Genomic DNA, 115,343 nt, shown 5'->3' on the forward strand with positions numbered 1-115,343 from the left:
GTGTGTTAAATATAAAGAGAAAGAAGGAAAAGTTGTGAAAAAAGTTTTGCCAATTGTTGCGTTATTAGGCATGATGAGTTTTGGAGTACAGGAAATGAATGTAAGAGCTGATACATACCACAAGGGCGATTCAAAAATTAGTTTTTGGGATTCGAAAAGAAAGGGTACTAATTTCATGAATAGTACGTCATTACCTGAAAACTATAAAAGTGCAAAAGAAGCTAATATTGAATATGTACGTTTAGCACCTGATAAATGGGCAAAAGATAAAGATTTTCTATTTGAGGATAAACCAGATACTTCTGGAAAGGATTTTCTGATAGGTAATGCAGATAACTATCGGGGATTAGTAAAGGAAGATCTAGAAAAATTAAAGGCGGATTTAGATGCCGCACAATCACAAGGAATGAAAGTCGTTCTTACAATGTTATCCTTACCTGGTGATCGATGGCGTCAATTTAATAATAATAAGAATGACGACAGAATATGGGAAGAAGAGAAGTATCAAGAACAAGCAAGTCAATTTTTGAAGGACCTCGCTCTGGAACTAAAAGATCACCCCGCGGTGGTTGGTTATAATATTATAAATGAACCACATCCAGAAACAGCTAAAAATAATAGATATAATGATTTTTGGACGGAAGATTACGAGAAATGGTATGCAAAAGTAAAAGGAACGACAGCTGATTTAAACAGATTTTATGAAAAGGTGATTAACTCCATTCGTGAAGTGGACAAAGAAACACCGATTATTTTAGATTCAGGTTTATATGCTACTCCATGGGCCTTTAAATATTTAAAACCAGTAGAGGATAAAAAAACACTATATGCATTTCATATGTATGAACCATATGAATTAACGAGCCAAGGTGAAAAACAAAACAAGGAATATCAATATCCAGGATTAGTAAAAGTAGGGGATTTAGAGAAACCTGTAATGTGGAATAGACAGGGATTAGAGAAGTTTTTGAAGCCAATTCAACAATGGTCTAAGAAAAATCATGTACCATCTAATCGAATTATTGCAGAGGAGTTTGGAATTAACCGTACTGTTCCAGGTGCTACTCAATACATGCAAGATCTTATTTCTATCTTTAACCAAAAAGGATGGCATAAATCATTCTATGCATTCCGTGAAGACACATGGACAGGGATGAATTATGAATTGGGAACAGAAAAAATAAAATGGGATGAAGAGGGTAAACCGATGCGTCAAGATAATTCACTCTGGGATGTAATAAAAAAAGATTTACAAACGCGTAAATAGTTTAGAATATTAGGTTTAAGGACTAAATGTAAGCATCTAATTCAAATAGAATTAGATGCTTTTTATTTCGAAAAAAGGTGGAGTTGAATTAAAGGTTCCATCTTTTCTTTTGCATAAAGAGTACCAATCAGGTTTATTTACAACGAAAAATAAGATTTTTAGAGAATAGCTTAGAAAAAATTGTGGAGGTTTAAACAAATGTGGTCACAATTGTTTAAACCTTTAAAGTAAAATGGAAGTTGGACAGTTGCTATACAGGCAGCAAATTTACAATATGTTTCGGCTGAGCCTTCGGGAAATATAATAGCAAATCGTAATGCAGTTAATGAATGGGAGAAATTCGAATTAATTCGGACTGGGGAATTATATACGTACGCTTTAAAAACTAAAAGTAATGGGAAGTATGTTTTGTTTGAGCCAAATGGTAGAGTAGTAGCAGATCGTACATCAATTGGTGCATGGGAAAAGTTTATCTTATATAATGGTGGAGACAATAGGATATATGTATTACAAGCACTAAGTAATGGTAGATATATATCAGCAAATGGTGGTAGAGAATTAACAGCTACTAGTTATGTAGCTGGAAGCTGGGAAAGATTTGTTATTGTATACTTCTAAACTTTGAAGTGTTATATATCTAAATGATAATGGCATGTTTAGTTGGTATAAATACCTAATACAATAAAGTTTTAAGCATGTAATACAAGTGTATATTAACGTGTAAAAGGGCTGCAAATAATTAGCAGTCCTTTTTGCATGGACTTACTGAGGTTATAATGAGAAGAAAAAGAACCCTATAGGGTTCTTTTTCAAGGCATATTAACAGTAAGGAGAATCATGAAATGCTACTTCAAATCTTTATTAGGGGAAAGATTTTGAAAAAGCTTAACATGTATTTATTTTTACATAAATGTAAGATGTAGTAAATTGATAATGTTTATACTTACTATTACTAATATTCAATTAAGATAGTTAATACTATTTATATAGTGTTAACTGGTGTATAGTACAGTATAGATTTAGAAATTTAATATTAGATTACATTTGTTAAAAAAGTTAATAGATATATTATTTCAAATTCTAACTAACATTTAAACGGTTTTAATTGAAATTGGTTGTGTATTAACTCTTATAAGCCAATAAAAGTAAATAAAATAAACAAAGACCCTGTAATAAATACAGGGCCGGATACAGGGTTAAGGGAACGCATAGTTTCTTAATATCATAGTAGCATATATTCTTTGTATAGCTACATGAGGATTTTGACAGAATTAAGAACAAGACAGAAAATCTGTAGGAAAGCAAATATAGTGCTGGAAATGTGATTTTAAATTAAGCTATAGGTATATTGAAATGGATGAAAACTCTTGAGTACCATGATTAAATTGCCTTTAATTAGTGAGGGTTTAGGTTAGAGGGATAATTGAATCTACTGAAAAGAAAAAATGTTTTTTAGATTAAAAGAAGAAAAGACACCTTTTGGGTATCTTTACTTTAGGTAAATAGTTCACATATTGCTGAATTTGATACAAAAACCATAATTCGACTACGAAGTAAATCCTAACATAATCTGAACAGAAAAAATATGTAATATTACATTTTTAGTTTTTAATTGAATATTAGAGCAGTAACGTAAATAAAAGGGCATGCAGTCGTATCTGCAGCTCTTTTTAAGAGGAATTTAAGATACCAACAGGACGCGTATTGGTAAACAGGTTCAAAAATAGTATATGTGTTAAGAAAAAGTCCTATACAAAAAAATTACTGTAAGTAAGCCTATTTGTATGTGAAATAAAGAAGGGCCGTCCTATTTGGAGGGCTCTTCTCGTTTGAAGAATTAATATTCAAATAGTTTATCCATTAAATTTTGAATTTCACGTTTTCTTTTTTCTTTTATCAATTGTATACTAATTACCCTCAATTATTAATTGAGGGTAAAGAAGTAACTGTTGAGATTAAGTTTATTGAAAAAGAAAAAAGGTTTTGTAAAGCTAGCCATTACTTTCGTTGGTACTAAACAGCAAGAAAGAGAAATAGTAGTGTTTGAAGACTTATTACATAAAGGTCAAGTAATTGTAACATACCCTGATGTTAATCAGATTTGGAAAAAGAAAAACAAATTTACATACTATACTTAGCATCTAGATGAGACTTATATCAAAGTCAAAGGAGAGTGGGGTTATCTTTATTGTACAAGGGAGCAAGATGGAGTTAATGATGAATAGTTAATTTCATAATTAAGAAATAGTTAAGAAATAGTTAAGCCCGGTTTAAAATTTGCTTTCTATACTAAAAACATAAGCATACAAGAAAGTTGGTGTTCTTACATGAGCGCAATAATAAAGACTACAAATTTAACAAAGATTTATGGCAATCAGAAATCAGTGGATAATCTTAATATAACCGTAAATCAAGGAGAAATTTACGGCTTTTTAGGTCGAAATGGTGCAGGGAAGACGACTACAATTAGAATGTTATTAGGATTGATAAAGCCCACCCATGGAAAGATTGAAATATTTGGAGAAGATTTATTAAAAAATCAAAAAGAAATCCTTAAAAGAATTGGGTCTATTGTTGAAGTTCCTGGATTTTATGAGAATCTTACAGCACGGGAAAATCTACTAATTAATGCGAAAATTATTGGGATACACAAAAAAAATGCAATTGATGAAGCGTTAGAAATCGTGGGATTGCAACATGAAACTAAAAAGCTTGTGGGCAAATATTCTTTAGGGATGAAGCAAAGATTAGGGATTGCTAGATCTCTTCTTCATTACCCAGAATTATTAATATTAGATGAGCCTACTAATGGTTTGGATCCAATAGGAATTAAGGAAATTAGAAGATTGATACAAAATTTGGCTAAAGAAAGAAAAATTACTTTATTAATATCCAGCCACATTTTATCGGAAATAGAACAGTTAGTAGATCATATGGGGATCATTCATGAAGGTAAGCTCTTAGAGGAAATCGAATTTAACAGCCTTAGAAAAAAGAATCGCAAATATATTGAGTTTCAAGTATCGAATGACAATAAAGCTACAAAAATCTTAGAGAAAAACTTTGGTATTTTTGATTATGAAGTTCATAATGAGGGGATTATTCGCGTGTATTCTAAACTTGGGCAACAAGGAGATATTAATAAAATATTTGTACAAAATGATATTCAGGTTTTGAAAATCTTGATGAGTGAAGACAGATTAGAAGATTACTTCACAAAATTAGTTGGAGGTGGAACAATTGGTTAATCTGTTATATACAGAATTATTAAAGCTAAAACGATCCCATATGTTCTTAATTAGTATTCTCGGTGCATCGGTAGTACCTTTTATGGTAGTAGTAGCATCATTTGTAAGCTTAAAAACTAAACATCCTACTCCTACTATTGTATTTAGTCAATTGTTTGGTGAAGTAAATTTATATACTGTTCTAATAATAGGAGTACCACTATATGGGGTAGTAACCGCCTACCTATTTATTCGGGAATATACAGAAGATACATTAAAGAATTTATTAACTATACCTGTATCACGTATGAATTTTCTTATAAGTAAATTCCTACTTCTATTTTCGTGGATTATGATGTTAACTTTTGTAGCATGGGGATTAACATTATTATTAGGGATAATATTTCAATTTGATGGACTAAGTTCATCCTTAATAAGGGAATCTTTTGTACAGTTTTTGATAGGTGGATTATTGCTTTTTATTTTATCAACACCAATCATACTTTTAACAATTGTACTTAAGAATTACGTACCGACCATTGTATTTACAGTTGTAATAACCATGATTAATTTAATGACAGCAAATTCAGAACATAGAGGATTGTTTCCATGGGCAGCAGCAGGTGATATCTCAAGAAATACGCTTCAGCCCACTTATCCTCCCGAGTACTCCTATATAGGTATATTCGGAACATCTATTATTGGATTAGTATTATTGATTTCATATTTTAAAAAGGTAGATATTCATTAAGAAAAATAAAATGGGACCATCTAAAACTATTAGGTAGTAACAAAAAGTAGATTAAAAAATTATAATTAGCGTTTGATTTATATATGGTAAGGAGGAGTTTGCAAAAATGTCTTTTTCTCAATTCAATATTGATGCTTTTCGAGCCGTTAACGATTTAGGTAAACAGTACCCATTTCTCAATTCTACTATGACGTTCGTGGCAGAATATATGGTATATTTCTTAGCTTTAATTATTGTAGTGTATTGGTTTAATCGATCTAACCAAAATCGAATGATGGTTGTTCAAGCGATGATTGCTTTTGTGATTGCTGAGGTTATCGGGAAAATAGCAGGAAAGTTTCATTCAAACTATCAACCATTTGCAGAGTTACCCAATGTTAAATAAATTGGTAAGAAGCATGCTGTTGATAATTAATTTCCAATTGAGCCATCCAATTTTATTCTTTTCAATTTGTTTTTCATTTTGGCTTGTTCATAAAAAGATTGGTTGGCTATGGATTACACTTGCATTCTGTGTAGCCATTTCTCGTATCTGGGTAGGAGTTCATTATCCTTTCGATGTTATAACAGGTGCTATATTAGGGATTGTTTCAGCGATAATTGCTTATTGGTTAGTACCAAAAGTTACTTTCTTGAAAAGAATACTTTCTATATATGAAAAAGGGGAAAACTACATTTTACCTGCAAAAGATAAATCAAAAAATTTTTAAGGAAAAACATCTGAATTATAAGTAGCTTTTTGCTTATAGTGTTAATTTGATGTTAGATAAAGATGAAACATTTACTACGACAATTGAAGTGGCAAGTTTAAGCCACTTCAATTGTCCTAGAATGACTGAGTGAAAATATGGTTTATATATGTATCATCAATACGAATAACGTTTTCTTGGTAAGAATTTACTCATTACAATTTTTTTTGGAAGACTAAACCTCATAGACACACCCCACATCATTTTCACTTCAAAAATGAATTTCATACTTAAGTTAAAACAGTTATAAGGGATAGGATAACATTGGTGTTCATTCCTTGTTGTAATAATTGTAGATATACATAATTATTTTTTGGAAAACAATTTACAGTAATATTACGTTTTTAGAGGAGAAATCAAGTTGTCAAAATCACTAATAAATATGATTTATTAGTGATTTTGACAACTTGAGAAAATAATTCGTTTATTATTTTGATTACAATATAAGGTAGTATTAGAATGTAGCGTGGAAAGTTAGAGGAAATAAACTGCATATCAAAAGGAGGATGCTTTTGGATAGTTATGTTTGGATTATTAATATCAGAATGAAAAACTATACAATTTAATGAGTGGTAATGTACATTTTGACGTGTAATCCGCGATAGAAATCCTAATGGCAAATTATATCTTAAAGCAGTGTGTTAGGCTCTAACCAAAGGAACTGCGATGAACGTTAGGGATTTAGATATTATACGTTTCAAACATAGCAAAGGTATTAAATTCTGAATAATTAGAATTAAGTCAAATTAAATGGGGAGTCCTTATGAAGAAAATTTTAGTTATATTTCAAAATGGGAATTACTCGAGGCTATTTTTTGCATCTTTTACTTCACAAATGGGTAGTACAATTGGTTTAACTGCACTTATGTTTTATTTTTTAAATCGTTTTTCGCACCAACCTGCATATGCTACTATTACGGAGTTGATGTTGTCTTTGCCCACATTAGTAGTATTTTTTCTTGTTGGTGTAGTTACTGATAGGATTGATCGACAAAAAATAGCTCAAAATTGTGATTGGATCTGTTCTATATTATCGCTTTTATTATTATGGTCTCTTTTTCTAAACTGGATGCCAGCAGCATTTGCGCTGTTATTTTTAAGAAGTATGGTAAAGAGCTTTTTTACACCCGCGCAATCATCCCTTGTACAAGGTGTTTTAACAAGAGATGACTATGCTACTGCAGTTGGTTTGAATCAGATGGTTACAAGTTTGTTTATGCTTTTTGGTAGTGGTATCGGGATTTATTGTTATTGGGTAATCGGTATTTATGGTGCAATCTTAATTGATGCAATTAGTTTTTTTATTAGTGCTCTTCTAATAAAATCTTGTAGAATGTCAGAAGAAATTCGTATGCCAAATGGAAAGCATAATATCAAGGATTTGAACATTTCAATTGTAATGAAGGATTTTGTGAAGGGAATACGTTATATTTTGAACCACAACTTGTTACTTACACTTATCTCCGGATTTATAGTTTTCGGAATTTTAAATGGAGGGCTCTCAGTGATGCAGGTATTTATTTTAAAATACAAACTAGCCCCAAGAAACTATGAAGAAGTTTCAATTATATTAAGTATAGTCTTTGGTATCGGGATTTTACTTGGTAGTGTTATAGCATCTATACTTTCTCAAAAAATAAAGCTTTATCATTTACTAATTTTAGCTTTGTTTATTGGAGGAGGAGCGACTATTTTGAGCTCATTAGTCAATACAGTTTGGCTGTATGTTATTTGTACGGGCATAGTTGCCCTAGCACTTCCGATGATTAATGTAGCAATTGGAGGTTGGATTCCGAAAATAGTAAATCCCAAAATGATGGGAAGAGTACACGGGTGTATTAATCCTTTGATGATGCTCTCACAGTCACTAACCTTACTTTTTATTGCTGGATTTTACCCAGGTATTCTTGCAGTTGAAACTCTTTTTTGGATAGTTGGCGGATGTTTAATATTTGTAGGAGTTTTTTACATGATTAGCATTCCACGATTAATGAAAGTAGAAAAATCAGTTAGCATAACGCTCGAATAATTGTAGTTGATCAATTAATTTAACTAGGATTTGTGAGGGGTTTTATGGAAATTTTTGTTACCAAAATTAAAGATATAAATGATCGCAAATTAGAAAAAATTTGTTCGTGGATAGATGAAGAGAAAAGATATAGAATAAAAAAATTTATTAATAAAAAAGATAAAATTAGAACCTTGATTGGTGAATTACTAGTAAGGACTCTAACAAATAAAAAGCTTAAAATCGGTAATGAAAGAATAGTATGGGGGAAAAATCATTATGGAAAACCTTATTTAAAGGGGTATCCGAATTATTACTTTAACATTTCACATTCGGGAGAATTTGTAGTATGTGCAATTAGTAATAACCCTGTTGGAATTGACATTGAACAAATAAAACATATTGAATACGAAGAAATAGCAAAAAGTTTTTTCTGTGATAGTGAATATGCTTATATACAAAAAGGTGATGTTAATTATCAATTGAGGAAGTTTTATGAGGTATGGACATTGAAAGAGAGTTATATTAAATGCTATGGAAGCGGATTATCAATGTCACTAAAATCATTTTCTATTAATATAGATAGTCACAAAGCTGTTCGTATACTTTCCGATAATGAAGAAAAAAGTAATTCTTATTCAATGGCGATTTTTGATATAGAGTTAGAATACAAAATGGCCGTATGTTCATTAAATGAAGAAATTTCTAGTAATATAACAGTGATTAACCAAGATATTATTATTAATGATTTCTACAAACTTTTATGAGATAGAGGTGCATTTTAATGATGTTATTTTGTTTGCCTTATGCAGGAGGATCCGAAGCGTTATATTATAAATGGGGTGATTATCTAACCCCATCTATAAATCTATGTCCAGTACTGTTAAAGGGAAGAGGGAAAAGATTCAATGAACCATTTTATAATAGCTTAGAAGAAGCGGTAGATGACATCTTTGATAATATTCGGGATAAAATAGGTGAGGAAGATTATGCAATTTATGGACATAGTATGGGGAGCCTATTAGCGTATGAATTATACTATAAAATAATAGGAATGGGATTCAAGAAACCCAAGCATATCTTTTTTTCTGGATACAAAGCACCGAGTGAAAGGGAAAAGAAGGAGATAACTTATAATTTACCAAATAACGAGTTTAAAAATAGAGTTATAGAATTAGGGGGAACACCAGAAGAATTAATTCGTAACGAAGAATTGTTCGAATTTTTCATTCCTTTACTAAAACATGATTTTAAAATAGTTGAAACATATGAATATAAAGAAAAAGCGGACAAAATCACATGCGATATTACTGTATTAAACGGAACAGAAGATTTAATTAGTCTAAAAGGCATAATTGGTTGGAAGAAGCATACTTGTGGGAATTTTAAGATTTATAATTTGGAAGGAAATCATTTCTTTATAAATAACAATGTGGAAAAAATTACAACAATAATAAATGATACGTTAACTGAGGTTTTAAATTAGATTCCTCAGATATATACCAATAGTTATCCTTACTTATTCATGTTCTTAATTATGTGCTGTAGTAGCCTTATCTGTAACTTGATATGAGTTTTAATATTTGTCTTTAATTAAATTACAGTAAAAAAATCTGATTATTTTAATTATTTAGATAAATTTTTATCATATGTTTTTTGCGTGAAAATAAGGAAATTTTTCTCGTAGTAAGTTAAATTTTTTATAGAATTCCTTTTAGTAACTTCTAAATAGGGGGGATTGTATACCTTGTTATGAACGATGAATTTTTTATTTAATTCATTCTCTATATTTTTAACAGTAATAAAATAATAAATAATTTTGGTAATGGATAATTACTAAAAAAGGGGAAATCCAACATGTCTATTAAGAATTCTGGTGAAATAAACAAGGATGGGACAAGAACTTACGATGAGATTACAGTAGCAGAGCAAGATATGATATTAAATAAATTCAATTCCACAAAAAACGAATATCCAAGAAATAAGACCATAAACCAGCTATTTGAAGAACAAGTGGAGAGAACACCTGAGAATATTGCAGTTGTGTTTAAAGATAAACAACTCACATACAGGCAACTTAACGAGAAATCCAATCAATTAGCAAGGATGTTAAGGAATAAGGGCGTTAATACAGATGCTATTATAGGATTAATGATTGATAGATCACTTGAAGTGATAATTGGAATAATGGGTATTTTAAAATCTGGAGCAGCTTACCTCCCAATTGATCCTGATACTCCAAAAGCAAGAATTGATTATATGTTACGGGATAGTCATACCATGATTTTATTGACTCAAGAGAAATTCATTAAGAAAATCGAATATGATTTAGAAATAATCAATTTGGACGAGCTAGATTCAAGTGACTTAAGTACAGGTAATCTGAAACATATAAATCGTTTTGATGATACAGCTTATATTATTTATACATCGGGTTCTACTGGAATACCAAAGGGAGTTATCATTTCGCATTATAGTGCTATCAGAGTCGTTCGAAATACAAATTACATAGAAATAAATAATAATGATACCATTCTGCAGCTTTCGAATTATTCTTTTGATGGATCAATTTTTGATATATATGGTGCTCTGTTAAATGGGGCGAAATTAGTAGTTATAGAAAAAGATACAGTCACGGATATAAATAAGCTTGGAAATATAATTAAGCAAGAAAACATAAACGTGATGTTTATTACAACTGCTTTATTTAATGCGCTTGTAGATATCAAAATAGATTGTTTAATCAATATGAGAAAAATATTATTTGGTGGAGAAAGAATTTCTGTCTCCCATGCAAGAAAAGCATTAGAATTTCTGGGGAAAGATAAACTCATTCATGTATACGGACCAACGGAAAGTACTGTTTTTGCCACATATTACTTTATAAATGAAATAGATGAGGATGTTGACACTCTACCTATAGGTAAACCGTTAGCAAATACTTCAGTTTACATAGTAGATGAAAAGAAAAATTTACTTCCTATTGGTGAACCTGGAGAACTTTGTATTTCTGGTGATGGATTAACTAAAGGGTACTTAAATAATGAGCAGCTAACATTAGAGAAATTCGTTAAAAACCCATTTGCAGAAGGAGAGCGTTTATACCGCACAGGAGATTTGGCAAGGTGGTTACCTGATGGGAATATTGAATTTATAGGAAGAATTGACCATCAAGTAAAGGTTCGGGGATTTAGGATTGAACTTGGAGAGATAGAGAGTCAGTTATTAAAGCATCCAAATGTAAAAGAAACTGTAGTTGTAGCAAGAGAAGAAAAGGACAAGAGCAATTATATTTGTGCATATCTAACATTAGTAGGAGAAGTTACTGTTGAAGAATTAAGAAAATTTTTAGGTGAAAAGTTACCTGATTATATGATTCCTACTTATTTTCTTAAGTTAGATAAAATGCCGTTAACAGCAAATGGAAAAATAGATAAAAAGTCTTTACCTGAACCAGATCGAAGTTTTAATACCGAGGTTGAATATGAGGAACCAAGAAGTGAGATTGAAAAACAGCTCGTTTTAATGTGGCAGGAAACTTTGAATATAAATAAAGTTGGTATTAATGACAGTTTTGCAGTTCTTGGTGGGCATTCGATAAACGCAATGGAGCTTTTATCTAAAATGAATGATAGGTTAAGTGTTGATTTACCATTAAAGGAACTGTTTAGATTATCCACAATAAAGAAAATAAGTGCTTACATCGAAACGAACAAGGGAGAAATTATTGAGAACCGACAATTTACAAAAACTACAGATTTAAAGAATTTACATGAACCTTTCCCACTTACAGGTATACAATTAGCCTATTTAATAGGTAGAGATCCGGCTTTTGAAATTGGTGGAGCAGCTACAAATTTAACGGTTGAATTTGAAATAGATATTAATATAGATAGGTTTAATAGTGCATTACAAAAATTAATTAATAGACATCCAATACTAAGAACAATAGTTTTTGAAAATGGAACACAAAGAATCTTAGAAGGAGAACTTCTTTATTCTGTAGACACAGTAGATGTAAGGCATTTAAATCAAGAAGATATAATGATACGTATATTGGAACAAAGACAAAAAATGATAGCTAAAATCATAGATCCAAGTACTTGGCCATTATTTGAGATAAAAGCATTTATATTACCCAATAATCAAAAATATTTTTGTTTAAATATAGATCCGCTAATTTGTGATGACAGTAGCATGAAAATATTAATCAAGGAATTTAAAATGTTTTACAATCAGCCAAGTCTGCAGCTGCCTGAGCTGGAGTATAATTTTAGAGACTATGTTTTAGCAACCAATGAATTTAGGCAATCTAATCGATATAAAAAAGATGAGAAGTACTGGTTAAATAAATTGGATAATTTCCCAAGTGCACCAGCATTGCCTTTAAAATGCAACCCATTAGAAATTGAAAAACCTACATTCAATAAATGTTCGGAATTTTTAGAACGTGAAACGTGGAATAGATTAAAACAAAAAGCAAGAGAAAAAAATCTTACCCCTACATCGGTTTTATGTGCTGCATATGCTTATGTCTTAGCATATTGGAGTAATCAGAGTCGATTTGCAGTAAATTTAACTGTTTTTAATCGGATACCGTTTCATCAAGACGTAAAAAAAATCATTGGGGATTTCACAACTCTAATGTTATTAGATATTAATGCGAAAGATAGTATTGAGTCATTTTGGAAATTTGCTGCGAAGGTACAGGATACCTTGTTAGAAGCCCTTGAACATAGACATTATGATGGTGTGGATTTTATAAGAGCTATTGGGAAAAAACATAGAATGGTTAATCAAGCTATAATGCCTATTGTATTTACAAGTGTATTGAGTGAGGACTCAGATGATTCATTTAATCATTTGATAGATTTTGAAAAAATTAAATTTTTTAGTACAAGAACATCCCAAGTTTATATAGATAACCAAGTTTATGAATTAAATGGAGGTTTATATATTACATGGGATTACGTTGAACAATTATTTGAGATCAATGTTATTAAATCAATGTTTGAACAATATATAAATGTATTAAATCAGGTTATATTTAATGATCAAGTGTCAGGTATTAACCTTAGTGACAATAGCATAAAAGTTATTGAAACCTATAATGATACAAACAAAAAGTTTGATAAGTGTACTTTACATGAAATGTTTGTGAATCGAGCAAAACTAGTACCAGATAAGGTAGCTGTAATTCATCATGATGATTCGATAACTTATAAAGAACTAAATGAAAAATCGAATCAAATTGCAAGATACTTAATGGATAAGGGAGTTAGAAAAGGTGATTACATTGGTGTGATAGGTAAGCGATGTATAGATACCATTATAAATTTGTTTGCTGTCTTAAAGGCTGGAGCAGCATATATACCGCTTGATCCTGATTATCCTGAAGAAAGAAAAGAATATATAAAAAAGAAAAGTAATTGTAAGTTCTTTATAACACCTTCTACCTATAAAGATGAAAATATTAGGGAATATTCTGGTGATGAAGTCAATATAAAAGTAGATGAAACAGATATGGCATATGTTATTTTTACTTCTGGTAGTACAGGAAAACCTAAAGGAGTTCAAATAACTCATGGTGCAGCAACAAATACAATTATAGATATTAACGAAAAATTCTGTGTGACAGAAAATGATAAAATTATGGGGATTTCTTCACTGTGCTTTGATTTGTCAGTTTATGATGTTTTTGGTGCATTGAGCTGTGGAGCGGCCCTTGTAATTATAGATGATCAAAGGGATGTATATAACCTAAAAAAAGTTGTAAAGAAAGAAGGAATCACAATTTGGAACTCAGTTCCAGCAATTATGGAACTGACAGTGGACTTATATAATGATAGTGAACAGGATGATAGTCTAAGGCTTGTATTGCTTAGTGGGGACTGGATACCGCTGGAACTTCCTCAGAAGATAAAGAAAACTTTCAAAAATGCGGAAGTTATTAGCTTAGGTGGAGCAACTGAGGGGTCAATATGGTCCATATATTACCCTATTAAGGAAATTAAGGGAGATTGGAAAAGTATACCATATGGGATGCCGTTGGCTAACCAGAAAATTTATGTATTAAATCAAAACAAGCAATTGTGTCCCGTAGATGTAGAGGGAGAATTGTACATTGGTGGAGTGGGAGTAGCAAGTGGATATATAAATGATATTGAAAAAACTAAGATGTCATTTATTTTGCACGAAGAATTAGGATATATTTACAAAACCGGTGATTATGGCGTGTTAAAAGAGGACGGATATGTCGAATTTTTAGGAAGAAAAGACAGTCAAGTTAAGATAAGGGGATATAGGGTAGAATTAGGGGAAATTGAAAATTGTATAATCAAATATAAAGGTGTAAATAAAACAGTAGTAATTGACTATACAAACGATAATAAAATGAAAAGCCTGTATGCTTTTGTAGTTTCAGATGAAGACATAAACCCAAATGAACTAAAACAATATTTGCAAAATCAGCTCCCGAATTATATGATTCCATCAAGATTTTTCAAAATAGATGAAATACCATTGACTGTAAATGGAAAAGTAAATAAGAGTATTTTGGGGGAATTAATAAAAAATCATGAACTAGATGAAGTTGCAGCAACTACATGTGAAGAATCAGAAAATGAAACTCAAGCCCAAATATTAGATATATGGAAAGATGTATTCGAAATAGAAAACATAGGAATAGATACTAATTACTATGAAATAGGCGGAGATTCATTAAAAGCGATATCGATTGTTACTGAAATTAAAAAGAGAATGAATATAGAGGTGCCGATAGGAGAAATATTTAAAAATGACACTATAAAGGTATTAGATCAATATTTGAAAAATAGCCAAGACAATCATAGGGGAAATAGGATTGAAAGGGTATCGAAAAAGGATTATTATGCTACATCGCCTTCTCAAAAACGAATGTACATGCTTTCTATGATGGAAAATAATAGAGGAGCATATCATATTCCTATGGCGTTACTTGTCGAAGGTGAAATCGAATGTAATAGACTTGAAAAAGCATTTAGAAAATTTATAGATAGACATGAAATCCTGAGAACAGGATTTGAAGTATTAGATAATGAATTAGTTCAAAGGGTTTATGATAAAGTTGATTTTGATTTGGAATACCAATGTTTAGATATAGTCGTAACAGATGATGAAGGTTTAAGAGATTTAACTAGCAAAATGTGTAAGGAATCAACAAAGCCTTTTGATTTAAATAAACCATCATTAATGAGAGCTAAACTAATTAAAATCGGAGTAGAGAAGCATATATTGGTTGTTAACTTCCATCACATAATAGCAGATGGGGTATCACAAGGAATATTTATGAATGAAATACTCGATTTATATAACAATCTTGATCTACCTAAGATAAATATACAATACAAGGATTATGTAGAATGGAATAATACGTATAATCAATCTAATGCTATAAAAAAACAAGAGCAATATTGGCTGAATTTATACAGTCATCTGCCATCTAAATTAGAATTACCTTATGATTATAGAAAAGAAAATATTGATACCTTTGCAGGAGAAAATGCATACTTTCATATAGAAAAAGAGTTATCTGAACAGATAAGAAGGGTAGCTAAGGATACAGGGTCAACTTTATATATGCTTATGCTTAGCGCTTATCATATATTACTTCACAAATATACTGGAAAAACTGATATTGTTGTCGGAACAGCTGCATCAGGTAGGTTACATCAAGATTTACAAAATATTTTTGGTGTGTTCGTTAACACTATTGCTTTAAGAAACAATATAGATGCTACAAAAAGTTTTAAAGAAATTTTGGAACAGGTAAAAGAAAATACAATTACAGCATTTGAAAACTCAGAGTATCAGTTTGACGAACTAATTCGCAGTATAGACTATGAAAGAGACTCTAATAGAAACCCTTTATTTGATACCATGTTTGTATTGGAAGACGCTAAATTATTTACTAAGAAGCAAGGTGCTTTAAATCTTAGTCCAATTATATTTGAATTAGATAATGCAAAATTCGATATCACTTTTAATATTTTAGATTATGACGATGAGATCGTGTTAAATGTCGAATATAGTACTGGATTATTCAAAAGAGACACAATATTAAGAATGACAGAAAATTATATTAATATTCTGAGAGAAATATCAGGAAATCTTTCGATAAGTGTAAATAAAATAGATATGATCCCACAAGAAGAAAAGCGCTTTTTATTGTATGAACATAACGATACAAATGTAGATTTCTCTAAAAACCAGTTAATACACAAGTTATTTGAAGAACAAGTAGAACGAACGCCAGATAGCATTGCAGTTGTTTTTGAAGATAAGCAATTGACATATAGGGAGTTAAATGAAAAATCTAATCAATTGGCAAGAGCGTTAAGAGAAAATGGTGTTGGTTCTGATAAAATAGTAGGAATATTATTAGAACGTTCGGTTGATGTGATTGTGGGAATTATGGGAATTCTAAAAGCTGGTGGTGCGTATTTACCAATTGATCCTACATATCCTATAGATAGAATTAAATATATACTTCAAGATAGTCAAACTGAAATATTATTGACCCAGGATAAATTAATTAATTTAGTTGATTGTACAGAAGTTGATGATATTAGCATTATTAATATTCATAATGAGCATTTGTTTAAATACGGAACCGAGAACTTACGTATTGATAGCAGCAGTAAAGATTTAGTCTATGTCATTTATACATCTGGTTCTACTGGAAAGCCAAAAGGAGTTATGGTGGAGCATCATTCATTGGTGAACTTATGTAATTGGCATAATTCCTTCAATAAAATAAGTGAAACTGATAAAAATGCTAGTTATGCAAGTATAAGTTTTGATGCATTTGCTTGGGAAGTATTTCCTTATATCATAGCGGGTTCAGAGATTCATATTATAAATGATAATTTAAAATTAGATATTACGAAATTAAACAAATATTTTATTGAAAAAGAGATTTCAATAAGCTTTTTACCTACACAAGTATGTGAACAATTTTTAATGCTTGAGAATACATCTTTAAGAAGATTATTAACAGGTGGAGATAAACTAAATTATTTTGAAAATAAAAGTTACCAGATTGTTAATAACTATGGTCCTACAGAGAATTCAGTAGTAACAACAAGCTTTATTATAGAAAATTCTTATGACAATATACCGATAGGAAAACCAATATGTAATACAAAAGTCTTTATTTTAAACGAATCTAATGAGCTTTGTCCATTGGGAGTGCCAGGCGAGCTTTGTATCAGCGGAGAAGGTTTGGCCCGTGGTTATTTAAATAGACCAGAGCTCACAGCAGAAAAATTCATTCCAAATCCGTTCATTCCAGGAGAGAGAATGTATCGAACAGGAGACCTTGTGAGAATGTTACCTGATGGAAATATTGAGTTTTTAGGAAGAATTGACCATCAAGTGAAAATTCGTGGTTTCAGGATTGAACTGGGTGAGATAGAGAGTCAACTTCTAAAACATAAGGAAGTAAAAGAAGCTGTTGTTATCGCAAGAGAAGATAATAATAATCATCAATATTTATGTGCGTACTTTACTTCCGAAACATCGAAGGGCGAGACTAGGGTTCAAGAAATTCGAAAGTTTTTGACAAAAGAGTTACCAGAGTATATGATTCCTGCTTTTTTTGTTCAGCTAGACAAGCTACCACTTACTACAAATGGGAAAGTGGATCGAAAGGCTTTACCAAGTCCTGATGGAAGTTCGGTTGCAGGAGTAGTAGAGTATGAGGCGCCAAGGAATACAGTCGAAGAAAAGCTTGTATCCATTTGGCAAGATATTTTAGATATAGAAAACATAGGAATTCAACACAACTTTTTTGAAATTGGAGGCCATTCACTGAAAGCGACTACGATGGTTTCTAGAATCCATAAGGAACTTATGGTGGAGATACCTTTAGGACAAATATTCCAAGTACCTACTATAAAAGAGATTGGAGAATTTATTAACTCTACAAAAGAAAGTGTATATGCATCGATCAAAAAAGTAGAAGAACAAGATTATTATCCGCTTTCATCTGCCCAAAGAAGACTCTACATTTTAAACAAAATAGAGGGTAGCGGAGTATCTTATAATATGCCTTTCGCTATGAAAATAAAAGGTGATTTGGATGTTCATCAGCTTGAACAGGCTTTCCGTAAATTAATCGAAAGACATGAATCTTTAAGAACTTCTTTTGTAATGGTAGATGGTGAACCAGTTCAAAAGATTGAAAAAGACATAAATTTCCAATTGACGTATAGAGAAATGGGTACCAATAAACTAGATGATATAATCAATGGATTTGTTAAACCGTTTGATTTGGAGAAGGCTCCTCTTTTACGGGTTGAAATCATACATGTTACAGATGATGAGCACGTGATGGTATTAGATATGCATCATATCATTTCAGATGGTGTATCAATGGGGATTTTCATGCAGGAATTAGCTGAATTATATAATGGTCAAAAATTATCTCCATTAAGCATTCAATATAAAGATTATTCTGAGTGGCAAAGAGGCTTGTTTACTCAAGAAGAAATCACAAAGCAAGAAAAGTATTGGATGAATGTGTTCAATGAAGAAGTACCAGTACTAAATATGCCAACGGACTATAAAAGGCCAAAAAGAAGAAGTTTTGCTGGAGATAGAATCAATTTAAAAATCAATAGTGAAACTTATAATCAGTTAAACAAGTTGGCTACAGAAAATGAAGTTACTATGTATATGCTGATGTTAGCAGGATACACGACTTTGCTTTCTAAATATTCAGGGCAAGAGGATATAGTAGTAGGATCACCAATTGCAGGAAGAAAACATGTAGATTTAAATAATGTAATGGGAATGTTTGTGAATACCCTTGCAATGAGAAATTATCCAAAGGGCAATAGATCTTTTAGAGAGTACTTAAAAGAAGTAAAAGAAAATACATTGAAAGCATATGAAAATCAGGATTATCAATTTGAAGAATTGGTAGAAAAGGTAAATGTGAGAAGAGACATTTCAAGAAATCCACTATTTGATACGATGCTGGTATTTCAACACACTGATAATATGCTATTAAATTTGGATGGACTAAAGGTTAGCATGTTAGAAGATCAGAGGGAAATAGTTAAGTTTGATATTACTATACATGTAAGTGAGTTAGAGGATGGATTAGGATTAGAAATTGAATACTGTACGGCTCTCTATAAAAAGGAAACAATAGAGAGGTTTTTAGAGCATTTTATAAACGTCTTAAGAGAAGTAGTAGAAAATCCAGAACAGAAATTAAGTGAAATAGATATATTAACAGAGAAAGAAAAAAGTAAGTTATTAAACGAATTTAATAATACAAAAGGAAAATATGCTAAAGAAAAAACACTTCCAGAGCTTTTTGAAGAACAGGTAGAGAAGACACCTAATAATGTGGCACTTGTTTTTGAAAATCAAAGTATAACATATAAAGAGCTAAACGAAAGGGCAAATAGCCTTGCGCATATACTTCGCGAAAAAGGAGTTGGTCCTGACGTAGTAACGGGAATAATGGTGGAACGCTCTATTGAAATGATAGTAGGTATAATGGGGATTTTAAAAGCTGGAGGAGCTTATTTACCGATTGATCCAACTTATCCTAGGACAAGAAAAGAATATATGTTACGTAATAGCCATATAGAGATACTATGCGTAACGAATGAGGTTCATAGCGATATATCTTTTCATGGACAAATTATACAATTAGATAAATTAAAATATAAAGAAAATAGAACGAATATCAGTAAAATAAATAGTCCTCGAAATTTAGCTTATGTAATATATACATCAGGTTCTACAGGGAATCCTAAAGGGGTAATGATAGAACAAAATAGTGTAAATAACTTAGTCAATGGGTTAAATAATGTAATTTATAAAAGGTTCAATACTAATGTTAATGTCGCGTTGCTAGCACCATTTATATTTGATGCATCGGTGAAACAAATATTTGCCACATTACTTTTAGGACATACCTTATTTGTTGTGCCAAAGGAAGTATGTTGGAATGCAATGAGTTTAATTGAGTATTATGCAACAAATAAAATACATGTATCCGATGATACTCCGGCACATTTAACAATGCTTAGCTATGTAAATAAAATAGAACAAGAATTAGAAATTAAAGAATTTATTGTAGGAGGAGAGGCATTAACGCCTTATTTAATCAAAGGTTTATTTGGAAAGTTTGCTGATTTTAAACCTAATATCACAAATGTTTATGGGCCTACAGAGTGTTGTGTAGATTCCACAAGTTATAGAATTGAGTTTGATCAAATAAGCGGTGATAAGGTAATTCCGATTGGAAAACCAATTTTAAACACTAATATATATATATTAGACAAGGGAAATAATCTTCAGCCAATTGGAGTAGCTGGGGAACTGTGTGTATCAGGTGAGGGGATAGCAAGAGGATATTTGAATAATCTAGAATTAACAGCTGAAAGGTTTATTGAAAATCCATTTAATAACGGTAAATCTATGTATCGAACTGGAGATCTTGCAAGGTGGTTACCTGATGGGAATATAGAATTTTTAGGACGGATAGATCATCAGGTGAAAATACGTGGTTATCGAATTGAACTTGGAGAAATAGAAAGTCAACTGTCAACTCATCAAGATATCGAAGAAACGATTGTTATAGCTAGAGAAGATAAGGAAAGTAATCAATATTTATGTGCGTATATCGTTTCACAAAAAGAATTACATGCAAGGGAAATTCGAGAATATTTAGAACAGAAACTTCCGGATTATATGATTCCTGGATATTTTGTGAAATTAGATAAACTTCCGTTGACAACGAACGGGAAAGTAGACAGAAAAGCACTTCCTGAACCAGATGGAAGTATTAATACCGGGGTAGAGTATGAGGAACCGAGAAATGAAGTGGAAGAAAAGCTCGTTGAAATTTGGAGAAGTATTATTGGGATAGAGGATATAGGGATTAATCATAATTTCTTTGTATCTGGAGGAGATTCCATTAAGGCAATCCAAATTATATCTAGATTATCTAGAATTGGTCTTAAACTAGAAATGAAAGATTTATTTGCAAATCCAAAAATTAAAAATCTTGGAAAATATATAAAACGAGAAAAGAAAGAACAAAAGGTTCATGAAATAGTAAATGGGGAAGTAGAATTAACGCCGATACAAAGTTGGTATTTTGAGAAAAACCAAGAAGAGATACATCATTTTAATCAATCGTTCATGCTATTTAGAGAAAATGGATTTGATGAAAAACAGATAGAAGAAGTATTTAATAAAATTATGGAACATCATGATGCTTTACGCATGATATATAAAGAAAAAGAGGGAGAAATAATTCAATATAATAGAGGTTATGACAAGAACCTATTTGATTTATATATTCATGATGTTAAGGGTGTTGAGAATAAGGAAGAGAAGGTATATGAAATTGCTACAAATATTCAAAAAGAGATGGATATTAAAGAAGGTAAACTTGTAAAGCTTTGTATATTTAAATCTGATGAAGGAGATCATCTTCTGATTGCGATTCATCACCTTGTAGTGGATGGAGTATCATGGAGAATCCTACTCGAAGATTTGGAGACTTTATATTCACAACTAGAAAAGGGTGAAAAGCTAGAAATAGGATTCAAAACAGATTCCTATAAAGAATTTGCATCAAAGTTAAAAGCTTATAGTGTGAGTAGGGAATTAATGAAAGAAAGGGAATATTGGACAAGTATATCAAAAAGAGAATGTACAGTTTATCCCTAAAAAAGAAAGAAATCACAAAAAACAACTTTGAAAATAGTAGTACAGTAAGTATTACATTAGATAGAGAACTCACTACATCTTTACTTAGAAATACAAATAGGGCATATAACACAGAAATAAATGATATTTTATTAACAGCTTTAGCAGTTGGAACCAGAGAATTGACGGGGAAATACAAGCTAAAAGTAAATATGGAAGGGCATGGAAGAGAGGACGTAATAGAGAATTTCGAAATCAATAGGATTGTTGGCTGGTTTACGACGATGTATCCAGTGCTTTTAGATATAGGGAATGAAAATGAACTTTCGACCAACATAAAGACAGTTAAAGAAACTTTGAGAAAAATACCAAATAAAGGAATAGGTTATGGGGTATTAAAACATTTAGCAAAAGATAAGGGATTTATGAATGAAGAAAAGGCACCAATTTCATTTAACTATTTAGGTGAATTGGATCAAGATATTAACAGGAGAGAATTCTCTATATCGAAATGGTCTATAGGTGAAACAGTGGGTAAGAAAATTAATAGGAATACATCTATAGAAATGAATTCAATGGTTTTAAATGGTGAATTGGTTATTCATACAACATTTAATAAATTAGAATACAGTGAAAAAATGATAAAGGACTTAAATCAGAAATATAAAGAAAGTCTTGAAATGATAATTAATCACTGTGCGAATAAAGTAGAACCAGACCAAACACCTTTTGATTATGGAGATATAAATATAACATTAGAAGAACTTGAAGAAATAAAAGAAAAATACAATGGTTTTATTATTGAGAAAATATATCCGTTAGCAAATATGCAAAAAGGGATGTTATTCCACGCATTAGAAGATAAAAATTCTAGTATGTATTTTGAACAAATTGTAATGGATATAAAAGGGACTGTAGATGTAGATATTTTAGAAAAATCATTTAATACAATAATGAGGAGAAACGAAATATTAAGAGCAGCATTTGAGTATGAATTAGTGGAGGAACCAAGACACGTCATACTTCAAGATAGAAAAGTAGGTTTCAAATATTATGATATTCAAGACGAAAGCATTAAGCAGAAAACAAAGTTTATAGAGAATTATTTACAAAATGATAAACAAAAAGGCTTTAATTTAAGTGAAGACACATTAATGAGAATTAGCTTAATTCAAATGAATCAGGATTCATATAAATTGGTATGGAGTCATCATCACATATTGTTAGATGGATGGTGTCTTGGGATTATATTAGGTGAGTTCTTTGATGTTTATGGAAGAAAGATGAAAGGTGAAGATAGCCATTTAGCGGAGCCAACACCATATAGTGATTATATAAGATGGCTGGAAGAACAGGATAAAGAAGAAGGATTAGCACATTGGAAGAGCTATTTGGATGGATATGAAGAACAAGCACAGGTTCCTAAAATCTTGAATAAAGTTAATGAATATAAAAGAAAAAGAAAAAATGATAGAATTTTCAAAAGAAATGACTCGTAACATTATTCAACTCGCAAATAGAAATCAAGTTACTTTTAATACCGTACTGCAGGCAATTTGGGGCATTCTTTTAGCGAGGTACAATAATATAGAAGATGTTGTATTTGGAACAGTCGTATCAGGAAGAGAGGCAAAAGTAGAAGGAATTGAAGCGATGGTAGGATTATTCATTAATACAATTCCGACTCGAGTTAAACTGGAAAAAGATAGTAGTTTTAAAGAGGTTTTAAGAAATGTCCAGGATGAATCAATAGAAAATAATAAATATAACTATATAAATTTAGCTGAAATTCAATCTTTACATGATCTAAAAAGAAATCTAATTGATCATGTAATGGTATTTCAAAATTATTCACTGGATGATAGTAGTTTTAATCATGCAGAAAGTAATACAGGTTTTATGTGTCAAAATATAAGGGTAGAAAGAACAAACCAATTATGGATTCAACATTGTAGCAATTCCTGGAGAACAGTTAGTATTAAAATTAACTTATAACGAAAAGATTTATCCACAGGAAATAATAGACAATATAGAAATGCATCTTAAAAAGGTAACGGAACAAGTTGTTTTAAATGAGGATAAGAAATTAAATGAGATAGACATAATCCCAGAGAAAGAGCGAGATGTATTATTGTATAGATTTAATGATACAAAGACGAATTATCCGAAGGATAAGACTATACATCAGCTGTTTGAGGAACAGGTAGAGAAAACGCCTAATCATATTGCCGTTGAATTTGAAGGCACTAAAATGACGTATCAAGAATTAAATGAAAGGTCTAATCAAGTTGCTAGATGGTTACGAGATAAAGGAATTACTGCAAATACAATTGTGGGAATTATGGTTGAGAGATCCCCTGAGATGATAATTGGAATAATGGGTATCTTAAAATCAGGTTCAGCTTATTTGCCGATAGATCCTAAATCTCCTCAGGATAGAATTAAATTTATGATACAAGATAGTGATATTCAAATTCTATTAACGCAGGAGAAGTTCATTAATGATTCCTCATTGGATGTAGAGATGGTTAGTTTAGATAAGAGTGAGAATTTTCAATTGAGTAAAGAGAATTTAGCTCCTATAAATGATTCTGAGAACATAGCTTATATCATATATACATCGGGCTCTACTGGAGTACCAAAAGGTGTGGTAACATCACATTCTAATGCAGTAAGGGTTGTTCGTGACACAAACTATATTAAGATTGATGCAGATGATATTATTTTACAGCTTTCAAATTATTCTTTTGATGGATCCGTATTTGACATCTACGGTGCATTGTTAAATGGTGCAAAATTAGTGATGGTATCAATAGATACAGTATTGAATTTAAGTAAGCTAACAAAATTAATAAAAGAAGAAAAAATTAGTGTTATGTTTATAACTACAGCCTTATTTAATACATTGGTTGATTTAGAAATAGAGTGTTTATCTAATATAAGAAAAATCCTCTTTGGTGGTGAAAGAATTTCAGTATCACATACAAAACGAGCATTGGAGTATTTAGGGAAAGATAAGCTGATTCATGTATACGGTCCGACAGAAAGTACTGTTTTTGCTACGTATTATTGTATAAATGAAATCAATGAAGAATTCGACACAATACCAATTGGGAAGCCATTAGCAAATACTTCAGCATTTATAGTAGATGGAAATCAGAGACTACTTCCAATCGGCGTAGCTGGAGAACTTTGTTTAAGTGGAGCAGGATTGGCTCATGGATATTTAAACCGACCAGATTTGACAGCAGAAAAGTTTGTCTCAAATCCATTTATACCAGAAGAAAAAATGTATCGAACAGGGGATCTCGTTAGGATGTTGCCTGATGGAAATATTGAGTTCTTAGGTAGAATAGATCATCAAGTGAAAGTTCGTGGTTTCAGGATTGAACTTGGTGAGATAGAGAGTCAGCTACTTAAATATAAAAAAGTAAAGGAAGCTATTGTTATCGTAAGAGATGATATTCATGGTGAAAAATATATATGCGCTTACTTTACTTCTGAAACATGGGAAAGATGAATTAATAATTCAAGAAATTAGAAAGTATCTAACTAAAAAGCTTCCAGAGTATACTGATTCCTGCATTTTTTGTTCAACTTGATAAGCTACCGCTAACTACAAATGGGAAAGTAGACCGAAAGTCATTACCAAAGCCTGATGGGAATGTAACAACTGAGGTAGAGTACGTAGCACCAAGTAATTTTGTAGAAGAGACTATTATTTCAATTTGGGAAGAAATCCTAGGCATCAAATCTATTGGAATTTCTCATAACTTCTTTGAAATAGGAGGAAATTCACTGAAGTTAATGAGTGCTGTTGCTGCTATTAATAAAGTTTTAAATACAGATATTAGCATTCACAATTTCTTTGAGAATCCAAGTGTAATGGGTTTAGCAAATTATATCCTATCAACTGAACATGATCGTCAAAATAGTTCTTATGATTATGTTGAGGAAGAGGTATAACGGTTTAAAATGAAATTCATTTCTTTTGGAGGTAAAAGATATTAGTAATAGGTGTAAAAAGGCAGATTTTCTATAATGTTGATTGTTTTGAGATTTCAGATTTAATTATAAGAAAAGGGGATTTATCCTAGGTAAAACTGTACAATCTATACTTCTTCTCAGCAGAGAAAAAGGAATAGATTGTGCAGTTAAGCTAGGCCCAATGGTTTGAATTTCAAAGATGTATATGGAATTTGATAGTTGTTTTAGTTATTTACTAATAGTGTGAGAAATTGAATGGGCACCGCGAAGGGAATGATTCTAGTTATGGATATTAAAGGGTTTATAAATGATTTGAAAAAATCAAACATTTTCTTATATCAGAATCAAGGGAAGATAAAAATTATTGGACCTCGTGAACTAATAACAGCTGAATTAAAGGGAAAAATAAAGTTATATAAAGAAAAAATTATTATAGCTTTAAAAAATGAAGATATAGAAAAAAAGAATGAAATTCCAAAAGCGAAACAATCAGAAAATAATTGTTATACCTTATCAATGGCACAAAAAAGGATGCTTATTTTAAATAATTTGGAATCTAAAGGTACGACATATAATATTCCTTTAGTTATCAAAATCGTGGGCGATTTTCAATCCAACTTTAATAATAATGCTTTTAAGGTACTAATTGATAGACATGAAGCATTAAGAACATCCTTTGTAATGATTGATGGAGAACCAGTTCAAAAGATAGAAAAAGAAATAGATTTTAAAATTGAATATAGTGAATTAGGAGAAGATAGCGTATCAGAACGAGTGGCACGATTTATAAGACCTTTTGATTTAGAGATAGCGCCGCTTCTAAGGGTAGAGATTTTACGTGTTAATCAGAATGGACAGATCATGATGCTTGATATGCATCATATTATTTCAGATGGAGTATCAATGGGCATTTTAATGAAGGAGTTAGCTGATTTAGTTAGAGAAAAAGAATTAGCACCATTAAAAGTTCAGTATAAAGACTATTCGGAATGGCAAAAAGAATACTATAAAGGAGATAACATAAAGCAGCAGGAGGAATATTGGCTCAAGGTATTTGAGGGTGACATTCCAGTTCTGAATATGCCAACTGATTTTCCAAGACCACAAATACAAAGTAGTGAGGGAGATAGGCTTGGTTTTGAAATAGATTCTGAATTAACAAATAAACTTAAATTTCTTGCAAGGGAAAATGGAGTTACTATGTATATGCTTCTTTTAGCAGTATATAAAACGCTTCTTTCTAAATATACAAGGCAAGAGGACATAATAGTTGGTTCACCAATTGCGGGAAGAACACATGATGATTTAAAAAATACAATTGGCATGTTTGTCAATACCCTTGCAATGAGAAGTTATCCAAAAGCAGATACTAAATTCATTGATTATTTAAAACAAGTAAAAGAAAACACATTAAATGCTTATGAGAATCAAGAATATCAATTTGATACATTAGTAGAGAAACTAAATTTAAGAAAAGAAACAAGTAGAAGCGCATTGTTTGATACGATGTTTGATATACAAACTCAAAATAATTTTGAGTTTAATATAAATGGAGTAACCACTGAGGTTTGCGATATTGATTTTAATGTGGCGAAATTTGATTTAAGTCTTACGGCGATAGAATATACAGATCATTTGAAATTTGATTTGCAATATTGCACAAAATTATTTAAAAAAGAAACAATCAAAAGACTTGCAGGTCATTTAGTAAATGTAATAAAGGAAATTACCAATAATCCGGGGCTTAAATTAGGAGAAATAAATTTACTTTCAGAAGAAGAAACGGAAATCATATTACACAAATTTAATGATACCATGGCCGAATTTCCTAAAAATAAGACCTTAAACCATGTATTTGAAGAGCAGGTTCTAAAAACACCAAATCATATTGCAGTTATATTTGAAGAGGAACAATTAACATATAAACAACTAAATGAAAAAGCAAATCGACTGGCAAGGTTGCTTAGAAAAAATGGTGCAAAGCCGGATACTGTAATAGGAATTATGGCGGATAAATCCCCAGAAATGATAATTGGCATATTGGCAATTTTAAAAGCTGGAGCAGCATATTTACCAATTGACCCTGAGTATCCTGAAGAAAGAATTGAATATATGCTAAAAGATAGTGAAGCAAAATTAGTTGTTACTCAGGAGCACTTACAATTCAAAGTAAGAATAGTTCCAAGTATTTTATTTAATGATGAAGAAATTAGTTCTTTAAATAAGGACAACCTAGAAAATTTAAATCATTCATCTGATTTAGCTTATTTAATATATACGTCAGGTTCTAGTGGAAAGCCTAAAGGGGTTATGACTACACATCGTAACGTCATTAACTATATTTATGCATTTTCAAAACAAATTACTTTAAATGAAGAAGATTCTATATTACAAGTAGTTTCATTTTCATTTGATGCTTTTACGGAAGAAACATTTCCTATTTTGGCTAATTCAGGGAAATTAATTATTAGTAAAAAAATTGGTGATCTGAACATAGATGAGCTAGTTAAAAATATTGAAAAATATAATGTGACTTTAGTAAGCTGTTCACCACTGTTACTCAATGAAATTGATAAAAATAAGCATTTAATACTTAATAAAAATATGAAATTTATTAGTGGTGGAGATGTTTTAAAGTATGAATATATAAAAAATATTATTGAGATTGCCGATGTTTATAATTCATATGGTCCTACAGAAACAACTGTTTGTGCAACATATTATAAGGTCAGTTCCAATGATTGTATGGGAATGAGTGTACCTATAGGTAAACCACTAAGCAATTATAAATTATATGTTTTGGATAATAACGCTCAATTACTGCCGATAGGAATACCTGGTGAATTATATATAGGTGGAGAAGGTGTAGCGCGAGGATACAAAAATAAAAAAGAATTAACTGAAGAAAAATTCAAGTCTAATGCTTTTAGTTTAGGAGAACGAGTGTATCGGACTGGAGATTTAGTAAGATGGCTACCTGATGGAAATATTGAATTTTTAGGTAGAATAGATAATCAGGTAAAAATTCACGGTTTAAGAATTGAACTGGAAGAAATTGAATATCACTTATTAAGACAATCGAACATAAAAGAAGCTAAAGTAATTGATAAAGAGGGGATAGATGGAAACAGATATCTTTGCGCATTTATTACAGTTAATGATTTGAATGAAGAACTGAACATAGATAAAGTGAGAGAGTTGCTTGCCAAAGTACTTCCTGGTTACATGATTCCTTTGCATTTCATAGAGATGGAAAAATTGCCGATTACACTTAATGGAAAAGTGGATGTGAAAGCATTACCGGAACCAGATTTCAATAAATTTATAGAAAATCATTATGAAGCACCTCGAAATCTAGTAGAAGAGAAGTTGGCTTTAGTGTGGAAGGACGTTTTGGGTATAGAGAAAATTGGAATAAATCATAACTTCTTTGAAGCTGGAGGACATTCACTAAAAGCTTTTTCATTGGTATCAAAGATACACAAAGAATTAAATGTTGAAATACCATTAAAACAAATATTTAATTTTCCTACTATCAAAGGCATTGGCGAATATATAAAAGGGAAAGAAACGAGCTCTTACTCAAAAATAAAGAAAGCTGAGGAAAAGCAATTTTATAATCTTTCATCGGCTCAAAAAAGGCTATATATTTTAAATCAAATAGAGGATAGTGGAATTACTTACAATCTACCAGTTGTTATACAAATGAAAGGGGCGCTTTCAATTGGACACTTTTGAAAAAGCCTTTAAAGCATTAATTGATAGACATGAAGCATTAAGAACTTCTTTTGTAACGATTGATGGAGAACCAGTTCAAAAGATAGAAAAAGAAATAGATTTTAAAATTGAATATAGTGAATTAGGGAAAGAGAACGTATCAGAACGAGTGGGGCCATTCATAAGACCCTTTAATCTAGAGGTAGCTCCTCTTCTAAGGGTAGAAATCGTACAAGTTAGTCAGGATGTGCATATCATGATGCTTGATATGCATCATATTATTTCAGACGGAGTATCAATGAGCATTTTGATGAAAGAGTTAACAGATATATTTGGAGAAAAAAAATTAGCGCCATTAGAAATTCAATATAAAGACTATTCAGAATGGAAAGAAAAGTTTTGTAACGGTGATAATATAAAGAAACAGGAGGAATATTGGCTTAAAGTATTTGAGGATGAGATACCAGTTCTGAATATGCCAACTGACTTTCCAAGACCACAAATACAAAGTAGCGAGGGAGATAGATTAAGTTTTGAAATAGATCCTGAACTAACAAACAAGCTTAAAATGTTTGCAAGGGAAGATGTAGTTACTATGTATATGCTACTTTTAGCAGCATATACAACGCTACTTTCGAAATATACGGGACAAGAAGACATTATAGTTGGCTCGCCAACTGCAGGAAGACAACATGATGATTTGAAAAATACTATTGGTATGTTTGTTAATACTCTTGTGATGAGAAATCGTCCTAAAGCAGACAGTAGATTCATTGATTATTTGAAGAAAGTAAAAGAAAACACCTTAAATTCTTATGAAAATCAAGATTATCAATTTGATGAATTAGTTGAAAAGCTAGCCTTAAAAAGGGATATTAGTAGAAACGCATTGTTTGATACGATGTTTTCTATTCAAAATTTAGATAATCTAGAGTTGAATATAAAAGGCTTAAAAATCGAACCGTATAACATTGATTTTAAAGCGGCAAAGTTTGATTTAAGTTTATCGGCAATCGAAAATACAGATCATATAGAATTTATTTTAGAGTATTGCACAAAATTATTTAAAAAAGAAACAATACAAAGAATTGGAAATCATGTAGTTAATATCTTAAAAGAAATTGTTAATAATCCTGAACAAAAATTAAGTGAAATAAATTTGCTTTCACAAGAAGAAAGAGAAATGATATTAAACAAGTATAATGATACTGCTGTTGAATATCCACTAGGTACTATACACGAACTTTTTGAAGAGCAGGTTAAAAAAACACCAAATCATATAGCTGTAGTGTTCGAAGAAAAGCAGTTGACCTATGAAGAATTGAATAAAAAAGCAAATAAACTAGCTAGAACTTTGAGAGAAAAAGGTGTTGTACAAAATAGTATAGTTGCAATAATGGTGGATAGATCAGTAGAAATGATTGTAGGAATATTGGGGGTTCTAAAAGCTGGAGGAGCATATCTGCCGATAGATCCAGAATACCCTACAGAGAGAATAGAATTTATGCTTGAGGATAGTAGTGCGGACATTATTATTACCCAAGAACATCTAACGGATAAAAATGGTTCCTACGGTGAAGTAGTAAATATAAATCATATAGATATATATGATATCGATGAAGATAATTTGAATCATATCAATTCACCAGATGATTTAGTGTATATCATATATACATCAGGAACAACTGGAAACCCTAAAGGTGTGTTAGTAGAGCATAAAAATTTGGTTAATGCCCATTACACTTGGAGAGATCACTATGAATTGTCAAAGTATGAAGTGAATTTATTACAAATGGCTAGTATGTCGTTTGATGTATTTGCAGGGGACTTATGTAGAAGTTTATTAAATGGCGGGACAATGTATATTGTACCGAGTCATATCAAGCTAGAACTAGATTTATTATATAAGATAATTAAGAAGTATAAGATTAATATTTTTGAATCCACTCCAAGTCTTATTATACCTTTTATGAATTATGTATATGAAAATAATTTTGATCTCACGACATTACGATTATTAATATTAGGTTCTGATAGCTGTCCTATACATGAGTACAAAAATTTGGTTAAAAGATATGGGGAGAATATGAGAGTAATTAATAGCTATGGAGTTACAGAAGCAACTATTGATTCTAGCTATTATGAAGAAGAGTACGATTATATACCACAAATGGTAAATACTCCTATAGGAAAGCCGTTAAATAACACAAAATATTATGTTTTAAACTCTTTATTAGAACCACAACCTATAGGGGTGTATGGTGAATTGTACATTGGTGGAAAAGGTCTTGCAAAAGGATACTTAAACAAGCCAGATCTTACTCATGAAAGGTTTGTTTCAAATGGCTTTATACCTGGTGAAAAAATGTATAAAACAGGAGATTTGGCAAGATGGCTTTCAGATGGAAATATTGAGTTTTTAGGAAGAATAGACAATCAAGTAAAGGTTCGAGGGTTTAGGGTAGAAATAGGAGAAATTGAAGCTAAACTATTAGGTAATCAAAATATAAATCAGGCGGTAGTAATTGATCGGAAAGATAATGCTGGTTTTACCTATTTATGTGCATACATAATAGCTAAAGAGGAGCTAACTACAAGTGAATTAAGAGACTACTTGTCAAATTATTTACCAGATTATATGATTCCTTCATTTTTTATTCAATTAGATAAAATGCCTCTTACACCGAATGGAAAAATAGATAGAAAAGCATTGCCTCTTGTACAAGAGGGGGACCTTTCTAAGGGAACAGATTATGAAGCGCCTCGAAATGAAGTGGAAGAACATCTTGTATCAGCTTGGCAGGATGTCTTGGGTATTAAAGAAATTGGAATTAACGATAGTTTTTTTGAGGTTGGTGGAGATTCTATAAAAGCGTTACAAATAGTTTCTAAACTATCGAAAGTGAATCTTAAACTCAAAATTAAAGATTTATTTGAAAACCCGAAAATTAAAAATCTTAGTAAGTATGTAAAAAATGAATCGAGAGTAAAGAAAAACTATGAAATAATTCAGGGAAATGTTCCTTTAATGCCAATACAGAAAAGACATTTTGTATTAAACGAAGCATTAAATAATAAAGAGCTAAATCACTATAATCAATCATTTATGCTGTATAGAAAAAATGGATTTGAAGAACAGATTGTAGAAAAGGTGTTTCGTAAAATTTGTGAAAAACACGATGCTTTACGAATGATTTATAAAGAGGAAAATGGTGAAATTATTCAATATAATCGTGATTTAAATGGGGATTTCTTTGATTTATATGTCCATGATATTAAGAATCAAGATAATCAACAGGAGATAGTGGGTCAACTAGCAACAAATATACAAAAAGAAATTTCGATTACTGACGGTAAAATGTTAAAACTTTGCATTTTTAGAACAAATGAGGGTGATCATTTGCTTATTACTATCCATCATCTTGTAATAGATGGAGTATCATGGCGAATATTATTCGAAGATTTCGAAATGTTATACAAACAAGCATATCTCAATGAAAAACTTGATATAGGTTTTAAAACGGATTCATTTAAGGAGTTTTCAGAAAATTTAATGGATTATGCGGTAGGTAATAAACTTCTAAAAGAAAAAAAATATTGGGCAGACATATCTAAAATGAAAGTAGATTTTTTAGCAAAAAATGAAGAAATAGATGTGACCGATTATAAAAATAGCAAGACCTTAACCATTTCACTAAATAAGGAGAACACTCAAAAGTTATTGGGAGTAAACAAACAAAACATATAATACTCAAATAAATGATATCCTTTTAGCGGCTTTGTTAGTAACAGTAAGAGATTTAACAGGAGAAAACAGGCTGAAAATTCTCATGGAAGGTCATGGAAGAGAAGAAGTCATTGAAAACATAGATGTTAGTAGGACTATTGGGTGGTTTACTACAATATACCCTGTATATTTTGATTTAGGTAAAGAAAAAGAAATTTCTATGAGTATAAAATTGGTAAAAGAGACTTTAAGAAAAATTCCTAATAACGGAATAGGATATGGGGTTTTAAAATACCTAAAAAAGGATCAAGATTTGTTAAATGATGAAACGGCACCTATATTATTTAATTATTTGGGAGAAATGAGTAAAAAAGCGACCGATGAAGAGTTTTCTGCATCATGGCTATCACCTGGCGAAAGTATAGGTGGCGAAAATGCAAGAGATGCTTCTATAGAAATTAATTCAATAATTGTAGAGGATACATTAATAATAAACACTACCTTCAATGAAGGGGAATATTCTGAATTTTTAATCGCTGATTTTAACCAAAAGTATAAAGAGAACCTTGAAATGATAATCAATCATTGTATTAATCAAACGGAATCAGAAAAAACAGCTTCCGATTATGGTTACAATAAAATGTCACTAGAAGAGCTTGATGAGTTACTAGGTGAATATGAATTCATCGATAATTAAAGCCTGGAGGCAAAACACAATCATAGCGACTACTTAATTGTACAAATCATATTTATAATTTTTGTGCCTTTTCCGACGGAAACTATTTAGGGGGATAAATTTATGAAAGTTAATAAAGTTGAGAAAATCTATCCATTGTCAAATATGCAAAAGGGGATACTGTTTCATGCTATTGAAGATAAAAATTCAGATGAGATATTTTGAACAAATTATATTAGATATAAAAGGTTATGTAGATGAAACTATTTTTGAGGAAAGTTTCAACGAGATTATGAAACGGCACGAAGTGTTAAGAGCATCATTTAATTATAAATTGGACGAGCCATTACATGTAATATTAAGGGATAGAAAAATTAAGTTTAGCTACAATGATGTAAGTAATTTAGATTTAAACACTAAAGATTTATATGTGGAAAAATATATAGTAGATGATAAGGTGAAGGGCTTTGACCTAACAAAAGAAACCCTTATGAGAATTTGTTTGATCAAAACAAATGATAACTCATATAAAGTAATTTGGAGCTTTCATCATATATTACTTGATGGTTGGTGTATTGGGATTATATTAGATGAGTTATTTACTATCTATTCACATAAAATGAAAGGTGAAGAGCATCAATTAGAAGATCCTAGACCCTATAGTGATTATATAAATTGGCTAAATAATCAGGATAATGAAGAAGGATTGAAGTATTGGAGTAAGTATCTGGAGGGGTATGAGTCAACTGCTACCCTCCCTAAATTTAATAACTCTAGTGCTGGAAAGTATCAGAGAAGAGAAAAAGTGATAGAGTTTTCAAAAGAGTTAACTGATAAGATTACACAACTGGCAAATAAGAATAACGTCACCTTAAATACAGTGATGCAGAGTATTTGGGGGCTTATTCTAGCGAAGTATGGGTAACTAACTGTTACGATTTATTTAACCAATTATAACTAAAGTTAATTAAATATATCAGTAAGCCCTGCTAGTCAAGTGATTGGCTAGTAGTGAGGGTTAACTGCGGGCAATCCCTAAAGCTGATTGAACTACAACGTGGCTAGAAATAGCGAGCGTGAATGTTGCGAAAGCAGAAAAAATCAATCAGATGGTGCAAGGTTAAATCCTAAACACTAGAACAATGGGTCTTCCGCATCGAATCATCTAAGTCAAAATGGATAAGATGAACGTTCAACGACTATCTCGTGTAACTGACGAGAGTACATCACAAGCCTATGGTGATGGAAAAATCCTCTATCTCTAAAGAGATAAACATATAGTCTGCGCTCATGTGAAAACATGAGAAGTTCATAAGAGAACTGGCTAAGGAATTGCGCCCTTAGTTGAACGAGATACATTTAATTAAATCTATCAAACCTCATTGAATATATCGAACGTATGTGCTATGTTAGATTCAATGAGGTAAGAGTAATAATGAAATTTTTACGAGTTAGTCAAGTATCAGAATTAACAGGTTTGCATCCGAGTAGTCTCAGGAGAATGCTGGTGGAACACGCTACGATTCAGAAGAACAAATCTTTCATTATCTGAAAGGTGAGTGCCTGAATAATCGCACAGTAAAGGAGTAGACTTCTGATGATATTGGCGAAGAAAGTTAGACTAATCCCAACGCCTGAACAAGAAAAAGTGCTTAGAAACCATGCTGGTGCTGCAAGATTTGCTTATAACTATTGTAAAAGAATGAGTGATAGATATTATAAGCTATTTGGAAAATCTGTTTCACAGTTAGTTTTACAGAAACGATTTACAAAGATCAAGAAGCGAAAGAGATATGAGTGGTTAAATGACATCAATGCACAAGTTCCCAAACAGGCTTCAAAAGATTTTGATACGGCGAGAAAAAATTCGTTCAAAAAGTACAAAAATGGTTATCACACTTCTTATAAATCCAAAAAAGATTTAATCCAAGGATTTTATGCCAATTATGAAAGACTGATTATAGGAAAGAAAGTAGTTCATATTCAGTCTATTGGAGAAGTGAAAACAAGCCAACAACTACCAAGAAACAAAAAACCATCCAATCCAAGAGTTACCTTTGACGGTCGTCACTGGTGGATTAGTGTAGGGTTCCAAGAAGACTTTGAATCACAAGAACTAACCGATGAGTCGATTGGTGTGGATGTTGGTTTAAAAGAGCTGTTTGTAGCTTCTAATGGTACGAAAGAACGAAATATAAACAAAGATGCCAAGGTTAAAAAACTTTTGAAAAGGAAAAAGTCAGCGCAAAGAGATATGTCTAGGAGATTTAAAAAAAGGTGTAAAAATTCAATCTACCGGATATGAAAAAGCGAAAGCTGAGCACCTGCGGTTATCTAGGAAAATTACGAATATCCGAAATAACCATATCCATCAAGCAACAGCTAAATTGGTGAAAACCAAACCAATGAGGATTGTTGTGGAAGACTTATCTATTTCAAACCTGTTAAAAAACAAAAAACTATCGAAAGCATTTTCATTTCAAAAATTACACTTCTTCTTTCAATGTTTATCATACAAGTGTGAGAAGTACGGCATTGAGTATGTAAAAGCTGATAAATGGTTCGCTTCAAGTAAGATTTGCTCATATTGCGGTGTAAAATACGACCATTCAGTTCAACCAGAAGGACAGTGGAGTTTAAAGATTCGTGAATGGTGTTGTGCTTCATGCAATAGCCATCACGATAGGGATGTAAATGCGTCGATAAATTTATCAAGATGGGTAAAATAAATGCTTGATAATAGGAGGTAACGATACTGCCTCGTGTGGAGTGTTATACCCCTCGTCCCTTTGGGGCTGCGAGAACACGATGAAGCACTAACTTGTGTAAATTTGATTGAATTGTATAGATTTAGTTAAGTTTATCGTATCGGTTCTTTACTATGAAGTCATTAGAAGAGATTTTACAATACAATGAAAAATTTGTTGAAGAGAAAAGATACGAAGAGTATGAAACGGGAAAATTCCCGAATAAAAAAATGGTAATTATCTCTTGTATGGATACTCGTCTTGTTGAATTATTACCAAAAGCAATGAATATGCGTAACGGTGATGTGAAAATTATTAAAGTAGCAGGAGCTGTTATCTCACATCCATTCGGAAGTATTATGCGTAGTATTTTAGTTGCTGTATATGAACTTGGTGCTGATGAAGTTTGTGTAGTTGGTCACCACGATTGCGGTATGGCAAAAATTCAGGCAAGCAGTACAATTGAGAAGATGAAAGAGCGCGGTATAACAAATGAGAAATTAGATACACTCCGTTATTCTGGAATCGATTTAGAAAGATTCCTACAAGGGTTCTCTAGTGTAGAAGAAAGTGTAGAACATAGTGTATCAATACTTCGCAACCATCCATTACTTCCAGAAGAAGTACCTGTTCACGGTCTTGTTATAGATCCTGATACAGGAAAATTAGATTTAGTTGTGAATGGTTACGACAATTAAGAATTTACTTTGTCATCCTTTTTATCTGGGACAGGATCAAATCCTCCCGGGTGGAAAGGGTGACATTTTAATATACGCTTACAAGTAAGCCAAAAACCTTTGAGTGCACCATGTTTTTGAAACGCCTCTAATCCGTAATGAGAACAAGTTGGATAAAAGCGGCATGTTGGTGGTGTCATCGGAGAAATGAACTTTTGATAAAAGCGTATAATCCTAATAAAAATCTGTTTCATAATGGTCTCCTTTTCAGCATACTCTTAAAGTATTATAGCACGACTGTACATAATACTTTACTAATGTGCATTTCCGTTATATCATATTGGATATAACGGAATTAAATTAAAAGCGGGAGAGATGTTGTATGCCATCAGTAGAAAGCTTTGAATTAGATCATACGATTGTAAAGGCACCTTATGTAAGACATTGCGGAGTTCACAATGTAGGTAGTGACGGTATTGTAAATAAATTTGATATTCGTTTCTGCCAACCGAATAAACAAGCAATGAAACCAGATGTTATTCATACGTTAGAGCATTTATTAGCATTTAATTTACGTAAATATATTGATCGTTATCCGCACTTTGATATTATCGATATTTCACCGATGGGCTGCCAAACAGGATATTATCTTGTAGTAAGCGGAACACCGACAGTACGAGAAATTATTGATTTATTAGAACTAACATTAAAAGATGCGGTTCAAATTACAGAAATTCCAGCTGCAAATGAAACACAATGTGGTCAAGCGAAGCTTCACGACTTAGAAGGAGCACAACGCTTAATGAACTTCTGGTTAAGCCAAGATAAAGATGAACTTGAGAAAGTGTTTGGATAAAGAAAAACTGCCTGTTAAAGGGCAGTTTTTTTATTTGTAAAAGAGAAAAGTACAGGTTTTATAGAAAAACAATGAGTTTCACTTATGAGCATTTTTAAGAAATGAAAGGCAGTAGGTGAATATATTAATGAGAGCTCCTGTTTGAAAAACAGGAGTTTTTTGTGTGAATGGAGTATTGACTTTAACGTATACGTCAAAGTTTATAGTGAAGATAAATAAGGCGTGAGGAGGAAACGATGGATAAGTATAGCATTGGTGAAATTTCAAAAGAAACGAATGTAACGACGAGAACACTTAGATATTATGAGGAAATTGGATTATTAAAACCGTCGTACGTTGCTGAGTCAGGATATCGTTACTATTCAAAAGATGATGTAATTACATTGCAACAAATAACAACGTTTAAAAAGCTTGGTTTTAAGCTTTCGGAAATAAAAAAAGTGTTAAAAGAGGAAAAGGGGAATTCAGAAGAAAGATGGAAAAGTGCAATTCAAAATGAAATTCAAACAATACAAGCGGAAGTAAAAAGATTAAAGGACTTAGAAAAACTATTATATACAGCATTTCATTCCATTGAATTAACAGGAGAGCTTAAAACAGAAGATTTAATGTTATTCATAAAATCAGTACAGGGAATTGAGCAGAGAGAAAATTTCCGACAAAAATATTTTACGGAGGAAGAACAGAAGGTTATAGAGGATTTACCAACACTTGAAGAAAACGATGAAAGAACAAAAGAATGGTTACAAGTATTAAGAGAAATTCGTCAGCGTATAAATGAACCAGTAGATTCACCGGAAATTCAAATGTTAGCGGAAAGGGTAGTGGCTTTTTCAATGCACGTATTTCATGAAGATGAACAATTAATAAATAAGTATTGGGATTTAATTAAACCTGAAGAGGGAGAGATTGCAAGAGTATACGGACTTGATTTAGAAACGATGAATTATATAGAAAAGATGATAGATTGTTATTTAAAAAAGGAGGAGGGTAAATGACTGGCGCGGGAAAAGAGAAGCTATATGGAATTAAGCATGCGCGGATGGAGAGGCAATATTTTTATAAGCATCTGGGGATTTTCATTTTTGCACAGCTTCTATTTATTTTTATAGTAGGGCTTGTACCAGCTCAAGAGTTGCCAAGCGGTTCCTATTTCCTTCATATGAAAGAGTGGATTTTAAATAAACAAATTGGATTTTATAAAAATGAAACGATTAATACGATTACAAGTGTCTGGACATCAGTGCTTATTATTCATTTTATATGGGCGATGTCTTACATTCTTTTTCCGAAAAAGAAGCGTAATTCTTCGAAACAAGAAACAAGAGAAGAGATAAAAGAAGAAGTGAAAAAGAAAAAGGAGATTAGCATAAATAGGGCGTGGATGTATTTAGTATTTGGGGGCTTAATTGAAATATATTGGGCGACAGGATTAAAAACAAATTCAATGAGTATTTTGACACTCATTGCAATTTTAGTGAGCTTTCAACTACTAATTGAAGCAACTAAAAAAATTCCAATTGGTACGGCATATGCAGTATTTACTGGGATTGGTACAGTTGGAACGATATTGGTAGATATTTTATATTTCAAAGAACCATTTTCGCTCATCAAAGTTTTCCTCGTTTGCTTATTGGCACTATTTATTATCGGATTGAAATTTAGTGGGAATAAGGAAGAGGTGAAATAAAGTGGCATGGATCTATTTAATTATAGCTGGGCTCTTTGAAATTGTCGGTGTAATTGGGATAAAGAAAGTAGCAAAAAATAATAGTTGGACGAATAATATTATTTTAATAGGTGGTTTTATTATTAGTTTTCAATTTTTAACGATGGCGCTTCAAGAAATTCAGTTATCGATCGCATATGCAGTTTGGACTGGAATCGGAACGCTCGGGGCAGCAGTTGTCGGTATTTTATTTTTTCAAGAACCTAAAAACGCTTTTCGGATTATTTGTATTGTTGGGATTATGGGGACGATTATTGGATTGAAAGTAGTGAGTTAAAGAAGAGCACACAAGCTCTTCTTTTTTATGGAAGTATGTCAGAAATCCCAACGAAGAAAGTGATTATCCCAACTATAAAACAAAAGATAGCTTTCGATTTTTGCTTTTGTTGTATTTCAGCAACTCCCGAAAGAATAAATGTGATGCTTAAAAGGATAAATACATAAGAGAAAAGAATAGAAATTCGTGTAAAAAGACTAAAAAAAGCAAGAATAAAAGCAATAGCAGATAGTAAGATTCGAAGGTTTGTTAGCATAGTATCCTCCAATTTATTAACTGTTTAAAAAATCCAAATTAGTGAGAGGTAATGGTCAGTAGGTGATTGGAAATTACATGTTATCTTTAGTGAAAGTAGTTCGATATTACAATGAAGAGCATAAGACTAGAAACGAAAAAATGCGAGATACCCATTGATTTTCTTCCGGATTTCAGTTCATTAATTCCTAGAAGAATAAAGAAACAACTGAGAGCAAATTGCATGTATGGGAGAAGTGTGAAGTTGTCGGTAGCAAGAGAATAAGTGCAAAGAGAGAGTGTGAGAAGCATGAAAAAATAGCGTAATCCAGTTAGCATTGTATACCTCCTTTAAAGAGACTATTTATCGAAATATTTCTGAGAAGCCAAGAAATAAAGCACCAGCTCCTGCTAACAGAGCAAGTATACTACCACCTTTTTGCTGTTTTAAGATTTCCTCTATACTAATAACGAAAGCCATCATCCCTAAAAAGATGAACATATAAGGCATAATTTCTCTATTACTAGTAAAGAAACTATAGATTGCTATACATAAAGCAATAAGTGATAAAGTAATCCGTACTCCTTTTAGCATGCATGTACCTCCTTTTATTTTATATAGCTAATGATGAGAACAATCCAAATGAAAGCACCGGAAATAATACAAATAAGCCCAGTTGCTGCCTCCTTTTTCTTTATTTGTTCAAATGCGATGAGAAACATTAAAGCCCCTAATAGAAATTGTGAAAGAGGTAGAAAATTATTTTGACCTGTATATAATCCAATTGCCGACATAACGAACACAGTGAGTGCGATTGTGATGCGGAGTATACGAAGCATATTAGGAATTTTCCTTATTCTTTTTTGTATAAGGATTATCTTCTAGTTTATCGACGGAATGTTTATAAGCATAGCCTTTATTAATTGTCATGATGGAGAGTACGAGGATGATTAGGACGATGATAATACCGATAATTAATATTTTGAACATAAAACCCCTCCTTTTCTTTATTTTACATAATTTTGTAATTGATGAAAACAATAGAAAATAAAAGGATGAAAGAAGGGTGTTACATGGAAACGAAAAAAACATATTATATATCAATAGGAAATGGTCAAATTTCACAAGTGAAGACGGCGGATACGTATAATTTTGAAATTTATGCAAATGATGAGGAAATTACGGAATTAAGAGAGCACTTCGATCAAGCATATGTAGAAGATTTAGGTTCATTTGTACGCTCCCACGTTCCATTTGTTGAGTATCATCACGATTCAAATAATGACCGATATGATGAACAACTACAAAAAGCATATAGAATGATTTACGATTTAGGAAATCATGAGACGAAAGAATTAGTCGCGCAAATGGGAATAATCAATGGATTGTAATTGGATAATATTATGCAGAAAAGCGAGAATATGCTACAATTTGTGGTAGGAAAAACTTGTAACCATCAATAGGGGAGTAATGGCATGTACAAATTTAAAGATTATTACCACAACACTGTACAATTATCGTTTGAACGTTATCCATTTTCTCCTGAGCCAAAGCATGTTTGGGTTGTATGCCGGTACGGGGATCAATGGTTATTAACGCATCATTTACGTCGCGGTCTTGAATTTCCAGGTGGTAAAGTAGAACTAGGGGAAACACCGGAAGAAGCGGCAGTTCGAGAGGTTCATGAAGAAACCGGCGGCATAGTTTCTGATTTAACTTACTTAGGACAATACAAAGTATCTGGAAAAGACAAAATAATCATTAAAAACATTTATTTTGCAACAATTAGTGCGGTAGAAGAACATACGCATTACGAAGAAACGAAAGGGTCTGTTTTATTAAAAGACATTCCTGACAACATTAAAACGAATAGAAAATTTAGCTTTATAATGCGCGATGACGTATTAGCGCGTACGATGAAACATATAGAAGAAATCGGCTGTTTTACGAAGTAAAGTAGCCGGTTTCTTTTTTTGTATGTAAGAATAAATGTAAATATATCTTTATATTATTTTGGGTATATTATACAATTTTATAAAGATATATTTACATTTTAGGAGGGGGAAGATGGATAAAAGAAAAGAAACGACTGTTACTGTTTCGATGGTTAAATTAAACTTTTCTTTATTTTTTATAATAATTGCTTTGGCGTTTGGAATTGGTTATTTACATATATTTCTTTCAGGTGGGGTTCAAGTTGAAGTTACATTATTAACGATGTTTCTTTTTATTATCGCAATAATTGTTCTCGTTTGTATTCATGAAGCGATACATTTAATTGGCTTTCGCTATATCGGAGGTGTTCCGTGGAGTGAACTAAAATGGGGCGTTAATTGGAAATTAGGTGTTGCATATGCTCATTCTAAACAGGCGGTTACAGTAAAGCAAATGAAGAAAGTGTTAATGCTTCCATTTTTACCAACTGGAATTTTGCCAATTGTATTGGGATTAGCTATGAATCTGGAGCTACTCTCATTTTTAGGAATTCTACTAACAGCAGGTTGTATCGGTGACATTGCCTTATATCAAAAAGTTTCAAAGTTTCCAGATGATGCGCTAGTAAAAGATCATCCGAGTAAACCACAGTTTACAGTGTATGAATAATAATAGAAGGCGTTTTTGAACAACACCTCCTATTATTATTTTTATTTTTTTTCAGTAAATCGATATGTTGTGAAAATCATTGATATAATTTAATTACTATTATTGTGTTTTTATCCCGTTATTTGTCCGTAAAAGCCCGATTGGTGAGGGCTGATTAAAGTTTCACTTTATCTCCACTTCTAAAAACGAAAGCACCTCCAACAAATCATCTACGATACGTGAATGCTTAAAATCACCCCAAAACGAATCTTTTTTCCAAACACCAAGAATCCCTACTTGTTCAGAACCAAGCACATCGTTTTCTGGATGATCTCCAACATAAAGACATTCTTCTGCCTTAACATCTAGTCTTTGCAAAGCACGTTCGAAAATTTCAGGATGAGGTTTTTTAATTCCTTGAGCTTCTGAAACGAGAATGGTGTTTGCATACGTATGTATATGTAGTGCTCGAAGGTTGCTCATCTGAAAATCAGTAAAACCGTTTGTAATAATACCAATTTTAATGTCTCGCTGTTTTAACTGTTGAAGTAGTTCATGCGTGTTTTTGAAAGGAATACAATGATGTTGGAAGTTTGTAATGTAGTCGTGCAGCAGTTGCTCGTGCGTTAAAGTAGTAATGTTATATTCGGAAAGGAGAGTAGCATATACTTTATCTTTCCACGTATAGCCATTATTATCGAGTTCGAGAAATCTAGAACAATACTTTGATTTCTCTATACTCATCAAATGTGAGGAGAAGCGATTATATTGCTCACAAATAAATTGTTCTAAAGATTGGCGCCGATCTAATAGTGTTCCATCTAAGTCGAATAAGATTGCACGAATCATGAGAAGCCTCCTTGCAGTTTTTATAATTAATTATCGCATATTCGCAAAAAAATGATTATGATATTTTGTAGAATGGAGTAATGGGGGATTGTATGAAGGAACTATATGGCAAGTTAGTATGTTGTATTATAGCAAGCAGTTTAGTTGCAGGATGCGATAGTGCTCTCGAGGTTACGAAAGAAAAAGAAATTTGTAAAACAGAAGAAGAGTGCACGCAAATAGGAGATAAAACATTACAAAAAGTATATAAAAAGATAGAGGGACTTTCAGAACTTGAAAAAGTAGAGGATTATGACATAGAAGAGTATGAAAGTATGAATATGAAAGAGGCGGAACAGAAAAAAGAAGAGGATGATAATTACTTTTTTTTAGCTTCTTATTATATCGATGATGATGAAATTGTAGATCCTTATTTTGAGAAATTAGATCGTAAAAGATTGAATAAAGCTTTTGCAGATGACGAAGAAGCAAAAGATGATTTGTTAAGCCAGCGGCAAGATAGAGAGTATCATGAAACTTTATGGGACATGTATCGCACTCTCATTCCAGTGAAATATCGTGAGAATATAACAGGGTTTGATCTAATAACGGATGGTTATGACGGCGTTGTTGCTCATGTCATGCCAAGTATGGATGACCCGAGAGATTGGGTGCTTAGTTTAGACGTGCTTGATTCTGGGGTGAATATAGATGAAGTGATGAAAACATTAATTCATGAAACGGCTCACGTATTAACGATTGGAAATAAACAAGTACCAGTGGATAGAAAGTATTTAGAGGCGTTTGATGAAGAGAAAGACATTTCATCATATCGAAACAAATGTAAAACGCTGTTCGTGAAAAATGGATGTGTGAGAAAAAGTTCGTATATTAACCAATTTTATAATGAATTTTGGAAACCAATTGAGCAAGAGTGGACAGAAAAGAAAGTAGAAGAAAGTGAAGAGGCACAAGTTGAATTTTATAAAGAAAAGCATGATGATTTTGTATCGCTGTATGGAACAACAAATGTAACGGAAGATATCGCAGATACATTTACAGCGTTCATTTTACAAGATTCAAAAAAGGTGAAAGAAGGTACAGAGTTAAAATATAAGAAAATTGCTTTCTTCTATCAGTTTCCTGAGCTTGTAAAAATGAGAGCGGAAGTGCTGTCAGGATTAGATGATGTTTCGAAAACGATAGAACAACAAAGTGGAGATTAATGTGAGTTATGTGTTCGATATAGTTTCGTTAAAGCAAAACGCAAAGAATTAAAAATTCTTTGCGTTTTTTCTTATGTTTATAAAATTGAAAATTCTGTATTTTTATTTAAAAGAAGAAGGAACTGGCGGTATAAAATAGAATTAGTATAAAAATGTCACAATTTAGACACAATTATAATGCGCGTGTTGTAGGGACTATAAGTTTACTCTCGAGGAGGTAATGAAACGTATGAAAACGATTCTTGCTGTTGCTGGTCTCATTTGGGTAATGTCTCACGGTTTTCCGATTTTTGAAGGGGAGCAAATTCGTAGTGCTTTGAATGAAAAGTTTAATGATTATCATGTGATAGATCGAAAAGATAATGTCGTTACAGTACGTGTGAAAGACTGTTTTCATACAGTTACGGTTGCGGATGGAAACATTACAAATGAAACGAAAATGTGTGATAAAAGGTAAAAGAAAGAAGCTGACTATAGCGCACTGTTTTGAGTCAGCTTCTTTTTCTTGTTCCAATTAGAATTTTTTCAAATGCCTCGACAAATACATACATAAGAGTTGCGAGAACACATGTGAGTAGTACGCTAAGTAAAACGAGTGTGAAGTTAAAGACTTGGAATCCGTAGCTAATTAAGTAGCCAAGTCCTTGTTTGGAAACGAGAAGTTCACCGAAAATAACACCGACCCAGGATAAACCAACATTTACTTTTAACGTTGAGATAATTGCTGGAAAGGATGCAGGGAGGACGACTTGCTTATAACATTGCCATTTATTTGCGCCAAATGTGTTCATTACTTTTATATAGTTAGAATCGACTTCTTGAAATGCACTGTAAATAACGAGAATGGTAATGATGATGGAAATGATTACTCCCATTGCGATAGAAGATGAAATGTTTGGACCGAAAATAACGATGATGATTGGACCGAGTGCAACTTTTGGCATTGCATTTAGGACGACGAGGTAAGGATCAAGTACGCGGGCTAGAAGTGGCATCCACCAAAGAAACGTGGCAATAATAGCACCGAGTACCGTTCCAAGAATGAAGCCTAATCCTGTTTCCAGCAATGTCGTCCATATGTGGACCCAAAGTGAACCGTCGATCCATTTCGTTAAGAAGAGATCCCAAATACTCGAAGGAGAGCTAAAGAGTAAAGGATCGATCCATTCTTTTTTGCTAGCTATTTCCCATAGTGCAAAGAAAAGAATAAGTAGTAAAAGCTGTAGTGAGCGAGCAATCCAAGCACGCCTGCGTTCTTTCTTTCGAAATTGTTCATGTAGTTGTTTTATATTATCCAAGTCGTTCCAGCTCCTTCCATATATCTTGAAAGAGGGCTGGGAAATCGTAGTGATGGCGTGCTTCTAATGGTGATAAAGAACGAATACTTTCCGGGACGATAAAGGTTTTCGCGATTTTTCCAGGATTCGCTTGCAGTAAATAAATACGATCACTCATCGCAATCGCTTCTTCAATATCGTGAGTAACAAGTAATGATGTTTTCTTATATTTATTTAGTAAATTGAAAACGAGTTCTTCTAGTTTTAACTTCGTTTGATAATCGAGTGCGGAGAATGGTTCATCTAGTAATAAAATTTTCGGATTAGTCGCTAACGTTCGAACGAGAGCGGCACGTTGACGCATACCGCCGGATAACTCACGAGGATATTGTCCTTCTACCCCATGTAGACCGACTTGTTTTAAAAGATTTAAAGTATGTTTTTTCATCTGTTCATCATAAATCTTCCGAATATGAAGTCCAAGCATAATATTTTCTTCAATAGTTTTCCACGGGAATAAGTAATCTTGCTGCAACATATATCCCATAGATGAAGTTTTCGTTGTAATCGGTTCACCATCTAAAAAGACGATACCGTCAATTGGATCAAGTAGTCCAGCAATGATTGAGAGGAGCGTTGTTTTACCGCAACCACTTGGGCCGAGTATAGAAATAAATTCGCCTTCTTCCACTTGTAAGCTCATATCTTCGAGAATAAGTTTGGCATTCTCTTTTGCAAAAAAGCAGTGAGAAACGTTACGTATTTGTAAAAAACTCATACAATTCGCCTCTATTTCTTAATAACGCTTTCGGCAATTTTTGTATTGACGAGCGCTTCATGTGGGACTTCTTTTTGTAATTCACCAGCGTCTTTCATAATCGTTTGGAGCTGTTTCCATTCTTCCGCATCTAATAGTGGATTTGTCGCATAAGAATGTTGCTTTTTATATCGTTCAATTACTTTTACTGTAATGTCTTTTGAAGTGTCTTTAAATAGCGGGGAAACAACATTAGCAATCTCTTCTGGGCTATGTGTATCAACCCATTGCTGTGCTTTATAGAGCGCACGTGTGAACTTTTCAGCAGCAGCTTTATCTTTCTTTAAGAAACTTTCTTTTGCCATGAACGTTGTATAAGGAACAGTACCAGATTCATTTCCGAATGAAGCGACGATATAACCTTTACCTTCTTTCTCAAGTATACTTGCAGTCGGTTCAAAGAGCTGTACAAACTCTCCAGTACCAGATGCAAAGGCATTTGCAATATTAGCAAATTCGATGTTTTGAATTAAGTTTGTGTCTTTGTGAGGATCAATGCCATTTTTCTTTAAAACGTATTCTCCAACCATTTGTGGCATGCCGCCTTTACGCTGTCCTAAAAACGTAACACCTTTTACTTCATTCCAATTAAAAGAGTCTAATTTTTTACGCGAAACTAAAAATGTTCCATCTGTTTGTGTAAGTTGTGCGAAGTTAATAATCGGGTCTTTTGCGCCTTGTTGATGAACGTAAATAGATGTTTCAGAACCGACGAGAGCAATATCAATCCCGCCAGATAATAGGGCCGTCATCGTTTTATCTCCGCCCGCTGTTGTTTGGAGGTCAACATTTAATCCTTCATCTTTAAAAAATCCTTTTTCAATCCCGACATATAACGGGGCATAGAAGAGAGAGTGGGTAACTTCGCCGACTCGAACATTTTGAGTTTGTTCTTTTGTACCTTCTTTTTTACTACTGCAAGCAGTAAATGTGAAAACAGCTAGTAACGTGATACAAAAAACAGCTATTAATTTTTTCACTATATAACACCTCCTAGAAGTCACTCTACAAGCATGATATGTAGGTAAGTGCCCATATGTGAGTGTAGATAGAAGGAATTTTTCTGGTGATAAAGAAGTACAAATATAAGGGGTGATAAAATGGAGTACGAATATGATGATAGCGTACATTTACATCTTGATTATTTCGGAACAGAATGTGATATGGAATCGATTGCTTATAAGAGGAAGAATGAAGACGTATGGGATGTGTATTTTAATTTTGGAGTATACGGTATTCAGAAAGACGATGTAGAGTTAGGTAGGTTTATGGATGAATATGCTGGTCATTACGTTTTTTCTGTACATGCTCGCGATCTTAGCTGGGAATTTGGAAGTGCCCAGTTTGAAGAGTGGGTTTTGAAAAATCGGATAGTAGAAAAAACGCTACAAAAATAGGAAGAATTTTGTGATTGGATTTCTCATCGTATTATTTATTTTTTTAGCCGGATTTTTTATCATGCAAATACTTATTTACCGATTTGCAAAGAAAAACATCCATAAATATACAAAAATAAAATGGTTTCATATGTGTTTACATATGAATATGAAAAAAGGTCCAAGATTAGATTTTTTTGATTTTGTAATTATAGTACTCGTATGTATCGTATGGAAAATATGGCTGCTTCCTTTTATATAATATACATGCTAATCATTTTCTCTTTTCGTTATAGTAATAGTTATCAAAAACTTGCATTTATAAGTAAAACAGTGAGTGGTGTTGTGAAAGAGATTTTGACAAATACAGAAACACATACATACGGAATTAAAGTACGATTACAGAATGTACAAATTGGCCGTGTGTAAAGTGTTGGATAATAAGAAAGAGGTCGGCCATCTGTGGCCGACCTCTTTCTTATTATGCTTGGTTAGTGCGGAAGAATGGAAGCTTCTGCACAATGTGAATTAATCCGTATGCAAGAATTAAGCACATAAGAGGATTAATGAAAAATCCGTAGCGGTTAATTGCTAAGAATAAGTTTGAGAAGATAATGTAAATAATAGAACTTGCTACTAGCATCATAACGCGTTTATGTTTAAATGAATTTAGCATGAGGCAGAAGCTGCTCAAGAATGTACCGATGATAAACACTCTATGACATAGTTGCATAAAGTTATGAATACGGTATTGGTCTACAGCAGGAGCTGTTTTGAATAACTCAATTGTTTTACCGACAGTGAACCAAGAGAACCAATAAGTGAAGTCCGTCTTAAATCCATTCTTGATTAATTCTTTTGCGTATGCACCTTTGTCATCTAAGCCTTTAGCTCTCATTTCATTTACTATATTTTCATAGCCAATTTTATTAAATGGATCTGCACCGGCAATCAGTGGATCTGCACCTTGGGTTGAGAATAAAATAAATTGGTTGAGCGCTAAATAGTTACGAACAACCCATGCGCCAATAATTAAGAACGGTCCGATAAACCATAACAATCCGATTCGAATGGAGTCTTTAAATCCATATGTAAATAACACAACAAGAACAGGAATGAGCATCATTGGAGCTGGATTTGGACGGAACATAAGTAAAATTGAAACGACAATTCCAAACCATATATGGAATTTCGTTTTATTGTATTTCCATGCGAGAACAAATACATATACACATAACGCCAATAAGAATATGGATGGAACTTCTGTTAGCAATGTACGGAAGTATGTATAGTTACTTGGATAAATAGCATATAAAATACTTGCAACAATTCCATAAATGTTTTTTTCGAACAATTCTTTTCCTATTAAGAATACTAATAGTACTGTACAAAGGTTCATGATCATGTTAATAACAGTTGCTACGTAATAGTAAGGAATGGATGTAATATCAGAAATAATCATAGCGCCAGCTAATAGTAATGGCTGACCTGGTGTGATATATGCATTTTTCCCTGGAACCTCACTAGGTTCTAAATACACATAACCAAATACACCATGTTTTAATAGTTGTTCAGCTGTTAACGAATAGTTAAATGCATCATTTGCACCATATGTTACTTTGACTAACTCTCCATCTAGTCCTGGCTGTTTTACTAAACAAAAAACGTGCAACAGGAAAGAAAGCGCCAAAATTGCATATACCGCTTTAGGCAAACTCTTAAACTTAGTAAGCAAAAATGAGCAACTCCTTTTTTATTAATTCTTTCGTATTTTCATGTGAAATCTTTAATAGTATTAAGGATTTCCAAAACATAGTTATTATATCATAAAGTAGAATATTGAAATTAGGTTTTTCAATAATGAGTAATTTGTATGCCAAAATTTAACTATTTATTAAGGGAATATTAAGAAAATACATCCATGATAGAAGCAAGTATGCAGACGAAATATGTAATATATGTTATTTTAATAGAAATAGTTTTTTCGATGCGGGGTGAAATTAATACATAGAAACGAGGGAATGAATTGAAGTATGGTTCTACACTTTTTCATCTTCCAAAAAGAAATATATTAATTTCTAGCATTATAAGTAGTATGGTGACTTTATTAGTAATAACTATGCTGTTTATAATTTTAAAGGTTTTTAATTTAGACATGATGAAAGATCATTTAAATCAAAAGCTTGTTTTAAGTGTTATGATGATTTTCATATGGGGCATAACGTTTTATATTACGCATTTCAATAAAAAAGAGATGTCTATACTTAGAGCATCCCTGCGAGTGCATTTTATATTATTTTTGCTAGCTCATACAGTAGCGTTATTTTATATTGTCATGCAAGTTAATATGAGTTTCATAGAGGCAATGAATTGGATTTACTTTTATAATATGCAGTTTATATTAAGTTTTGTAGTAATTTATGTAATATATATTCTTGTATATAATTTAATAGGTAAGGTTTTTCTAAGTATGGTTTTAACGAGCTGTACGTTAGTCATTTTATGTATTGTGAATTATTTGAAGCTTATTTTCAGAGGTGATCCGTTATATCCTTCTGATTTCACACAAATTACGCATATGCAATCAGTTATACCGATGGTGATGGACTATTTTAGCTGGAGTTATATGTTTATCATTATCGTAAGTGTCGTAGTTTGTATTGTAGCAGGGATATATATGAGAAGGTATATTCAAAATGTAAAGATTCATCTAGGAATAAGAGCCTTATTAGTAGTAGGATCTATTTTTGTTCTATATGCGTATGGTAATTTTACGAATACATTTATGAATAAAGTATTTCAAAAATCAGGTGTAGATTTTGTTTTGTGGAATCAAAATGAAAACTATGCTTCAAATGGTTTTGTACTTGGGTTTATTAGCAATTTAGATACAACAGTTATGGAAAAACCAAAAAATTATTCTAATGAAAATATGCTTCAAATAGCAAACGATATAAAAAAACAATATAGTGGAAATATAGGGAATCAAAAGAAAAAAGAGAAACCGAATATTATTTTTGTAATGAGTGAATCGTTTTGGGATCCCACGAAAATAACCAACCTTTCTTTTAGTGAAGATCCTGTACCAAATTTACATCATTATATAGAAAACTTTCCTGGTGGACAAACTATTTCTCCTACATTTGGGGGGAATACGGCGAACGTTGAATTTGAGGCATTAACAAGTTATTCAATGAGTTTGTTAAAGCCAGGTTCTATACCATATCAGCAAGTTATTACAAATAAGAAAGAAATTCCATCAATCCCTACGGCGTTGAAAAAAGAAGGTTATTACACAAGTGCAATTCATTCATTTGGTCGCACATTCTTTAAACGTGATGATGTATATAAGGTGTTAGGATTTGATAAGTTCAATGCAGAGGATACGATGGAAAATGTGGATATTGATGGAGATTATATTAGTGATTTAGCGATGAGTAAAGAGATAATTACTGAGTTAGAGAAACAAAAACAACCTACATTTATTCATGCTGTTACGATGCAAAATCATTTTCCGTTTACAGAAGGCCGATTTGGTGAAAACCTAATAGAAATTAGCGGCCTAGAAAATGAAGAATCAAAGGGAGAATTAGAGACGTATACAGAAGGATTAAGACGTTCAGATGAGGCACTTCAATATTTAATTGAGCAACTAGATAATTTAGATAGACCTACATTATTAGTATTCTTTGGAGATCATCTTCCATCATTAGGAACCAATAAATCTTTTTATAAAGAAAATGGGTATATAACGAATGAAAAAACACCAAGTGAACGTTTAGCGATGGCGGAAACGCCGCTATTAATGTATGCAAACTTTGATATGCCAAATGATAATTTAGGTTTAGTAAGTCCAATTCATTTTTCTAATCTTATTTTTGATTATGCAGGATTAAATAAATCCTCATTTTATCAATTTTTATCGGAACTTTACAAGGAAATACCAGTGCTTAGAGATGAATTAAAAGTTGATAAAAATGGAGAAGTAATCAATGATTTAACAAAGAAACAAAAAGAAATGTTAGAGCAATATAAAATGCTCCAATATGATTTACTCGTCGGAAATCAATATAGTAAAGATATCCTCTTTAAATAAAAGAAACAAAAAGAACTTGTATAACGATACAAGTTCTTTTTTCATAGTATTTAACGGGGTAACCAGACAAGCTAGGTTTAGGGAGTATTACTTGTACATTTAGTATATATGAAAATGTAATCGTTTTATTTGTGTATTTGTGAGAAATGTGTGAATTTTATGTTTTGTAAAAAATCGATCATATTAACTTTCATTCTTGTATTGCAGTTGTTATGCATGTAAAAATTTTATCAGTTCTTTATTTAATTCATTCGCTTGATCGATTGGTGAACCATGACCACTATTTGTAAGAGCATGTAACTGAGAATTTTTAATTCGTTGTTGCGTAAGCTCAGCGCTTTTGTAAGGAATTAGTTGGTCGTGAACGCCGTGGAAGATTTTTGTTGGAACGTTAATTTTATTTAAATCTTTTGTTACATCTTCATTTGCAGCTGCTTGTAAAATTTTGATAAGGGCATAAGAAGCGGACTGCATACCGAGATAAGAAAACCATTCAAGGGTTGCGGCTCCTAAGTTTCTATTGAAAAAGGACAAAGATACATCATTTAAAAATTTTGGTAAATTAGCATACATTTGATTAATAAGGGCATCTGCTTGTTCTTTCGGTACACCGTAAGGGGACTCTTGATTTTTAACGAAAGAGGGGGAGACAGCGTCAATTAATGCGAGCTTAGAAATGCGGCGCCCATTATACCGAGACATATAGCGAATAGAAAGAGCACCACCAACTGAGAAACCGACTAACGTAGCGTTCTCTACTTGGAGTGCTTCTAGAACAATTGCGATATCATCGGCTAATCGTTCATACGTGTAACCAGTCCATGGCTTATCAGATTGCCCATTTCCTCGTATATCCATGGCGATACAGCGAAAGCCATGCTCTGGTAAAACATTGAGTTGATATTGATACATTTGATGATTTAAAGGCCATCCGTGAACGAAGAAAACAGTCTTACTACCTGGACCAGGATTAACGTCTTGCACAAAAATATGCACATCTTTCTCGACCGTAACAAACATAAAACTCCCCCTGTTCTATCAATAGGTTCCATTCTAAAAGCTTTGTTTTACTTTTTGGGCCGTCTATATAAAACATCCTCCATAATATACGTATTAATGATCATAGATTTTATGCTCTGTATATAGTCTAAATATATTGCGTTTTTGGTATGATTTTCCTCAAATGTTCGATTTATCTTTGTTTGTCTGTGAAAATCATTTATTATAATAAATGGTATTCTTTGAGATGTTATTTTGAAGGGGTGTTGAAGTGAAAGAAAGTTTTCTATCATATAAAGAAGAAGAAAGGAATGCAAAAATCCTTTTATGGGTGTTATATGTCATTGTTATTGCATATCAAATTTTTTATGCAATCGTATTAGAAGATAAATCAATAATGGATAAGGGATACAACATAATATGGCAAGTTATTTGCGGAGTAGCAATACTGTGCGTGAATATATATTTACTAAAAAAAGAAAAGGCAAACCTTGTTAAATATGCATGGATATTTGCATACATAGGGATAGAAATCGCTAATATAATTTCGTATATTTTTTATAATAAGGCGGCGTTTGATGCGACAAATATAATAGAGATTATTCTCATTTTCTTTGTACCCATATTTTTAAATAAAAAATTTTATGTGTTTTTGCTTTCCTCTATTGTAGGAAAATATTTAATTTATTTATTTGTATTAGAGGAAATAAAAGCATTTATGTTCCTTATTATGTATACCCTTATGTTAATAGTTGCATATATCATTTTAAACCGATTTTTACAATATCTTTCAGCTGTAAAGGAAAGTATTGCGATTGCTAGTGAATCACAAAAATTAGCAGTAATCGGAAAAATGGCAGCGACGGTTGGACATGAAATTAAAAATCCACTCGCTTCATTAAAAGGATTTACGCAATTACAAAGAGAGAAGCATGAAGAGGATCCTGTTTATAAACGTATGATTTTTGAAATAGAAAATATGAATAATATGATAAGCGAGTTGATGGAAGTTGCTACATGCAAGCCTTCTATTTATAAGAAACATGATCTAGGAAAGATTGTATTACAAGCAACAACAACTCTTCGCGAAAAAATGAATGAATTAAATGTGCAGCTTATTTCTAATGTGGAAGAAAAAACAATAGAAGTTGAATGCGATGAACGAAAAATAAGAGGAGTCTTTTTATATACAATAAAAAACGCTTTAGAAGCAATGGAGCAAGGTGGCATATTACATTTACGATTAGAGAATAAAGGAAAAGAGTATGTAATGATCAGCTTAATTGATAATGGTCATGGTATTAAGCAAGAAAACTTAGCCCGTGTTACAGAGGCCTTTTATACAACGAAACAAGATAAAATTGGTCTGGGTCTTACAGTAGCGAATCGAATTGTCACCGAGCACCTTGGTGAGCTACATATTTCAAGTGAAAGAAATACTGGAACGAGAATAGACATTATTTTGCCAAGGAAGTGTGGAAATACTGAAATCCAAGTGGAAGAAAAGCTAGGAGTTACCATATGAATAAAGGCTATATATTTAAAAATGAAGAAATAAAGGCGTTGAAAGTATTTTTAAGTTTATTTTTTATTATATTTTTTGTGTATGATCTTGCCTATGAATTTATCGTACCTTTAATCGCGGGAGAGCAAGAAGGCGTAGGAAAGTTTGAAGATGGTTTAGGTTTATGGCTTTACTTTTTGATGGTAGTATTGTTTTGCATTGGAATATACTTTATGAAATGGAAGAATGTTTTTCCGGTAAAGTATATTATTCTAATTGGCTATAATGTATTAGATTGTATCCATAACATTATGATTTATTATGGTAGCGATGCGGAATTTGACGGTGGAAATATAGTAGAAGTATTTTTTATTTTGTTCGCACCAATCTTTGTAAATAAAAGATATTTCTGGTTAGTTCCAGCGATACTTGTTGGGAAGTACGCTCTTACAGGAATCATTATTCAATCTTCTCTCGTTTTAATCCCAATGGCATTATATAGTATATTTACTATCATATGTTGGATTATATTTTTGAGGGTTCAGTCTTACGTTCGAACGCTTGAAATGATGGACAAAGAAATAAAACAGACAGAAAAACTAGCAGCTGTTGGAAAGATGGCAACGGTTATTGGTTATAAGATTAGAAGACCTTTAGCAAACTTAAAAAAACTTGTGAATAAACAAGCAGACAAGCATCCGGAAGATAAAATTTATAGTGATATTATGAAACAAGAAGTAGATCGGATCCATATAATTGCTACAGAACTTAGTGGATTTGAGAAATCTAAATCACTAGAATCAGAAACTCATAACATACAAGAAATTATCTCTTATGTTATTCGAGTTATGGAAAAGCCTGCTTTAAAACAAGGAGTTCACATACAAGGTATTTACAGTAAAGACTTACCGTCAATTACATGTGATGAAAAACGATTAAAACAAGTCTTTTTTAATTTAATCAAAAATGCAATTGAAGCAATGTCAGTTGGCGGAACAATTACGATTAAAGTTACTGTAAAAGATGGAATCATCATTCAAGTGAAAGATGAGGGATGTGGTATTCCGAAAGATAAAATTCCAAAGTTAAATGAAGCCTTTTATACAACGAAAGAAACAGGAACTGGTCTAGGTTTAGTAGTTACAGAAAAAATTATTAAAGATCACAATGGTAAAATGAGTTTTGAAAGTGAAGTTGGGGTTGGAACGACGGTTGAGGTTATGTTACCACTGCATTAACTACAAAAAACATCACTTATTTGGAAGTGATGTTTTTGTGTTCTTCTTAGGTAGACGTTCTAAAAAAGAGGACGATAACGAAAAATAATATATTGATAGTGAAAAAAGAAAATAATGGATGTTTTACTATGAAAAATATATAATGGCTTTGTCTGTTATTTGTTGTAGTTCATTTATATTTCTATTTGTTGACCCGAATCTCGGGTCTTTTTTTATGAAATGAATTGCTATATATCAGTAATTAGAAAAATAGAACATACAGCACTTGCGGCATGAATATAAAGAGAGGTTGTATTCTCCCTCAAAAATAGGTTTCCAGCTATAATACTGGTAGGTTCGTTTTCTGGCACAACGAAAGCATTTACGTTGGTACATGTGCGTTCTCATTTATTCAGCTATTTGCCGGGCAGTCCGATTGGTGAGGGATGATAATCAGTGGGGGATGAAGACCCCCCACTGATTAAGGTTTCACTTTATCTATTTTTCTGTGGTCGATTGTATTGTGTATATAAATTAAAAAAATGATAGTGTTAGAGCCACCATTTTTCCTGTGGAAGCAAAATAACATCCACATCAAAATTCTCTTTAAACCAATCATACATCAATGTCTCTTTCACTAAATATTCAGAGGCAGAGTGTGACACACCAATTAGAGACATATTCGTTTCTTTTACATAATCCATAATGAGTGAGTATTTATATCGGCCGTAATCATTGTCGATATGGCAATGGATTTCTCCTGTAATATATGCTTCAGCACCTTTTTCTTCTGCTTCCTTCATTAAAGATACAACATCGCCACATCCAGCGATAATTGCGATTTTTTTGATGGAATCATGTCGTTTACCTTCGAAGTCTGTGTAAGGAATCTGGAAGAGTTTTTTTAGATGTTTTTGGAGTGCTTCTGTTGATGTTTCATCTATTTCACAAATAAGGCCAACTGGTTCTTGTTCTGGACCTCCATATGCAAAGTCGTCCACTACAGTAGCGTTTAATGCTTTTGCAATTGAAATACTCGTTCCATGCGTTTGATGAAAATCCATTGGTACGTGACATGTATATATAGAAAGTTGTTTTTCTTTTATTTCTTGCAAATATTTTTCAGGAATTGGTATGAAACCTCGACCGGATCTTCCAATTGGATCACCGCACTCCATTACAAGGGGATGGTGCATAAAGAGTAAATCACCGGGTGTGGATTGTGAAATGAATGTTTCAAGAACGTCATCTGTAGGGAATACAGCTAAAAATACTTTGGTTACATGTTCAGATCCGTGCATCATAAGGCCGTTAAATAAATCTACAAAATTTGCTTCAAAAAATTGTTGCCAAGGAAATTTGATAGGATCATATACGGCTGGTATAAATCGACTAAAGGCACTATCTTTTCCGTATTTTTCAATTTGAAATAAGTGATCGAGTGATTGCTCTATTTTTTTTAAGGCTGGCATGTTTAATAATCCTCCTTAAGATGATTCTTGCTTTATGAGTTGTTTATATTCTTCGTAGCAAAATAAGAAGCGGATAGGAAACAAATAAAACCTAGAATCCAGCTAATAGAAGGAGAATAGGGAAGTACATGCTGTAATAGCCTTCCGCTAGAAATGAAGAAAATACTAAATAGACCTAATAACATAGGATAGCGTTGTAGTTTGAATACAGATAGTAAACATCCTTTCTCCTGCATGAACTACTCATAAAAGCTCGATTGCTGAAACTTTATCACATACATTGTATATTAGTCTTAATTTTCTGTATATAACTTTTAAGAAAAATGGTGATACAATATATGAATGATAAGAGAAGAGAGGATGAAGATTAACATATGTACGTTACTGTAACAGAAGCAGCATATAAAAAGATTATGGATACGATTCCAAGTGAAGCGAAATATATAAAGTTATTTTACGATAATGAGGGTTGCGGTTGTGTCATGAGCGGAATCATCGATTTAGTAGCTGTAGCAGAGAAAGATGAGCGCGATGTGGATATTGAATCAAGCACAATGAATTTTATCGCTGATCGTACAAAGCTTGTATTTATGGACGATAAGTTAACGGTTGATTGGCATGAAGGTGGAGGAACTTTTCAGCTGAAGAGTCCGAGCCAATTTTATAATCCGAATATGAAGTTACATGTTCGAGTGTAGTAAAGGAAAGGTGGTCCAAAATGTATGTTGGAACCACCTTTTTTTATTGTATAAGTTGCTATTATTGTCGTTTTTTGTTGATAAGTCGATATATTTAAAAAATCGCTGATATAATTCGAGTTGCGCCGATATATTCGAAAAATCGCCGATATAAATTCATACACCAAATAACGTACACCTCTCCTGACAATACGAAGATTTTTTCACATAATGAAATGTACATGTGATTGAATTTTCTGTATAATCTTCTTTGCGGAGGGGATACGCATGAGAAGATGGGGAATTGAGTTATTAATTTTAAGTGTTGTTATTATTTGGGGGATTAACTATACAATTGCGAAGTATGGACTTTTAGAATTTACAGCAATTGAGTTTACTGCACTTCGTATGATGGCGGCGGCACCGCTTCTGTTACTCCTTACCTTTTTTATTGAAAAGTCGGTTTATATGGAGCGAAAGGATATACCTAGATTAATCATCGTTAGCGTTGTAGGTATTGTACTGTATCAAACGCTATTTATGGAAACTGTCAAATATACATCCGCTACAAATGCCTCTTTACTCATTTCTATATCACCTATTTTTACAACTGTATTTGCGATTTTTCTGAAACAAGAAAATTTTTCTTCTCGAAAGTTAATCGGTTCTATGATTGCTTTTGTTGGTGCAGCATTAGTTTTAGTAGCAGGGCATTCACTTACTAGTTCTTTTTATGGCAATGGAATTGGACTTATTACATCAATATGCTGGGGGCTTTATCCTGTTTTAGCAGGACCATTAATTAAAAAATATTCAGCATTACGTGTTACAGCATGGTCTGCGCTAGTGGGTGCGATTCCGCTATTATTGTTAAGTGGTCCGCATGTGTTTGTCATGCCATTTCACATTATTCACGGAATGACACTATTTGCTTTACTATATTCTATTTTCTTTGTAACAGTATTTGGTCTAGTAATGTGGTATGTTGGTGTTCAAAAAATTGGAGCGTCACATACGATGGTATATATGTATATAACGCCGCTTGTAGCTGTTTTATTTGCAGCTGTCTGGGCAAATGAATATGTATCGTTTCAACAGATCATCGGTGGAATTATCATTTTTGTCGGTCTATGGTTTGTGAAATCCCAGAAAGGAAAAGTTCATTCTATTGCAGGGGAACCTATATCAAAATAGGAAAACAGATCACCTATGATCTGCTTTCCTATTTTTTTATTTTTGGTAAGAAGATGAGAAATAAGATAGCAGTAATAAGTGGAATTAAGTTTAAAAATGGAATACGGAAGAGTGTAATAAGAATAATACCTGGAAGAAGAACACCGAGGACAGCGTAAAAAATGCTATGATTTTTCGTGTACCAATACAATGAAAGTCCAATAAGTGCAGGGATAATGAGGTGAATGAGAGCCATTAAAAAATAAATCATTAGACGCCCCCTTTATTTGTGTGCTTATTACATCATATCCGTATGTTCATAGATTGATATCATTTTTTTCATAAATGGACGAAAAAAGTTTGAAAAACCGTCACAAAATATGAGAATATGATGTTTGAAATCTTGTATAATATTATTTTCTAAAAACATTTAAACAACATAAACATACTGTTTATGTTGTTTTTAATTTAAATGAAATGGATTTAAGGAATATGAATTTGAAAGAAATTTTTTGTTGGATAGATAAGAACGAATGAAGAGAGGTACAGCATGATTAGTATGTCACTAAGATCATTTAAAATCCAATCGTATTATATACTAGGTATTTTGTTACTAGGATGGATGTTAACACCGTTTTCAGCACACTTTTTAGGCGCTGGAATTGGGCTTATTGTAAGTATGTATTGCGTTTGGCTTTTAGGGAGAAGAATTGAGAAGCTTGGAGATAGTATTGTAAAGAAGACGAAAGCACCGACACTCGGTATGTTTAACCGTTTTGCAGCTGCCATTTTGGGTGCTATTATTATGTACGAAATTGAGCACCACATGGTTATGTGGGCGTTTGCAGTAGGGATTATGGGTGGTTATTTCTTAATCGTTGTGAATTTAGGTTACTATAGCATGAAAGATGAGAAAGAACTAACAAAGAGCTAAAAAAGATAAAAAGATAAAAGAATTCTTTTTAGATGGAATAGATGATCCAGCCACGGATAGAAGCGGTCAGGGCCTTTTTTAGCCCCATGTGATGTGAAACCCGAGAGATGTAGTGAGTAGGGATATTATTTATATGTTCGAAGCCATGACTTGTCTCTGTTGAAATGGGTTTACTCTGGGATAAGTGATTCAGTGATGGATAGTACAGCAGGAAGCATAACTTTACATAAAATACAGGTTTCTGCTTCCAATAAGTTAACATGAAATTACGTATTAGTATGACTCTTAGCTTCTTTAAAAAAGTTGGATATAAGACAGCAAACTATTCCGGTAATTAGAATAATATATTTTATCGTTTCACTTGTATGCTCAAATAAATTAACGTTAAGCATTACAAGTCCCCAAAAAACTTGAATCGCTCCATAACTGAATAAAATTTTTCCTGTACGAGAAAAATTTTTCATAGGTCTCACCCTTTCCTGTATATGTAAATTGTATCATAAAAAAACTAAAAACGAATAAATATAAAGTGAATTTTCTGTAAAATTATAGATGTTGGCATGCCATTTTATGATTTAAGTCACAGATCAAGAGATTAACGTTTCACTTTATATAAGATATAGAAAGAAGCTTACGTTTTCACGTAAGCTTCTTTTTTATGTAAGTGTGTGTAACCGTTAAGCCGCATTGGGTTTTGTCGGTGAGTACGCGAAACTTTACGTTTACACGACACTTATTCATATGAGTAAAGGGTTATTCCAACAGAAATTTTTAATTTAAGCGATTGGGCCGCCTAAGTTAATAATATCTTCAGAAACGCTTTCGAACTTTTTGAAGTTCTCTTTGAATTCATTTGCAAGCTCGATTGCTTTTGATTTGTAAGCAGCTTTATCAGCCCAAGTTTGTTCAGGCATTAACACTTCGTCAGGTACACCTGGTACGTGAAGTGGAACTTCAAGACCGAAGATGTCATGTTTAGCTGTTTCAGTTTTTGCAAGTTCGCCGCTTAATGCTGCTTGAATCATTGCACGAGTGTAACCTAAGTTCATACGTTTACCAACGCCGTATTCGCCACCAGTCCAGCCAGTGTTTACTAAGAATACTTTCGCATCGTGTTTCTCGATTTTTTCACCAAGCATTTCAGCGTAGCGAGATGCATCAAGTGGTAAGAATGGTGAACCGAAGCAAGTTGAGAATGTAGCTTGCGGAGATGTAACACCGCGCTCTGTTCCTGCTAGTTTACTAGTGTAACCACTTAAGAAATGATACATAGCTTGTTCTTTTGATAACTTACTGATTGGAGGCAATACGCCAGATGCATCAGCAGTTAAGAAAATGATGGTATTTGGGTGTCCAGCAACACTTGGCAGTACGATATTGTCGATCGCATGCATAGGGTATGCAGCACGAGTATTTTCTGTTAAAGTAGTATCGTTGTAGTCTGCGATACGCGTTTGGTCATTAATGATAACGTTTTCTAAAACAGATCCAAATTTGATTGCATCGAAAATTTGTGGTTCTTTCTCGTGAGAAAGGTTTACACATTTTGCGTAGCAACCGCCTTCAATATTGAATACACCGTTATCAGACCAACCGTGCTCATCATCACCAATTAATTTACGGTTTGGATCAGCAGATAAAGTTGTTTTACCTGTTCCAGATAAACCGAAAAATAGTGCTACGTCACCTTCTTCACCTACGTTTGCAGAGCAATGCATAGAAAGAATATCTTGTTCAGGTAGTAAGAAATTCATAATAGAGAAGATTGATTTTTTCATTTCTCCAGCGTATTCTGTACCACCAATTAGTACAATACGTTTTTCGAATGAAACCATAATGAATGCTTCAGAGTTTGTACCGTCAACAGCTGGATCAGCTTTGAAGTTCGGTGCAGAAACAATTGTGAACCCTGACTCATGAGTTGTTAATTCTTCTTCAGTTGGACGAATGAATAATTGATGTACAAATAAATTGTGCCATGCATATTCATTAATAACTTGAATTGGTAGGCGGTAATTGCGGTCAGCGCCTGCAAATCCTTTGAAGACGAATAACTCTTCTTTTTCTTTTAAGTATTCTAAAACTTTAGTATATAATTTATTAAAATGTTCTTCAGAAATCGGTTGGTTTACAGCTCCCCAAGCAATTTTGTCAGCAACCGATGCTTCTTTCACAATAAATTTATCTTTAGGAGAACGTCCTGTATATTTTCCTGTTGAAGCAGAAACGGCACCAGTAGAAGTTAATTTCCCTTCATTTCGCATTAATACTTTTTCCACTAATTGCGGAACACTTAGTTGAATCTGTGCATTGCTTCCGTTCAATAATTCATGTAAACCAATTTGGACATTCACAGTACTCATATTTATATACCATCCTTTTCATTTAATGAAATATTTCTCGTAATCCCCAACAAGAGTATAACACAATTATATAAATAATGTATACTATTTATTTCTTTTTGTTTGTGTGAATACATTATTTCCTTATTAATATTTCATTTTAGGCGCATTGAGAAAAACTTTCACGAAAATGTGAATATTAATTGACAAATGAATATCATTTCTTTAGTATAGGTTGGGACGGATACTCTCTTATCCCGAGCTGGCGGAGGGACAGGCCCGATGAAGCCCAGCAACCTCACTTGTATTGATAAATGCAGGTGAATAGGTGCTAAAACCTGTGCGAGGCTACAGGTCTCGAACGATAAGAGCGAAGGGCAAAAAGCAGTATGCAAGTAGCAAATTAAACCTTTCCTCTATATAAAGTAGGAAAGGTTTTTCTGTATGCTTGTGTGGGAGAATAAATGTATGTCGCAATCTGTGGCAAATTAAGGATGAGTTCCGTACAATATATACAATTACTGTAGGGAGGTTTACCACATGACAAAAAAACGTCATCTGTTCACATCTGAGTCTGTAACTGAAGGACATCCAGATAAAATTTGTGACCAAATTTCTGATTCAATTTTAGATGCGATCTTATCAAAAGACGCAAATGCACGTGTAGCTTGTGAAACAACTGTAACAACTGGTTTAGTATTGGTAGCGGGGGAAATTACGACTTCTACTTACGTAGATATTCCAAAAATCGTTCGTGAGACAATTCAAGGCATTGGTTACACACGCGCAAAATACGGATTCGATGCAGAAACTTGTGCAGTTTTAACATCTATCGATGAGCAATCTGCTGACATCGCTATGGGTGTTGACCAAGCGCTAGAAGCACGCGAAGGTCAAATGACTGACGCTGAGATTGAGGCAATTGGTGCAGGAGACCAAGGTTTAATGTTTGGTTTCGCATGTAATGAAACACAAGAGTTAATGCCACTTCCAATCTCGCTTGCTCACAAATTAGCTCGCCGTTTAACTGAAGTACGTAAAGATGATACGTTATCATACCTACGTCCGGATGGAAAAACGCAAGTTACAGTTGAGTATGATGAAAATGGTAAACCAGTACGTGTTGATACTATCGTAATTTCTACACAACATCACCCAGATGTTACATGGGAAGAAATCGATCGCGACTTAAAAGAGCACGTAATTAAAGCTGTAGTACCAGCAGAATTAATCGATGGAGAAACGAAATTCTTCATTAACCCAACTGGCCGCTTCGTAATTGGTGGACCACAAGGTGATGCTGGTTTAACAGGACGTAAAATCATCGTTGATACTTACGGTGGATACGCTCGTCACGGTGGCGGTGCATTCTCTGGTAAAGATGCAACGAAAGTTGACCGTTCTGCAGCATATGCAGCTCGTTACGTTGCGAAAAACATCGTAGCAGCTGGTCTTGCTGAAAAAGCAGAAGTACAACTTGCATACGCAATTGGTGTAGCACAACCAGTATCAATTTCAGTTGATACATTCGGCACTGGTAAAGTATCTGAAGACGTATTAGTAGAACTAGTTCGTAACAACTTCGATCTTCGCCCAGCTGGTATTATTAAAATGCTAGACTTACGTCGCCCAATTTACAAACAAACAGCAGCTTACGGCCACTTCGGACGTACTGATGTAGATCTATCATGGGAACGTACAGACAAAGCTGCAGCTTTAAAAGAGCAAGCTGGTCTATAATATATGAAAAAAAGCTTTGCGCAGTGAGCGCAAAGCTTTTTTTATTTATAATTACGTTGAAATAAAGCGAAGAGTTCAATGTCATGCCAAGTGCCGTTGCGGAATATAGCTTCTTTACAAGTTCCTTCATGTTGAAAACCGAGTGATTTATATAATTTAATTGCTCTCTCGTTGAAAGAAAATACTCGTAAAGAAAGGCGATGTAAATTTAATTCTAAAAATGCATAATTCAATAATAAAGTGAAAGCTTCCTTCCCATAACCTTGCCCCCAGTAATCCTTTTTACCAATATCAATAATGCATTCAGCGTTTCGATTATACGAATCAATATGAATTAAAGAAGTAATACCAATTGGAAGATGCGTAGCTTTTTCTTCAATGATATAGCTTTTAGAGTTTGAAGAATGAATAAATTGCTGGCAAAGTTTTTCTGTATCTTGTAAGGAATATTTATCAAGGTTAAGGGTAGTTGAACTCATAACGTCTATATCATTATGCCATTTATAATACGTTAGAATATCATCTTCGGAAAACTTTCGTAACTGGATACGGTTTGATTCAAACAATATAAGCCCACCTTTTGTATTTACTAGTTTTTGTTCATTATTTCAATACACGAGCTACAATAAATGTGTCCTTCTAGTTCAATATACTTTCTTATATTAGTCATACCATTTGCCGGAAATGGCATATGAATCCACGCTTTTTCATACGTTTGTATTTCTTTTTCACATGATTTACAAAGGATTGGTTTCTTCTTGAACATATGTAATCAACCTTTCATTTGACGTGCTTTACTTGCGCAAAAGGCACTACTTAGTAAAAATAGTGTCGCGAATATAATGCTTACTAATGTAGCGTATGGAATTGCGCCTTTTAAGGAAAAGCCGACAGTGATGGAAGCGACGAATAAGAGGATGAATGTTGTTGTTAATTTTTTATAAAGTTCCATACTATGTAGACCTCCAATCTATTTTTTAGTACAAGTTTTAAAATTGAATTCTATTATGTAGAAAATATAAAGAGTAGCTAAAGATGTGTAGTCTAGGAGTATAAGAAATTGCACTTTCCTTTTTGTGGGTTAGTATACTTATATTGTATCATGGCGCATGATTGGCTTCATACATAATTGTGTAAAGGTATGTATGATAAAATGAAGAAAAGTCTTTAAGAAAGGAAAGATAAAAAATGAGTGTAACTGAACATAAAAAACAAGCTCCAAAAGAAGTGCGTTGCAAGATTGTTACGATTTCCGATACACGTACGGAAGAAACAGATAAGAGCGGACAACTATTACATGAATTGTTAAAAGAAGCGGGACATAAAGTAACTTCTTATGAAATTGTAAAAGATGATAAAGAAAGTATTCAGCAAGCAGTGTTAGCTGGTTATCATAAGGAAGATGTAGATGTTGTATTAACAAATGGCGGTACTGGTATTACGAAACGCGATGTCACAATTGAAGCAGTATCAGCGTTATTAGATAAAGAAATTGTTGGATTTGGTGAGCTGTTCCGTATGATTAGTTATTTAGAAGATATCGGAAGTAGCGCAATGTTAAGTAGAGCGATTGGTGGTACAATTGGGCGCAAAGTAGTTTTCTCGATGCCGGGGTCTAGCGGAGCGGTTCGACTTGCGATGAATAAATTAATTTTACCGGAATTAGGCCATATTACATTTGAGCTGCATCGCCAATGAGTAAGTGTGCTGGAATTGTATTAGCGGGCGGTATGTCGAGTAGATTTGGTGAGCCGAAAGCGTTAGCAATTTGGAAGGGAACTACTTTTGTTGAGCATATTGTGAAAGTGATGGGAAATACTTTGCAAGACATTGTAGTAATTAGCCATACTGATATAAAAGAGCGAGTAGAGCAATTCGTACAAGTCCCTGTTATAGAAGATATCCCGCACTATAAAGGGAATGGACCGCTGGCCGGCATTGTATCAGGTATGGAATACATAGAAGCAGATTGGTACGCTATTATGCCTTGCGATGCGCCAAATGTTTCGCATGAGTGGTTTACCATTTTATTAGAGCAAACGAGCAATGAATATGATGCGGTTGTACCTATTATTAATGGAAGGAAACAACCGTTACTTGCAGCGTATCATAATCGAGTGAAAGAAAAGATTTATGCTTTGCTTCAGGAAGAAAAAAGAAGTATGGGCCAGCTTTTATCACAATGTAATGTGAAGTATATTGTTGGTGAAGATGTACAAGCGAATGCGGATTGGTTTATAAATGTGAATACGAAAGAAGAATATGTGCAGGCTCAAAAAGACCTTTCAAATGAATGAAAGGTTTTTTTGGATACAGAAATTGGGGAACAATTACTGTATAAAGGTATGTGAGTAAATTGATTTTAAGGGGAATTTCTTAAAATCACTATACAGTTAAAATAGTGTATAACCATATATTAATTTTTATGGGTTTTTATTACAAGTCTGTTTAGTTATGTTTATTTTTGATATAATGAATATAGAAATAAAACAATGTTTAACCTTATGTATCATTTATGAAACTAAAATTTATAACTGTGTAATAAACTCCCTTCGTCTAGTTGAAGGGAGTTCTTCTGTTTAAGCGAGTAATTCTGATGCGGTGTGCTGAAGGACTTCTTCATATTGGTCAAGTAACCCACGGAAAATCTCATCCCAGCTTTTTGTTTTAGCATAAGACGAAGCAGCTATGCCCATTTGTATAAGCTGCTCTTCATTTCGCAATAAAGAATGGATGGATGATAGAAATGAATCCGCATGTTTGGGCGGGCAAAGAATTCCTGTTTTTCCATCTGCAATAATATTTTTAACCCCACCACTATTTGCACCGATGACAGGTGTACCGCATGCAAGTGATTCGAGTACGACATTTCCGAACGTTTCAGTAGCAGATGGAAATATCATGATGTTAGAACAAGCATATACTTCAGCTAAATCTTTACCTTGTAAATATCCAGTAAAAGTGACATTTGCTTTCGGAACAGCTTCACGTAAATTTGTTGCTAGAGGACCGTCTCCTGCGATGAGCCAATGAATGTCATTTCGAGTATGGGCTGTTTTGACGATAAGGTGTTGCAACGTATCAATATCTTTTTCAGGGGCAATCCGTCCAACGTAGGAAAGGACATACTTCGCTGTAATATTATATTTTTTTCGGAATAGGTCTGTATTGTAAGATGGATGAAAGAGTGTGCAATCTACACCACGTCCCCAAATGGATAGGGCCTGAAAGCCTTTATTTTTTAGTTGGTGTAACGTTTCAAAAGAAGGAACGAAATTTTTTTGCATATGACTATGAAACCATTTTAAATAGTTCCAAAGCATATTAGAGAGAAATTCGATTTTGTAATAGCGTAAATAAGCATCGAAATCAGTATGATAAGAACCGACAACTGGGATGTTTAACTTTTTTGCATAATATAATCCACAAAGTCCCATGTTGAAAGGTGTAGCAATGTGAATAATGTCAGGCTTAAAGGAAAGAAGTTCTCGTTTAATGCGCGGAGTAGGAAAAGAAAAGCGACATTCTGGATATAATATTGTTAACGGGATACTTCTCATCTTGTTCACATTGGCCACGAAATTATCTTCAGCTGTATGCTGAGGGGCGAAAACAGAATAGGCGATCTGTTCTTTCTGAAAATATTGTGTTATTCGCTCTAACGTTTTCGCAACCCCGTTAACTTGTGGCGTAAAAGTATCGGTAAAAATGGCGACTCTCATCATATCACTCCTTTATGTGAAAAGTGGGATGAATTGATAAAAAGAGATGATGCCAGAGCAAGTGCCAAGGCACATACCGACGAATACATCTGACGGATAGTGAAGTCCTAAATAAATGCGAGAAATACCGACGCATAATGCTAACGGTAATAAAAAAACAAATAAACTTGGATTATAACAAATAAATGGAATAAGGACAGAGAAAACGGCTGTTGTATGACCAGACGGGAAAGAGTGGTCTTTTAATGGGTGGACTGGATATTTCGCATCCTGAATTGTTAAATAAGGACGTTTTCGTGGATAACATCTTTTTAATATTTGTACAGGAATATGGCTAATTGTTAAAGAAATAGCAGATGCGATTGCAGTTTGATGCAAAGTCCCTTTTGCAAAAAATAAAAAGAACAGTGTGAGTGCGATTGAGAAAGTAGCACCACCTATATGAGTAATATTGCTGAAAAAGATATTTAATGTTTTTTGATCAAAGTATCGGTTAATTCCTTTGAAAATGTAACATTCTATTTTATACAGTCCACTGGCCTTCATGAAAATTCTCCTCCCTTGCTTACATATATATGGAGATATTAGCTTTTATTTTAATAAGATTTTATTGAGGGAGTAATAATGTTTTGTAAAGAAAAAGTTAGTTTTTATAAAAAAAGCTGCCACTTTAATGGCAGCTGGAAAAGTTACTTCTGTAATGATTTATAATACTGACCTTTTTCAACATATTGTGTGCGAATTCGCTCCATGTCTTTACGGTCTTCCTCCGTTAACTCACGAATGACTTTCGCTGGGCGACCGAAAGCTAACGTGTTTGGCGGGATTTTCTTTCCTTGTGAAACGAGGCTTCCAGCACCGATGAAGGCTCCTTCGCCAATTTCAGCACCATCTAATATAATAGATCCCATTCCAATTAAAGCATCTTGTTTAATATGACAGCTATGTAAAATAACTTGATGCCCAACGGTAACATCGTCTTCTAAAATAAGAGGATACTGCGGGCTTTGGTGAAGTGTACATTGGTCTTGTACATTTACTCGGTCTCCAATGATTGTTGGTGACACATCACCGCGTATGACTGTATTAAACCAGATACTTGATTCTTCACCAATGGAAACATCGCCTGTAATGGTAACATAATCAGCGATAAAAGCACTACTCGCAATTTTCGGATTTTTTTCTTTGTAAGGATATATCATGTAAAGCCTTCCTTTCCTAGAGACTAGTTTCAGTGTATCAAATTATGAAAAAGAGTGAAATGGAGGAGGTCCGTATGTGGAATTATGAAGCGGAGGAAGCAAAGGCTGTAATCATTATTGTGCACGGCGCGATGGAATATCACGGACGTTACGAGGCTGTTGCAGAAATGTGGAATCATATCGGCTACCACGTCGTGATGGGGGACCTTCCGTCACATGGAACGACTTCAAGAAATAGAGGACATATTGATTCGTTTGATGAATACATAGAGGAAGTTAAATTGTGGGTGAAAGAGGCAAGAAAGTATCGGTTACCTATTTTTCTATTCGGTCATAGTATGGGCGGTCTTATCGTCATTCGTATGATGCAAGAAACGAAGAGAGAAGATGTAGACGGCATTATTTTAAGTTCGCCATGTTTAGGGGTAGTGACTGGACCTTCAGCACCGCTTCAAGCTGCCTCAAAAATATTAAATATTATCGCTCCAAAATTGCAATTTGCAACGAATCTTACAGTGGAAATGTCAACTCGTAATCATGAAGTGAGAGACGCGATGGAGAATGATTCATTGTTCTTGCGCAAAGTATCAGTACGTTGGTATAGTGAATTGATTAAGTCTATCGAAATTGCTCATAAAAAAATAGATGATTTTCCAGATGTTCCGCTCTTGCTAATGCAAGCTTGTGAGGATAAACTTGTAGATAAAACACGTGTCCGCACTTGGTTTGATAATGTTAAAATAAGTGATAAGGCTTTTAAAGAATGGCCGAATTGTTATCACGAGCTATTAAATGAGTATGAGCGTGATGAAATTTTGAGTTATATTCAGTCATTTACTGAAATGCATGTCAATAATATAGTAAAAACAAACAAATAAATCATTATTTGTACATTTAATAGAGGAGATGAAGGAAGAAGTGAACGTACCGAGTAATCCCATAACGCTCATGGCGAAAGTATACCGTGATGTGTTTCCGGTTGTACACCATGAGCTAGCGATGTGGAAAGAGCGTGCCTACCATATTCCGAATGATGAGCTTCATAGTCAGGCAATCGCAAGTATTGAGCATAAAACGTTTCATTGTGAGGGCGGTGGCATTTTAGCTCTGCTAGCAAATGAACACCGAGAAGAATGTATTCGTTTTATCGTAGCGTATCAAACGATCAGCGACTATTTAGATAATTTATGTGATCGCAGTACATCACTTGATCCAAATGATTTTGCCGCACTGCATGAATCGATGTTAATGGCATTATCACCTGAAGTAGAAGGCGGCGGTAATTATTATCGTTATCGTGATGATCAAGATGATGGTGGTTATTTAGATGAACTTGTTGAAACATGCCAAGATGTTTTAAAGAAAACGAAGCACTATGACAAAATTGCTCCTGTTCTTCATGAACTTGCTTGTTATTATTGTGATTTGCAAATTCATAAACACGTGAAATTAGAAGAAAGAGAGCCGCGCCTGAAAAACTGGTTTGAAGCACATAAAGAAAACTTACCTGAGATGAGTTGGTTTGAATTTTCAGCATGTGCCGGTTCTACACTTGGAATTTTCTGTCTTGTCGCATATGCATTTCATGATGAATTACATGATGAAGATATTGCGAAAATTAGACAAGGATACTTCCCTTACGTACAAGGACTTCATATTTTGCTTGATTATTTCATTGATCAAGAAGAAGACCGTATAGGCGGAGATTTAAATTTCTGTAGTTATTACGAAAACGAGCAAGTGATATTAGATCGTATGAAACATTTTGTAGAAGAAGCAGAGAAGAGCATTGGTGATTTGCCTCATGCGAAGTTTCATCGTCTCATAAGCCGAGGATTACTTGGTATTTATTTATCAGACCAAAAAGTATCAGCACAAAAGAATATGCACAAAATGGCACGGCGCATTGTAAAATACGGAGGTCTCACTTCACGATTCTTCTATTGGAACGGGAAGATGTACCGAAAGAAAACGGCGCAGTGATGAAGAAAACCACTCATGTAGAGTGGTTTTATTTGTTATAATATGGTAAAGGTGGTGGCGGAAATGAAGAGATTGTTTCAAAAGCTATATGACCATATTGAGGTTACATTACTCGTGCTACTTTCCATTTCATTTGTAACTGGAATATATATGATGATGAATAGGCCAAGTGGTCCTACTATGATGGATTATGTGTCCCAGGTAATAATTGGCGTAATTATTATAGTAGATATCGTCTTTTTAATAAGTGGTAGAAAAAAAAGAAAATAGTAAATAAAAAAGCATTTGTACAAGGGAGTACAAATGCTTTTTTACTATGAGCGTATTTTTGAAAATACATATATAAGAAGTTCAATCGCAAAAATAACTAAAACAGATAGTCCGAATAAAGGCATGACAGCGCCTAGTATAACCATCATGATAAAGAAAACGAATATGCTTTTCTTATCTCTTTGCTTTGGCGGTGCTGCTAATTTTCCTTTCGGCTTTCTTGCTAACCACATTTTTACTCCGTAATAAATGAGAAGTAATAAAGATAATGTCGTTAGTAAGCATAATATTTTATTTGGCCATCCGAATAAATGTCCTTCGTGAAGCGGGATACCGTAAGTGAACCATTGTGCAAGTAATCCATAATCACGATAGTCTGTTTTCGAAATGAGTTCCCCGCTATATTGATTAAAGTAAGCTGTTATTTCTTCATTTGGTGCAACATGCATACCTGTAATACCAGAACCGCTTGATTTCGAAACTGTGAATACCCCTTTCGGATCAGCTGGTAGTGAGATAACGTATGGCTTCTTTATTTCAATTCCTTTTTGTAATTCATCGACAGAAATAGCTTTCGGTTCATTTGAATCCGATTCAGGAGGAGCTGCTTTTCTTGTTGCCCATGGCAATTCTTTTACCTTTGATTCAGGCGGCGCCATATACAATTTCGGATATCCGAGCGATTCATTCGACGATGCGATTTTATAAATTTGGTTACCCATAAATCCTGACCATGGCAATCCAGATGCGACTAGCAGAACGAGTGGAATTGTAAATATAATACCGATAATAGAATGACGTCGTTTTGCTTTTTCTCGCTTATTGGATACCGGTGTATTTTTGAATTGGCGTATACTCATGTACAACCCAGTCACAATTAAGAATATTGTCCAGCATGCCGCAAGTTCTACAGTATAGTTGATGACAGTGCCACCAACTAAAAGAGAACTATGTAATTCCCGCATTATATTGGCAAACGTTTCACTTGCGTTTTGATCTCCGACAATTTGATTATTGCTATCTAAATACACATATTTTTGTTGTCCCGTATACTCATTTGCAATCGTAAGTCTCGTATTATAATCCCCATTAAACTCGCTAATTTTTGCCACGCTATAATGTGGATATTTTTTCTCTGTTAAGGAAATAGAATCAGCCATCGAAATAGATTCTGTTTGGGCGCTCTTCCCAAAATATAAATCTTTATAGATTAAATCTTCAACCTCTTCCCGAAATAAATACCCAATGCCACTCAGTGACAACGTAATAAGAAGCGGCGTAATAAAAAGCCCAGCATAAAAATGCCAACGCCAAAAAATGTAATGAAGCGAACGATTTACTTTCATACTTTCAGTTCCCCTAACCTTCCCTATATGAATAAATTCCTCATTTTAATATAGCGAGATTAAGTGTGATTACTTTGAAAGAATTGTGAAGAAAGTTAAAAGTTTGTGGGATTTTTATTAAACATAAAACACATTTTAGAAGGAGTGTTTTCTATGTTTATGAAGATCTCTTTATATTTGATAAGTACATCCTAACAACCGCTTTCGCAAGACATTGAGAAGAATCAACAAAATCCTCACTAGCCACAACATTCAAATCAGTACATGCGATAATTGCAGTATCTATTTCATCTCTCAGTTGTAAAACGAGCGTATTCCACAATTCACGAGCTTCTTCAATCTCTCCAGATTTAATGCAAGTAATAATTTGATTAATGCTTTCCTGCCATTTTTCATGATGAATGTATTCTATATTACGCTTTGCAATCCCATCTTGGTAAATCCTAGCTTGAACAGTTGCTTCTGTTGCGAGAAGAGCGACTCTTTTTGTATTTTCAGGAATTGCTTGTAACGTTTCATCGACTATATTTAAAATCGGGATAGAAAGCGAACGCTGTAATTCTTCAAAATAAAGATGCGCCGTATTACACGGCATGGCAATAAAGCTTACGCCAGTACTTTCAAGTTTTTGTGCTCCGTCAATAATCGCTTTTTTCATCGCTCCGTGATCAATAGGGCGATCCATGTAAAACGGTGTTGGACATGAATAAATCATCATATGAGGAAATTCCATATCATGCTTTGCTCCGTATATTGTTTGGCAATTTGCTACAACTGTATCGACGAATGGCCCAGTCGATTTTGGTCCCATTCCTGCTAGTATTCCAATCATTGTTTCGTCTTCTTTAAGAATGTTTATATCCATTATATAGGAAAATAATAAAAAGACGTGCAGTGAATGCACGTCTTTTTTGTTACGTTTTGTCGAACAATCGATATATCCGAGAAATCGTTGATATATTACCCCGCATTAACGGGCAGTAAAACTCCCACCTTAAAATTCGGCTGGAGCAAAGAAATTAGTTGGGAGATAAACTGCCCATAAATGCCCGATTGGTTCAACTAATAATCAGTGGGGGATTCCCCCCACTGATTAAAGTTTCACTTTATCGTTTCTCAATCGCCACAATAAATGGTGGGTTATTTTGCTGGTTAATGAAGCCATATCGCAGTACGTGAGCTTGTTTTTGGTCTAGTTCTTCGGCGAATTTGAGAACAGCGTCGCGTTCTACTTGTCCTTCTGGATGTCCGTGGTAAATGACAAGGACGATGATACCTTGAGGCGTCATTACTTCTAGTAATTGTTCAATTGCTGAAATTGTTGAGTTCGGTTTTGTGACGATATGTTTGTCTCCGCCAGGAAGGTAACCTAAGTTGAAAATTGCGCCTGTTACTTTTCCTTTTGCACCTTCTGGTAATACGGATAGGAGTGTATCGTGACTATCATGAACTAAAACAGTACGTTCGAAAAGTTCTTTTTCTTTTAGACGAGTTGTTGAGCTTTCAATCGCCTCTTTTTGAATATCAAATCCAAATACTTTTCCGTTATCGCCAACGATTTCAGCTAGGAAGCAAGTGTCATGGCCGTTTCCTAAAGTTGCATCTACAGCGTAATCGCCTTCTTTTACTGCCGTTTGCAAGAGAGTGCGAGCAAACGGTAATACACGTTCTAATTTCATTTTTGTTTCTCCTCATTTGCATATTTTCCTTGCCAGCTTCCGCGGCGTACAAATTCTGCATCGATGGAATTTAATACTTCCCATTTATTTAAGCTCCACATTGGACCAATCATTAAATCAGGTGGACCGTCACCTGTGATACGGTGCACAATTACGTCTTCTGGAATAATTTCAAGTTGGTCAACAACGAGATTTACGTAATCCTCAAGAGAAAGGAATTCTAGTTGTCCTTTTTCATATTGTTTCACCATTGGTGTTCCTTTTAATAAGTGAAGTAAGTGGATTTTAATTCCTTGTACATCAAGCTTCGCAACTTCACGAGCTGTTTCCATCATCATGTCGTAATCTTCAAGTGGAAGGCCGTTAATAATATGAGAGCAAACTCGAATACCATGCTTGCGTAATTTATTTACACCTTCCACATAAGACGGATAATCGTGAGCGCGGTTAATAAGGTTTGCAGTTCGTTCATGAACAGTTTGTAGTCCGAGTTCAACCCAAAGGTATGTGCGTTTATTTAAGTCCGCTAAATATGCAACAACATCGTCTGGTAAACAATCTGGACGAGTTGCGATAGAAAGACCGACAACGTCTTTTTCTGCTAGAAGCGGTTCGAATTTTTCTTTTAACACTTCAAGTGGTGCATGTGTATTTGTGTACGCCTGGAAATAAGCGATACATTTTCCGTCTTTCCACTTTGAGCGCATTTTTTCTTTCATTTCATGATATTGCGTTATAACATCATCGCGGCGATTGCCAGCGAAGTCACCAGATCCAGCAGCACTGCAAAATGTACAACCGCCATAAGCAACTGTACCATCACGGTTCGGGCAATCGAAGCCAGCATCTAATGAAACTTTAAAGATTTTTTCACCAAATTCATTTCGTAAATGGTAATTCCATGTATGATAACGTTTATTGTCGTTTGTATATGGAAAAGGGTTTTGAACCTTCATTATTTTCCCTCCTAAGCCGAGTCAAAATGAAACAAAATACATTATAACATACTCATAAGGTTTAGATGGAAGGGACACACTAAAGGGGAATTGAAGCAAGGAGGGACAATTATGGCAGAGCGTCAATCACTTGAATCGTATATTACACAAGCGGAACAAGCGGTGGAATATGCGAAAGAACAATTAGACCAAGGCATGAGACAAGAGCATTACAATACGATGGAGTATTCGGATGCGCAGTTACAATTAGAACAAGCATATAACGATTTACAAACGATGCAACAACATGCGAATGATGAGCAACGTGAGCAGTTAAATAGAGCACGTATGGCAATTCGCCAATTGCAACATCAAATGATTATTACACCCCACTAATAAGGAGTGAATGTAATGGCGAAACGTTCAGATCAAAATAACCCAGAGCAAAAAACGCAAAATGGACATAACGCAGAGTTTTCAAATGAACTTGATCCGATTGTTCAAGTAAAACAGCGTAACAGTAAAAAAGGACAACCGCAAAAATCGAAACAATCAGAGTAAACCAGGTCGAAATATGACCTGGTTTTATTTTGTTATATGACAATAATGTAAGATTGCTGTAAGGTTTGCCGATAGTTGTAAAATCACATTTCCAGTAGAGTAAGGGAGGATTACATTTTAGACAAGGAGTTGCTTTATGGGGAACAATATTACAAATAAACGAATTGATGAGTTAGATTACATTCGTGGCTTCGCACTACTGGGGATTATTTTAGTAAATATTCTTGCACTACTTAACATTAAAATTCCAGATCCTAATACAGTAGATGCCAGCTATCAAAGGTTTCTATACTTATTTGTAGAAGGTCGTTTCTTCTCAATTTTCTCATTCTTATTTGGAGTAGGATTCTATATCTTTATCTCTAGAGCAATTGCGAAGGGGAAGAATGGATACATTCTATTTCTACGCCGCTTAGTGGCACTATTTATTTTCGGTTTGATTCATTACATGTTTCAGCCTGGAGAAGCATTAACGTTATATGCAATTTGCGGGTTAATCGTTTTGCCATTTTATAAAGCGAAAAAACAAGTGAACTTAGTTATTGGTCTTATTTTAACAATTGTTTTTAGTGTAATGGGTGTTAAAGAACTATTACCACTTGGCTTAATTTTATTAGGACTTGCTGCAGGACAATATCGTGTATTTGAAAATCTCACGCAGAACATAAAGAAAGTAGCTATTTTTACAGGTGTTATGTTTGTTTTAAGTGTCGTAGCTGTATGGTATCAATACGGGCACGTGCCTGCTGATCCATTTGTAAATATGATACTAATGAATGAAGATGGAACAATGGACGCTGCAAGCCAATTTTTAAAAATTGGTGTTACAGTGGGACCAATCATTTCAGCTTTCTATGTTGGAGCGTTAATTTTATTACTTCAATTAAAACCAGTTCAAACATTGTTAGCACCACTGAAATATTATGGACGTATGGCGTTAACAAATTATATTGGACAAACTGCAATGATTTTAATTGCCGGTAGTGTATTTAACTTTGCAGGAAACTTAACATACATGCAGACGTTATATGTGTGTATCGCAATTTATGCAATTCAAATTGTATTTAGTATGATTTGGATGAAAATCTTTAAGATGGGTCCACTAGAATGGATTTGGCGTGTTATTACGTATTGGACGGTAACACCTTTAAAGAAATAAAGTGAAACTTTAATCAGTGGGGGTCTTACTGCCCATTAAAGAGGGATAAAGAAAGAAGTGGGCTGTTCCTTTTGCGGAACAGCCTATTTGTATTGTCAGTTTTTGTCGGTAAGTCGATATATTTTGAAAATCGCTGATAAAAGTGAGGGAATCGCCGATATAATTTCATTTATCGATTTACTGTGTCAAAAAACGAACTAGTAGTAAAAGCCAAGCTTACAAGCACACCTTTTTTATATTACAAAAGTGTAAGGTAAATGTAATGTTAACAAATAGCAGTTCATCGCCAAAAGGCGCAAAATAGGTAATGGAAAAACAAGCGTAGGAGGATATATATGACGAAACCAGTTGTAGACGTGAAAAACGTTCAAAAAGTGTACGGTAAAAAAGGTGAGAATCAATCACACGCGTTAAAAGGTGTTTCATTCTCAATTCAAGAGGGTGAGTTTGTAGGGATTATGGGACCATCTGGTTCTGGTAAAACGACATTATTAAATGTAATTTCAACGCTGGATAAAGCAACGGGCGGCGTTGTTGAAATTGCAGGTACGGATATTACAAAAATGAAACAAGGTGAGCTTTCAGATTTCCGTTCACAAAAGTTAGGATTCATCTTCCAAGATTTTAATTTATTAGAAAACTTATCTATTTATGAAAACATCGCACTTCCACTTTCCTTGCAAGGTGTTCCATCACGTAACATTGGACCAAAAGTCGAGAAAGTAGCGGATATGTTAGGAATTACAGAAATACTTCAAAAGTACCCATCTGAAGTATCTGGTGGGCAAAAGCAACGTTCGGCAGCAGCGCGTGCTTTAGTGCATGAGCCTGCAATTATTTTAGGGGACGAGCCAACAGGAGCGCTTGATTCTAAAAATGCAGCGAGTTTACTTGATGCGATGACAAACTTAAATAAAGATCAAGGCGTATCTATTATGATGGTTACACATGATCCGTATAGTGCAAGTTACTGCCAGCGTATTTTATTCATTCAAGATGGTGAGCTATATAAAGAAATTCATCGAGGCGGTACACGTGAAGAGTTTTATAAAGAAATTTTAGACGTGCTTGCAGACTTAGGCACACAAAAAGCATAAGAAGGGAGGTTCTAGAGCATGTTATTTAAACTTTCCATGTCAGGGCTAAAAAGTAAGCTGAAAGATTATATCGTCTTACTTGTTGGTCTTGTCATGTCCATTTCAATTTTTTATATGTTCCAAACATTAGCGTTAAATGAGGCCTTCCTTAAGGAAAATTCTACTATTGGTCAAATTGGATTTGTATTCCAAGCAGGTTCATTTTTACTAGCTATTATAACGTTCTTCTATATTTTATATGCGAACTCTTTCTTACTATCTCTTCGTCAAAAAGAGTTTGGTATGTATATGATGTTAGGAGCAAAAAAGCATAAAGTTACATTACTTATGTTTATCGAAACAATCGTACTAGGTGCTGCGTCTCTTGCGATTGGTATTATAGTTGGAGTAGGCCTTGCAGAAGGTATCGGACAGCTATTAATGAAACAATTAGAATTTGCTGGTAAAGGCTATAAAGCATTTTATTTACCATCAATGACTGTTACTTGCATCTTCTTCTTTGCACTATTTGTATTATCCGCAATTATGAACAGTATTAAATTATCACGTATTTCTGTACTGCAACTTGTACATGCAGATGCACAAACAGAACGTGTTGCGGTAAAAGGAAAAATGACAGGTGTAGTTGCATTCCTTGCGGTTATTTTATTAGGAATGGGCTATGCATCAATGATTTACATGGAAAAACTAAGAGAAATGGGAATCATTATTGCATTAATTACAACAACAGCTGGTACTTACATGCTGTTTGGATCACTTCTCCCAGTCTTTATTAAAAAGTTAAAGGGTAATAAAAAGCGTAGTGAAAAAGGACTTAACGCTTTTACATTTGCACAATTAAATTTCCGTATTAATAGCCTAACAAAGGTACTTGCAACAGTAGCGATGTTAGTTGCTCTTGGAGCCGGTGCAATTTCAGGTGGTATGGCGTTTAAAAATAACGTTATAAAAATGGTTGATGGTTTAGTAATTTACGATTCAGTTGTTCATAATCCAACAGCTGAAGAAAAGAAAGTTTTAGACGGTATTACATTTAAAGAGAAAAATGAATATCGTTACAAAGTTGATAATAAATATGTTTACTATGTAAAAGAAGATTTAGAGAAAAATCGTCCTTTAGTAAGAGATATGGCAAAGATGAAATCGATGAAGGATTTAGTGAACACGAAGAAAGTTTCAGCAGAACTGCCAGTAGGTGCAGTTTCTAGAGAAATGAATGAAAAAGATGCGAATGCTAAAGCACTTCCAGAAGAATGGGATGAGGCTTTTAGAACAATCCAGCCATTCTATGTACATGAAGATCATGCAATTAAAATTGTAGATCAAAAAATGTACGATACTGTAAATGGTAAAGAAGGAATTGTATTTACTGGAAAAACAGATGATTTTGAAGCACACATAAAAGAATGGAAAAAACTTGACGAGTTGCAACTAGATAAATATAAAAATATAGCAATTGAAAGATTAGATAGTAAATATCGAGCTTACGACATGTTCTATGGCGTTGCGAGCGGAACAGTATTTATGGGCTTCTTCCTTGGAATTGCTTTCTTAGCAATGATGGCAAGTTGTCTTATGTTTAAAATTCTTTCTGGTGCATCAAAAGATATTATGCGTTATCAAATGCTTCGTAAAATCGGGGTGCGCCGTGAATTATTAACAAAATCAATTTATAAAGAGTTATTCTTAGTATTCCTATTCCCAGCAATTGTAGGTATTGCACACGTATTAGTTGGTATGAATATTTTCGGATTTATTTTAATCGATCCGTACTTCCGTATTTGGGTGCCAATTGTAATTTTCGTAGTTATTTACACGATTTATTACTTCATTACAGTTCAATTGTATAAAGGAATTGTTCTTCCTAAGGAAGATTAATAAAAAAAACCGAGCGAAACTGCTCGGTTTTTTTATTTTCAGAAAAAATACTTTGACGTTACTGAAATATATAATATAATGTAAATAAGTAACGTAATATAAAAGTAGAAGTAGCTGGATAGGGAAAGGAGGAATCCAATCTGTAGAAAGAAATTGAACTTTTATCCCCACATTTTTTACCGCAACGTATTTATACAATCGTAAGTTTCCACATTGAAAATTTTCAGAACCACCTGAGTATATTGTGAAAATAATGGATAACACATGGAAATCTCATAGCATGATAAGGTAAAATGGACAACATAATGAAAAAATTACCGTTCATAAGATGAGGAGAATACATGTATGGAAGTTGTAGAGCCATTAAAAGATATAAGCCAAATTGAGGCTATGAAAAAATATTTAAAAGAGCACTCCCAGCGAGATTATCTTTTATTTGTTATGGGAATTAACACAGGATTAAAAATTACAGAACTACTTAGTATGAAATTTGAAGATGTATTAAATGAAGATGGGACTGTTAAAGAGTTTTATACTCTTCCTGTGAAAGATGAAAAATTTAAACAAGATATTTATTTAAATACAAAAGTAAAAAAAGCGCTTTTAGATTACGTACAATCTATTGGCGTTAAAAGAGAAAATTACGTATTTCAATCTAATAAAACGCCAAATTCAATTACGCGCCAACAAGCGTATCGTGTAATTCATAATGCTGCAGAAGCAGTTGGAGTTGTTGGTAAGATCGGAACAAATTCAATGCGAAAAACGTTTGGATTTCATGCGTACAAAAGAGGGATAGCGATTGCGTTATTGCAAAAACATTTCCATCACGCGACTCCATCAGAGACGCTAAAGTATTTAGGTATCTCAAAGGATGAGCCCTTTAAAACGGAGATTGATGTCGATTTATAAAAGCCGTAACTAAAAAAATTAGGAGGCGGAAAATATGAATATTAGAGAGAGTGAACTGCCGGGTATTGGATGTAAGTTTGAAGTGATTACAAAAGGTAATGAAAAGATGGTTATCGTTATTCATGATGATGGCCGAAGAGAAATGTACCATTTTGATGCTGATCATGAGGAGAGTATTTCAAGCGTCTCTCTTCGTGATTCCGAAGCGAGACAAATTGCAGCTATATTGGGCGGAATGGTATATAGACCACAAGCTTTAGATACAATTGAAATGGCTTTTGAAGGATTATCAATTGAGTGGTTTAAGGTGGAAAATAATGCACCAGTCGTACAAAAAACAATTGGTAGTTTACATGTCCGAAACACATATAACGTAACGATTATTGCCATTTTGAAAAAAAATATGAAGAAATTCTTTAATCCAGGTCCAGATTCTATCATTGAAGCTGGTGATATGCTCGTATTATCAGGCGAGAGACATGAAGTAAAAAGAATTATTAATGAGTTGCTTTCAGTAGGAGGGGATTCATAATCGATGGATACTTTAATCTTTGAAGTTGGAACTGCGTTAGTATTAGTCGCTTTTGCAGCTATTCTCGCTGCAAAGTTAAAGTTCTCGATTATTCCGTTTCTCATAATACTCGGCATGCTAGTGGGTCCCCATGCCCCAGATTTAGGGCTTATCGATTTAAGATTTATTGAAAGCGGAGAAGTTATTTCCTTCCTCGGCCGTGTTGGCGTTATATTCCTCTTATTCTATTTAGGCTTAGAATTCTCAATTAAAAAATTAATTAAATCAGGAAAATCAATCGCTTTTGGAGGAACTGTTCATATATCGCTTAATTTTATATTAGGTTTACTTTACGGATATATAATGGGTTTCCCCTTATTAGAAACATTAATTATTGCTGGGATCATAACAATTTCATCGAGTGCAATTGTTGCGAAAGTAATTGTTGATTTAAGAAGATCTGGTAATAAAGAGACGGAGCTAATTTTAGGAATCATTATGTTTGATGATATCTTTTTAGCGGTATATTTATCAGTCGTTTCAGGGTTAGTACTCGGAGGGGCAACGTCATTTGTAGGTGCTCTTACATCTATTTTAATCGCAGTAGGGTATATGTTATTATTCTTTGTAGTTGCTAGAAAAGCTACACGATTTTTAAATAAAATGTTAGATATTTCGTCCAATGAAATTTTTATTATTGTAATATTCGCTATTTTGTTCTTTGTAGCAGGATTTTCAGAAACGATTCATGTTGCAGAGGCAATTGGAGCATTATTACTAGGACTCGTTTTTTCTGAAACAGAGCATAGTGATCGAATTGAACAGCTCGTTGTTCCGTTTCGTGATTTCTTTGGAGCTATATTCTTTTTCAGCTTCGGTTTAAGTATAGATCCATTTTCACTTGGCGGAGCAGTGTGGTTGGCATTAGGAGCAGTTTTCATTACTCTTATCGGTAATTTTACCGCTGGAATGGTTGCGGGGCGTAAAGCGGGATTATCGCATAAGGCTTCTACGAATATTGGTTTAACACTTGTATCACGCGGAGAGTTTTCCATTATCGTCGCGAATATTGGAATTGCGGGTGGCTTAATGGCAACGATTAAACCATTCTCAGCCTTGTATGTTTTAATATTGGCATCGTTAGGACCTTTGTTAACGAAAGAATCTGGGAGAATATATTCTTTACTAGATAAAATATTTAAATGGAGCGCTAAAGAACGTGCGAAACGAGAAAAAGAAGCTGGATAGTACAAATAAGGGTGGACTGCATGAAAATTTCATGCAGTCCACCCTTTTATATATTGTTACTGTTGTCATTTTTTGTCGGTAAGTCGATATATTTTAATAATAGCTGATATATTTGTAGTTGCGCCGATATATTCTAATAATCGCTGATATAATCCAAGTAGCAATCAGTGTAATTTCATTTACCGATGAACCGTTATCTGAATTTCATCAACTATTAATCAGTTGCCTTCCTATTTAAAAACGACTACAATTTTACTGTTATATATATGAACGAAAAAAATAGAATAGGAGGGGAAACTATGCCAAGGAAAGTATGGCTATTAGTAGCTGGGATGATTATTAATGTCACGGGTGCTTCTTTTTTATGGCCTTTTAATACAATTTATTTGCATGATCACTTAGGAAAATCTTTATCTGTGGCCGGAATGGTATTAATGATTAACTCGCTTACTGGTGTAATCGGAAACTTGCTCGGCGGTGTTTTATTTGATAAATGGGGCGGTTATAAATCAACTTTAGTAGGGATTGTGATTACACTTGTATCAATTTTAGGTCTAGTGTTCTTCCACGGTTGGCCTTTATACGTTGTGTGGCTAGCGTTAATCGGCTTCGGTTCTGGAATGGTCTTCCCATCGATGTATGCGATGGTCGGTACAGTTTGGCCAGAGGGCGGAAGACGAGCATTTAATGCGATGTATGTTGGACAAAACGTTGGTATTGCGATTGGAACAGCGTGTGGTGGATTAGTTGCTTCGTATCGTTTTGATTATATTTTCTTAGCGAACTTTATTTTATACTTTGTTTTCTTCTTAATTGCTTTTATTGGATTCCGTGGTATGGAAGACAAGAAGGAGCCAGGAGTACAAAAAGAAGTCGAAACGAAAAAAGGTTGGTCACTTACACCTGGATTTAAAGCACTTCTTATCGTGTGTGTAGCATATGCTTTATGCTGGGTTACATACGTACAGTGGCAAGGTGCAATTGCAACACATATGCAAGAATTAAACATTAGTCTTCGTCATTATAGTTTATTATGGACGATAAACGGAGCAATGATCGTTTGTGCGCAACCACTTGTTAGTATGCTAATTCGCTGGATGAAGCGTTCTTTAAAACAGCAAATTATGATTGGGATTTTCATTTTTGCGGCGTCATTCATTGTGTTAAGCCAAGCGCAGCAATTTACGATGTTCCTCGTTGCGATGGTAACATTAACAATTGGTGAGTTATTTGTATGGCCTGCGGTTCCAACGATTGCAAATATACTTGCACCAAAAGATAAATTAGGTTTTTATCAAGGGGTTGTAAATAGTGCGGCGACTGTAGGGAAAATGTTCGGGCCGGTCGTTGGCGGAGCAATTGTGGATTTATACAATATGGAAGTATTGTTTATAGCAATCATGGTAATGCTTGTAATAGCGCTTATAGCAACGAGCATTTATGATAAACGAGTAAAAGTAGAAGAAACAGTTGAAGAAAAAATTGCAGTTTAGTTTGACGGAACATGTAACATGTTTTAGAATATATTTAAATAAAACAACCTTTAGAACAAGGGAGATAGCTCGGCTGTCTTAAGATGAATTCGTTAGTTATTAAGAGTAACGATTAACCGAGAAGTCCTCGCTTTAAGTAAGCTCTTAAGAGATACTAGGTGAAGGATAGTTCACTTAACTTATATGTGTAATAACAGTGAGAAGGAGTAGTAGTAATAGAAGCTGGTTTAGAGAGTTGACGGTCGGTGCAAGTCAATCCACGTTTCGTTATGAACTCGCCTTTGAGTTGCAGTTGTGAAACTAATAGTAGCAATTGCCGTTAATCCACGTTACGGATCTAAGCGAATGTATATTTGTACATTAATTTAGGGTGGTACCGCGGGAATCTATAACCTCTCGTCCCTTTCTAGGGATGAGAGGTTTTTTGTATTTTGGGCGGTGAAAATAAATAGAATTTCAAGGAGGGTATCTCATGAGCTTTAATCATCAAGAAATTGAGAAGAAGTGGCAAGGGTACTGGGAAGAGAATAAAACATTCCGTACGCCAGATGAGACAGAAAAACCAAAATTTTATGCACTAGATATGTTCCCATATCCATCAGGTGCAGGCCTACACGTAGGACATCCAGAAGGTTATACAGCGACAGATATTTTATCTCGTATGAAGCGTATGCAAGGATATAATGTTCTTCATCCAATGGGATGGGATGCATTCGGTCTTCCAGCAGAGCAATATGCACTTGATACTGGAAACAGCCCAGCTGAATTTACAGAGCATAATATTAATACGTTCCGTAACCAAATTAAATCATTAGGTTTCTCTTACGATTGGGACCGTGAAGTAAATACAACAGATCCAAACTATTACAAGTGGACACAATGGATTTTCCTAAAACTATTTGAAAAAGGCTTAGCTTACGTTGATGAAGTACCTGTAAACTGGTGCCCAGCACTTGGTACAGTACTTGCAAACGAAGAGATCATTGACGGTAAGAGTGAGCGCGGTGGACATCCAGTTGAGCGTCGTCCGATGAGACAGTGGATGTTAAAAATTACAGCTTACGGAGATCGTCTATTAGAAGATCTAGATGAGCTTGATTGGCCTGAAAGCTTAAAAGATATGCAACGTAACTGGATCGGTCGCTCTGAAGGTGCAGAAGTACATTTCAACATCGACGGTACAGATGAGAAGTTCACAGTTTTCACAACACGCCCTGATACACTATTTGGAGCAACATACTGTGTACTTGCTCCGGAACATGCACTTGTTGCAGAAATTACAACAGCAGAACAAAAAGAAGCGGTAGAAGCTTACATTAACGCTGTAAAAATGAAGAGTGACCTAGAGCGTACAGAACTTGCGAAAGAGAAAACTGGTGTATTCACTGGTGCTTACGCAGTTAACCCAGTAAACGGTGAGAAATTACCAATCTGGATCGCTGACTACGTTCTTGCAACTTACGGAACAGGTGCTGTAATGGCAGTTCCAGCTCATGATGAGCGTGACTATGAATTCGCATCAGTATTCAATCTTCCAATGAAGGAAGTTGTAAAAGGCGGAGACATTACGAAAGAAGTGTACACAGGTGATGGTGCACACGTAAACTCAGCATTCCTTGATGGTTTAAATAAAGAAGAAGCAATCGCAAAAATGATTGAATGGCTTGAAGTAACAAGCGCAGGAAATCAAAAAGTAACGTACCGTCTACGTGACTGGTTATTCAGTCGTCAACGTTACTGGGGTGAGCCAATTCCAGTAATTCACTGGGAAGATGGCACAATGACAGCTGTGAAAGAAGAAGAATTACCATTAGTTCTTCCAAAAACAGAAAACATCCGTCCTTCAGGTACAGGTGAATCACCACTTGCTAACATTGATGAGTGGGTAAATGTTGTTGACCCTGAGACTGGTAAAAAAGGTCGCCGTGAAACAAATACAATGCCACAATGGGCTGGTAGCTGCTGGTATTACTTACGTTACATCGATCCAAACAATAGTGAAGCACTTGTAGATCCTGAAAAAGTAAAACAATGGCTTCCAGTTGATATTTATATCGGCGGAGCAGAACACGCTGTACTTCACTTACTATATGCTCGTTTCTGGCACAAAGTATTATACGACATCGGTGTAGTTCCAACGAAAGAGCCGTTCCAACAATTATTCAACCAAGGTATGATTCTAGGTGAAAACAACGAGAAAATGAGTAAATCAAAAGGTAACGTTGTAAACCCTGATGATATCGTAGCAAGCCACGGTGCAGATACACTTCGTCTATACGAAATGTTCATGGGACCATTAGATGCTTCAATCGCTTGGTCTGAAAATGGCCTTGATGGAGCTCGTCGTTTCCTAGACCGTGTATGGCGTTTATTCGTTCAAGAGAACGGTGAATTAAGTGAGAAAATTACGGATGCACCAAATAAAGAGCTTGAAAAAGCTTACCACCAAACAGTGAAGAAAGTAACAGAAGACTATGCAGAGCTTCGCTTTAACACAGCGATTTCTCAAATGATGGTATTCATCAACGATGCATACAAAGCTGAAACACTTCCGAAAGAATATGTAGAAGGTTTCGTAAAAATGATTGCACCAGTTGCACCTCACATCGGGGAAGAGCTATGGAGCAGACTTGGATACAATGAAACAATCACATATGCAAGCTGGCCAACATTTGATGAGTCTAAACTTGTAGAAGATGAAGTTGAAATCGTTGTTCAAGTCATGGGCAAAGTTCGCGCGAAACTAACAATGAGTAAAGACGCATCAAAAGAAGAAATGGAACAACTTGCACTTGAAGCAATTCAAGACCAAATTGAAGGGAAAACAGTTCGTAAAGTAATTGTTGTTCCTGGAAAACTTGTTAACGTTGTTGCAAACTAATTAACGCTAAATAAAAGCTCAGAGCATTTAGGCTCTGAGCTTTTTTGTGTAGAAAATCATCTCTGGATTAGATTAGTCTAAGTTTTTAATTATTCCATTACGTACAAATAAAAGAGCGGAATTCCCATACAGACAAACACCTATTTTTCTATAGGAAATATGATAAAAAAGGTAGGCTAAATTGAGTAGAAGAGGTGAAAGGAATGAAAGGGATGGACAATAATGCACCACATGGCTTCTTCGGAGGTGGATCGGGTAGTTATGAACAAATGATGTTAATGGGAGGAGCTGACCAACAAGGATACGGTGGAATTCCGAGCTGGATGGGTGGAGGCTCGGGCGGATTTCCAACATCGGTAGCTGGCATGCAAACTGGAATGCCTACATCAATGGGAGGCTTTTCGACAGCAGGGGTTGGAATGCCTACAGTAACAGGAAGCTTCCCAACATCAGTAGCTGGCGTACAGACAGGATTTCCAGTAGGAGCACCAACTACATTTCCTTCTTTCGTTGGAGGAGTGCAGACAGGATTTCCGGTACCAGGAATAGGTGTTGTAGCTGGAGGAATAGGTGGGTATCCGCAAGTTGTTCACGGTCATCATGGACATCACCACCATCAAGGCCATCATGGACACCATCATCACCAAGGTCAACACGGTCATCATGGACACCATCATCACCAAGGTCAACACGGCCATCATGGACACCATCATCACCAAGGTCAACACGGCCATCATGGACACCATCATCACCAAGGTCAACACGGCCATCATGGACACCATCATCACCATCATCACCAAGATCACCACGGTCATCATGGACATCATCATCAAGGCCAACACGGTCACCATGGACACCACCATCATCAAGGTCAACACGGCCACCATGGTCATCAACAACAAGTACATCACCACGGTCACCACCACATTCATCCGCAAGCTGTTCTTTATCAAATGCACCAAGGCCAACAAGGTCAGCACGGCCACCATGGTCAGCACGGCCACCATGGTCAGCACGGCCAACACGGTCAACAGCACCAACAATACCAACAGTATCAACAACAATCTTCTCCTTGGACAGGAGGAATTGGAGCAGGAGGAGCAGGGGCAGCGGCAGGAGCGGCTAGCATTAGTGGAGCAGCAGGGCACGCTGGACACGTGGGTCATTAATGAATTCCAGAAAAAAAGACATAATAAAAAACTGCTAGGAAATTCTAGCAGTTTTTTTCAGCTTCTTGGCGCTGACGTTCGATTTCAGCACGAAGTTGTGGTTCTGGTGCTTGCCAGCCTTCTGGTTTTAGAATTTTGCCGTCGCCTTCACGGAATCGAGGTTTTCCATCAGGGAATAGTTTTGCCATGTTTGCGTTATTTACAATTTCGAATCCTTTATCAGGACGTACACCCATTTCGGCAAACGTTCCGAATGCAAAGTAAATAAGGTCAATTAGTGCATCATATTGATCTTCAACAGTCGTTGCTTCCAGAAATTCTTCTAGCTCTTCTTGCATAAAACTTGCACGGATTTTTGCACGTTCTTCTGTTAGTTTTGTTGGAGTATTTGTCACAGGGTGTCCGAACTCTTTATGCATTTTTGCAACAAGTTCGTATCCTTTATCTAGACCTTTTTCGTTTGTCATGTTGTTTCATCCTTTCTCGCTTTGTCCGAATTTCATTGTAACATAGGGTGATTATGAAATGAAAAGGGACTGTTCAAAAGTTTCATCTTTTAGTTAAGATAGGGAAAGATTATATTGACTAAACGACAAAACATAAACCAATTAATAAAAGAAAGCCATCCCGGAATACTTTTGGGACGGCCCTGCTCGTTATTTTTCTTCTTTTATTAAAATGGATAAAAGAAGGTCGATGCCAAACATACCGACGAGCAACATTGGTATAACGACAAGTAAATAACGTGTGAAGGAAACATTTTTTAAATATGTATGAGCAAATAAAAAGACGGTGAGAAATAAAATACCATTTAAAATAGGCTTTACTAATTTTTTAGACATAAGCTCCCCCATAAATATCTTCTCTCTATTTGATAATAAAAAACTCCTCTCTCCGTTGTATCATGCTGGAGAGAGGAGTTCAATCATTTCTCATTCAATTACACCAGAATTTGTAATATCTACGGTGTATTTTATAGTAACTGGAACATCTTTGTACATTTGTTTCCACTTTTCTAATTTAAATGGGCGATAATGTTGCTTATATTTAGCTCCTAGCCCGAGAGGATCTACATCTAAAGATTTAAACTGCTTAATTAATTTCTTACCTTGTGTCTCCAATTGTTTTTGAACGACCTTCTCAATCTTTTTTGTGTTCTTAGCATTCTCTAAGTTAATTTGTTTCGATACTTCTTGAATACGGGCATCAAGCTTCACATGAATGGAAAAGGAGGGCTTTCCGTTTTTTATTTTTATATCGTATGTTGGAACAGAACGAATATTGTTAATCATTACGTACCCAGGATCTGCTTTAAATTCATGTGAATCTAACTTATGCTCTTCTAACAGTCCTTTAAATATAAACATATCTGTTTCCGCGATTTTACCAACGTATTTATCCTTTTTAAAAAGACCAATTCCCGTGATTTTTATTTTATCACCATGTTTCTTTAAAATTGGAATATAGTAGTCTTGCCCTACTTGATAATAACGGAATGCTCCTACATGCAGATTATCTGTTGGTAAAGGACCGGTCTCCATATTATGTTCTAGCATTTTTTTTATATAAATCGCAACGTTGGATGAAGTCGTGTACTTTCCTTTTAAAAGTTCAGTACCATTACCTTCAAGTAAAGCAACATATAAGGCATTACCAATGTTTACATCGCGAATTAATGTATCGAAGGAAGCAACCATTCCTTTCTTAGCGATTCGGGTGGTAAATAGAGCAACCCGCATTTGCCCACTAGCAAATGGTTGAGAAGACTCTAAAGATGTGTCAGCTTTTACTTGTTTTACCGCATTTGCTGTTCCTTCAAAAACTTGAACTTTGTTCCCTTTTTGCTGAATAGGACAAACAAATGTTACCTTTATTTTATTATCTTTTGCTACATCGAAGACAGTTCCTTGGATAAGGTGTACGTCATCAATAATATTTTTTTGTAAACATCCAGTTAGACTAAAGAGTGTTATACAAGAGATAAGTATTAATTTATTTTTGATTTTTTCCATTTTCTTTTCACCCACACAATAATAAATAGAATTGGGATGTATACATAAATGAGCCAAAAGCTTCCTTTTGATGCATTACTAATAAAATTATTAATATCGTGTCTGTTTGTTAAAAGTTGTGAAACAATGAGGGTGATAATGATAAAAGCGATTAAAACACCTCTTTGTTTTACACGGAATATTTCGTGAGTTGCTCTCATTGACGCCCATAAAGGGAGGATAAAACTTGAAATAATAACGAGTGCATAGCCTGAGATTGCAATATATTCTAATCTTTCTATAAATGGTAATTGAATAACTTGGGTCATAGAAAGTTGGGCCCATATCGTTTTTAATAATTGTTTTTCACTAAAAAACGAAAAGGCTAAAAGGGTGCTAAATAAATATAGAAGGTTTGAGAATAGTGCCCCATATTGAGCAAATTTATGAGATTGTTTAGGGTTTTTCACAAATGGATAAACCATGAGGTAAATCTCAAAACCAGTCATACTGTAGATTGACAGTTGAGCGGATTTTAAAATATCTGAAAAAGAATGTGTGAAAATGGGTAATAAATTCTCCCAATGTGAGTATTTCAAAACGAATAAGCTTAGAAATAAATACCCTAGTGTACCACCAACAGAGATGACGCAAATGCCAGTAATGACACGAAATCCAGAAGAAATGATGTAATAGCTAACTAGGCACAAAAAAAGTGTTAACATAAAGGTGGAGGCAGTTGGGAACATCCATACTTGAATAATTTCAACATACGTTCGAATAACCGAAATACTGACGATTAAAAAATAAGCTGCAAAGATGATATTAAAGACGTTCCCTATCCACTTTCCAAAGGTTTGTCGTTGTAAATCAATTAAATTTCCGTTTGTTTCTTTTAATAAAAAATACATCATCCATATAAGAATCTGGATACAGATTCCTGTGATTAGAACGCCTATCCATCCGTCGTATCCAGCGGCTTTTGCGGTGATTCGAGCGAATCCGAGAACGCCAGCACCAAACTGTGCACCGTGAATTAAGAAGAAAACAAAGATAGGAGATATTTGATATTTTTCTTGAACTTTACTCATCAATGCACCTCATTCCTTAATCATCAAAGTCTGATCTATGTTTTGTTGAAATTCCTTTTGCTGATTTTTTTACATGTTGTGGCCTCGCTTGTACATCCCTTGTATCAATCATTGTTAAGGGAAAACGAATCCAAGAATCTTTAACAGATTGTTGTCTTGTTGGATAAAACAAAGCGTATGGCTTACGTAAGGAAGTAAGTCTAAATAGATGAGTAAATAAAAAGATAAATCCAAGAGAAATCCCGAAAAGTCCTCCTATTTCTGCAAATATGAGAATCGGAAAGCGTAGTAACCGAACAGCGTTCCCCATTTTATAAATAGGTGTAATAAAGGAAGCAAGTGCTGATAAGGCAACGATAATTAATAAAATATTACTCGTTAAACCAGCTTGTACAGATGCTTGCCCAATTACGATACCGCCTACAATACCAAGTGTTTGACCGACCTTCATTGGTAACCTTGCACCAGCTTCTCTTAACAAATCGATAACTAATTCCAAAAAAAGTGCTTCAATTAGAGGTGGGAATGGGACTTGCGCTCTAGATAAAATTAATGTTTCCAGCAAATCACTTGGAATGAGTTCATAATGATAATTTAAAACAGCAACATATAATGGAGCTGCACAAATTGAGAAAAGAACAGCGATAAGGCGTAAAACTCTTGAAAATGTTGCATATAGCCAAGAGACATTATAATCTTCTGGTGAAATAAAGAAATCGAAATATGATACAGGAGTTAATAGAACGTTCGGTGAACCGTCGACAAAGATAGCGATTTTTCCATCAATTAGTGCTTTTGTAACTCTATCATTGCGTTCTGTATTGATATAGAGTGGGAAAATTGATTTTTCACCCGTTAATTCTTGTAAGTAAGCACTATCATTAATTTGATCATATTCAAGAGCACGTAATGATTCCTCTAGAAACTCTACATTCTCTTTTTCAGCAAGATTATCTAAATACATCATGACAACCTTTGTTTTTGAAAATTCGCCGACAATTATTTCTTTTGTTTGTAAATCTAAAACAGGAAGACGTTTTCGAACTAAATTAATATTTGTATCAATATCCTCTACAAAACCTTCTTGAGGACCGATAACAGTCGATTCGTTTAAAGGAGGGCTTGGTGCCCGATACGTATCAATTGCAATGTTTGCAAGCAGACACTTTTGATTTTGCTGATTCAATTGAATAATTGCATGCCCCTTTAAAACCATATCCTCAATTTTTTGTAGGTCATTCGTAATTGTAATCCCGCTCATCGGAATATGTTCTTTTAGTTCTTCTAGTGAAGCGTTAGGTCGTTCTAAAAGAGTAGGCATTAAGTACTTTTGTAATTTCTCTCCATCAAGCGAAGGTCGATAGTAAGAAATCCAATAAGGCATCGTTTCATCGTCAGATGTATGGTAATTAACAAAATCACTAGACTTTTTGAGCTTTTCTATTAAATCTTGTAGAGAATGAATACGGTCTTCTTCTGGTTTTGTAAAGTCATAAATACTATTACTTCCAGAGCTTTGCTGTTTATCTTGATTCGAATCATCTTGTTTAGAGCGTTGCTGTTTATCCTGAGCTGAGTCGTTTTGCTTAGAATCTTGCTGTTTATCCTGGTTGGATTCATCTTGTTTCAAACTTTGTTGTTTATCCTGAATTGATTCGTCTTGTTTAGAGCTTTGTTGTTTATCTTGATTCGAGTCATCTTGTTTAGAGCTTTGTTGTTTATCCTGATTCGATTCGTCTTGTTTAGAGTTTTGTTGTTTATCTTGATTCGAGTCATCTTGTTTAGAGCTTTGTTGTTTATCCTGATTCGATTCGTCTTGTTTAGAGCTTTGTTGCTTACCCTGAATTGATTCGTCTTGTTTAGAGCTTTGTTGCTTACCCTGAATTGATTCGTCTTGTTTAGAGCTTTGTTGTTTATCTTGATTCGAGTCATCTTGTTTAGAGCTTTGTTGCTTACCCTGAATTGATTCGTCTTGTTTAGAGCTTTGTTGTTTATCTTGATTCGAGTCATCTTGTTTAGAGCTTTGTTGCTTACCCTGAATTGATTCGTCTTGTTTAGAGCTTTGTTGTTTATCCTGAATTGATTCGTCTTGTTTAGAGCTTTGTTGTTTACCTTGATTCGAGTCATCTTGTTTAGAGCTTTGTTGTTTATCTTGATTCGAGTCATCTTGTTTAGAGCTTTGTTGCTTATCCTGAGCAGAGTCGCCCAGTTTAGAATTTTGCTGTTTGTCTTGAGAAGATTCCTTATGTTCCTCTTTTTTTTGTTCTCCATTGTTATCTTTATTATGTTTCATACTTCTAGTCTGTTCTTTGTTATCATCATCTTGATTGTTAGGTTGTTGCTCCGAATTATCTGTTTCGTTTTTTTCTGTCGTATTTGATTTTTTTTTCTTACGTAACCAATTCCAAATCATATGTACGCCCTCTTTAATCTTGTAATATAGTGCTATTTTGTGGCTAATTTTGTATATTATTCATTTATTTATGAAAAGAAGAAGGAGATTAGTTTGCATGGAAAAAAATCTTTAGTAAGCAGTTCATACTATAACGGAGAGAGGAAGAGTCTGTGCAAATTGTAAAAAAGGAGAAGTTTGTGTTAAAAGAGTTTACGTTTGAAAATGGCAGAGAAATTCCTATTCAAATGGGATACGAGACATATGGCACTTTAAATAGAGAAAGGTCAAATGTGATTTTGGTTTGTCATTATTTTAGTGCAACAAGTCATGCGGCAGGAAAATATACAGTGCATGATGAGGAGTCTGGTTGGTGGGATGGGCTCATTGGACCTGGAAAAGCAATTGATACAAATAAATATTTTGTTATATGTGCAGATAATCTTTGTAATGTGCAGGTGAGAAATCCATATGTGATTACAACAGGACCGAAATCAATTAATCCAGAAACTGGAGAAGAATATGCTATGGATTTTCCGGTTTTTACATTTCTTGATGTAGCTCGTATGCAATATGAGTTAATAAAAGGTATGGGAATTTCAAGGATACACGCTGTAATTGGACCGTCGGCGGGGGGAATGATTGCACAACAATGGGCGGTTCACTATCCACATATGGTAGAGCGGATGATTGGCGTTATTACGAACCCACAAAATCCAATTATTACGTCAGTAAACGTAGCACAAAATGCGATTGAAGCAATTCGGCTGGATCCAAGTTGGAAAGATGGAAAATATGGAGAAGAGCAGCCGATAAAGGGGCTTCATTTAGCAAATAGAATGATGTTTATGAACGCGTTTGATGAGCATTTTTATGAAATGGCATTTCCTCGTAACAGTATAGAGGTAGAACCTTATGAAAAGTTTTCTACATTAACATCATTTGAAAAAGAGATAAATAAAGCGACATATACAAGTATAGAGTTAGTAGATGCAAATTCATGGATGTATACTGCGAAGGCAGTTTTATTGCATGATATTGCACATGGGTTTTCTTCACTAGAAGAATCTCTTTCTAACATAGAAGCGAATGTACTTATGATTCCGTGTAAACAAGATTTGCTTCAGCCGTCTCGTTACAACTATAAAATGGTAGATATTTTGCAAAAACAAGGGAAGTATGCGGAAGTGTATGAGATAGAAAGTATAAATGGGCATATGGCGGGAGCATTTGATATTCATTTATTTGAAAAGAAAGTTTATGAATTTTTAAATCGGAGAGTATCTAGTTTTCCTTAGAAGACAAATGATGGGGAAAAGGTGCAATGTTTGTAGTAGGCACCTTTTTTTACATGATTTGTAGACGGAAAATATATGTAGCGATTGCTATACCGAAAAACGCTATGCTAAGCAATAGAAATAAGAATGACATTTCTTGTGTTGATTTTATTTTTTTATTATTTTTCATACTAAGAGTAATAATTGCAGCGATTAAGAAAATGATGCCCATTATGAAAAGGGAAAGTGTCATTTTCATTGGCTCCTTTCATAAAACAAGTATATTGAGGATACAATGCAAGAGTTATGTTTGTAAAGAATAAGTTTTGCGAGAAAATTGAGAAATAGTTTTTCGATTCTTTGCGTTCTTTCTTTTGCGTGCTAAAATTGGTAGAGAATGTTTGTGAAAAAGAAACTAAAGGTTTTATTGTATATAAGGAGGAACTACATATGACAGAAGTTAAAACAATTACTACAGAAGAGGTACAAGAGCGTTTAGAAAATGGAGAAACGTTATTTTTAGTAGACGTAAGAGAAGATGAAGAAGTAGCGGCAGGAAAGATTCCAGAAGCTGTACATATTAAAATGGGCGATATCCCACATAAAGTAGATTTCTTTAATAAAGAGAATGAATATATCTTTATTTGTCGTTCAGGAATGCGCAGTGAAAATGTATGTCATTATTTAAATGAGCAAGGATTTAAAACAGTGAACATGGTTGGCGGTATGCTTCAATATGAAGGTGAAACGAAATAGTTAATAGCTAAAAACTTGAAACGAGTCTGTTTCAAGTTTTTTTCTTTTGCATACAGTATAAAAAAGGAGGAGGGGGAAATGGGGATTAATTTGCGTAAAGTAAAAATTATTAATAATACAGGAGCTGTTAATGTCGGCGACTGTTATGATATCTCGCCTTTAGCTGTAGCAAAAGTATATGCAGGTGCTGGAGGGTCGAGTGCGGCTATTTTTTTAAATGGGAAAAGACAGCCAGAAGCGGTCATTAGAACATCAGTGTTTCTTCCGCCATTAGCAACGAGTACACGTACATTAGGTTCATAGATGAAAGGTAGAGTGTAATTATGCCTGCTCATATAAAAGAGTTTGTTATTGTGAATAATACTGGAAATATATTTACCGGTGATAATTTGAGTGATACTTCATTTACTGCTTCGAAATCATACAGTGGTTCAATGGGGTGCACTTGGATTGATGTTGTTACAGTAATAGGGACGGAGACGAAGCTTTGTTTACAGCCGGGTGATTCGGTGACGACAACATATACAAGAGGCACTCCTGCTGGTACTGTAACAGGAACAAACATGGGGCAAAGTGCAAATGTTTCGAGTATAGCACAAGCTGTCCCTAATACAGATAATTTTGATTCGACTGCTGGACTCCCCTAAAATCATAGAGGGAGTTTTTGTTTATAAGAAGAGTTTATATAGCATAAAAATAGGAGTAATTGTTTGAAAAGTAGTATTGGAGGCCTTTTTGAAAAATACAATTCAAATAGAAGGTGGGTTTTTATCCCGCATTAACGGGCAGTAAGACCCTCCTACAAAATATGTTTCACCTTATATGAAACATATTTTGTAGTTGTATTTTTTGGGAGGTGGTGGGAGTAGTGGAAGGAAATGATGAAAATCAAAAAATACAGAGGTTGATAAATTCTAATTTTAAGTTATCCTCAGATCTTGTCGGCCCTACTTTCCCTCCAGTACCGACTGGAATGACAGGGACAACGGGAAGTACCGGGGCCACAGGAGTCACGGGTCCAACTGGGGATACAGGGGTAACAGGAGCAACCGGAGAAACGGGTTCAACGGGAAGTACCGGGGCAACCGGAGAAACAGGTCCAACGGGAGTAACGGGTTCAACCGGAAGCACAGGACCAACAGGAAATACGGGTTCAACGGGAAGTACAGGAGCCACGGGAGATACAGGTCCAACGGGAAATACAGGAGTCACGGGAAGTACCGGAGCGACGGGAAATACAGGAACAACTGGGAATACCGGTCCAACCGGAAGCACGGGGGCTACAGGAAATACCGGTCCAACGGGAAGCACAGGAGTAACCGGAAATACAGGAGCCATAGGAACTACGGGAGCAACAGGAAATACGGGAGCCACGGGAAGTACAGGAGCCACAGGAGAAACGGGTCCAACGGGAAGTACCGGGGCAACCGGAGAAACAGGTCCAACGGGAGTAACGGGTTCAACCGGAAGCACAGGACCAACAGGAAATACGGGGTCAACGGGAAGTACCGGAGCCACGGGAGAAACAGGTCTAACGGGAAGTACGGGAACAACCGGAGAAACGGGTCCAACGGGAAGTACCGGGGCAACCGGAGAAACAGGTCCAACGGGAGTAACGGGTTCAACCGGAAGCACAGGACCAACAGGAAATACGGGTTCAACGGGAAGTACAGGAGCCACGGGAGATACAGGAGCCACGGGAAGTACGGGAGCAACTGGGAGTACGGGAGCAACCGGGAATACAGGAACAACCGGAATTACCGGAGTAACAGGAGATATCGGTCCAACAGGAAATACAGGTTCAACGGGAGTAACGGGTTCAACCGGAAGTACGGGATCGACAGGAAGCACAGGACCAACAGGAAATACGGGATCGACAGGAAGCACAGGACCAACGGGAAGTACTGGGGCAACCGGAGAAATAGGTCCAACGGGAGGTACGGGATCGACAGGAAGCACAGGACCAACAGGAAATACGGGAGCCACAGGAGAAACGGGTCCAACGGGAAGTACGGGAACAACAGGAGTTAGTACAACTGCAACGTATGCGTTTGCGAATAATACATCAGGAAGTCTTATTTCTGTTTTGTTAAGTGGTACGAATATTCCTTTACCAAACAATCAAAATATTGGACCAGGAATAACCTTTAGTGGTGGGAATACTGTATTTACAGTTGCGAATGCAGGAAACTATTATATAGCTTATACAATTAATTTAACGGCGGGATTACTTGTAAGTTCTCGTATAACTGTAAATGGCAGTCCGCTTGCGGGAACGATAAACGCCCCGACAGTGGCTACTGGCTCATTTAGTGCAACAATAATTGCTAACTTGCCTGCTGGAGCTGCTATTAGTCTGCAATTGTTTGGATTAGTTGCAATAGCTACATTATCTACGGCAACACCAGGAGCTACTTTAACGATTATTAGATTAAGTTAATAAGCAGAAAACCTTGAAACTTTTATGTTTCAAGGTTTTTTTATCTTTGTATTTGTAAGTAAACCTCGTTAACCAGGTGGAGTGGATCCCCTCTAATTATTTAAAGTTTCACTTTATTCACTTGAGCAAAAACATCGCAGTTCGAAAATATATTATAATAGAATGAAAAGAAAGAAATTTGGCAGAAAGGGAGGGTGGCGATGCAGGAGATGGTTAAAGATTTTTTTAGACGCCCACTTCAAGATTTACGTATATCTGTCATTGATCGTTGCAATTTTAGATGTACATATTGTATGCCAGCGGAAATATTTGGGCCAGATTATGCTTTTTTGAAAGATGAGTTTTTACTAACTTTTGATGAAATTGAGCGTTTGGCAAAATTATTTATTAGCATCGGTGTACGGAAAATTAGACTTACTGGCGGTGAGCCACTGCTTCGTAAAGATTTAACAAAACTTATTGCACGTCTTGTGAAAATTGATGGGCTAATAGATATAGGGTTAACGACAAATGCTATCCATTTAACGAAACAAGCGAAGGCATTAAAAGAAGCTGGATTACATAGAGTGAATGTTAGTTTAGATGCGATAGATGACGACATATTTAGGAATATTAATGGTCGAAATATTAATACAAAACCTGTGATTAAGGGAATTATAACAGCTAAAGAGGCGGGGCTGGCAGTAAAGGTAAATATGGTTGTGAAAAAAGGGATGAACGATCATCAAATACTTCCGATGGCTGCGTATTTTAAAGAGCAAGGAATCACGCTTAGGTTTATTGAGTTTATGGATGTTGGTAGTACAAATGGGTGGAATTTTGATCAAGTCGTTACAAAACGAGAATTGATTGAGATGATTCATAAGGTGTATCCGCTTGAGCCAGCTGAAGCACATTACTTTGGTGAAGTTGCGAAGCGATATCGATACGTTGGAACAAATGTTGAAGTTGGTTTTATTACATCTGTTTCTGAGTCATTTTGTTCCTCTTGTACGAGGGCGAGAATTTCGGCAGATGGAAAGTTTTATACGTGCTTATTTGCGACAGAGGGTTTGGATGTAAGAGAACTTCTTAGAGGAGATTTTTCGGATGAGGAGTTATTAAGTGTTATACAAGATGTATGGATGAATAGAAAAGATAGGTATTCGGATGAACGGACAGAAGAAAGTGCAAAAAATCGTCCGAAAATCGAAATGTCTTATATAGGAGGATAAGAAAGGGGGCTATCGTATGCAGGAGCGATATTCAAGACAAATATTATTTTCTGGTGTTGGAGAAGAAGGACAGAAAAAAATAAGAGAGAAGCATGTGCTTATTATTGGTGCTGGTGCTCTCGGTGCGGCAAATGCAGAAGCGATTGTTAGAGCAGGTGTTGGAAAAGTAACGATTGCTGATCGTGATTATGTAGAATGGAGTAATTTACAAAGACAACAACTATATACAGAAGAAGATGCAAAACAGTATAAACCAAAGGCGGTAGCGGCAGCAGAGCATTTAAAAGCGATTAATTCTGAGGTGGAAATAAATCCTGCTGTGACGGATGTAACGGTGCAAGAAATGGAAGAGTTAGTACGTGATGTAGATTTAATATTAGATGCGACAGATAATTTTGAAACGCGTCTTCTTATTAATGATATTTCACAAAAGTATAATATTCCGTGGATATATGGTGGGTGCGTTGGAAGCTACGGAGTAACGTATACAATTTTACCAGGGAAAACACCGTGTTTTCGCTGTTTAATGGAGCATCCGGCGAGCGGAGCAACCTGTGACACAGCTGGTATTATACAACCGGCAGTACAATTAGTAGTTGCGCATCAAACTACGGAAGCGCTGAAAATATTAGTAGAAGATTACGGGGCGCTTCGTGAAACGATGTTATCGTTTGATCTTTGGAATAATCAACAGATGGCATTTAAAGTGAATAGGCAGAAAAAAGATTCTTGTTTATCTTGCGGAAGGTTACGTACATATCCAAGTTTAACATTTGAAGCACAAACGAAAACAGAAGTGTTATGTGGGCGAAATACAGTGCAAATTCGTCCAGGTGTGCGGAAGAATTTTAATTTAGAAGAAATTAAAAAGCGCTTACAAAGAAGCGTAGAGATAAAGGCGACACCTTATTTATTATCGTTTCCGGTAGAAGAATATCGTTTTGTTTTATTTACAGATGGCAGAGCGTTCATTCATGGGACGAATGATATAAATGTAGCGAAAAGTTTATATGCAAGATATATAGGTTGAACCTAAAGGAAATCCTTTAGGTTCAACGGAGAAAGGATTATGAATTTCTCGTATAATCTCCACTTTTTCCACCTGTTTTTTCAAGTAAGTACGTTTCGCCGATAATCATACCTTTATCGACAGCTTTACACATATCATACACAGTAAGAGCGGTAGCCGAAGCAGCTGTTAAAGCTTCCATTTCAACACCGGTGCTACCTTCTGTTTTAACTTTTACTTCAATGAGTAAACGATATTGTTCTTCTGATTGTTTCCAATCGAAAGAAACGTCAACACCTTTTAATAGTAAAGGATGGCACATTGGGATAATATCAGAAGTTCGTTTCGCAGCCATAATTCCTGCGATTTGCGCAACTGCTAATACGTCACCTTTCCCAATTTCATTGTGGGAGATTTTATCGTAAATTTCTTTCGTAACGACAATGCTAGAGCACGCAATTGCTGTTCGAACGGTTGCTTTTTTGTCGCTTATATCAACCATTTTTGCGCGTCCTTGGTCATTAAAGTGTGTGAATGAAGACATGGAATTCCTCCTTGAAGTAATTTCTATTTAATATATAAAGTTTAATCGAGATAAAAAAAATTGCAAATATGAGGTGAGAAACGATGGTAGAAAAACGAATTCCAATTCAAGTTGCTGAGGCAGTAGAACGGGTAATGAAATATGCAAAGCATGGTGAAGTAGAAGAAATTTCTATTACGGAAAGTTACGGGAGAATTCTTGGGGAGGATGTTGTGTCTGATCATGACGTTCCTCATTTTGATCGTTCTCCTTACGATGGTTTCGCCATTCGAGCAGAAGATACGAAAGAAGCAACTCAAGAGAATCCAGTTGAATTTGAAGTAATAGGAGAAATCGGGGCGGGTTCTGTTTTTTTAGAAGAAGTAGGCGCTTTTGAAGCGGTTCGTATTATGACAGGAGCAGCTATTCCAGAAGATTGCAATGCAGTCGTAATGCTAGAGCTGACAGAAGGGTTTGAGAAGAACGGGAAAACATATATGAAGTTAAAACGCTCTTTTAATAACGGTGACAATGTGTCGATTAAAGGAGAAGATATTAAACAAAATCAAGTTCTCGTTAAGAAAGGTGTTGCAATTAACCCTGGAGTTGCGGCCCTACTAGCAACGTTTGGATATAGTACTGTGAAAGTTATAAAACAGCCTATTGTCGGTATTGTAACGACAGGAAGTGAATTATTAGAAGTACATGAGCCTTTAGAACCGGGGAAAATTAGAAATAGTAACTCGTATATGATCGCAGCTCAAATTATGAAAGCTGGCGGGAAAGTTCGTTATTATGGTAAACTCGCGGATGAGTTAGATGCATGTTTTACAGCTGTTCAATCAGCGATGGATGAGGTCGACATTTTAATTACAACAGGTGGTGTATCAGTAGGAGATTATGACTACTTACCAGCTATTTATGAAAGGTTACAGGCGAATGTACTCTTTAATAAGATAGCCATGAGGCCCGGAAGTGTAACGACAGTAGCTGAAGTTGATGGAAAGTTACTCTTCGGTTTATCAGGAAATCCGTCTGCTTGTTATGTAGGCTTTGAATTATTTGTGCATCCAATTATAAAAACGTATTTGTATGCGAAGGAACCTCACGTATATAGAGCGGTTGCTATTTTACAAAAAGATTTTCCAAAGCCAAATCCATTTACTCGTTTCGTAAGAGCGAACGTAACAATTGTGAACGGGGCGTTACAAGCGATGCCGGTTGGTTTAGATAAATCGAGTGCGGTATCTTCACTTGCAGATGCGAATGCTTTTATCGTGTTACCTGGAGGAACGAGAGGATTTGAGACCGGAATGAAAGTGTCCGTATTATTGTTAGAGCACTCTGAGGGATGTGATTGGCCATGGGCAAAGCCCCTTCAATCTTACAAATAGTAGGATATCAAAATAGCGGAAAAACGACACTTGTAGAGAAAATTGTGCATGCAGTAGCTGAAAGTGAAATGAAAGTTGCTACAATTAAACATCACGGGCACGGAGGCTTTCCAGAAGTAGCGCAAAAAGATAGCGAAAGACACCGTAAAGCTGGTGCTGTGGTAAGTAGTGTAGAAGGTGCTGGATTGCTTTCACTTTCTTCACTAAGAAAGAAATGGTCTTTGCAAGAAATTATTCGCTTATATGAGTTTTTTGAAGTGGATACAATTTTAATAGAGGGCTATAAAAAAGAGAATTACTCGAAAGTAGTGTTACTTCGTTCTGCGGAAGACGTTGAGATTTTACATAAAGTAGAAAATATAGTGGCGGTTATTACGTGGTATGATGTTCCGGCAAATATACGAGAAGAATATAAAGTATTTCATATAACAGAAGAAGAGCTGTACATAGACTGGTTTTTACAAACGGTTAGGAGTGCGAAATGATAAAGACATATTATGAAGTAATTGACACAGAAATCTCGATTGAAGAGGTAACGAAGAAAGTAATTCGACGTGAATGCGGTGCTGTTACAACATTTATTGGAACGGTTAGAGAGTTTACGAAAGGGCGTCGTACATTATACTTAGAGTATGTTGCTTATAAGACGATGGCAGAAAAGATGCTAGAGAAAATTGGCCTGGAAGTGAAAGAGAAATGGCCAGGTACATATGTTGCCATTACACATCGCATCGGTACGTTGCAAATTTCTGATATAGCGGTTGTTGTTGCTGTTTCAACACCACACCGTAAAGCGGCTTATGAAGCGAACGAATATATTATGGAACGCATAAAACAAATTGTTCCGATTTGGAAAAAGGAGTTTTGGGAAGATGGTGACTCATGGATTGGTGATCAATTAGAAAAAACACCATATCCGGCGGGAGAGCCTGGGAAGGAGCTATAAGTATGATTCGAGTATTGTTATTTGCGCACTTGCAAGAAGAAGCAGGGGCAAGTGAATTACAAATAGAGAAAGAAAATATTACAGTTGCACAGTTAAAAGATGTTGTTGCGAACGAATATAATGTACCAGTTTCAGAGCCAATTATGGTTGCGATTAATGAAGAATACGCAAATGAAGATGACAGAGTCCAATCTGGTGATGTTGTTGCACTAATTCCACCAGTGAGTGGTGGTTAATATTGGATTCATTAAAACGACTTTCCTACATAGGTAAAGTCGTTTTTTTATGGCAGTTTTGAGAACACTAATCTATAGAACAAGGAGGGAACTATGAAAAAAATATGTGTAGTTATCACAATGCTATGTGTGGCCTTTTTCTCTTCTCCAATTGATTCTTTCGCGAAAGAATCAAGAGAACAGCTTTTAGAGAGTGCATTATCAAATAGGTACTATTCAGTTATTAGACAAGTGACAGAAGACCAATATGAATGTGCTTCAGTTATAAATATAAAACGTCTCGGCAAGAAAGGTGAGTTCGTTCCTAGATATGAAGTGACGCTACAATTTCTTACATTTCAAGGAGCGCATAATCCGCCGAATGACAAAGTTACGCTTACTTTGGAAGATCGTTTAGATCACGTAAAGATAAAGAAAGTGGAGCGAGAAAAGAATGTTTCTGGCGCTATTGTAGAAAAAGTTTGTGAACGGGAAAAAGAAAAAATAAAAGCTCACTCTAACGACTTAGAGTGATAACCTATGGCGTTTAGTAAAGAAAGGTAATGAGTGATGGATATATTTTTAGCGATTTTACCAGCTATATTTTGGGGAAGTATTGTGTTATTTAACGTAAAACTGGGCGGGGGACCGTATAGTCAAACGCTCGGAACAACGTTTGGAGCACTTATTTTCTCAATTGTTGTTTATATTTTTATGAAGCCAGTATTAACACCTACCGTTATTGGAGTTGGAGTTGTGTCAGGTTTATTTTGGGCGCTTGGTCAGGCGAATCAATTGAAAAGTATTGATTTAATGGGTGTTTCGAGGACGATGCCAATTTCAACAGGACTTCAATTAGTCGCGACGACTTTATTTGGCGTTATCGTATTTCATGAATGGTCCACGACAATATCGGTCGTCCTTGGGATTCTAGCACTCGTTTGTATTATTATCGGTGTTATTTTAACATCGCTTCAAAGTGAAGAAGAAAAAAATGCAGAGCAAGCAGCAAACTTTAAAAGAGGTATCGTAATTTTATTAATTTCAACAGTCGGTTATTTAGTTTACGTAGTAGTGATTAGGTTATTTAACGTAGATGGTTGGTCGGCTTTGTTGCCACAAGCAGTTGGTATGGTGTTAGGTGGGATTTTGCTTACCTTTAAACATCATCCATTTAATAAATATGCAATTCGAAATATTATTCCAGGATTAATTTGGGCAGCTGGAAATATGTTTTTATTCATTTCGCAGCCGCGAGTTGGAGTCGCAACAAGTTTCTCGCTATCGCAAATGGGGATTATTATTTCCACGCTTGGTGGGATTCTTATATTAGGTGAAAAGAAAACGAAACGTCAATTAACGGGTATCGTTGTCGGTATCGTTTTTATTATCGCAGCCGGAATTATGTTAGGTATAGCCAAAAGTTAAAGGAGGTATGGAAATGTATAGTGATTTAGCAGGGAAAGTTGTCGTTATTACAGGATCAGCAACTGGTCTCGGAAGAGCGATGGGAGTGAGGTTTGCTAAGGAAAAAGCGAAAGTGGTTATTAATTATCGCTCACGAGAATCAGAAGCGAATGATGTGTTAGAAGAAATTAAAAAGGTGGGCGGCGAAGCGATTGCTGTAAAAGGTGATGTAACCGTCGAATCAGATGTTGTGAATCTCATTCAATCTGCTGTGAAAGAGTTTGGTACGCTTGACGTTATGATTAATAATGCAGGGATAGAAAACGCGGTACCGTCGCATGAAATGCCGCTTGAAGATTGGAATAGGGTAATTAATACAAATTTAACAGGTGCTTTTTTAGGAAGTCGTGAAGCGATTAAATATTTTGTAGAACATGATATTAAAGGGTCTGTCATTAATATGTCTAGTGTTCATGAGAAAATTCCGTGGCCACTATTTGTACACTATGCAGCAAGTAAGGGTGGCATTAAACTGATGACAGAAACGTTAGCGATGGAATATGCGCCAAAAGGTATTCGAGTAAATAATATTGGACCAGGTGCAATTAATACGCCAATTAATGCCGAAAAGTTTGCTAATCCTAAAAAGCGGGCTGACGTAGAAAGTATGATACCGATGGGCTATATTGGAAAACCTGAAGAAATTGCAGCAGTAGCAACTTGGCTTGCTTCTTCAGAGGCGAGTTATGTAACGGGAATTACGCTATTTGCAGATGGTGGAATGACGTTATATCCATCGTTTCAAGCTGGGCGTGGGTAATATAAAAGGACGAAGAGATAAAACTCTTCGTCCTTTTTTACAAAAAAAATAGCGGCCAGCTATTTTAAATTTAGTGATTAATTGTATCTTGAAGATATTCTGTTGCTTGATGTTCAGAAACATTTTGTACGAGTGCAACTTCACTAATCATCATTTTTCGGGCGTTATCTAGCATTTGTTTTTCGCTCGCATTTAAAGTTCTCTCTTTATTGCGGCGAAGTAAATCACGAACAACTTCTGCACTATCTAGCAGATTGCCGTTTTTCATTTTTTCCATATTCATTGTATATCTTTGTTTCCATGAGAGTGATGGGTCTGACTCCCCGTTTTGAAATTCAAGAAGTATATCATCTAACGTACCTCGATCAACGATATAACGAATACCTGATTTTTTTAATTGATCCATCGGAAGCATTACTTGCATATCTTTACTAATGATGCGTATCACACAATATTGACGTGAAGTACCTAATATTTCTTTCTCTTCAATTGCTTCGATGATTCCTGCACCGTGCATTGGATAAACGATTTTATCACCAATTTGAAACAAATCATCCACCTCCATATGTGGTAACCACTTTTAATGATAGCATACGTATGTAAAAATGTCAAATTTTATATAATAACATAATATTTATATTCGAGTCAATAATGTAAAGCGCTTTTTTTTTAGATCTTATTTATCCCGCATTAACGGGCAGCCCGATTGGTGAGGGCTGATAATCAGTGGGGGATGAACAAAACCCCCCCACTGATTAAAGTTTCACTTTATAGTGATTTTTTTAGAAAAATAGTACAGGTGAGAAAGAAGGCATATCCACTTATTTTTAAGCATAAAATGTAAAAGCGCTAATACAATATACCTAAATCCGTTCTTTGCAAAGGAGGGAGAGAAGGTGGGGCGCACAATAAAAATTGATATTACAAATAAAGTTGTAGCTAAATTTAGACCAAATTATTTGGAATTATATACGAGTAAATTTATGATAGGTAAGTTTTATGTCTATACTGAAGATAAAAAATATGTGTTAGAAGACGGATATATATATGAGAATGGAAAGTTTTATCGCATCATAGATACGCACCGTGGCAATAATCAAGCGGCGGAGGGCTGCGATCTAGGATGGTGTTAACATGATTCGTGTGAAAGTGTTTGATGAAAGTCACGAAAAAGACTTAGAAGACGCTGTGAATGTGTTTTTGAAAAAGATTGATGATAGCAACTTTGTAGATATTAAGTACCAAGTCGGTGTTTCTATTAACGATGACGAAAACCAAATTTATTGTTTTTCAGCAATGATCGTTTATAAAGCATAAAAAAGAGCTGGATGAGCCAGCTCTTTTTTATGCTTTATGTTGGGACAACATGTGTCGGTAATACGTTCATAATAGATTGGGTTGTGCCTAATTTCTTTGTCGTTAAAAGAGGCTCCCCTGTCTCATGATTTTGGGCATCTTTACACATACCAAGGTGATAACGATCACCTAAAAATGGATCAATATAAAAACCATTTTTGAATACTTTATCATTCGGATGTTTTTCATGGTGAATATCAGAGCAGTTAATGCAATAGAACATAGCGTTCAACCCCTTTTTATTTTGTTTGAAAAAAGTGAGTCGGTAGTCATTTCGCTCCTAAGGAAATGTTGAGGAGAAGAGAAATAACTACCTACTCAAATGGTGGGCATATTCCTTCTGATTTTTCATATCCCGCGTAGTGTCCCTGAGGGAAGGAGGAGAGACGAAATACGCATGATATACGTAAGGCGCTTCTTTCAAGATGAATGATGGAGTTTCATGTTGAGAGAAGTTTTTATTTTTTGTTGCCTTTGTGAGTATATTATGAGGAAATGTGCAGAGGGTGTTTGTCCTGTTGAAAAAATGTTGAGAATTTCTCAACAGTAAAAAAGAATTAGCGTTGACATGAAACTAAAAGGTGTTATATTATCTAAATGAAACCAAAAGGTGTTATATTTGAGTGCTGAATAAAGGAGAATGAAAATGGAACAACAAAATACATTAACTGATATTAAACAAACGATCGTTTTTAACGCGTCTATTCAAAAAGTATGGAATGTAGTATCGACTGCAGAGGGGATTGCATCATGGTTTATGCCAAATGATTTCGAATTAAAGGTAGGACATGAATTTCATGTGCAATCACCATTTGGGCCATCACCATGTAAAGTGCTAGAAATTGATGAGCCAAACCACCTATCTTTCTCATGGGATACAGATGGCTGGGTTGTTTCATTTAATTTGAAAGACCTAGGAGATAATAAAACAGAATTTACATTAATTCACGGCGGCTGGAAACATCCTGATGAAATTCTTCCGAAAGCGAATGCGAAGAGCTCTATTATTCGCGATAGAATGAGCGGCGGCTGGGTAGCGATTGTAAATGAAAAACTGAAAAAGGTTGTCGAAGGCTAAGTGTCCTCATCAGCAGCAAAATATGATGTATTTCAAGCAATTGCTGACCCAACCCGCCGAGAAGTAATACGGTTATTAAGTGATAAAGAGTTACCGATTTCCAAAATAACGGATCACTTTCCTATGAGTCGTACTGCGGTTGTAAAACACCTTCATATTCTTTCAGAAGCGAATTTAGTAAGCGGAAGAAAGAGCGGAAGAGAGAAGATATATCGTTTGCATCCAGAACCATTAGAAGAATTACAACAGTGGCTCTCGTATTATGAACGTTTTTGGGATAATAAATTATCCATGCTGAAACATATTGTGGAGAATGAAGAGTAAAAAGAGGATGACCGAAATGGTCATCCTCTTTATTATTGCTCATTTGTTTGTGTAGCGGGCTTTAATAAAAGCCAAGCGATAATTAATGTACATACTGCTAATACGAAAGTGCTCATATAAATGACGTGTACACTTGCTGCTAATGCGGATTGTGATTCAGTTGCTACACTTGCTGTAGCCCCGCCGTGTCCGCCAGATACAAGATCAAGGTTTTTAATGCCACGTGCGTGAATCATCGTATTGAAGATTGTTCCAAAGATTGCAGCACCTAACGTTTGACTAAATGTGTTAATAAATGTGTTTAAACCAACGGCTGTTCCGCGTGTATGAGCTGGTACAGCTGCTTGAATTGTTACCATGTAAATTGGTGTCACAAGCCCCATTCCTAAGCCAAATAATCCGACTGCTACATAAATAAGGAACGATGGTGAATGTGTTGATAATGTAAATAATAAGAACGTAGCGACTGATAAAATGCTAGCTCCAAGTAAAATGATTTGTTTCGTTTTTAATTTGCCTACTAAGTTACCAGAGAAGATAGCACCAAATGTCCACATAACAGGAATTGGCATTAAAATAAGTCCGGCTTCCGTTGCATTTTTTCCTAATACACCTTGGCTCCAAATTGGAAGGTACATTGTAATACTAATAATCATTGCGCCAGCAATAAGCGTTAATATGTTTATTGTAGATAATGTACGGTTAGAGAAAAGTGCTAGCGGAATTAATGGTTCCGGAGATTTTTTCTCGATGAATAAGAAAATAATGAATGAAACGACGGCGAAGATTAATAGGCCGATAATTGTTATGTCTCCCCAGTTTTGCTTACTGCTACCTGTTAATAATGCGTATAGTAGAGCGATCGTACTTAATGAGAAGACTGTTGCACCAAGATAGTCGATATGGTGTTTAGCGGGCTTAATAGATTCTTTGTAGTAAATGGCAATCATTAAGCAAGCGATAATGCCGAATGGAACGTTTAAGAAGAAAATATAACGCCAAGATAGGGAGTCAACTAAAAATCCACCTACTAACGGTCCGATAACACCAGATACACCCCAAACGGCACTCATCCAGCCCTGTGCTTTCGCGCGGTCTTTCGCTTCGCTATATAAGTCTCCAATAATTGTCATTGTAATCGGCATAACAGCACCAGCACCGATACCTTGAAGAGCGCGGAAGAAAATTAATTGTTCCATCGATGTAACGACTCCGCAAAGTGCAGAACCGACTAAAAAGATTGTAGCTCCGATAAGTAAAACTTTTTTACGGCCAAACAAATCAGCAAGCTTTCCGTATATTGGAGTCGAAACAGCTGTTGCAAGCATATAAATTGCATATACCCAACTAACAAGTTCGACGCCTGACAAATCACTCGTTATACGAGGGATTGCTGTACTAACAATCGTTCCTTCTACTGCAGAAAGAAACGTCATTAGCATTAAAGACATCATGACTTTTTTTCTCATACGTTTTCCCCTTACCCTTTTTCAAATATTCAACAATATAAAATATAAAGGTACTAAGGTATATAAAGCAACAAAAAAGCAATGGGAAGTTAAGGGGAGGGGATGTTTGTCGTTTTTTGTCGGTAAGTCGATATATTTGAAAAATCGCTGATATATTTGAAAAATCGCCTATATAAGTAGTAGAATCGCTGATATATTTACAGAATCGCCGATATAATTTCATGTACTTAAAAAAAGAAACAGGAATCCCTGTTTCTCGGTTTAATATTGCATTTTCGCGTTTTCTCCAGCTGTTGTTCCGGCAATTCTACCAGTAACAAGAGCAGATGTAATATTATAGCCACCAGTATAACCGTGAATATCAAGAACTTCCCCACAGAAATATAAGCCGTTCGTGAATTTAGAAGACATTTCTTTCGGATTAATTTCTTTAACGGATACACCGCCGCCAGTCACGAATGCTTTTTCAATTGACTGCGTACCATTTACATTCACAGTAAATTCTTTAAAGTCTTTCACAAGTGCACGAATCTTTTCGTGAGAAACTTGTCCAGCTTGTTCGCTGCCATCAATTTCATTTTTTTCTAATAAGAATAGGAAGTAACGCTCAGGTACATAACCTTTTAACACGTTTTTAATTCCTTTTTTCGGATCTTCTTTCATTTGTTTCAGCATGCGTTGGAATAGTTGTTCACTATTTTCGTCTGGCAATGCATCGATACTCATTTGAATGGTATTTGTTTTGAACTTTTTCAGTGCTTTCACGACGAATTGACTACAGCGAAGTGCAGCAGGACCAGATAGGCCGAAATGAGTGAAGAGCATGTCCATTTTGTGAGAAATAATAGTTTTTCCTTTCGGGTTTAATACGCTTAAGTTTACATCGCGTAAAGCTAGACCTTGTAAGGAGCGATCACGAATAAATGGTTCGTTTGAAAGGATTGGTACTTCTGTTGGGAATAATTCTGTAATTGTATGCCCGGCTTTTTTAGCCCAAGCATATCCGTCTCCAGTAGATCCAGTTTGAGGAACAGATTTTCCACCAACAGCGATAACGACGTGATTTGTTTCTAACACTTCGCCAGTTTGTAGTACAACTGCTTTCGTTTGACCATTCTCATATTCAATCGTTTCAACGGGTGTATTCGTACGGATTTTTACACCTAAGTCTTTTAATCGTGTTAAAAGTGCGTCTACTACCGATTGTGCTTTATTTGATACAGGGAACATGCGACCATGATCTTCTTCTTTCAGTTTTACACCGAGATTTTCGAAGAATGTAATAATATCTTCATTATTGAAAATAGAAAAAGCGCTGTATAAGAAGCGGCCATTTCCTGGTATATGTTTAACGATCTCATCAAGTGGTAGACGGTTCGTTACGTTACAACGGCCGCCACCTGAAATTGCAAGTTTACGCCCTAGTTTATTTCCTTTATCAAGAAGTAAGACGCTTGCGCCTTCTTCTGCAGCACCGATTGCAGCCATTAGCCCAGAAGGACCGCCGCCGATGACAATAACATCATAATGCATAATATATCGACCTCATTTTCTACATTTCCTGCCTAAAAGAATAGCATGTTTTCCCTTAAAAGAAAAATAGAGTGAAGTACTGCTTAATGAGAGAATTGTGGTACAATACAAAAGTTAGAGTTCAGTACTATCCTGCCATTTGTAGGTGATAAGACTAAAACCTCAAGATTTAGGAGAAGTAAATAGGGAGTTTGTTAGCCTGTAAATGCTCGAATGGTTCAACTAATAAGGAGTAGGAGAGAAGTCTCCAACTAATTATAGTTTCACTTTATGTAGATGTAGGAGGATTTTTGTATGTCCGATTCGAAATTTCTGCGCGGAACGCTTATTGTTACGCTAGGGACATTTTTAGTAAAGTTCTTAGGCATGATTTACGTCTTTCCGTTTCATGCATTAGTAGGAACAGAAGGCGGAACGCTCTATACATATGGATACATTCCATATACGATCTTTTTAAGTATCGCAACGGCAGGTGTGCCACTTGCTGTTTCAAAATTTGTTTCCAAATATAATGCGCTTGGCGATTATAAAACGAGCCGGAGAATGTTCCGCTCGGGAATGGTTATGATGATAGTAACAGGAGTTCTTTCGTTCCTAGTACTGTACATGACGGCGCCATTGTTTGCAGAAGCGATGCTTGGTAAACAAAGTATACACAATAATGTAGGAGAAGTTACGACGATCATTCGTCTTGTAAGTTTCGCACTTATTGTTGTACCAGCAGCGAGTTTAATTCGTGGTTATTTCCAAGGTCACCAGTCTATGGGACCAACTACCGTTTCACAAATTATTGAACAAATTATTCGTATCGTCTTTTTATTAGCAGGTAGTTTTATCGTTATTAAAGTACTTGGCGGTACAGTTGCAACAGCAGTTGGAGTAGCGACATTTGCTGCGTTCGTTTCAGCGGTTGGAGCACTCGGAGTGTTAATTTGGTACTGGTTAAAACGTAAAAAATATTTGGATCAATATTTAATTGAACAAACTGTACCAGAGTCAACAGTAAGCACCGTTCAATTGTTTAAAGAATTATTTGCATATGCGATTCCTTACGTTGTAATTGGGTTAACAATTCCTTTATATCAACAAATTGATACATTGACATTTAACTCAATTATGCAGGCGATTGGTCAAGGTGATATCGCAGAGCGAGCCCTCGGTATTTTCACAATGTGGACGCATAAGTTAATTATGATTCCTGTATCACTTGCGACAGCGTTTAGTTTAACGCTTGTACCAGCAATTACAAAATCATTTACTGAAAAACAATACCGCTATTTGAAATTACAAATTACACAAACATTCCAGGCGAATATGTTTTTAACATTGCCAGCAGTTGTCGGTATTTCTTCACTGGCATATCCAATTTATACTGCGTTTTACGATTCAGATCCACTAGGTGGACAAGTATTAATGTGGTATGCACCAGTTGCGTTGTTATTCGCTTTATTTACAGTAACAGCGGCAATCCTGCAAGGTATTAACCAGCAGAAGCATGCGATTATTGCGCTTATAATGGGCGTTATTTTGAAATTTGTATGTAACGTAATCTTTATTCGTTATTTCGGTACAGTAGGAGCAATTCTAGCGACAGCAGTTGGTTTCTTAGCTTCTGTTTGGTACACAAATCAACAAATTAAAAAATACGCACACTATTCATTCGGTGTTGTATATAAAAGAACATTCCAAATTGCAGTACTGACACTTATAATGGTCGTTACTGTAAAACTATCACAATGGATTCTATCCTTCATGATTTCGCCTGATGGCCGTATTGGTGCTCTTATAACAGTTGCGATTTGTGCAGGTATTGGCGGTTTTGTTTATGGATTGTTAGCAATTCGCACAGGAGTACTTGAAAGAGTATTTGGCGGAGAAGCATTAGATAAAATTCAACGTAAACTTGGTAGTAGATTTAAAATAAAGTTGAAATCAAGAGGGGCGTAATTACGTCCCCTTTTCTATGATAAATAAAGAAGGTGAAAAACGTGAGATTAGATAAATTATTAGCGAATATGGGATATGGAAGTAGAAAAGAAGTAAAGAAATTATTGAAAGATGGCGTTGTGAAAATTGATGGAACGCCAGTAAAAGATGCAAAAGTTCATGTAAATGTAGAAGAGCAAGAAGTTATGATTCACGGTGAAGTTGTGGAATACAAAGAGTTTGTTTACTTAATGATGCATAAACCACAAGGTGTTATTTCAGCGACGGAAGATGATAATCATGAAACAGTAATAGATTTATTAGAATTAGAAGATGCTATCTTTGATCCGTTCCCAGTTGGACGACTTGATATCGATACGGAAGGTTTCTTATTGATAACAAATGATGGGAAGTTATCGCATCAATTATTATCTCCGAAAAAGCATGTGCCGAAAAAATATTATGCACACGTTGCAGGAGTAGTAACAGAAGAGGATGTAAAAGAGTTTGCTAAAGGTGTTATTTTAGACGATGGCTATGAAACAAAGCCAGGTGCACTTACAATATTGAAAAGCGATGATATTTCTGAAATTGAGCTTGTGATTACGGAAGGGAAATTCCATCAAGTGAAGCGTATGTTTGAAGCGGTAGGGAAAAAAGTAGTCTACCTAAAGAGAACAGAGATGGGTCCGTTAGTATTAGATGAGGAACTAGAACTTGGACAATACCGAGAGCTAACAGATGAAGAAGTAGAAATTTTAAAAACATATCAAGTAGATACTGAAAAGTAGTACCTTTATAGGCGCAGAAAAGACCCCTTTCTAATTATTAGAAAGGGGTATGTATTTATTTACCATACAATTATTTTTCGTTATGAGGTCATTCTCACTTTCTTTCCTGTTGTTGTCCACTTACCGCGGCAAGGGCTATACACGAGTTCATTAAACTGCAACACATTTAGATCACGTTGTATCGTTCGCGGTGTGATCCCGAACTCATCTACAAGGTCTTTCGTCGTTACCGTTCCGTTTTCATTGATGTACATATAAATTGATTTAATGCGTGTTAGCATACGAGTAGTTGTAGGTTTCAAGAGAAAACCACTCCTCTACTAGTTTTTTTGACCCCATTCAGGAAAGAAGGTCGTTACTACCATTGTACTCTACATGATAAAATTCATGCTTTAATCTACTTAAATTTTACAGAAATTTAACAAATATTCATATAGAAAAATATTGGTAGTTGACATTGTATATATGGTCAGTCAACTAACACATAAAATTCTACGTAAAACGCCAAATTCCTGCAAATTTTTTTAGAAAAATAAAAGAAAAACTAATGAGAAATATCTGAAATATTACAATTGTTCGGCATTTGATTTTCGTGTATGGCATAAGAGATTTCGGTTTGTTATGATTAAAGAAACAATATAGTGAAGGGTGGATGCGTGATGTCAGCAATTAATTGGACAGAAGAAGTTGCAAAACGAAAAGATGATTTAATTCGTGATACACAACAATTTTTAC

At 34.6% G+C, this 115,343-nt stretch carries 102 protein-coding genes, 9 pseudogenes, 1 riboswitch and 1 other annotated feature (2 of these 113 running past the window's edge); of the genes and pseudogenes, 73 read left to right on the forward strand and 38 right to left on the reverse strand.

The genetic code is table 11. From position 1 onward, the window contains the following. The 12 genes and pseudogenes from AC0OM3_RS06600 to AC0OM3_RS06655 all read left to right on the forward strand — a co-directional run. A protein-coding gene (locus AC0OM3_RS06600) for a glycoside hydrolase family 5 protein (protein WP_474211199.1) crosses the window boundary here: on the forward strand, positions 1 to 1,267 show its 3' portion. It extends 2 nt beyond the left edge of the window; only the last 1,267 of its 1,269 coding nucleotides appear in the window; the start codon is cut by the window's left edge — 1 of its three bases falls inside, at position 1; its stop codon occupies positions 1,265 to 1,267. A gap of 231 nt (positions 1,268 to 1,498) precedes the next feature. Beyond that, a pseudogene (locus AC0OM3_RS06605) lies at positions 1,499 to 1,885 on the forward strand (fascin domain-containing protein); the annotation flags it as partial. Positions 1,886 to 3,188: 1,303 nt separating this feature from the next. Further along, positions 3,189 to 3,369 (forward strand): annotated as a pseudogene (locus tag AC0OM3_RS06610) (VaFE repeat-containing surface-anchored protein); the annotation flags it as partial. Beyond that, a pseudogene (locus tag AC0OM3_RS06615) lies at positions 3,358 to 3,477 on the forward strand (IS6 family transposase); the annotation flags it as partial. The pseudogenes AC0OM3_RS06610 and AC0OM3_RS06615, both read left to right, overlap by 12 nt. A 117-nt stretch (positions 3,478 to 3,594) precedes the next feature. Then, the gene (locus tag AC0OM3_RS06620) at positions 3,595 to 4,515 is read left to right on the forward strand and encodes an ABC transporter ATP-binding protein (RefSeq protein ID WP_001273092.1); all 921 of its coding nucleotides are present in this window, start codon (positions 3,595 to 3,597) and stop codon (positions 4,513 to 4,515) included. Continuing rightward, positions 4,508 to 5,245: an ABC transporter permease gene (locus tag AC0OM3_RS06625; RefSeq protein ID WP_000247702.1), complete on the forward strand. Its 738-nt coding sequence runs from the start codon at positions 4,508 to 4,510 to the stop codon at positions 5,243 to 5,245. Before AC0OM3_RS06620 ends, AC0OM3_RS06625 begins: the two co-directional genes overlap by 8 nt. Positions 5,246 to 5,351: 106 nt before the next feature. Continuing rightward, positions 5,352 to 5,955, forward strand: a pseudogene (locus AC0OM3_RS06630) (undecaprenyl-diphosphatase). Between the two features lie 802 nt (positions 5,956 to 6,757). Beyond that, the gene (locus tag AC0OM3_RS06635; RefSeq protein ID WP_000722985.1) at positions 6,758 to 8,023 is read left to right on the forward strand and encodes an MFS transporter; all 1,266 of its coding nucleotides are present in this window, start codon (positions 6,758 to 6,760) and stop codon (positions 8,021 to 8,023) included. Between the two features lie 44 nt (positions 8,024 to 8,067). Continuing rightward, positions 8,068 to 8,769, forward strand: a complete 702-nt coding sequence (locus AC0OM3_RS06640; protein WP_000402329.1) for a 4'-phosphopantetheinyl transferase family protein — start codon at positions 8,068 to 8,070, stop codon at positions 8,767 to 8,769. A 17-nt stretch (positions 8,770 to 8,786) separates the two neighbouring features. After that, positions 8,787 to 9,488: a thioesterase II family protein gene (locus AC0OM3_RS06645; RefSeq protein ID WP_000979068.1), complete on the forward strand. Its 702-nt coding sequence runs from the start codon at positions 8,787 to 8,789 to the stop codon at positions 9,486 to 9,488. Positions 9,489 to 10,015: 527 nt separating this feature from the next. After that, positions 10,016 to 23,716 (forward strand): annotated as a pseudogene (locus tag AC0OM3_RS06650) (condensation domain-containing protein); the annotation flags it as partial. Further along, positions 23,679 to 25,241 carry a non-ribosomal peptide synthetase gene (locus tag AC0OM3_RS06655; protein WP_474211224.1) on the forward strand — a complete coding sequence of 521 codons (1,563 nt, stop codon included), beginning with the start codon at positions 23,679 to 23,681 and terminating at the stop codon, positions 25,239 to 25,241. The pseudogene AC0OM3_RS06650 and the gene AC0OM3_RS06655, both read left to right, overlap by 38 nt. 73 nt (positions 25,242 to 25,314) lie before the next feature. Here AC0OM3_RS06655 and AC0OM3_RS06660 read toward each other — a convergent pair whose 3' ends face one another. Next, on the reverse strand, positions 25,315 to 25,470 hold the full coding sequence (locus AC0OM3_RS06660; protein WP_474211200.1) for a hypothetical protein: 156 nt from the start codon (positions 25,468 to 25,470) through the stop codon (positions 25,315 to 25,317). 13 nt (positions 25,471 to 25,483) lie between these two features. Between AC0OM3_RS06660 and AC0OM3_RS06665 the strand changes: the two genes are divergently transcribed. From AC0OM3_RS06665 to AC0OM3_RS06685, 5 genes and pseudogenes are all read left to right on the forward strand, one after another. Then, a complete protein-coding gene (locus tag AC0OM3_RS06665; protein WP_474211225.1) occupies positions 25,484 to 25,687 on the forward strand; it encodes an acyl carrier protein in 204 nt (67 codons plus the stop codon). 276 nt (positions 25,688 to 25,963) lie between these two features. Then, positions 25,964 to 33,849, forward strand: a pseudogene (locus tag AC0OM3_RS06670) (amino acid adenylation domain-containing protein). 166 nt (positions 33,850 to 34,015) lie between these two features. Beyond that, complete coding sequence (locus AC0OM3_RS06675) at positions 34,016 to 34,753, forward strand: condensation domain-containing protein (protein ID WP_474211201.1); 738 nt, start codon at positions 34,016 to 34,018, stop codon at positions 34,751 to 34,753. Positions 34,754 to 35,425: 672 nt separating this feature from the next. Next, positions 35,426 to 36,557: pseudogene (locus AC0OM3_RS06680) on the forward strand (RNA-guided endonuclease InsQ/TnpB family protein). Between the two features lie 152 nt (positions 36,558 to 36,709). Next, entirely contained in the window at positions 36,710 to 37,273 is a 564-nt protein-coding gene (locus AC0OM3_RS06685; protein WP_000838173.1) for a beta-class carbonic anhydrase, read from the forward strand. On the opposite strand, the gene yidD is transcribed toward AC0OM3_RS06685, so the two are convergent. Then, positions 37,270 to 37,506, reverse strand: coding sequence for a membrane protein insertion efficiency factor YidD (gene yidD / locus AC0OM3_RS06690; RefSeq protein ID WP_197210098.1), 237 nt, complete (start codon positions 37,504 to 37,506; stop codon positions 37,270 to 37,272). The genes AC0OM3_RS06685 and yidD overlap by 4 nt on opposite strands. Positions 37,507 to 37,634: 128 nt before the next feature. Between yidD and luxS the strand changes: the two genes are divergently transcribed. The 4 genes from luxS to AC0OM3_RS06710 all read left to right on the forward strand — a co-directional run bounded on the left by luxS (position 37,635) and on the right by AC0OM3_RS06710 (position 40,114). Next, on the forward strand, positions 37,635 to 38,108 hold the full coding sequence (gene luxS / locus AC0OM3_RS06695; RefSeq protein ID WP_001141371.1) for an S-ribosylhomocysteine lyase LuxS: 474 nt from the start codon (positions 37,635 to 37,637) through the stop codon (positions 38,106 to 38,108). 236 nt (positions 38,109 to 38,344) lie between these two features. Beyond that, the gene (locus AC0OM3_RS06700) at positions 38,345 to 39,106 is read left to right on the forward strand and encodes a MerR family transcriptional regulator (protein WP_000362242.1); all 762 of its coding nucleotides are present in this window, start codon (positions 38,345 to 38,347) and stop codon (positions 39,104 to 39,106) included. Further along, entirely contained in the window at positions 39,103 to 39,798 is a 696-nt protein-coding gene (locus AC0OM3_RS06705) for a DMT family transporter (RefSeq protein WP_000145222.1), read from the forward strand. The genes AC0OM3_RS06700 and AC0OM3_RS06705 overlap by 4 nt, the downstream gene beginning before the upstream one ends. A gap of 1 nt (position 39,799) precedes the next feature. Continuing rightward, entirely contained in the window at positions 39,800 to 40,114 is a 315-nt protein-coding gene (locus AC0OM3_RS06710) for a DMT family transporter (RefSeq protein WP_000312334.1), read from the forward strand. Between the two features lie 25 nt (positions 40,115 to 40,139). Here the strand turns inward: AC0OM3_RS06710 and AC0OM3_RS06715 are convergent, their stop codons facing one another. The 4 genes from AC0OM3_RS06715 to ytzI all read right to left on the reverse strand — a co-directional run bounded on the left by AC0OM3_RS06715 (position 40,140) and on the right by ytzI (position 41,339). Then, positions 40,140 to 40,370: a DUF3953 domain-containing protein gene (locus tag AC0OM3_RS06715; RefSeq protein WP_000957185.1), complete on the reverse strand. Its 231-nt coding sequence runs from the start codon at positions 40,368 to 40,370 to the stop codon at positions 40,140 to 40,142. Between the two features lie 342 nt (positions 40,371 to 40,712). After that, a complete protein-coding gene (locus AC0OM3_RS06720; RefSeq protein WP_000912056.1) occupies positions 40,713 to 40,943 on the reverse strand; it encodes a DUF3953 domain-containing protein in 231 nt (76 codons plus the stop codon). Positions 40,944 to 40,957: 14 nt separating this feature from the next. Continuing rightward, positions 40,958 to 41,188, reverse strand: a complete 231-nt coding sequence (locus AC0OM3_RS06725) for a DUF3953 domain-containing protein (protein WP_000944462.1) — start codon at positions 41,186 to 41,188, stop codon at positions 40,958 to 40,960. 1 nt (position 41,189) lies between these two features. Continuing rightward, positions 41,190 to 41,339, reverse strand: coding sequence for a YtzI protein (ytzI, locus tag AC0OM3_RS06730; RefSeq protein ID WP_000472791.1), 150 nt, complete (start codon positions 41,337 to 41,339; stop codon positions 41,190 to 41,192). A gap of 83 nt (positions 41,340 to 41,422) precedes the next feature. Here ytzI and AC0OM3_RS06735 point away from each other — a divergent pair, with 83 nt between their 5' ends. From AC0OM3_RS06735 to AC0OM3_RS06745, 3 genes are all read left to right on the forward strand, one after another. Continuing rightward, positions 41,423 to 41,740, forward strand: coding sequence for a hypothetical protein (locus AC0OM3_RS06735; RefSeq protein ID WP_000448412.1), 318 nt, complete (start codon positions 41,423 to 41,425; stop codon positions 41,738 to 41,740). A gap of 84 nt (positions 41,741 to 41,824) precedes the next feature. Then, a complete protein-coding gene (gene mutTA, locus AC0OM3_RS06740) occupies positions 41,825 to 42,304 on the forward strand; it encodes an antimutator 8-oxo-(dGTP/GTP)ase (protein ID WP_000276385.1) in 480 nt (159 codons plus the stop codon). Positions 42,305 to 42,416: 112 nt separating this feature from the next. Continuing rightward, a complete protein-coding gene (locus AC0OM3_RS06745; protein ID WP_089148192.1) occupies positions 42,417 to 42,953 on the forward strand; it encodes a DUF3267 domain-containing protein in 537 nt (178 codons plus the stop codon). A 162-nt stretch (positions 42,954 to 43,115) separates the two neighbouring features. Here AC0OM3_RS06745 and AC0OM3_RS06750 read toward each other — a convergent pair whose 3' ends face one another. Further along, a complete protein-coding gene (locus tag AC0OM3_RS06750; protein ID WP_089148193.1) occupies positions 43,116 to 43,781 on the reverse strand; it encodes an HAD family hydrolase in 666 nt (221 codons plus the stop codon). Between the two features lie 92 nt (positions 43,782 to 43,873). Between AC0OM3_RS06750 and AC0OM3_RS06755 the strand changes: the two genes are divergently transcribed. Together AC0OM3_RS06755 and AC0OM3_RS06760 are read left to right on the forward strand one after the other, a co-directional pair. Further along, the gene (locus tag AC0OM3_RS06755; protein WP_000661681.1) at positions 43,874 to 44,986 is read left to right on the forward strand and encodes a regulator of G-protein signaling domain-containing protein; all 1,113 of its coding nucleotides are present in this window, start codon (positions 43,874 to 43,876) and stop codon (positions 44,984 to 44,986) included. Positions 44,987 to 45,215: 229 nt separating this feature from the next. Then, a complete protein-coding gene (locus AC0OM3_RS06760) occupies positions 45,216 to 45,443 on the forward strand; it encodes a hypothetical protein (protein ID WP_000849112.1) in 228 nt (75 codons plus the stop codon). A 34-nt stretch (positions 45,444 to 45,477) separates the two neighbouring features. Here the strand turns inward: AC0OM3_RS06760 and AC0OM3_RS06765 are convergent, their stop codons facing one another. From AC0OM3_RS06765 to AC0OM3_RS06775, 3 genes are read right to left on the reverse strand one after another with little or no spacing between them, the layout of a single operon-like run. Further along, the gene (locus AC0OM3_RS06765; protein ID WP_000368769.1) at positions 45,478 to 46,284 is read right to left on the reverse strand and encodes an ABC transporter permease; all 807 of its coding nucleotides are present in this window, start codon (positions 46,282 to 46,284) and stop codon (positions 45,478 to 45,480) included. Continuing rightward, on the reverse strand, positions 46,277 to 47,041 hold the full coding sequence (locus tag AC0OM3_RS06770) for an ABC transporter ATP-binding protein (RefSeq protein WP_000009031.1): 765 nt from the start codon (positions 47,039 to 47,041) through the stop codon (positions 46,277 to 46,279). Before AC0OM3_RS06770 ends, AC0OM3_RS06765 begins: the two co-directional genes overlap by 8 nt. Positions 47,042 to 47,052: 11 nt before the next feature. After that, on the reverse strand, positions 47,053 to 48,060 hold the full coding sequence (locus AC0OM3_RS06775) for an ABC transporter substrate-binding protein (protein ID WP_074594226.1): 1,008 nt from the start codon (positions 48,058 to 48,060) through the stop codon (positions 47,053 to 47,055). A gap of 120 nt (positions 48,061 to 48,180) precedes the next feature. Here AC0OM3_RS06775 and AC0OM3_RS06780 point away from each other — a divergent pair, with 120 nt between their 5' ends. The 3 genes and pseudogenes from AC0OM3_RS06780 to AC0OM3_RS06790 all read left to right on the forward strand — a co-directional run. Next, positions 48,181 to 48,477 (forward strand): DUF3986 family protein, encoded by a 297-nt coding sequence (locus tag AC0OM3_RS06780; RefSeq protein WP_000455579.1) that lies wholly within the window; start codon positions 48,181 to 48,183, stop codon positions 48,475 to 48,477. Between the two features lie 10 nt (positions 48,478 to 48,487). Next, the gene (locus tag AC0OM3_RS06785) at positions 48,488 to 48,718 is read left to right on the forward strand and encodes a hypothetical protein (protein ID WP_000578988.1); all 231 of its coding nucleotides are present in this window, start codon (positions 48,488 to 48,490) and stop codon (positions 48,716 to 48,718) included. Between the two features lie 62 nt (positions 48,719 to 48,780). Then, positions 48,781 to 48,885, forward strand: a pseudogene (locus AC0OM3_RS06790) (DUF2196 domain-containing protein); the annotation flags it as partial. Between the two features lie 52 nt (positions 48,886 to 48,937). Here AC0OM3_RS06790 and AC0OM3_RS06795 read toward each other — a convergent pair. Then, complete coding sequence (locus AC0OM3_RS06795) at positions 48,938 to 50,191, reverse strand: glycosyltransferase family 39 protein (RefSeq protein WP_000956216.1); 1,254 nt, start codon at positions 50,189 to 50,191, stop codon at positions 48,938 to 48,940. A gap of 291 nt (positions 50,192 to 50,482) precedes the next feature. Here AC0OM3_RS06795 and AC0OM3_RS06800 point away from each other — a divergent pair, with 291 nt between their 5' ends. Then, positions 50,483 to 52,552: an LTA synthase family protein gene (locus AC0OM3_RS06800; RefSeq protein ID WP_474211202.1), complete on the forward strand. Its 2,070-nt coding sequence runs from the start codon at positions 50,483 to 50,485 to the stop codon at positions 52,550 to 52,552. Positions 52,553 to 52,762: 210 nt separating this feature from the next. Here AC0OM3_RS06800 and AC0OM3_RS06805 read toward each other — a convergent pair whose 3' ends face one another. Further along, a complete protein-coding gene (locus AC0OM3_RS06805) occupies positions 52,763 to 53,572 on the reverse strand; it encodes an alpha/beta fold hydrolase (protein ID WP_474211203.1) in 810 nt (269 codons plus the stop codon). A 250-nt stretch (positions 53,573 to 53,822) separates the two neighbouring features. Here AC0OM3_RS06805 and AC0OM3_RS06810 point away from each other — a divergent pair, with 250 nt between their 5' ends. Both AC0OM3_RS06810 and AC0OM3_RS06815 read left to right on the forward strand, forming a co-directional pair. Beyond that, positions 53,823 to 55,076 carry an ATP-binding protein gene (locus tag AC0OM3_RS06810; protein WP_000664880.1) on the forward strand — a complete coding sequence of 418 codons (1,254 nt, stop codon included), beginning with the start codon at positions 53,823 to 53,825 and terminating at the stop codon, positions 55,074 to 55,076. Next, positions 55,073 to 56,293, forward strand: coding sequence for an ATP-binding protein (locus tag AC0OM3_RS06815; RefSeq protein ID WP_001032632.1), 1,221 nt, complete (start codon positions 55,073 to 55,075; stop codon positions 56,291 to 56,293). The genes AC0OM3_RS06810 and AC0OM3_RS06815 overlap by 4 nt, the downstream gene beginning before the upstream one ends. A gap of 530 nt (positions 56,294 to 56,823) precedes the next feature. On the opposite strand, the gene AC0OM3_RS06820 is transcribed toward AC0OM3_RS06815, so the two are convergent. Continuing rightward, positions 56,824 to 57,744, reverse strand: coding sequence for a Nif3-like dinuclear metal center hexameric protein (locus tag AC0OM3_RS06820; RefSeq protein WP_001111116.1), 921 nt, complete (start codon positions 57,742 to 57,744; stop codon positions 56,824 to 56,826). A gap of 374 nt (positions 57,745 to 58,118) precedes the next feature. Here AC0OM3_RS06820 and AC0OM3_RS06825 point away from each other — a divergent pair, with 374 nt between their 5' ends. Next, positions 58,119 to 58,442 carry an iron-sulfur cluster biosynthesis family protein gene (locus AC0OM3_RS06825; RefSeq protein ID WP_000289570.1) on the forward strand — a complete coding sequence of 108 codons (324 nt, stop codon included), beginning with the start codon at positions 58,119 to 58,121 and terminating at the stop codon, positions 58,440 to 58,442. A gap of 267 nt (positions 58,443 to 58,709) precedes the next feature. After that, on the forward strand, positions 58,710 to 59,615 hold the full coding sequence (locus AC0OM3_RS06830; protein WP_001255416.1) for a DMT family transporter: 906 nt from the start codon (positions 58,710 to 58,712) through the stop codon (positions 59,613 to 59,615). Positions 59,616 to 59,643: 28 nt separating this feature from the next. Here AC0OM3_RS06830 and AC0OM3_RS06835 read toward each other — a convergent pair whose 3' ends face one another. Further along, entirely contained in the window at positions 59,644 to 59,865 is a 222-nt protein-coding gene (locus AC0OM3_RS06835) for a hypothetical protein (RefSeq protein WP_000639042.1), read from the reverse strand. A gap of 279 nt (positions 59,866 to 60,144) precedes the next feature. Between AC0OM3_RS06835 and AC0OM3_RS06840 the strand changes: the two genes are divergently transcribed. After that, on the forward strand, positions 60,145 to 60,528 hold the full coding sequence (locus tag AC0OM3_RS06840; RefSeq protein ID WP_000624926.1) for an ATP synthase subunit I: 384 nt from the start codon (positions 60,145 to 60,147) through the stop codon (positions 60,526 to 60,528). A gap of 266 nt (positions 60,529 to 60,794) precedes the next feature. On the opposite strand, the gene AC0OM3_RS06845 is transcribed toward AC0OM3_RS06840, so the two are convergent. Then, positions 60,795 to 60,992 carry a hypothetical protein gene (locus tag AC0OM3_RS06845; protein ID WP_000788123.1) on the reverse strand — a complete coding sequence of 66 codons (198 nt, stop codon included), beginning with the start codon at positions 60,990 to 60,992 and terminating at the stop codon, positions 60,795 to 60,797. A gap of 312 nt (positions 60,993 to 61,304) precedes the next feature. Continuing rightward, on the reverse strand, positions 61,305 to 62,891 hold the full coding sequence (gene pckA, locus AC0OM3_RS06850) for a phosphoenolpyruvate carboxykinase (ATP) (protein ID WP_000108811.1): 1,587 nt from the start codon (positions 62,889 to 62,891) through the stop codon (positions 61,305 to 61,307). 228 nt (positions 62,892 to 63,119) lie between these two features. Next, positions 63,120 to 63,241, forward strand: a riboswitch (SAM riboswitch). Positions 63,242 to 63,410: 169 nt separating this feature from the next. Between pckA and metK the strand changes: the two genes are divergently transcribed. Beyond that, positions 63,411 to 64,610: a methionine adenosyltransferase gene (metK, locus tag AC0OM3_RS06855; protein ID WP_000163115.1), complete on the forward strand. Its 1,200-nt coding sequence runs from the start codon at positions 63,411 to 63,413 to the stop codon at positions 64,608 to 64,610. A 41-nt stretch (positions 64,611 to 64,651) separates the two neighbouring features. Here the strand turns inward: metK and AC0OM3_RS06860 are convergent, their stop codons facing one another. Genes AC0OM3_RS06860 through AC0OM3_RS06870 form a run of 3 tightly spaced genes read right to left on the reverse strand, consistent with a single transcriptional unit; the run spans position 64,652 to position 65,562 of the window. Continuing rightward, the gene (locus AC0OM3_RS06860) at positions 64,652 to 65,176 is read right to left on the reverse strand and encodes a GNAT family N-acetyltransferase (protein ID WP_000464117.1); all 525 of its coding nucleotides are present in this window, start codon (positions 65,174 to 65,176) and stop codon (positions 64,652 to 64,654) included. A 23-nt stretch (positions 65,177 to 65,199) separates the two neighbouring features. Then, positions 65,200 to 65,376 carry a hypothetical protein gene (locus AC0OM3_RS06865; RefSeq protein WP_000473607.1) on the reverse strand — a complete coding sequence of 59 codons (177 nt, stop codon included), beginning with the start codon at positions 65,374 to 65,376 and terminating at the stop codon, positions 65,200 to 65,202. Positions 65,377 to 65,382: 6 nt separating this feature from the next. After that, the gene (locus AC0OM3_RS06870) at positions 65,383 to 65,562 is read right to left on the reverse strand and encodes a hypothetical protein (protein WP_000424808.1); all 180 of its coding nucleotides are present in this window, start codon (positions 65,560 to 65,562) and stop codon (positions 65,383 to 65,385) included. A 236-nt stretch (positions 65,563 to 65,798) separates the two neighbouring features. Between AC0OM3_RS06870 and AC0OM3_RS06875 the strand changes: the two genes are divergently transcribed. Continuing rightward, positions 65,799 to 66,308: a MogA/MoaB family molybdenum cofactor biosynthesis protein gene (locus AC0OM3_RS06875; RefSeq protein WP_000117124.1), complete on the forward strand. Its 510-nt coding sequence runs from the start codon at positions 65,799 to 65,801 to the stop codon at positions 66,306 to 66,308. Next, positions 66,305 to 66,907: a molybdenum cofactor guanylyltransferase gene (locus tag AC0OM3_RS06880; protein WP_000030830.1), complete on the forward strand. Its 603-nt coding sequence runs from the start codon at positions 66,305 to 66,307 to the stop codon at positions 66,905 to 66,907. Before AC0OM3_RS06875 ends, AC0OM3_RS06880 begins: the two co-directional genes overlap by 4 nt. Positions 66,908 to 67,189: 282 nt before the next feature. Here the strand turns inward: AC0OM3_RS06880 and AC0OM3_RS06885 are convergent, their stop codons facing one another. The 3 genes from AC0OM3_RS06885 to AC0OM3_RS06895 all read right to left on the reverse strand — a co-directional run bounded on the left by AC0OM3_RS06885 (position 67,190) and on the right by AC0OM3_RS06895 (position 69,534). Continuing rightward, positions 67,190 to 68,332, reverse strand: coding sequence for a glycosyltransferase family 4 protein (locus AC0OM3_RS06885; protein ID WP_001261598.1), 1,143 nt, complete (start codon positions 68,330 to 68,332; stop codon positions 67,190 to 67,192). Between the two features lie 12 nt (positions 68,333 to 68,344). After that, positions 68,345 to 68,878 (reverse strand): phosphatase PAP2 family protein, encoded by a 534-nt coding sequence (locus tag AC0OM3_RS06890; RefSeq protein WP_000647632.1) that lies wholly within the window; start codon positions 68,876 to 68,878, stop codon positions 68,345 to 68,347. Between the two features lie 143 nt (positions 68,879 to 69,021). Beyond that, complete coding sequence (locus tag AC0OM3_RS06895) at positions 69,022 to 69,534, reverse strand: gamma carbonic anhydrase (RefSeq protein WP_000640201.1); 513 nt, start codon at positions 69,532 to 69,534, stop codon at positions 69,022 to 69,024. A 74-nt stretch (positions 69,535 to 69,608) separates the two neighbouring features. Between AC0OM3_RS06895 and AC0OM3_RS06900 the strand changes: the two genes are divergently transcribed. From AC0OM3_RS06900 to AC0OM3_RS06910, 3 genes and pseudogenes are all read left to right on the forward strand, one after another. After that, positions 69,609 to 70,412: an alpha/beta hydrolase gene (locus AC0OM3_RS06900; protein ID WP_000267406.1), complete on the forward strand. Its 804-nt coding sequence runs from the start codon at positions 69,609 to 69,611 to the stop codon at positions 70,410 to 70,412. A gap of 40 nt (positions 70,413 to 70,452) precedes the next feature. Next, complete coding sequence (locus AC0OM3_RS06905) at positions 70,453 to 71,517, forward strand: tetraprenyl-beta-curcumene synthase family protein (protein ID WP_001102462.1); 1,065 nt, start codon at positions 70,453 to 70,455, stop codon at positions 71,515 to 71,517. A 63-nt stretch (positions 71,518 to 71,580) separates the two neighbouring features. Continuing rightward, positions 71,581 to 71,794, forward strand: a pseudogene (locus AC0OM3_RS06910) (hypothetical protein). A gap of 37 nt (positions 71,795 to 71,831) precedes the next feature. On the opposite strand, the gene AC0OM3_RS06915 reads toward AC0OM3_RS06910, so the two are convergent. The 4 genes from AC0OM3_RS06915 to mnmL form a co-directional block, all read right to left on the reverse strand. Next, positions 71,832 to 73,133: a PepSY-associated TM helix domain-containing protein gene (locus AC0OM3_RS06915; RefSeq protein WP_000867843.1), complete on the reverse strand. Its 1,302-nt coding sequence runs from the start codon at positions 73,131 to 73,133 to the stop codon at positions 71,832 to 71,834. Between the two features lie 157 nt (positions 73,134 to 73,290). Further along, entirely contained in the window at positions 73,291 to 73,965 is a 675-nt protein-coding gene (locus AC0OM3_RS06920) for an aspartate/glutamate racemase family protein (RefSeq protein WP_074594061.1), read from the reverse strand. 274 nt (positions 73,966 to 74,239) lie between these two features. Then, positions 74,240 to 74,812, reverse strand: a complete 573-nt coding sequence (gene mnmM / locus AC0OM3_RS06925; protein ID WP_000764494.1) for a tRNA 5-(aminomethyl)-2-thiouridylate-methyltransferase MnmM — start codon at positions 74,810 to 74,812, stop codon at positions 74,240 to 74,242. After that, a complete protein-coding gene (gene mnmL / locus AC0OM3_RS06930; RefSeq protein ID WP_000868042.1) occupies positions 74,809 to 75,768 on the reverse strand; it encodes a tRNA modification radical SAM protein MnmL/YtqA in 960 nt (319 codons plus the stop codon). Before mnmL ends, mnmM begins: the two co-directional genes overlap by 4 nt. Before the next feature lie 111 nt (positions 75,769 to 75,879). Here mnmL and AC0OM3_RS06935 point away from each other — a divergent pair, with 111 nt between their 5' ends. From AC0OM3_RS06935 to AC0OM3_RS06985, 11 genes are all read left to right on the forward strand, one after another. Then, entirely contained in the window at positions 75,880 to 76,143 is a 264-nt protein-coding gene (locus tag AC0OM3_RS06935; protein WP_000840869.1) for a YtzC family protein, read from the forward strand. 15 nt (positions 76,144 to 76,158) lie between these two features. After that, positions 76,159 to 76,308 carry a hypothetical protein gene (locus tag AC0OM3_RS06940; protein ID WP_001129340.1) on the forward strand — a complete coding sequence of 50 codons (150 nt, stop codon included), beginning with the start codon at positions 76,159 to 76,161 and terminating at the stop codon, positions 76,306 to 76,308. A gap of 136 nt (positions 76,309 to 76,444) precedes the next feature. After that, complete coding sequence (locus AC0OM3_RS06945) at positions 76,445 to 77,467, forward strand: DUF418 domain-containing protein (protein ID WP_046946157.1); 1,023 nt, start codon at positions 76,445 to 76,447, stop codon at positions 77,465 to 77,467. Between the two features lie 335 nt (positions 77,468 to 77,802). After that, positions 77,803 to 78,564, forward strand: a complete 762-nt coding sequence (locus AC0OM3_RS06950) for an ABC transporter ATP-binding protein (protein ID WP_000165843.1) — start codon at positions 77,803 to 77,805, stop codon at positions 78,562 to 78,564. Between the two features lie 18 nt (positions 78,565 to 78,582). Further along, positions 78,583 to 80,442, forward strand: coding sequence for an FtsX-like permease family protein (locus AC0OM3_RS06955; protein WP_474211204.1), 1,860 nt, complete (start codon positions 78,583 to 78,585; stop codon positions 80,440 to 80,442). Between the two features lie 345 nt (positions 80,443 to 80,787). Continuing rightward, on the forward strand, positions 80,788 to 81,354 hold the full coding sequence (locus AC0OM3_RS06960) for a tyrosine-type recombinase/integrase (protein WP_000454232.1): 567 nt from the start codon (positions 80,788 to 80,790) through the stop codon (positions 81,352 to 81,354). Positions 81,355 to 81,388: 34 nt separating this feature from the next. Further along, a complete protein-coding gene (locus AC0OM3_RS06965) occupies positions 81,389 to 81,886 on the forward strand; it encodes a cation:proton antiporter regulatory subunit (RefSeq protein ID WP_001026053.1) in 498 nt (165 codons plus the stop codon). A gap of 3 nt (positions 81,887 to 81,889) precedes the next feature. Further along, on the forward strand, positions 81,890 to 83,113 hold the full coding sequence (locus tag AC0OM3_RS06970) for a cation:proton antiporter (protein ID WP_000380175.1): 1,224 nt from the start codon (positions 81,890 to 81,892) through the stop codon (positions 83,111 to 83,113). A gap of 299 nt (positions 83,114 to 83,412) precedes the next feature. Further along, on the forward strand, positions 83,413 to 84,606 hold the full coding sequence (locus tag AC0OM3_RS06975) for an MDR family MFS transporter (protein WP_001137560.1): 1,194 nt from the start codon (positions 83,413 to 83,415) through the stop codon (positions 84,604 to 84,606). Between the two features lie 187 nt (positions 84,607 to 84,793). Next, positions 84,794 to 85,013, forward strand: a binding site (T-box leader). 65 nt (positions 85,014 to 85,078) lie between these two features. Then, on the forward strand, positions 85,079 to 87,487 hold the full coding sequence (gene leuS, locus AC0OM3_RS06980; protein ID WP_000009467.1) for a leucine--tRNA ligase: 2,409 nt from the start codon (positions 85,079 to 85,081) through the stop codon (positions 87,485 to 87,487). Between the two features lie 203 nt (positions 87,488 to 87,690). Beyond that, positions 87,691 to 88,656, forward strand: coding sequence for a hypothetical protein (locus tag AC0OM3_RS06985; protein ID WP_474211205.1), 966 nt, complete (start codon positions 87,691 to 87,693; stop codon positions 88,654 to 88,656). Between the two features lie 44 nt (positions 88,657 to 88,700). Here the strand turns inward: AC0OM3_RS06985 and AC0OM3_RS06990 are convergent, their stop codons facing one another. The 5 genes from AC0OM3_RS06990 to AC0OM3_RS07010 all read right to left on the reverse strand — a co-directional run bounded on the left by AC0OM3_RS06990 (position 88,701) and on the right by AC0OM3_RS07010 (position 94,151). Next, positions 88,701 to 89,123 carry a pyrophosphohydrolase domain-containing protein gene (locus AC0OM3_RS06990; RefSeq protein ID WP_000180559.1) on the reverse strand — a complete coding sequence of 141 codons (423 nt, stop codon included), beginning with the start codon at positions 89,121 to 89,123 and terminating at the stop codon, positions 88,701 to 88,703. A gap of 189 nt (positions 89,124 to 89,312) precedes the next feature. Then, positions 89,313 to 89,498 (reverse strand): hypothetical protein, encoded by a 186-nt coding sequence (locus AC0OM3_RS06995; protein WP_474211206.1) that lies wholly within the window; start codon positions 89,496 to 89,498, stop codon positions 89,313 to 89,315. A 90-nt stretch (positions 89,499 to 89,588) separates the two neighbouring features. Next, positions 89,589 to 90,668 (reverse strand): Ger(x)C family spore germination protein, encoded by a 1,080-nt coding sequence (locus AC0OM3_RS07000; RefSeq protein WP_000411351.1) that lies wholly within the window; start codon positions 90,666 to 90,668, stop codon positions 89,589 to 89,591. Further along, positions 90,644 to 91,738 carry a spore germination protein gene (locus tag AC0OM3_RS07005; RefSeq protein WP_000049066.1) on the reverse strand — a complete coding sequence of 365 codons (1,095 nt, stop codon included), beginning with the start codon at positions 91,736 to 91,738 and terminating at the stop codon, positions 90,644 to 90,646. The genes AC0OM3_RS07000 and AC0OM3_RS07005 overlap by 25 nt, the downstream gene beginning before the upstream one ends. Positions 91,739 to 91,754: 16 nt before the next feature. Next, positions 91,755 to 94,151: a spore germination protein gene (locus AC0OM3_RS07010; protein ID WP_474211207.1), complete on the reverse strand. Its 2,397-nt coding sequence runs from the start codon at positions 94,149 to 94,151 to the stop codon at positions 91,755 to 91,757. Between the two features lie 152 nt (positions 94,152 to 94,303). Between AC0OM3_RS07010 and AC0OM3_RS07015 the strand changes: the two genes are divergently transcribed. Further along, entirely contained in the window at positions 94,304 to 95,428 is a 1,125-nt protein-coding gene (locus AC0OM3_RS07015; protein ID WP_474211208.1) for a homoserine O-acetyltransferase family protein, read from the forward strand. Positions 95,429 to 95,477: 49 nt separating this feature from the next. Here AC0OM3_RS07015 and AC0OM3_RS07020 read toward each other — a convergent pair whose 3' ends face one another. Beyond that, positions 95,478 to 95,660 carry a hypothetical protein gene (locus AC0OM3_RS07020; RefSeq protein ID WP_000175904.1) on the reverse strand — a complete coding sequence of 61 codons (183 nt, stop codon included), beginning with the start codon at positions 95,658 to 95,660 and terminating at the stop codon, positions 95,478 to 95,480. Positions 95,661 to 95,857: 197 nt separating this feature from the next. Between AC0OM3_RS07020 and AC0OM3_RS07025 the strand changes: the two genes are divergently transcribed. From AC0OM3_RS07025 to AC0OM3_RS07050, 6 genes are all read left to right on the forward strand, one after another. Further along, entirely contained in the window at positions 95,858 to 96,163 is a 306-nt protein-coding gene (locus tag AC0OM3_RS07025; RefSeq protein WP_000141207.1) for a rhodanese-like domain-containing protein, read from the forward strand. Between the two features lie 78 nt (positions 96,164 to 96,241). Beyond that, on the forward strand, positions 96,242 to 96,466 hold the full coding sequence (locus tag AC0OM3_RS07030) for a spore germination protein (RefSeq protein ID WP_000512463.1): 225 nt from the start codon (positions 96,242 to 96,244) through the stop codon (positions 96,464 to 96,466). A gap of 20 nt (positions 96,467 to 96,486) precedes the next feature. Continuing rightward, positions 96,487 to 96,810, forward strand: coding sequence for a hypothetical protein (locus AC0OM3_RS07035; protein WP_001110851.1), 324 nt, complete (start codon positions 96,487 to 96,489; stop codon positions 96,808 to 96,810). Positions 96,811 to 97,067: 257 nt separating this feature from the next. Continuing rightward, positions 97,068 to 98,603 carry a BclA C-terminal domain-containing protein gene (locus AC0OM3_RS07040; protein ID WP_474211226.1) on the forward strand — a complete coding sequence of 512 codons (1,536 nt, stop codon included), beginning with the start codon at positions 97,068 to 97,070 and terminating at the stop codon, positions 98,601 to 98,603. Positions 98,604 to 98,803: 200 nt separating this feature from the next. Then, positions 98,804 to 99,817, forward strand: coding sequence for a GTP 3',8-cyclase MoaA (gene moaA / locus AC0OM3_RS07045; protein ID WP_074594923.1), 1,014 nt, complete (start codon positions 98,804 to 98,806; stop codon positions 99,815 to 99,817). Between the two features lie 16 nt (positions 99,818 to 99,833). Further along, positions 99,834 to 100,847 (forward strand): molybdopterin-synthase adenylyltransferase MoeB, encoded by a 1,014-nt coding sequence (locus AC0OM3_RS07050; RefSeq protein WP_001158082.1) that lies wholly within the window; start codon positions 99,834 to 99,836, stop codon positions 100,845 to 100,847. Positions 100,848 to 100,884: 37 nt separating this feature from the next. Here the strand turns inward: AC0OM3_RS07050 and moaC are convergent, their stop codons facing one another. After that, entirely contained in the window at positions 100,885 to 101,370 is a 486-nt protein-coding gene (moaC, locus tag AC0OM3_RS07055; RefSeq protein ID WP_000094146.1) for a cyclic pyranopterin monophosphate synthase MoaC, read from the reverse strand. 83 nt (positions 101,371 to 101,453) lie between these two features. Between moaC and AC0OM3_RS07060 the strand changes: the two genes are divergently transcribed. From AC0OM3_RS07060 to AC0OM3_RS07090, 7 genes are all read left to right on the forward strand, one after another. Continuing rightward, entirely contained in the window at positions 101,454 to 102,743 is a 1,290-nt protein-coding gene (locus tag AC0OM3_RS07060) for a molybdopterin molybdotransferase MoeA (protein WP_000229693.1), read from the forward strand. Then, positions 102,713 to 103,228, forward strand: coding sequence for a molybdopterin-guanine dinucleotide biosynthesis protein B (gene mobB / locus AC0OM3_RS07065; RefSeq protein ID WP_000513626.1), 516 nt, complete (start codon positions 102,713 to 102,715; stop codon positions 103,226 to 103,228). The genes AC0OM3_RS07060 and mobB overlap by 31 nt, the downstream gene beginning before the upstream one ends. Beyond that, positions 103,225 to 103,689, forward strand: a complete 465-nt coding sequence (gene moaE, locus AC0OM3_RS07070) for a molybdopterin synthase catalytic subunit MoaE (RefSeq protein WP_000598369.1) — start codon at positions 103,225 to 103,227, stop codon at positions 103,687 to 103,689. The genes mobB and moaE overlap by 4 nt, the downstream gene beginning before the upstream one ends. A gap of 2 nt (positions 103,690 to 103,691) precedes the next feature. Next, positions 103,692 to 103,925 (forward strand): molybdopterin converting factor subunit 1, encoded by a 234-nt coding sequence (gene moaD, locus AC0OM3_RS07075; RefSeq protein ID WP_000621768.1) that lies wholly within the window; start codon positions 103,692 to 103,694, stop codon positions 103,923 to 103,925. Positions 103,926 to 104,018: 93 nt separating this feature from the next. Beyond that, positions 104,019 to 104,438, forward strand: a complete 420-nt coding sequence (locus AC0OM3_RS07080; RefSeq protein WP_000717676.1) for a DUF3888 domain-containing protein — start codon at positions 104,019 to 104,021, stop codon at positions 104,436 to 104,438. A gap of 36 nt (positions 104,439 to 104,474) precedes the next feature. Further along, positions 104,475 to 105,332 carry a glucose uptake protein GlcU gene (gene glcU / locus AC0OM3_RS07085; protein ID WP_000350861.1) on the forward strand — a complete coding sequence of 286 codons (858 nt, stop codon included), beginning with the start codon at positions 104,475 to 104,477 and terminating at the stop codon, positions 105,330 to 105,332. A 13-nt stretch (positions 105,333 to 105,345) separates the two neighbouring features. Then, positions 105,346 to 106,131: a glucose 1-dehydrogenase gene (locus tag AC0OM3_RS07090; RefSeq protein ID WP_000286678.1), complete on the forward strand. Its 786-nt coding sequence runs from the start codon at positions 105,346 to 105,348 to the stop codon at positions 106,129 to 106,131. Positions 106,132 to 106,201: 70 nt separating this feature from the next. Here the strand turns inward: AC0OM3_RS07090 and AC0OM3_RS07095 are convergent, their stop codons facing one another. Then, positions 106,202 to 106,696 carry a CarD family transcriptional regulator gene (locus AC0OM3_RS07095; RefSeq protein ID WP_000451441.1) on the reverse strand — a complete coding sequence of 165 codons (495 nt, stop codon included), beginning with the start codon at positions 106,694 to 106,696 and terminating at the stop codon, positions 106,202 to 106,204. A 331-nt stretch (positions 106,697 to 107,027) separates the two neighbouring features. On the opposite strand from AC0OM3_RS07095, the gene AC0OM3_RS07100 reads away from it, so the two are divergent. Both AC0OM3_RS07100 and AC0OM3_RS07105 read left to right on the forward strand, forming a co-directional pair. Next, the gene (locus AC0OM3_RS07100) at positions 107,028 to 107,264 is read left to right on the forward strand and encodes a DUF2553 family protein (protein ID WP_000533804.1); all 237 of its coding nucleotides are present in this window, start codon (positions 107,028 to 107,030) and stop codon (positions 107,262 to 107,264) included. Between the two features lies 1 nt (position 107,265). Then, a complete protein-coding gene (locus AC0OM3_RS07105; RefSeq protein WP_000621751.1) occupies positions 107,266 to 107,448 on the forward strand; it encodes a sporulation protein Cse60 in 183 nt (60 codons plus the stop codon). 34 nt (positions 107,449 to 107,482) lie between these two features. On the opposite strand, the gene AC0OM3_RS07110 is transcribed toward AC0OM3_RS07105, so the two are convergent. Next, on the reverse strand, positions 107,483 to 107,710 hold the full coding sequence (locus tag AC0OM3_RS07110) for a DUF3973 domain-containing protein (protein ID WP_000498989.1): 228 nt from the start codon (positions 107,708 to 107,710) through the stop codon (positions 107,483 to 107,485). Between the two features lie 423 nt (positions 107,711 to 108,133). Here AC0OM3_RS07110 and AC0OM3_RS07115 point away from each other — a divergent pair, with 423 nt between their 5' ends. Beyond that, the gene (locus tag AC0OM3_RS07115) at positions 108,134 to 108,565 is read left to right on the forward strand and encodes an SRPBCC family protein (RefSeq protein ID WP_000437773.1); all 432 of its coding nucleotides are present in this window, start codon (positions 108,134 to 108,136) and stop codon (positions 108,563 to 108,565) included. Then, entirely contained in the window at positions 108,566 to 108,889 is a 324-nt protein-coding gene (locus AC0OM3_RS07120) for an ArsR/SmtB family transcription factor (RefSeq protein ID WP_000098837.1), read from the forward strand. Positions 108,890 to 108,921: 32 nt separating this feature from the next. On the opposite strand, the gene AC0OM3_RS07125 is transcribed toward AC0OM3_RS07120, so the two are convergent. Continuing rightward, the gene (locus tag AC0OM3_RS07125) at positions 108,922 to 110,358 is read right to left on the reverse strand and encodes an MDR family MFS transporter (RefSeq protein ID WP_001228010.1); all 1,437 of its coding nucleotides are present in this window, start codon (positions 110,356 to 110,358) and stop codon (positions 108,922 to 108,924) included. 261 nt (positions 110,359 to 110,619) lie between these two features. Continuing rightward, a complete protein-coding gene (locus AC0OM3_RS07130) occupies positions 110,620 to 111,891 on the reverse strand; it encodes a BaiN/RdsA family NAD(P)/FAD-dependent oxidoreductase (RefSeq protein ID WP_000558890.1) in 1,272 nt (423 codons plus the stop codon). Positions 111,892 to 112,185: 294 nt separating this feature from the next. On the opposite strand from AC0OM3_RS07130, the gene AC0OM3_RS07135 reads away from it, so the two are divergent. Continuing rightward, entirely contained in the window at positions 112,186 to 113,838 is a 1,653-nt protein-coding gene (locus tag AC0OM3_RS07135; RefSeq protein WP_001284031.1) for a putative polysaccharide biosynthesis protein, read from the forward strand. 41 nt (positions 113,839 to 113,879) lie between these two features. Then, positions 113,880 to 114,608, forward strand: a complete 729-nt coding sequence (locus tag AC0OM3_RS07140; protein WP_474211209.1) for a pseudouridine synthase — start codon at positions 113,880 to 113,882, stop codon at positions 114,606 to 114,608. Positions 114,609 to 114,688: 80 nt separating this feature from the next. Here AC0OM3_RS07140 and AC0OM3_RS07145 read toward each other — a convergent pair whose 3' ends face one another. Continuing rightward, entirely contained in the window at positions 114,689 to 114,910 is a 222-nt protein-coding gene (locus tag AC0OM3_RS07145) for a DeoR family transcriptional regulator (RefSeq protein ID WP_000805512.1), read from the reverse strand. Positions 114,911 to 115,267: 357 nt separating this feature from the next. Between AC0OM3_RS07145 and pepV the strand changes: the two genes are divergently transcribed. Continuing rightward, positions 115,268 to 115,343: the beginning of a dipeptidase PepV gene (pepV, locus tag AC0OM3_RS07150; protein WP_001274248.1), read on the forward strand. 1,331 nt of this gene lie beyond the right edge of the window; the window shows 76 of its 1,407 coding nt (coding positions 1–76); it begins with the start codon at positions 115,268 to 115,270; its stop codon lies off the right edge, out of view.

It is taken from the genome of Bacillus sp. FAU20 (assembly GCF_056033865.1).

Coding starts and splice junctions, on each gene's coding strand:
- AC0OM3_RS06620 (WP_001273092.1), top strand. CDS start 3,595: ATGAGCGCAATAATAAAGACTACAAATTTAACAAAGATTTATGGCAAT.
- AC0OM3_RS06635 (WP_000722985.1), top strand. CDS start 6,758: ATGAAGAAAATTTTAGTTATATTTCAAAATGGGAATTACTCGAGGCTA.
- AC0OM3_RS06640 (WP_000402329.1), top strand. CDS start 8,068: ATGGAAATTTTTGTTACCAAAATTAAAGATATAAATGATCGCAAATTA.
- AC0OM3_RS06645 (WP_000979068.1), top strand. CDS start 8,787: ATGATGTTATTTTGTTTGCCTTATGCAGGAGGATCCGAAGCGTTATAT.
- AC0OM3_RS06660 (WP_474211200.1), bottom strand. CDS start 25,470: ATGCCTAGGATTTCTTCCCAAATTGAAATAATAGTCTCTTCTACAAAA.
- AC0OM3_RS06675 (WP_474211201.1), top strand. CDS start 34,016: ATGCTATTGAAGATAAAAATTCAGATGAGATATTTTGAACAAATTATA.
- AC0OM3_RS06685 (WP_000838173.1), top strand. CDS start 36,710: ATGAAGTCATTAGAAGAGATTTTACAATACAATGAAAAATTTGTTGAA.
- yidD (WP_197210098.1), bottom strand. CDS start 37,506: ATGAAACAGATTTTTATTAGGATTATACGCTTTTATCAAAAGTTCATT.
- luxS (WP_001141371.1), top strand. CDS start 37,635: ATGCCATCAGTAGAAAGCTTTGAATTAGATCATACGATTGTAAAGGCA.
- AC0OM3_RS06700 (WP_000362242.1), top strand. CDS start 38,345: ATGGATAAGTATAGCATTGGTGAAATTTCAAAAGAAACGAATGTAACG.
- AC0OM3_RS06705 (WP_000145222.1), top strand. CDS start 39,103: ATGACTGGCGCGGGAAAAGAGAAGCTATATGGAATTAAGCATGCGCGG.
- AC0OM3_RS06715 (WP_000957185.1), bottom strand. CDS start 40,370: ATGCTAACAAACCTTCGAATCTTACTATCTGCTATTGCTTTTATTCTT.
- AC0OM3_RS06720 (WP_000912056.1), bottom strand. CDS start 40,943: ATGCTAAAAGGAGTACGGATTACTTTATCACTTATTGCTTTATGTATA.
- AC0OM3_RS06725 (WP_000944462.1), bottom strand. CDS start 41,188: ATGCTTCGTATACTCCGCATCACAATCGCACTCACTGTGTTCGTTATG.
- ytzI (WP_000472791.1), bottom strand. CDS start 41,339: ATGTTCAAAATATTAATTATCGGTATTATCATCGTCCTAATCATCCTC.
- AC0OM3_RS06735 (WP_000448412.1), top strand. CDS start 41,423: ATGGAAACGAAAAAAACATATTATATATCAATAGGAAATGGTCAAATT.
- mutTA (WP_000276385.1), top strand. CDS start 41,825: ATGTACAAATTTAAAGATTATTACCACAACACTGTACAATTATCGTTT.
- AC0OM3_RS06745 (WP_089148192.1), top strand. CDS start 42,417: ATGGATAAAAGAAAAGAAACGACTGTTACTGTTTCGATGGTTAAATTA.
- AC0OM3_RS06750 (WP_089148193.1), bottom strand. CDS start 43,781: ATGATTCGTGCAATCTTATTCGACTTAGATGGAACACTATTAGATCGG.
- AC0OM3_RS06755 (WP_000661681.1), top strand. CDS start 43,874: ATGAAGGAACTATATGGCAAGTTAGTATGTTGTATTATAGCAAGCAGT.
- AC0OM3_RS06760 (WP_000849112.1), top strand. CDS start 45,216: ATGAAAACGATTCTTGCTGTTGCTGGTCTCATTTGGGTAATGTCTCAC.
- AC0OM3_RS06770 (WP_000009031.1), bottom strand. CDS start 47,041: ATGAGTTTTTTACAAATACGTAACGTTTCTCACTGCTTTTTTGCAAAA.
- AC0OM3_RS06780 (WP_000455579.1), top strand. CDS start 48,181: ATGGAGTACGAATATGATGATAGCGTACATTTACATCTTGATTATTTC.
- AC0OM3_RS06805 (WP_474211203.1), bottom strand. CDS start 53,572: ATGTTTGTTACGGTCGAGAAAGATGTGCATATTTTTGTGCAAGACGTT.
- AC0OM3_RS06815 (WP_001032632.1), top strand. CDS start 55,073: ATGAATAAAGGCTATATATTTAAAAATGAAGAAATAAAGGCGTTGAAA.
- AC0OM3_RS06820 (WP_001111116.1), bottom strand. CDS start 57,744: ATGCCAGCCTTAAAAAAAATAGAGCAATCACTCGATCACTTATTTCAA.
- AC0OM3_RS06825 (WP_000289570.1), top strand. CDS start 58,119: ATGTACGTTACTGTAACAGAAGCAGCATATAAAAAGATTATGGATACG.
- AC0OM3_RS06830 (WP_001255416.1), top strand. CDS start 58,710: ATGAGAAGATGGGGAATTGAGTTATTAATTTTAAGTGTTGTTATTATT.
- AC0OM3_RS06835 (WP_000639042.1), bottom strand. CDS start 59,865: ATGATTTATTTTTTAATGGCTCTCATTCACCTCATTATCCCTGCACTT.
- AC0OM3_RS06840 (WP_000624926.1), top strand. CDS start 60,145: ATGATTAGTATGTCACTAAGATCATTTAAAATCCAATCGTATTATATA.
- AC0OM3_RS06845 (WP_000788123.1), bottom strand. CDS start 60,992: ATGAAAAATTTTTCTCGTACAGGAAAAATTTTATTCAGTTATGGAGCG.
- pckA (WP_000108811.1), bottom strand. CDS start 62,891: ATGAGTACTGTGAATGTCCAAATTGGTTTACATGAATTATTGAACGGA.
- metK (WP_000163115.1), top strand. CDS start 63,411: ATGACAAAAAAACGTCATCTGTTCACATCTGAGTCTGTAACTGAAGGA.
- AC0OM3_RS06865 (WP_000473607.1), bottom strand. CDS start 65,376: ATGTTCAAGAAGAAACCAATCCTTTGTAAATCATGTGAAAAAGAAATA.
- AC0OM3_RS06870 (WP_000424808.1), bottom strand. CDS start 65,562: ATGGAACTTTATAAAAAATTAACAACAACATTCATCCTCTTATTCGTC.
- AC0OM3_RS06875 (WP_000117124.1), top strand. CDS start 65,799: ATGAGTGTAACTGAACATAAAAAACAAGCTCCAAAAGAAGTGCGTTGC.
- AC0OM3_RS06880 (WP_000030830.1), top strand. CDS start 66,305: ATGAGTAAGTGTGCTGGAATTGTATTAGCGGGCGGTATGTCGAGTAGA.
- AC0OM3_RS06885 (WP_001261598.1), bottom strand. CDS start 68,332: ATGAGAGTCGCCATTTTTACCGATACTTTTACGCCACAAGTTAACGGG.
- AC0OM3_RS06890 (WP_000647632.1), bottom strand. CDS start 68,878: ATGAAGGCCAGTGGACTGTATAAAATAGAATGTTACATTTTCAAAGGA.
- AC0OM3_RS06895 (WP_000640201.1), bottom strand. CDS start 69,534: ATGATATATCCTTACAAAGAAAAAAATCCGAAAATTGCGAGTAGTGCT.
- AC0OM3_RS06900 (WP_000267406.1), top strand. CDS start 69,609: ATGTGGAATTATGAAGCGGAGGAAGCAAAGGCTGTAATCATTATTGTG.
- AC0OM3_RS06915 (WP_000867843.1), bottom strand. CDS start 73,133: ATGAAAGTAAATCGTTCGCTTCATTACATTTTTTGGCGTTGGCATTTT.
- AC0OM3_RS06920 (WP_074594061.1), bottom strand. CDS start 73,965: ATGATTGGAATACTAGCAGGAATGGGACCAAAATCGACTGGGCCATTC.
- mnmM (WP_000764494.1), bottom strand. CDS start 74,812: ATGAAATTAGAACGTGTATTACCGTTTGCTCGCACTCTCTTGCAAACG.
- mnmL (WP_000868042.1), bottom strand. CDS start 75,768: ATGAAGGTTCAAAACCCTTTTCCATATACAAACGACAATAAACGTTAT.
- AC0OM3_RS06935 (WP_000840869.1), top strand. CDS start 75,880: ATGGCAGAGCGTCAATCACTTGAATCGTATATTACACAAGCGGAACAA.
- AC0OM3_RS06940 (WP_001129340.1), top strand. CDS start 76,159: ATGGCGAAACGTTCAGATCAAAATAACCCAGAGCAAAAAACGCAAAAT.
- AC0OM3_RS06945 (WP_046946157.1), top strand. CDS start 76,445: ATGGGGAACAATATTACAAATAAACGAATTGATGAGTTAGATTACATT.
- AC0OM3_RS06950 (WP_000165843.1), top strand. CDS start 77,803: ATGACGAAACCAGTTGTAGACGTGAAAAACGTTCAAAAAGTGTACGGT.
- AC0OM3_RS06955 (WP_474211204.1), top strand. CDS start 78,583: ATGTTATTTAAACTTTCCATGTCAGGGCTAAAAAGTAAGCTGAAAGAT.
- AC0OM3_RS06960 (WP_000454232.1), top strand. CDS start 80,788: ATGGAAGTTGTAGAGCCATTAAAAGATATAAGCCAAATTGAGGCTATG.
- AC0OM3_RS06965 (WP_001026053.1), top strand. CDS start 81,389: ATGAATATTAGAGAGAGTGAACTGCCGGGTATTGGATGTAAGTTTGAA.
- AC0OM3_RS06970 (WP_000380175.1), top strand. CDS start 81,890: ATGGATACTTTAATCTTTGAAGTTGGAACTGCGTTAGTATTAGTCGCT.
- AC0OM3_RS06975 (WP_001137560.1), top strand. CDS start 83,413: ATGCCAAGGAAAGTATGGCTATTAGTAGCTGGGATGATTATTAATGTC.
- leuS (WP_000009467.1), top strand. CDS start 85,079: ATGAGCTTTAATCATCAAGAAATTGAGAAGAAGTGGCAAGGGTACTGG.
- AC0OM3_RS06985 (WP_474211205.1), top strand. CDS start 87,691: ATGAAAGGGATGGACAATAATGCACCACATGGCTTCTTCGGAGGTGGA.
- AC0OM3_RS06990 (WP_000180559.1), bottom strand. CDS start 89,123: ATGACAAACGAAAAAGGTCTAGATAAAGGATACGAACTTGTTGCAAAA.
- AC0OM3_RS06995 (WP_474211206.1), bottom strand. CDS start 89,498: ATGTCTAAAAAATTAGTAAAGCCTATTTTAAATGGTATTTTATTTCTC.
- AC0OM3_RS07000 (WP_000411351.1), bottom strand. CDS start 90,668: ATGGAAAAAATCAAAAATAAATTAATACTTATCTCTTGTATAACACTC.
- AC0OM3_RS07005 (WP_000049066.1), bottom strand. CDS start 91,738: ATGAGTAAAGTTCAAGAAAAATATCAAATATCTCCTATCTTTGTTTTC.
- AC0OM3_RS07010 (WP_474211207.1), bottom strand. CDS start 94,151: ATGATTTGGAATTGGTTACGTAAGAAAAAAAAATCAAATACGACAGAA.
- AC0OM3_RS07020 (WP_000175904.1), bottom strand. CDS start 95,660: ATGACACTTTCCCTTTTCATAATGGGCATCATTTTCTTAATCGCTGCA.
- AC0OM3_RS07025 (WP_000141207.1), top strand. CDS start 95,858: ATGACAGAAGTTAAAACAATTACTACAGAAGAGGTACAAGAGCGTTTA.
- AC0OM3_RS07030 (WP_000512463.1), top strand. CDS start 96,242: ATGGGGATTAATTTGCGTAAAGTAAAAATTATTAATAATACAGGAGCT.
- AC0OM3_RS07035 (WP_001110851.1), top strand. CDS start 96,487: ATGCCTGCTCATATAAAAGAGTTTGTTATTGTGAATAATACTGGAAAT.
- moaA (WP_074594923.1), top strand. CDS start 98,804: ATGCAGGAGATGGTTAAAGATTTTTTTAGACGCCCACTTCAAGATTTA.
- AC0OM3_RS07050 (WP_001158082.1), top strand. CDS start 99,834: ATGCAGGAGCGATATTCAAGACAAATATTATTTTCTGGTGTTGGAGAA.
- moaC (WP_000094146.1), bottom strand. CDS start 101,370: ATGTCTTCATTCACACACTTTAATGACCAAGGACGCGCAAAAATGGTT.
- AC0OM3_RS07060 (WP_000229693.1), top strand. CDS start 101,454: ATGGTAGAAAAACGAATTCCAATTCAAGTTGCTGAGGCAGTAGAACGG.
- mobB (WP_000513626.1), top strand. CDS start 102,713: ATGGGCAAAGCCCCTTCAATCTTACAAATAGTAGGATATCAAAATAGC.
- moaE (WP_000598369.1), top strand. CDS start 103,225: ATGATAAAGACATATTATGAAGTAATTGACACAGAAATCTCGATTGAA.
- moaD (WP_000621768.1), top strand. CDS start 103,692: ATGATTCGAGTATTGTTATTTGCGCACTTGCAAGAAGAAGCAGGGGCA.
- AC0OM3_RS07080 (WP_000717676.1), top strand. CDS start 104,019: ATGAAAAAAATATGTGTAGTTATCACAATGCTATGTGTGGCCTTTTTC.
- glcU (WP_000350861.1), top strand. CDS start 104,475: ATGGATATATTTTTAGCGATTTTACCAGCTATATTTTGGGGAAGTATT.
- AC0OM3_RS07090 (WP_000286678.1), top strand. CDS start 105,346: ATGTATAGTGATTTAGCAGGGAAAGTTGTCGTTATTACAGGATCAGCA.
- AC0OM3_RS07095 (WP_000451441.1), bottom strand. CDS start 106,696: ATGGAGGTGGATGATTTGTTTCAAATTGGTGATAAAATCGTTTATCCA.
- AC0OM3_RS07105 (WP_000621751.1), top strand. CDS start 107,266: ATGATTCGTGTGAAAGTGTTTGATGAAAGTCACGAAAAAGACTTAGAA.
- AC0OM3_RS07110 (WP_000498989.1), bottom strand. CDS start 107,710: ATGTTCTATTGCATTAACTGCTCTGATATTCACCATGAAAAACATCCG.
- AC0OM3_RS07115 (WP_000437773.1), top strand. CDS start 108,134: ATGGAACAACAAAATACATTAACTGATATTAAACAAACGATCGTTTTT.
- AC0OM3_RS07125 (WP_001228010.1), bottom strand. CDS start 110,358: ATGAGAAAAAAAGTCATGATGTCTTTAATGCTAATGACGTTTCTTTCT.
- AC0OM3_RS07130 (WP_000558890.1), bottom strand. CDS start 111,891: ATGCATTATGATGTTATTGTCATCGGCGGCGGTCCTTCTGGGCTAATG.
- AC0OM3_RS07135 (WP_001284031.1), top strand. CDS start 112,186: ATGTCCGATTCGAAATTTCTGCGCGGAACGCTTATTGTTACGCTAGGG.